The organism is Methanobrevibacter sp., assembly GCF_030539665.1.
In the GTDB taxonomy this organism is placed as follows: domain Archaea; phylum Methanobacteriota; class Methanobacteria; order Methanobacteriales; family Methanobacteriaceae; genus Methanocatella.
This window is the reverse complement of sequence record NZ_JAUNXR010000001.1, coordinates 57,672-164,666: the sequence shown is the minus strand read 5'-3', so window position 1 is coordinate 164,666 and position 106,995 is coordinate 57,672. Positions and strand designations below refer to the sequence as shown.

General features: G+C 32.9%; 94 protein-coding genes, 5 tRNA genes and 1 other RNA gene (1 of these 100 cut by a window edge). 27 read left to right on the top strand and 73 right to left on the bottom strand.

The genetic code is table 11. From position 1 onward, the window contains the following. The 6 genes from Q4P18_RS00695 to Q4P18_RS00670 form a co-directional block, all read right to left on the bottom strand. Positions 1 to 4,044 (bottom strand): right-handed parallel beta-helix repeat-containing protein (locus tag Q4P18_RS00695; protein ID WP_303334462.1); only part of this gene is annotated, 4,044 nt, incomplete at its 3' end. Between the two features lie 259 nt (positions 4,045 to 4,303). After that, a complete protein-coding gene (locus Q4P18_RS00690; protein ID WP_303334460.1) occupies positions 4,304 to 9,076 on the bottom strand; it encodes a cobaltochelatase subunit CobN in 4,773 nt (1,590 codons plus the stop codon). Positions 9,077 to 9,346: 270 nt separating this feature from the next. Continuing rightward, positions 9,347 to 9,631, bottom strand: an RNA gene (rnpB, locus tag Q4P18_RS00685) — RNase P RNA component. A gap of 23 nt (positions 9,632 to 9,654) precedes the next feature. Beyond that, a tRNA-Met gene (locus Q4P18_RS00680) sits at positions 9,655 to 9,729 on the bottom strand. Positions 9,730 to 9,835: 106 nt separating this feature from the next. Next, positions 9,836 to 10,348, bottom strand: coding sequence for a hypothetical protein (locus Q4P18_RS00675; protein ID WP_303334458.1), 513 nt, complete (start codon positions 10,346 to 10,348; stop codon positions 9,836 to 9,838). Between the two features lie 8 nt (positions 10,349 to 10,356). After that, on the bottom strand, positions 10,357 to 10,761 hold the full coding sequence (locus tag Q4P18_RS00670; protein WP_303335146.1) for a hypothetical protein: 405 nt from the start codon (positions 10,759 to 10,761) through the stop codon (positions 10,357 to 10,359). A gap of 88 nt (positions 10,762 to 10,849) precedes the next feature. Here Q4P18_RS00670 and map point away from each other — a divergent pair, with 88 nt between their 5' ends. Then, positions 10,850 to 11,770, top strand: a complete 921-nt coding sequence (gene map, locus Q4P18_RS00665) for a type II methionyl aminopeptidase (protein ID WP_303334456.1) — start codon at positions 10,850 to 10,852, stop codon at positions 11,768 to 11,770. Positions 11,771 to 11,908: 138 nt separating this feature from the next. On the opposite strand, the gene Q4P18_RS00660 is transcribed toward map, so the two are convergent. The 5 genes from Q4P18_RS00660 to Q4P18_RS00640 all read right to left on the bottom strand — a co-directional run bounded on the left by Q4P18_RS00660 (position 11,909) and on the right by Q4P18_RS00640 (position 15,307). Continuing rightward, a complete protein-coding gene (locus Q4P18_RS00660; RefSeq protein WP_303334454.1) occupies positions 11,909 to 12,757 on the bottom strand; it encodes a Coenzyme F420 hydrogenase/dehydrogenase, beta subunit C-terminal domain in 849 nt (282 codons plus the stop codon). Then, positions 12,748 to 13,335 (bottom strand): 4Fe-4S binding protein, encoded by a 588-nt coding sequence (locus Q4P18_RS00655; RefSeq protein WP_303334452.1) that lies wholly within the window; start codon positions 13,333 to 13,335, stop codon positions 12,748 to 12,750. Before Q4P18_RS00655 ends, Q4P18_RS00660 begins: the two co-directional genes overlap by 10 nt. Before the next feature lie 84 nt (positions 13,336 to 13,419). Next, a complete protein-coding gene (frhD, locus tag Q4P18_RS00650) occupies positions 13,420 to 13,893 on the bottom strand; it encodes a coenzyme F420-reducing hydrogenase, FrhD protein (RefSeq protein ID WP_303334450.1) in 474 nt (157 codons plus the stop codon). Between the two features lie 69 nt (positions 13,894 to 13,962). Next, on the bottom strand, positions 13,963 to 14,784 hold the full coding sequence (locus Q4P18_RS00645; protein WP_303334448.1) for a nicotianamine synthase family protein: 822 nt from the start codon (positions 14,782 to 14,784) through the stop codon (positions 13,963 to 13,965). Positions 14,785 to 14,797: 13 nt separating this feature from the next. Next, entirely contained in the window at positions 14,798 to 15,307 is a 510-nt protein-coding gene (locus Q4P18_RS00640; protein WP_303334446.1) for a GNAT family N-acetyltransferase, read from the bottom strand. An 818-nt stretch (positions 15,308 to 16,125) separates the two neighbouring features. On the opposite strand from Q4P18_RS00640, the gene cbiM reads away from it, so the two are divergent. The 4 genes from cbiM to Q4P18_RS00620 all read left to right on the top strand — a co-directional run bounded on the left by cbiM (position 16,126) and on the right by Q4P18_RS00620 (position 18,825). After that, a complete protein-coding gene (gene cbiM / locus Q4P18_RS00635) occupies positions 16,126 to 16,770 on the top strand; it encodes a cobalt transporter CbiM (protein ID WP_303334444.1) in 645 nt (214 codons plus the stop codon). 1 nt (position 16,771) lies between these two features. After that, the gene (locus tag Q4P18_RS00630) at positions 16,772 to 17,056 is read left to right on the top strand and encodes a PDGLE domain-containing protein (RefSeq protein ID WP_303334442.1); all 285 of its coding nucleotides are present in this window, start codon (positions 16,772 to 16,774) and stop codon (positions 17,054 to 17,056) included. 86 nt (positions 17,057 to 17,142) lie between these two features. Beyond that, complete coding sequence (gene cbiQ, locus Q4P18_RS00625) at positions 17,143 to 17,973, top strand: cobalt ECF transporter T component CbiQ (protein ID WP_303334440.1); 831 nt, start codon at positions 17,143 to 17,145, stop codon at positions 17,971 to 17,973. A gap of 12 nt (positions 17,974 to 17,985) precedes the next feature. Beyond that, complete coding sequence (locus Q4P18_RS00620; RefSeq protein WP_303334438.1) at positions 17,986 to 18,825, top strand: energy-coupling factor ABC transporter ATP-binding protein; 840 nt, start codon at positions 17,986 to 17,988, stop codon at positions 18,823 to 18,825. Here Q4P18_RS00620 and Q4P18_RS00615 read toward each other — a convergent pair. From Q4P18_RS00615 to feoB (Q4P18_RS00600), 4 genes are all read right to left on the bottom strand, one after another. After that, entirely contained in the window at positions 18,822 to 19,010 is a 189-nt protein-coding gene (locus tag Q4P18_RS00615) for a hypothetical protein (protein ID WP_303334437.1), read from the bottom strand. The genes Q4P18_RS00620 and Q4P18_RS00615 overlap by 4 nt on opposite strands. Before the next feature lie 4 nt (positions 19,011 to 19,014). Then, complete coding sequence (locus tag Q4P18_RS00610; RefSeq protein WP_303334434.1) at positions 19,015 to 19,248, bottom strand: FeoA family protein; 234 nt, start codon at positions 19,246 to 19,248, stop codon at positions 19,015 to 19,017. Positions 19,249 to 19,382: 134 nt separating this feature from the next. Continuing rightward, positions 19,383 to 21,398, bottom strand: a complete 2,016-nt coding sequence (feoB, locus tag Q4P18_RS00605; protein WP_303334432.1) for a ferrous iron transport protein B — start codon at positions 21,396 to 21,398, stop codon at positions 19,383 to 19,385. A 275-nt stretch (positions 21,399 to 21,673) separates the two neighbouring features. Next, positions 21,674 to 23,689 carry a ferrous iron transport protein B gene (gene feoB, locus Q4P18_RS00600; RefSeq protein WP_303334430.1) on the bottom strand — a complete coding sequence of 672 codons (2,016 nt, stop codon included), beginning with the start codon at positions 23,687 to 23,689 and terminating at the stop codon, positions 21,674 to 21,676. A 636-nt stretch (positions 23,690 to 24,325) separates the two neighbouring features. On the opposite strand from feoB (Q4P18_RS00600), the gene Q4P18_RS00595 reads away from it, so the two are divergent. The 5 genes from Q4P18_RS00595 to Q4P18_RS00575 all read left to right on the top strand — a co-directional run bounded on the left by Q4P18_RS00595 (position 24,326) and on the right by Q4P18_RS00575 (position 27,502). After that, positions 24,326 to 24,814, top strand: coding sequence for an endoglucanase (locus Q4P18_RS00595; protein WP_303334428.1), 489 nt, complete (start codon positions 24,326 to 24,328; stop codon positions 24,812 to 24,814). Between the two features lie 103 nt (positions 24,815 to 24,917). Further along, a tRNA-Arg gene (locus Q4P18_RS00590) sits at positions 24,918 to 24,991 on the top strand. 58 nt (positions 24,992 to 25,049) lie between these two features. After that, positions 25,050 to 25,123, top strand: a tRNA-Arg gene (locus Q4P18_RS00585). Between the two features lie 80 nt (positions 25,124 to 25,203). Beyond that, positions 25,204 to 25,554 (top strand): ArsR/SmtB family transcription factor, encoded by a 351-nt coding sequence (locus Q4P18_RS00580; RefSeq protein ID WP_368660177.1) that lies wholly within the window; start codon positions 25,204 to 25,206, stop codon positions 25,552 to 25,554. Then, complete coding sequence (locus tag Q4P18_RS00575) at positions 25,544 to 27,502, top strand: cation-translocating P-type ATPase (RefSeq protein ID WP_303334424.1); 1,959 nt, start codon at positions 25,544 to 25,546, stop codon at positions 27,500 to 27,502. Before Q4P18_RS00580 ends, Q4P18_RS00575 begins: the two co-directional genes overlap by 11 nt. On the opposite strand, the gene Q4P18_RS00570 is transcribed toward Q4P18_RS00575, so the two are convergent. The 17 genes from Q4P18_RS00570 to Q4P18_RS00490 all read right to left on the bottom strand — a co-directional run bounded on the left by Q4P18_RS00570 (position 27,488) and on the right by Q4P18_RS00490 (position 43,923). Continuing rightward, on the bottom strand, positions 27,488 to 28,681 hold the full coding sequence (locus Q4P18_RS00570) for a TIGR00375 family protein (protein WP_303334422.1): 1,194 nt from the start codon (positions 28,679 to 28,681) through the stop codon (positions 27,488 to 27,490). The two genes, Q4P18_RS00575 and Q4P18_RS00570, sit on opposite strands and share 15 nt — an antisense overlap. A gap of 78 nt (positions 28,682 to 28,759) precedes the next feature. Further along, positions 28,760 to 29,527 (bottom strand): proteasome assembly chaperone family protein, encoded by a 768-nt coding sequence (locus tag Q4P18_RS00565; RefSeq protein ID WP_303334419.1) that lies wholly within the window; start codon positions 29,525 to 29,527, stop codon positions 28,760 to 28,762. A 23-nt stretch (positions 29,528 to 29,550) separates the two neighbouring features. Then, entirely contained in the window at positions 29,551 to 29,718 is a 168-nt protein-coding gene (locus tag Q4P18_RS00560; RefSeq protein WP_303334417.1) for an RNA-protein complex protein Nop10, read from the bottom strand. 30 nt (positions 29,719 to 29,748) lie between these two features. Then, positions 29,749 to 30,543 carry a translation initiation factor IF-2 subunit alpha gene (locus Q4P18_RS00555; protein WP_303334415.1) on the bottom strand — a complete coding sequence of 265 codons (795 nt, stop codon included), beginning with the start codon at positions 30,541 to 30,543 and terminating at the stop codon, positions 29,749 to 29,751. A 51-nt stretch (positions 30,544 to 30,594) separates the two neighbouring features. After that, positions 30,595 to 30,774 (bottom strand): 30S ribosomal protein S27e, encoded by a 180-nt coding sequence (locus Q4P18_RS00550; protein WP_178647609.1) that lies wholly within the window; start codon positions 30,772 to 30,774, stop codon positions 30,595 to 30,597. 9 nt (positions 30,775 to 30,783) lie between these two features. Continuing rightward, positions 30,784 to 31,062: a 50S ribosomal protein L44e gene (locus tag Q4P18_RS00545; RefSeq protein ID WP_303334408.1), complete on the bottom strand. Its 279-nt coding sequence runs from the start codon at positions 31,060 to 31,062 to the stop codon at positions 30,784 to 30,786. Between the two features lie 259 nt (positions 31,063 to 31,321). Further along, positions 31,322 to 32,170 carry a hypothetical protein gene (locus tag Q4P18_RS00540; protein WP_303334407.1) on the bottom strand — a complete coding sequence of 283 codons (849 nt, stop codon included), beginning with the start codon at positions 32,168 to 32,170 and terminating at the stop codon, positions 31,322 to 31,324. Between the two features lie 71 nt (positions 32,171 to 32,241). Beyond that, complete coding sequence (gene pcn, locus Q4P18_RS00535; RefSeq protein WP_303334405.1) at positions 32,242 to 32,976, bottom strand: proliferating cell nuclear antigen (pcna); 735 nt, start codon at positions 32,974 to 32,976, stop codon at positions 32,242 to 32,244. 103 nt (positions 32,977 to 33,079) lie between these two features. Beyond that, positions 33,080 to 33,853, bottom strand: coding sequence for a tryptophan synthase subunit alpha (gene trpA, locus Q4P18_RS00530; RefSeq protein WP_303334403.1), 774 nt, complete (start codon positions 33,851 to 33,853; stop codon positions 33,080 to 33,082). Next, a complete protein-coding gene (gene trpB / locus Q4P18_RS00525; RefSeq protein ID WP_303334401.1) occupies positions 33,846 to 35,036 on the bottom strand; it encodes a tryptophan synthase subunit beta in 1,191 nt (396 codons plus the stop codon). The genes trpA and trpB overlap by 8 nt, the downstream gene beginning before the upstream one ends. Further along, positions 35,029 to 35,628, bottom strand: coding sequence for a phosphoribosylanthranilate isomerase (locus tag Q4P18_RS00520; RefSeq protein ID WP_303334400.1), 600 nt, complete (start codon positions 35,626 to 35,628; stop codon positions 35,029 to 35,031). Before Q4P18_RS00520 ends, trpB begins: the two co-directional genes overlap by 8 nt. Further along, entirely contained in the window at positions 35,621 to 36,385 is a 765-nt protein-coding gene (trpC, locus tag Q4P18_RS00515) for an indole-3-glycerol phosphate synthase TrpC (RefSeq protein ID WP_303334399.1), read from the bottom strand. The genes Q4P18_RS00520 and trpC overlap by 8 nt, the downstream gene beginning before the upstream one ends. Before the next feature lies 1 nt (position 36,386). Then, entirely contained in the window at positions 36,387 to 37,958 is a 1,572-nt protein-coding gene (locus Q4P18_RS00510) for a bifunctional anthranilate synthase component II/anthranilate phosphoribosyltransferase (RefSeq protein ID WP_303334398.1), read from the bottom strand. Then, positions 37,955 to 39,436: an anthranilate synthase component I gene (gene trpE / locus Q4P18_RS00505; protein WP_303334397.1), complete on the bottom strand. Its 1,482-nt coding sequence runs from the start codon at positions 39,434 to 39,436 to the stop codon at positions 37,955 to 37,957. The genes Q4P18_RS00510 and trpE overlap by 4 nt, the downstream gene beginning before the upstream one ends. Positions 39,437 to 39,525: 89 nt before the next feature. Then, entirely contained in the window at positions 39,526 to 39,924 is a 399-nt protein-coding gene (locus Q4P18_RS00500) for a hypothetical protein (RefSeq protein WP_303334396.1), read from the bottom strand. Between the two features lie 63 nt (positions 39,925 to 39,987). Beyond that, the gene (locus Q4P18_RS00495) at positions 39,988 to 42,036 is read right to left on the bottom strand and encodes a Coenzyme F420 hydrogenase/dehydrogenase, beta subunit C-terminal domain (protein WP_303334395.1); all 2,049 of its coding nucleotides are present in this window, start codon (positions 42,034 to 42,036) and stop codon (positions 39,988 to 39,990) included. A gap of 108 nt (positions 42,037 to 42,144) precedes the next feature. Then, positions 42,145 to 43,923 (bottom strand): DUF2207 domain-containing protein, encoded by a 1,779-nt coding sequence (locus Q4P18_RS00490; RefSeq protein WP_303334394.1) that lies wholly within the window; start codon positions 43,921 to 43,923, stop codon positions 42,145 to 42,147. Positions 43,924 to 44,087: 164 nt separating this feature from the next. Between Q4P18_RS00490 and Q4P18_RS00485 the strand changes: the two genes are divergently transcribed. Beyond that, positions 44,088 to 49,067 carry an Ig-like domain repeat protein gene (locus Q4P18_RS00485; protein WP_303334393.1) on the top strand — a complete coding sequence of 1,660 codons (4,980 nt, stop codon included), beginning with the start codon at positions 44,088 to 44,090 and terminating at the stop codon, positions 49,065 to 49,067. A 14-nt stretch (positions 49,068 to 49,081) separates the two neighbouring features. Here the strand turns inward: Q4P18_RS00485 and Q4P18_RS00480 are convergent, their stop codons facing one another. The 4 genes from Q4P18_RS00480 to Q4P18_RS00465 are packed head-to-tail and all read right to left on the bottom strand — an operon-like array spanning position 49,082 to position 51,636. After that, on the bottom strand, positions 49,082 to 49,846 hold the full coding sequence (locus Q4P18_RS00480) for a CPBP family intramembrane glutamic endopeptidase (protein ID WP_303334392.1): 765 nt from the start codon (positions 49,844 to 49,846) through the stop codon (positions 49,082 to 49,084). A gap of 41 nt (positions 49,847 to 49,887) precedes the next feature. Beyond that, positions 49,888 to 50,697 carry a DUF4013 domain-containing protein gene (locus Q4P18_RS00475; protein ID WP_303334391.1) on the bottom strand — a complete coding sequence of 270 codons (810 nt, stop codon included), beginning with the start codon at positions 50,695 to 50,697 and terminating at the stop codon, positions 49,888 to 49,890. Beyond that, positions 50,698 to 51,423, bottom strand: coding sequence for a DUF4013 domain-containing protein (locus Q4P18_RS00470; RefSeq protein ID WP_303334390.1), 726 nt, complete (start codon positions 51,421 to 51,423; stop codon positions 50,698 to 50,700). Between the two features lie 9 nt (positions 51,424 to 51,432). Next, entirely contained in the window at positions 51,433 to 51,636 is a 204-nt protein-coding gene (locus Q4P18_RS00465; protein WP_303334389.1) for a helix-turn-helix transcriptional regulator, read from the bottom strand. 192 nt (positions 51,637 to 51,828) lie between these two features. Between Q4P18_RS00465 and purB the strand changes: the two genes are divergently transcribed. The 4 genes from purB to Q4P18_RS00445 all read left to right on the top strand — a co-directional run bounded on the left by purB (position 51,829) and on the right by Q4P18_RS00445 (position 56,832). Further along, positions 51,829 to 53,178, top strand: a complete 1,350-nt coding sequence (gene purB, locus Q4P18_RS00460) for an adenylosuccinate lyase (RefSeq protein ID WP_303334388.1) — start codon at positions 51,829 to 51,831, stop codon at positions 53,176 to 53,178. A 13-nt stretch (positions 53,179 to 53,191) separates the two neighbouring features. Then, a complete protein-coding gene (locus Q4P18_RS00455) occupies positions 53,192 to 54,031 on the top strand; it encodes a hypothetical protein (RefSeq protein ID WP_303334387.1) in 840 nt (279 codons plus the stop codon). Between the two features lie 133 nt (positions 54,032 to 54,164). Then, positions 54,165 to 54,383: a heavy-metal-associated domain-containing protein gene (locus Q4P18_RS00450; protein ID WP_303334386.1), complete on the top strand. Its 219-nt coding sequence runs from the start codon at positions 54,165 to 54,167 to the stop codon at positions 54,381 to 54,383. A gap of 10 nt (positions 54,384 to 54,393) precedes the next feature. Continuing rightward, positions 54,394 to 56,832: a copper-translocating P-type ATPase gene (locus tag Q4P18_RS00445; protein WP_303334385.1), complete on the top strand. Its 2,439-nt coding sequence runs from the start codon at positions 54,394 to 54,396 to the stop codon at positions 56,830 to 56,832. A 62-nt stretch (positions 56,833 to 56,894) separates the two neighbouring features. Here Q4P18_RS00445 and Q4P18_RS00440 read toward each other — a convergent pair whose 3' ends face one another. The 4 genes from Q4P18_RS00440 to Q4P18_RS00425 form a co-directional block, all read right to left on the bottom strand. Next, a complete protein-coding gene (locus tag Q4P18_RS00440) occupies positions 56,895 to 58,103 on the bottom strand; it encodes an amidohydrolase family protein (RefSeq protein WP_303334384.1) in 1,209 nt (402 codons plus the stop codon). A 9-nt stretch (positions 58,104 to 58,112) separates the two neighbouring features. Continuing rightward, on the bottom strand, positions 58,113 to 58,505 hold the full coding sequence (locus Q4P18_RS00435) for a DUF126 domain-containing protein (RefSeq protein WP_303334383.1): 393 nt from the start codon (positions 58,503 to 58,505) through the stop codon (positions 58,113 to 58,115). Further along, positions 58,506 to 59,762 (bottom strand): tRNA pseudouridine(13) synthase TruD, encoded by a 1,257-nt coding sequence (truD, locus tag Q4P18_RS00430; RefSeq protein WP_303334382.1) that lies wholly within the window; start codon positions 59,760 to 59,762, stop codon positions 58,506 to 58,508. It abuts the gene before it with no gap. Positions 59,763 to 59,790: 28 nt separating this feature from the next. Continuing rightward, positions 59,791 to 59,864: transfer RNA gene (locus Q4P18_RS00425), tRNA-Arg, on the bottom strand. Positions 59,865 to 59,982: 118 nt separating this feature from the next. On the opposite strand from Q4P18_RS00425, the gene Q4P18_RS00420 reads away from it, so the two are divergent. Continuing rightward, positions 59,983 to 60,486, top strand: a complete 504-nt coding sequence (locus Q4P18_RS00420) for a ferritin (protein WP_303334381.1) — start codon at positions 59,983 to 59,985, stop codon at positions 60,484 to 60,486. Positions 60,487 to 60,528: 42 nt separating this feature from the next. On the opposite strand, the gene Q4P18_RS00415 is transcribed toward Q4P18_RS00420, so the two are convergent. Genes Q4P18_RS00415 through Q4P18_RS00390 form a run of 6 tightly spaced genes read right to left on the bottom strand, consistent with a single transcriptional unit; the run spans position 60,529 to position 67,752 of the window. Next, positions 60,529 to 60,966, bottom strand: a complete 438-nt coding sequence (locus Q4P18_RS00415) for a hypothetical protein (RefSeq protein ID WP_303334380.1) — start codon at positions 60,964 to 60,966, stop codon at positions 60,529 to 60,531. 51 nt (positions 60,967 to 61,017) lie between these two features. Next, positions 61,018 to 62,382: an AIR synthase-related protein gene (locus Q4P18_RS00410; protein WP_303334379.1), complete on the bottom strand. Its 1,365-nt coding sequence runs from the start codon at positions 62,380 to 62,382 to the stop codon at positions 61,018 to 61,020. Positions 62,383 to 62,386: 4 nt separating this feature from the next. Further along, positions 62,387 to 62,983: an imidazole glycerol phosphate synthase subunit HisH gene (gene hisH / locus Q4P18_RS00405; RefSeq protein ID WP_303334378.1), complete on the bottom strand. Its 597-nt coding sequence runs from the start codon at positions 62,981 to 62,983 to the stop codon at positions 62,387 to 62,389. A 9-nt stretch (positions 62,984 to 62,992) separates the two neighbouring features. After that, positions 62,993 to 64,063: a Ni-sirohydrochlorin a,c-diamide reductive cyclase catalytic subunit gene (gene cfbD, locus Q4P18_RS00400; RefSeq protein WP_303334377.1), complete on the bottom strand. Its 1,071-nt coding sequence runs from the start codon at positions 64,061 to 64,063 to the stop codon at positions 62,993 to 62,995. A 40-nt stretch (positions 64,064 to 64,103) separates the two neighbouring features. Continuing rightward, entirely contained in the window at positions 64,104 to 66,950 is a 2,847-nt protein-coding gene (leuS, locus tag Q4P18_RS00395) for a leucine--tRNA ligase (protein WP_303334376.1), read from the bottom strand. Between the two features lie 13 nt (positions 66,951 to 66,963). Next, the gene (locus Q4P18_RS00390) at positions 66,964 to 67,752 is read right to left on the bottom strand and encodes an NAD+ synthase (protein WP_303334375.1); all 789 of its coding nucleotides are present in this window, start codon (positions 67,750 to 67,752) and stop codon (positions 66,964 to 66,966) included. Between the two features lie 199 nt (positions 67,753 to 67,951). Between Q4P18_RS00390 and Q4P18_RS00385 the strand changes: the two genes are divergently transcribed. Continuing rightward, positions 67,952 to 68,959, top strand: coding sequence for a TRC40/GET3/ArsA family transport-energizing ATPase (locus tag Q4P18_RS00385; protein ID WP_303334374.1), 1,008 nt, complete (start codon positions 67,952 to 67,954; stop codon positions 68,957 to 68,959). A gap of 46 nt (positions 68,960 to 69,005) precedes the next feature. Here Q4P18_RS00385 and Q4P18_RS00380 read toward each other — a convergent pair whose 3' ends face one another. The 4 genes from Q4P18_RS00380 to Q4P18_RS00365 form a co-directional block, all read right to left on the bottom strand. Next, positions 69,006 to 69,458: a hypothetical protein gene (locus Q4P18_RS00380; protein WP_303334372.1), complete on the bottom strand. Its 453-nt coding sequence runs from the start codon at positions 69,456 to 69,458 to the stop codon at positions 69,006 to 69,008. Positions 69,459 to 69,510: 52 nt separating this feature from the next. After that, on the bottom strand, positions 69,511 to 69,972 hold the full coding sequence (locus tag Q4P18_RS00375; protein WP_303334370.1) for a hypothetical protein: 462 nt from the start codon (positions 69,970 to 69,972) through the stop codon (positions 69,511 to 69,513). Positions 69,973 to 70,344: 372 nt separating this feature from the next. Next, on the bottom strand, positions 70,345 to 73,779 hold the full coding sequence (locus Q4P18_RS00370) for a hypothetical protein (RefSeq protein ID WP_303334368.1): 3,435 nt from the start codon (positions 73,777 to 73,779) through the stop codon (positions 70,345 to 70,347). A 171-nt stretch (positions 73,780 to 73,950) separates the two neighbouring features. Next, complete coding sequence (locus Q4P18_RS00365) at positions 73,951 to 74,589, bottom strand: cobalt-precorrin-7 (C(5))-methyltransferase (RefSeq protein ID WP_303334366.1); 639 nt, start codon at positions 74,587 to 74,589, stop codon at positions 73,951 to 73,953. A 230-nt stretch (positions 74,590 to 74,819) separates the two neighbouring features. Here Q4P18_RS00365 and Q4P18_RS00360 point away from each other — a divergent pair, with 230 nt between their 5' ends. Further along, positions 74,820 to 76,007: a redox-regulated ATPase YchF gene (locus Q4P18_RS00360; protein ID WP_303334364.1), complete on the top strand. Its 1,188-nt coding sequence runs from the start codon at positions 74,820 to 74,822 to the stop codon at positions 76,005 to 76,007. An 8-nt stretch (positions 76,008 to 76,015) separates the two neighbouring features. Further along, positions 76,016 to 76,405, top strand: a complete 390-nt coding sequence (locus tag Q4P18_RS00355; RefSeq protein WP_303334362.1) for a C-GCAxxG-C-C family protein — start codon at positions 76,016 to 76,018, stop codon at positions 76,403 to 76,405. Between the two features lie 65 nt (positions 76,406 to 76,470). On the opposite strand, the gene Q4P18_RS00350 is transcribed toward Q4P18_RS00355, so the two are convergent. From Q4P18_RS00350 to Q4P18_RS00335, 4 genes are all read right to left on the bottom strand, one after another. Continuing rightward, positions 76,471 to 77,496: a hypothetical protein gene (locus Q4P18_RS00350; protein ID WP_303334360.1), complete on the bottom strand. Its 1,026-nt coding sequence runs from the start codon at positions 77,494 to 77,496 to the stop codon at positions 76,471 to 76,473. A gap of 78 nt (positions 77,497 to 77,574) precedes the next feature. Further along, positions 77,575 to 77,934, bottom strand: coding sequence for a putative zinc-binding protein (locus tag Q4P18_RS00345; protein ID WP_303334358.1), 360 nt, complete (start codon positions 77,932 to 77,934; stop codon positions 77,575 to 77,577). A 33-nt stretch (positions 77,935 to 77,967) separates the two neighbouring features. Continuing rightward, on the bottom strand, positions 77,968 to 78,693 hold the full coding sequence (locus Q4P18_RS00340; RefSeq protein ID WP_303334356.1) for a tRNA (adenine-N1)-methyltransferase: 726 nt from the start codon (positions 78,691 to 78,693) through the stop codon (positions 77,968 to 77,970). Positions 78,694 to 78,711: 18 nt separating this feature from the next. Further along, complete coding sequence (locus Q4P18_RS00335; RefSeq protein ID WP_303334354.1) at positions 78,712 to 79,686, bottom strand: M48 family metalloprotease; 975 nt, start codon at positions 79,684 to 79,686, stop codon at positions 78,712 to 78,714. Positions 79,687 to 79,834: 148 nt separating this feature from the next. On the opposite strand from Q4P18_RS00335, the gene Q4P18_RS00330 reads away from it, so the two are divergent. Both Q4P18_RS00330 and Q4P18_RS00325 read left to right on the top strand, forming a co-directional pair. After that, on the top strand, positions 79,835 to 80,782 hold the full coding sequence (locus tag Q4P18_RS00330; protein ID WP_303334352.1) for a replication factor C small subunit: 948 nt from the start codon (positions 79,835 to 79,837) through the stop codon (positions 80,780 to 80,782). A 10-nt stretch (positions 80,783 to 80,792) separates the two neighbouring features. Further along, positions 80,793 to 82,289, top strand: a complete 1,497-nt coding sequence (locus Q4P18_RS00325; protein ID WP_303334350.1) for a replication factor C large subunit — start codon at positions 80,793 to 80,795, stop codon at positions 82,287 to 82,289. Here Q4P18_RS00325 and Q4P18_RS00320 read toward each other — a convergent pair. Together Q4P18_RS00320 and Q4P18_RS00315 are read right to left on the bottom strand one after the other, a co-directional pair. Then, positions 82,272 to 82,967 (bottom strand): ATPase, encoded by a 696-nt coding sequence (locus tag Q4P18_RS00320; protein WP_303334348.1) that lies wholly within the window; start codon positions 82,965 to 82,967, stop codon positions 82,272 to 82,274. The genes Q4P18_RS00325 and Q4P18_RS00320 overlap by 18 nt on opposite strands. Before the next feature lies 1 nt (position 82,968). Further along, a complete protein-coding gene (locus tag Q4P18_RS00315) occupies positions 82,969 to 83,823 on the bottom strand; it encodes a shikimate dehydrogenase (protein ID WP_303334346.1) in 855 nt (284 codons plus the stop codon). 123 nt (positions 83,824 to 83,946) lie between these two features. Here Q4P18_RS00315 and hisS point away from each other — a divergent pair, with 123 nt between their 5' ends. From hisS to Q4P18_RS00295, 4 genes are read left to right on the top strand one after another with little or no spacing between them, the layout of a single operon-like run. Continuing rightward, positions 83,947 to 85,245, top strand: coding sequence for a histidine--tRNA ligase (gene hisS / locus Q4P18_RS00310; RefSeq protein WP_303334344.1), 1,299 nt, complete (start codon positions 83,947 to 83,949; stop codon positions 85,243 to 85,245). Between the two features lies 1 nt (position 85,246). Further along, positions 85,247 to 85,654: a phosphoribosyl-AMP cyclohydrolase gene (hisI, locus tag Q4P18_RS00305; protein WP_303334343.1), complete on the top strand. Its 408-nt coding sequence runs from the start codon at positions 85,247 to 85,249 to the stop codon at positions 85,652 to 85,654. Between the two features lie 6 nt (positions 85,655 to 85,660). Beyond that, on the top strand, positions 85,661 to 87,532 hold the full coding sequence (locus Q4P18_RS00300) for a PINc/VapC family ATPase (protein ID WP_303334340.1): 1,872 nt from the start codon (positions 85,661 to 85,663) through the stop codon (positions 87,530 to 87,532). A 15-nt stretch (positions 87,533 to 87,547) separates the two neighbouring features. Further along, positions 87,548 to 88,294 (top strand): sugar phosphate isomerase/epimerase, encoded by a 747-nt coding sequence (locus Q4P18_RS00295; RefSeq protein ID WP_303334338.1) that lies wholly within the window; start codon positions 87,548 to 87,550, stop codon positions 88,292 to 88,294. Here the strand turns inward: Q4P18_RS00295 and Q4P18_RS00290 are convergent, their stop codons facing one another. The 10 genes from Q4P18_RS00290 to Q4P18_RS00245 form a co-directional block, all read right to left on the bottom strand. Continuing rightward, positions 88,295 to 90,613, bottom strand: coding sequence for a DEAD/DEAH box helicase (locus Q4P18_RS00290; protein WP_303334336.1), 2,319 nt, complete (start codon positions 90,611 to 90,613; stop codon positions 88,295 to 88,297). A 56-nt stretch (positions 90,614 to 90,669) separates the two neighbouring features. Further along, a complete protein-coding gene (locus Q4P18_RS00285) occupies positions 90,670 to 92,193 on the bottom strand; it encodes a Mur ligase family protein (protein ID WP_303334334.1) in 1,524 nt (507 codons plus the stop codon). Beyond that, positions 92,186 to 93,577 carry a Mur ligase family protein gene (locus Q4P18_RS00280; protein WP_303334330.1) on the bottom strand — a complete coding sequence of 464 codons (1,392 nt, stop codon included), beginning with the start codon at positions 93,575 to 93,577 and terminating at the stop codon, positions 92,186 to 92,188. Before Q4P18_RS00280 ends, Q4P18_RS00285 begins: the two co-directional genes overlap by 8 nt. A gap of 135 nt (positions 93,578 to 93,712) precedes the next feature. Continuing rightward, complete coding sequence (locus Q4P18_RS00275) at positions 93,713 to 94,543, bottom strand: hypothetical protein (protein ID WP_303334328.1); 831 nt, start codon at positions 94,541 to 94,543, stop codon at positions 93,713 to 93,715. Positions 94,544 to 94,582: 39 nt separating this feature from the next. Then, positions 94,583 to 95,770: an aconitase X catalytic domain-containing protein gene (locus tag Q4P18_RS00270; protein ID WP_303334326.1), complete on the bottom strand. Its 1,188-nt coding sequence runs from the start codon at positions 95,768 to 95,770 to the stop codon at positions 94,583 to 94,585. Between the two features lie 9 nt (positions 95,771 to 95,779). Further along, a complete protein-coding gene (locus tag Q4P18_RS00265) occupies positions 95,780 to 97,114 on the bottom strand; it encodes a DHH family phosphoesterase (protein WP_303334324.1) in 1,335 nt (444 codons plus the stop codon). Further along, a complete protein-coding gene (locus tag Q4P18_RS00260) occupies positions 97,104 to 97,502 on the bottom strand; it encodes a 30S ribosomal protein S15 (protein ID WP_303334322.1) in 399 nt (132 codons plus the stop codon). The genes Q4P18_RS00265 and Q4P18_RS00260 overlap by 11 nt, the downstream gene beginning before the upstream one ends. Before the next feature lie 49 nt (positions 97,503 to 97,551). Further along, the gene (locus tag Q4P18_RS00255; protein ID WP_303334320.1) at positions 97,552 to 98,100 is read right to left on the bottom strand and encodes an XTP/dITP diphosphatase; all 549 of its coding nucleotides are present in this window, start codon (positions 98,098 to 98,100) and stop codon (positions 97,552 to 97,554) included. A gap of 8 nt (positions 98,101 to 98,108) precedes the next feature. Continuing rightward, positions 98,109 to 99,725 (bottom strand): bifunctional N(6)-L-threonylcarbamoyladenine synthase/serine/threonine protein kinase, encoded by a 1,617-nt coding sequence (locus Q4P18_RS00250; RefSeq protein WP_303334317.1) that lies wholly within the window; start codon positions 99,723 to 99,725, stop codon positions 98,109 to 98,111. 102 nt (positions 99,726 to 99,827) lie between these two features. Further along, positions 99,828 to 100,628 (bottom strand): DUF1002 domain-containing protein, encoded by an 801-nt coding sequence (locus Q4P18_RS00245; RefSeq protein WP_303334315.1) that lies wholly within the window; start codon positions 100,626 to 100,628, stop codon positions 99,828 to 99,830. Between the two features lie 121 nt (positions 100,629 to 100,749). On the opposite strand from Q4P18_RS00245, the gene Q4P18_RS00240 reads away from it, so the two are divergent. Together Q4P18_RS00240 and cobT are read left to right on the top strand one after the other, a co-directional pair. Then, a complete protein-coding gene (locus tag Q4P18_RS00240) occupies positions 100,750 to 101,253 on the top strand; it encodes a hypothetical protein (protein WP_303334313.1) in 504 nt (167 codons plus the stop codon). 4 nt (positions 101,254 to 101,257) lie between these two features. Then, positions 101,258 to 102,325, top strand: coding sequence for a nicotinate mononucleotide-dependent phosphoribosyltransferase CobT (gene cobT / locus Q4P18_RS00235; protein ID WP_303334310.1), 1,068 nt, complete (start codon positions 101,258 to 101,260; stop codon positions 102,323 to 102,325). Positions 102,326 to 102,382: 57 nt separating this feature from the next. Here the strand turns inward: cobT and Q4P18_RS00230 are convergent, their stop codons facing one another. The 7 genes from Q4P18_RS00230 to Q4P18_RS00200 all read right to left on the bottom strand — a co-directional run. Beyond that, on the bottom strand, positions 102,383 to 103,216 hold the full coding sequence (locus Q4P18_RS00230) for an undecaprenyl-diphosphate phosphatase (RefSeq protein WP_303334309.1): 834 nt from the start codon (positions 103,214 to 103,216) through the stop codon (positions 102,383 to 102,385). Positions 103,217 to 103,228: 12 nt separating this feature from the next. Continuing rightward, complete coding sequence (locus Q4P18_RS00225) at positions 103,229 to 104,152, bottom strand: branched-chain amino acid transaminase (RefSeq protein ID WP_303334307.1); 924 nt, start codon at positions 104,150 to 104,152, stop codon at positions 103,229 to 103,231. Between the two features lie 212 nt (positions 104,153 to 104,364). Further along, positions 104,365 to 105,198 (bottom strand): F420-dependent methylenetetrahydromethanopterin dehydrogenase, encoded by an 834-nt coding sequence (locus tag Q4P18_RS00220; protein ID WP_303334305.1) that lies wholly within the window; start codon positions 105,196 to 105,198, stop codon positions 104,365 to 104,367. A gap of 246 nt (positions 105,199 to 105,444) precedes the next feature. After that, a tRNA-Val gene (locus Q4P18_RS00215) sits at positions 105,445 to 105,516 on the bottom strand. A 98-nt stretch (positions 105,517 to 105,614) separates the two neighbouring features. Then, positions 105,615 to 106,193, bottom strand: coding sequence for an imidazoleglycerol-phosphate dehydratase HisB (gene hisB / locus Q4P18_RS00210; protein ID WP_303334304.1), 579 nt, complete (start codon positions 106,191 to 106,193; stop codon positions 105,615 to 105,617). Positions 106,194 to 106,202: 9 nt separating this feature from the next. After that, complete coding sequence (locus Q4P18_RS00205) at positions 106,203 to 106,394, bottom strand: 4Fe-4S binding protein (RefSeq protein WP_303335144.1); 192 nt, start codon at positions 106,392 to 106,394, stop codon at positions 106,203 to 106,205. A 30-nt stretch (positions 106,395 to 106,424) separates the two neighbouring features. Then, positions 106,425 to 106,995, bottom strand: partial view of a TOBE domain-containing protein gene (locus tag Q4P18_RS00200; protein WP_303334302.1) — the 3' portion only. It continues 122 nt past the right edge of the window; the window shows 571 of its 693 coding nt (coding positions 123–693); its start codon lies beyond the right edge, outside the window; its stop codon occupies positions 106,425 to 106,427.

Genomic DNA, 106,995 nt, shown 5'->3' with positions numbered 1-106,995 from the left:
AACAGAAACACCAGACAAAGCCTTACCACTACCATCAGTCACCCTAACAGAATAACTAGAACCATCCTTATAAACCATGACAAGATCGTTTGCAACCAAAATAGGCTTGCCAGCATCAGATGAACCAGCCTGCTTAACAGTAACTGTGTTTGAAACTGTGACATCATTGTAAGTCGCACTTAAAGTGTAGGTACCGACAGCCAAACCAATAGGCAAAGAAGCAACACCATTACCATCAGTCACCTTAGTATAAGACGCAGACTTAACCTTAAACACAACAGAAACACCAGACAAAGGAGAACCCTTAGCATCAGTCACCCTAACAGAATAACTAGAACCATCCTTGTGATTCATGACCAAATCGCTAGCGGTCAAAACGGGAACATTTGAAGAAGTTGCAGGATTAACAGTAACTGTGTTTGAAACTGTGACATCATTGTAAGTCGCACTTAAAGTGTAGGTACCGACAGCCAAACCAATAGGCAAAGAAGCAACACCATTACCATCAGTCACCTTAGTATAAGACGCAGACTTAACCTTAAACACAACAGAAACACCAGACAAAGGAGAACCCTTAGCATCAGTCACCCTAACAGAATAACTAGAACCATCCTTGTGATTCATGACCAAATCACTGCTTTCCAAAATTGCACTGTAATAACAGATGTTAGACAATCCTTCACCAGAATTGTAATTGTCGCTTTCAGATGTTACTGCCCTTAAGGTATCGTATTTTCCAGACAAGCCATTTGGAACAGCATAACTGAATTGGGCTACTCCATTGTTGTCGGTTGTTGCTTTTCCGATGTATTGGGAACCTCTATAGAACAATACTGCAACATTCTTAACTTTATTTCCTAAGGTATCTGCCACATTGGCCTTGATTGTGGTTGAAGAACCTTTTTTCGCTGTCACTTCAGGAACTGTAACAACAACGTTTCCTTTTTCAACAGTCAAGGCAGCAATAGTTTGAACTTTATTATAACCCTCTCTTAAGAATTCAGCAGCAATGGCGTATTTACCTACGTTTTCAGTAATTGATACGGACAAATTCACCTTTCCATTAACTGCATTTGCAGATCCCACGTAATTACCATTTACATAGAATTTTACTATGGTTTCAGAGTCATCATCAATACCAGTATCGGCCATTAAAGTGGCAGAACCTAAATATCCCACAGTAGCATTATTCAATGAAATACCCTTAAATTCATTTCCATAGTTATCATTGACTTCGTTATTTTGAGAACCTAACACTGCTCCATTTCCTGCAGAAGTTTCCCCTTTCAAATAATTATTATAAACCTCGTTTCCTGAAACACCAGTTAAGTTTACGGCATATCCCTTATCGGAAGTTATGTTATTTTTTGAAATTTTATTTCCAACAGAGTCTACTTTAAAGAACACTCCTGCATTGCCATAGCCTAAAGCATCAGGGTGTTTGCCAATCTCGATTTCCTCAGAACCGTTATTCTTAATAGAGATTATGTTGTTTGAAATGTTATTGTTACTTGAGCCGTAACCTGCTATACCAAATCCATATGATCCAACTGAACTTAAATTATTTCCGGAAATTACATTGTTCTGATTGTCAAACATTTCAACAATGTAGGAGACATTGGATTTTAGTGAAACATTGTTATTTGTGACATTTGAATTTTTGGCATACTCCAAAGTTACACCATATGCAGAATAATTGCCTACAACATCAATTCTATTATTTTTAATCAATATTTTGTCACTATTGTAACCACAGATTATACCAGTAGCAACATGATTTCCCCTTACAACAATAGTGTTATTTGTAAATTGACAGTGGTCAGATACCTCTGAGCTGCCTGAATTTGTTTCAGCACCTATTACTCCCATACCATATAAATAATTATCATTACCGTAAACCAAAACGTTGTTGCTGTCGAATACATTGTTGCTTGAGTCGAAATAAGCATCGATACCAACAAGGGAATTGGTAACCAACACACCGTTAATCTCCTTGACTGTCCTGTCCAATTTTGAAGTTACTGTAACGTTATTGGATTTGACTTGGTTGTTGGATGAAGTGATGAGTAGAATGCCATAAGTTCTGTAAATTTCCTTTATGATATTTTTGCCATCGAGACATGAATTGTCCCCATTAAGACACTTTGACGGTTCGAATGCATGAACTTCGCCAGAACCGTTGGTAAGGATTGTATTTCCTTCAATTATTGAATCTTCCAATCCCAAACCTAAAACCGTGTATGTCAAATAATCTCCAGAAGAGTATAATGCATTACCTTTAACTGTTGCATTATTCACATTGTTCAGATAGATTGCATACGCTGCATTTTTATCTGTGACTGAAATGTTATTGTTGACTATCATTAACCTGTTGACATCTTCGGCATAAATGCCCCAAGTGTTTAGATGGTTGGAATTGTTGTTTATAATATTCAAGTTTTCAATCCATACATTGTCTGAAGACACTATGAATTTGGAATTTCTAAATAGTGCATTGTCCCCAACGATTTTAACTGAAGATGAAATGATTGGGAACTTATCTGCAAATTCTCCAGTAAAGCTTAAAATGTCTCCATCCTTCACATCAATGTTTATCAGATTTCCATTGTCATCGAAGAATACATGATAGCTGTCAGGATCTATATTGTAAACCTTGCCGTCAAATTCGAATTCATTGTCAGGGACTACTTCACCGTCAGGAGTAAGAATTGTAGATGACCCTTTGATTGTATTTCCCTTAATAACATAGCTTTCCTTATTCGCATCCTTTGCATTGATTGCATACTGATTGGAAGTGGAAATGACATTATTTGAAATAGCTATGTTGGAAGGATATTTTGATTTTGATGACTTGGACAAGTAGATACCAATACCACTTTCTGAATCGATGTTGTTGTTTTCAGCTATCAAGCCTGAAAGTTTACCCACCTGTGTGATTCCTGCTCCGGAAACTGTTTTGATAGTATTGTCAATTACCTTGACATTGTCACCGTTTGCATTTACCCCAATACCTATTCCGTTGATAACTATATTGTTGTTTTGAACTGTTGAATTTTCAGCAGCATAGATTCCTGCATTTTCAATCAGACAGTTGATTAATTCGTTATTGGATACCAAAGAATTTTTACCGACGGCGATACCATAATCCCCACCTGTCAACTCACCAGTAGCGTAATTTTTACCCGTGATGTTGATAAGCTTGTTATTGATGACTTTGGTATTGTCTTCACCTGAAATACCCCTGTAGGTTCCAATTACCCTGTTTGAATCAGCAGTATTGTTTGAACCCATTAACTGAATACCGTAGCACCATGAAGTTGGAACAACGGCACATTTTACTGTATTGTTTAAAATAAGGTTGTTGTTGGATTTTCCACCTATAAATGATCCGCTACCATACTGTGAAAGGTAAATCGCATTTGCATCATCCACTTCAATATAATTCTCTTTAATTATGTTGTTATGGGCACCTCCCAAAACGACAGCACAAGTGGATTTTGTAGACCCCTCAAGAGAAATTCCTCCTGACTTAATCATGTTTCCAGAAATGACATTGTAGTTTGAACCTGGATTTAGAGCTATAGGAAAAGAACTTAATCCTGCGCAATAAATGTCATTGTTAATAATTAAACAGTTGGAAACTCCGGATAAAAGAATTCCCTGCTTATCCTCAATATTCAAGTTAATTATTTTTAGATTGGAAATGGTCGAACCGGAAGATCCAGATTTGAGAACAACTGAACCCTTATTAATGATTGCGTTATTTCCAGTGATTGTTATGTTTTTATCAATTATAAAATCCTTATTTGTAAAGTTTCCTGACAATGTTAATGTATCTCCGGTAGCCACATTACCTTTAAGAACACCATCATCATGGAAGTAATCACCATAATTACTTTCTGTTATGGTATAATCGTTGGTATTTGAAGCTAGAAGAACATTTGCATTGCCTTTGATTGTTCCATTGTCTTCAGCTGAAACTGCCCCCATGCACACCACCATGAGCAGCAGGAAGATTGGAAGCAACTTAAAATATTTCTTCATTAAATCTCTCCTCAAAATAATTATAAAATTTAATTTAGTAAAATTAAAGAATATATTATAATATATAATTAAAATTCTATATATAAATTACTAATGATATTTTATAAAATATACTTAAAATATAAAAAAGATTTAAATGCTTTAAATATTGAAAAAATTGCTTAAAATAATTTTTAATGTTTTAAAAAAAATAAAAAAAAAGTGAAAAATAAATTAAATCTTAAAAATTTTAATATCGATTTTATTAAAAAGGAGAGAACTAATCGTCCTCCCTATTTTTAATATAACCAACACCAAACAGAATAATCAAAACAATAACTGCAATGACTACAACTGCAGGAGTTGAAGATTCTCCGCTAGCCGCCTTTTTATTAACGTTTTTGTTAATTTCATAAGCTTCCTGTGTTTCTCCAGATTTACCATTGTCAGTTTGACTTTTAGATGTAGCAGAAGTACCACTTCCACCATGCCCACCAGTGGTTCCAGTAGCTGGACTGTCACCAACAGGAGATGCTGCTGCGGCCTCACCATTGTTTTCTGTAGAAGTTCCATTTACAATAACTGAGTCTTCATCATCCATACTGTTGTTAGGATCTTCGTTAGTGTCTACATTAGATTCATATTTAATATCCATTAATGTAGCATTAGCTAAAATATCAGCATATTTTTGTTTAGCTTCACTGCTAAGAGTACTTACTTGCATAACAATTTCGTTAAAGTTAATGTTCTTACAAGTGTGGTGACAACATGCAACACCAAAATCCACAGCATTTTGAATCATGTCATTAGCTAAATCTTCAAGTTTTTTCCTAGTTTCTTCATTTAAAGAATTTAAGAAGTCTGCTACCTCTTGAGGAGTTAAAGAATTTGAATTTAGAAACTCAGTAAATTTATTATTAATCTGATTTCCATTTTCATCAACCATTACCCATTTATTGTCCAATGCCATATAAATTCCCCAAGCACTTGAAGATGATGAAGCAGCCGCACTAGTAGTACTAGAAGCATGCTGATTTATATAAAGCATCGCATCTGCCAATAGATTACCTAATTCATTATTTATAGATCCTCCACTTGTAACCAAATATCCAAATAAATTTTGGACTTTGCTTGCAAAAGCATTCATACCCATATCTGATTTAGCCCATTCATCTAGGAACTTTTTATTAGTTAAAAATGATCTGATTTCAAATTCAATTTGTTCAGTATCACTTCTAGAAACATAATTATTCTTATTCCTGATATCGACAAATGCAGTATCTGGATTTGCACCCAATTGGGTAGCAGCATTCTTTAAACCTCCAAACCAATCATAATAATCGTCACTGTCAAGAACCCTCCAAGTACTGTCAAGGTTTTGAGTTATTAAGTTGGTCTTACTAAGTAAAAATTTATAATCATCTTTTTCTTGACTGATTACAATTTTACCATTGTCGTCGATTGTCCATGCATAAGAAACTTTATTGAGATATATATCTGCTAAAACTTCATTTACTGTATTTATATCCCAATTTGCAGTATTTGGAACAAAATTACTCATTCCAGTACCTTCCAATACATTACCTGGAAGACCGAATAATCTGTTTAATGTAGGATTTTCAGCATAATGTTTTTTTACGAAGTTAACAGAAGTGCTTTCTCCAGGAGCTTCATAAGCCAATCTTGTAGCTGTTACCAACCAAGTAATCCAATTTATATTACTTGTAACCATACTTGCATAAACGTCAATTCTAGGTCTGTTAACTACAGTTCCATTGGATAAAGTTACTTTTAAATCTTCAAGCGGGATTAATTCCACACCATCAACAGTTCCTGTTCTGGTCCATGTTGGTTTACAACCTAAGAAGTATAAGAACTCAGAAATTCCAATACCTTCGGTTCTTGAAATTTCAGTACCCCATAATATTAATGCAGTAAGTTCTGGCCATTCACCATGTTCTTCATAATAGTTTACTAAAAGCAAATCAACAATCTTTTTAGCTGATTCGAATGAAGCTTTTGATGGAACTTTTGTATGGTCAGTTGCATACCCATTGTAACCTGTTGGTATTGAATTGGAATATGCAGGATCAGCAAACAATCCTCCTTCAATGTATCCTCCATTTAATGCAGTTAATAAAGCATTCCACTCATTGTTAGCATAAATGTTCAAAATGACCTCTGCCATATATAGGGAATCATTATATAATTGTGAGTTTTTACCATATCCTAACAAACCAGCCAAATCATCACATGTAGTTTCATTAACTATTGAACTAACCATGGTATATAAAAATGATTTAATAAGAGCATCTTGGATTTGATATTTCTCATTACCTCTTATATCATCATAATACCTTAAACCAGCCAATTCTGGGAATAAATATGATAGAATATGATCATAAACATTTGTTTGTGAAGTTACAATAGTTTTAACTTCTTCTACTAAGTTTTCACCACTTAAAACATGTCCCAATGTATGTAATCCGAATGGGTTGAAATCATTTTCCATATCATCAAGGTACTTATGTAACTCATCCAACCATTGATCGAAAGTTTGGTCTTTGCCTTGAGTGCCAAAACCGAGTTTTTTAGCAAGCAAGATAATTTCAGCCTTGTAGTTTTCAGCATTATCAGATACATTAAGTTTTACAGCATTTTTATAACCATTAATGGCATTTGCTAAGTTTGTATAATTACCATACAATTCTGAACTAACAATAGCAGGAGTCATATGAGTAATCATCAATGCACCTAATCTATCACGAGCAACCATCGCTTCTCCAGGGTTTGATACAATATATGGATAAATTGTTGGAGTTAATGTTAACTCAAATGTCCAATCCCCTTCCTGTACACCAATTTGGTGCCCTGGTAAAAATTCCAAGGTTCCGTGTGTACCCATATTAATGATAACATCAGTTTTTGCTGTTTTATCCAACCATTCATAAAATGCAACATATTGCTGATGAGGTGGTAATGTAGTATCATGGTAATTAGCTACTTCTTCCCATCCTCTACTTGGTTGGAAAGTAATGAATACATTACCTAATTGAATACCCGGTATTACAATATATGTATTATTATATACCATTATCTTACCTAATCCATCTCCCCAATAATCAACTAATTGCATCATTGCATTTGGATTAATGGTGGATGTTAATTCATAATACTGATCAAGTGATATTAATTGATTGTTAGCCATTAAGCTATTCCAGTTCTCTTCAACATAGTTGTTTAATAAACCTTGTGCCCAAGTACCTTTGTTACCAAAGTTAGCTATAATATCACCTAACTTTTTAATATCAGGAATTTCCTCTTTGGTCATTCCTATATCATAACCATTGTCAACCAACAGTTCTAAAAGATCATGAACACTTTGATAAACATCCAAATATGAAGCACCGATTTCAGCCTTACCTGGCGGATAATTATAAAGCACAATAGCAATATTCTTATCAGCATTTGCTTTGTCCTTAAGATTTGCCCAACCAAGAGTCATTTTAACTAGTTTATCAACTCCAGATTCTATAAGATGAACTTTACCTAAATCATCAACATAAGAGGTTACGATAGCGCCGAATACTCCTTCAAAACTAGGAATGGTTACTGCATAAGTCCATTCCATTTGAGGACCCAATTCATTGTCATAGCCCTGTTGGGAAATATCGTTTACAACCTTAAGGATAGTCAAATCAAGCTCGCTCAAATCGTCAACTGCAGTGCCGTTCGCCATTCCACCATAATCAAGAGACCATGAGTAAAGGGAATTCACTGAAGATATTCCAATAGTTGAAGATTTTGCAATATCAACCAATATTGAAGACATTGCAGGACTGATTCCAGATTGGTAAATGTTGAAAGCAGGCCTTCCTGCAGCCTCATATTTTCTAATCAAAGAATCAATTAATTCACCACCAGCATAATAACTAGCTATTGCAATAAATGAGTTGTCATGAGGCTTGTTCTGTTTGTACCATTTTTCAAAAGTTTCCATATACTTTGCAGGGTCTAAATTGACCTTTTGCCATTCAGTAAAGTTTTCAGACATCCAATTTAAGCTTCCAACACCATCATGATTATATCCTGGATTATATAAAATCCATGAATTAATCTCTGTTTGAGAAGGTGTTACAGTTAAAGTTCCTAAATCAGGATGATAAAAACCAAATGTGGATGCAAGCAATGGAGTTCTAGTTGAATCCAATGTAGGGTTTGAATATTTGGCTGGGTTGATTAAATACTTAATATAATCTAAAAGGTTCGCCATGTTTTTATCCAAAACACTTTGTTCAGGAGTATCCTCTGCCTGGAAATATGAACCAATATAAGTATTTTCTATTGAATTCACATTATTATTAGATGGACTTCCCCCAACAAAATGCAGATCAATGGATTTTAATAAATCATCAGAATAAACACCAAATGTGTATGCAATTTTATAATTTTTATATGCCGGCGAATCCTTCAATATATCAGTGTTGAATGAATATGTTGGACCGTCGGTATACATGTCCAATTGAATAAAATTAGCATGTTCAAATAACCACTCTTTAGATTTATCATAATTAGTTGTTGAGACATAACAAACTCTTTTTGATAATTCCAACAATTTGTTAACCTTATCGTGATGAGAAGTGTAGTCTACAAAGAACAGGATATCCGGATAAAAAATATGATTGATATTAACTTTATTTGAAAGAACAATGTCTTTAGAATAAGTTTCATAAGTTTCTAGATTTATATTAACCTTATAATTTCCTTTAGCTAAATTAACTGATAGCAAACCTTTTGAATTTGTAGTTCCTTCAAAAACCTTCTTATTTGAAGAATCAAAAATTGTAACGATTGCCTTATCAGTAGCTACTCCATCTTCCACCCAGGTACCATTTCCTACGGAATAAGAATCCTTAACTTCAATATTAATAGTGGCATCATTAGCTGCTTTAACCAATGTAATTTCAGAATTATCAATATTTAATGAATTAACATCAGTATCATTTAAATTATAAGCAGAAACACTACTAATAGCCAAGCTTGAAAATATCATAAAAATTAGAACAAAAAAGACTTTATTTTTTAATTTTATATTTTCACCCCCGTTTAATTTATTATAAAGCCATAGAAATAATATAAAACGGAAAAAAAATATTTTATTATTATATACTACAATAAAAGATTATATGAAACATAATATATAAACTTATTTAAAAATTAAAAAAAATAAAGAAAACTTGAATTAGATATAAATCAATAACAAATTATTATTAAAATATAAAGAAAACTTGATAAAAAAATAAAAAATAAAAAAATAATTATAGCCTGTTAAGAGTAACCCACCTTCTGTTTAACAGCATTCATCTTAGCGAACTACCTTGCCTAGAACAGTTCATCATCAGCACCTTTGTTCTTGCATCCTATGGAATGGCCGTTTCACCGATTCTTCAGATGTCCTCAATTAAATATCATAGTCAACCATCTAAAGCCGTGTCGTTTCTGCTCCAGTGTCATACCTCTCGGCATACGTCTTTAAACGCCATAGTCTGTAATGATGGGCGGAGTTTCCTTAGTTTATAAAATAAACCAGCAGCTGTCTTTAACTTGCTATAATTATGAAAATAAATTAAGTAGCAGGGCCTAGATTTGAACTAGGGATCTCGGGGTTATGAGCCCCGCGGGATCACCAGACTACCCCACCCTGCTATAAGAAAAAACAGTAATTAAAACTACAATATAATATATAGATATTTTAATATATAAATTTAACTAATCAAAAAATAAAAAAAATAGAAGTGAATTCACCTCTAAATTATTTGTTTTCCAAATCAGTGAGTCTTTTATCAATTTCAGCTAATTTAGATTCAGTAGTTTTCTGAAACTCTGCAGAGTTTTCTTTGAACTTCTTGAATTCATCATCCAAAGCATCTACACGGCTGACAGTAGAATCGAATTTGGATTCCAAATCATCCAAGTCATCAGTAGTTGCTAAAGACCATTCCTTAATAAGCTCATCACTTTTATGATCAAGAAAAGCATCGATTTTTTTAGAAAACGCATCAGTGTTGAAGCTAGACATGTCAATGTCGCTTAATTTTACCTTGATTTTTTGACCCATGCCTTTGTCATCCTCATCATCGATGATGTCATCTTCCTCTGACTCTTTATTGCCTCTAAAGAAATTATTTATGTCTGCATCGGCGTTTATTGGAACACGTCCGCGGATTGATTCAAAAGCCTTTGGATTACTTTGAATGTAGTAATATATGAGAACTAAAATAGCCGCTATTAAAATAATGATTGCAATTGCTTCTGCTATCTCCATAATATCACCTATTTAGTGTTTTTGAGTTTTTGCTCTTTTGCTTCAATCTCCTTGAGCATTTTTTCTAATTTCTTCTGTTCTGTTTGCGCTTCGAGGCGTGCTAATCTCTCGTTAATTTCACTATGTAAGAAACCTACTTCATTTCTAACTTCAATTGTGGATTGTCTGATGTTAGAAAGAGCGTCTTGTTGATCTTGAGGAAGTGGAATTTGGTTATCCATTAACCTTTTGGATTCAATATCCTTTTCAACCATAGCCATCTTCTTAAGTTCGATTTGTTTTGCAAGCAAATCGATTTCATTTCTAGATTTGGATACGGCCCTCCATTCAACTGCAACAATAACGATAACAACACAAACAATAATCAATACTATTAGAATGAAAATTTGTTCCGGTATTATTGGAAAGTCCATCATTTTTACCTCCATACTTTTATAAGAATAGTATTATAAACAAAGTATATAAAATAAACTATTCTCAATATAATAATAGGTAATCAATATGATAGATGCATACATTAAAGCTGGAAAAATCGTTTCAGAAGTACGTGAAGAGGCTTCTAAAATGATTAAAGAAGGAACATTAGTATTAGATTTAGTTGAATATGTTGAAAGTGAAATTTTAAAGAAAGGTGCAGGAATCGCATTTCCATGTAATGTCTCAATAAATGAAATAGCTGCACATTATACATCACCATATCAAGATGAAACAAAAATAGAAGCTGGAGATATGGTTAAATTGGATTTGGGTGCACATATTGATGGATTTATTGCAGATTCCGCCATCACAGTAATGGCGGATGGAAAACATCTTGAGGAAAAACTGGGCAGCGATAGATTAAACAAGAATGAAGAGATTATTGAAGCGTCATCTGCAGGTCTTGACGCGGCATTAGGTACTGTTAAAGCAGGAGTTGAAGTTTGGGAAATTGGACAAGCAGTAAAAGAGGCGATAAACGAATATGGATTTAATCCTGTTTCAAACCTAACAGGACACAGCCTTGAACAGTACAATCTCCATGCAGGAATTTCAATTCCAAACATAAACAACCATGATCATACAAAACTCGAGGAAGGCCAGGCAATAGCTATAGAGCCATTTGCAACCGATGGAATAGGTTTTGTTAACGATGCGCCAGGAGCATACATATTCTCATTTTTAGCAGACAAACCATTTAGAATGAAACAGACACAACAGACCCTTACCTATATTGAGCACAATTATCCTCACCTTCCATTTTCAGGAAGATGGCTTACAGAAGAGTTTAAACCATCAAGAGTTCAACGCTCCCTTAAACAATTAGGTGAAGCTATGGCTATCTACCCATATAGCCCATTGAAGGAAAAAACTGGATGTTGGGTTTCACAAAAAGAACATACCGTAATTGTTGAAACAGATGGATGTACAATTACAACAATCTAAATTAAAAACAAAGTAAAAATTGTACGAAACTATAAAATTTACCCAGTTTAACTTAAAAAAATTTAAATAAATAAAAAATTAACTAAAAAATCACATCATTATTCAATAAATAAAAGAGAGTAAAATAGTTGCTCTCTTTTAAAATCTAATAGGTACGAACATACCTTCCTCTTTTCTTTTATTGATTTCCCTATTTGCTTGATGCTCTTTGGTTTCTCCTCTAATTTCAAGTAATGAAAGACCAGGAGTTACATCTTCAATAGAATCATATTCCAGCAAACCCACTTCAACAGCAGAATCAAACAACTCCAAACCTTTCTGAGTTCTTATGACCACTGTAGAGTAGCTTGGAGGAGAACCTGCAGTTCCAATGGCCAAATCTGCAAATAATGAACTGTAATCCTTACAGACATCACAGCCCGGCTGTTCCAATCCATGAATATCCTTAAGAGGCACTTTCAAACCTTCATCCCATGAGTTAAAATAGAAATGACCATGAGCAATATTCATTCTTTCAACATCCTGAAGATCAGTTCCCAAATCTTCAGCAAGTTCAGAAATAGCCTTATGAGAAAATGTCCTCATGCAAAAAACACCAAACAAAAGACTTATGGATTCTACAAATGAACCTATAGACATTGGATACTTATGAGCTTTTCTAACAACCTGACATTGGCAGGGAGTAAGAACAGCAGCTATATTTTTCAAGTTGCATTCATTGACAACTTCCTTGATAGCATTGATACTAGGACACATTGTATATTTGGTTCCAGCAGCCGCCAAAATCTCATCAGGAGTTGTAGCAATTTCAGGAACCGGAACCCAATCATTATCAGGATTTCCAGCCACCAAAGCCCCATCTATCATTCTTTCCTCTAATGCATAGATTAAAAGTGAAGATATTATTCCTCCATCTTGAGCATATTTGAAGATTTCATTATTTGTTGTTTTTGCAGACACTATTTTCTTATAGCTTCCTAACACCATGCTTCCACCTCCTCATGCAAAATCCATGCTTTTGGACAGATTACAAAGCAGCAGCCACAATGGACACACATGCTAAAATCAAGCTCTGGCCTTGTGTTATGCATTTCTATAGCTTCTTGAGGACATATAAAAGCACAACCGCTACAACCAGTACATAATTCATTGTTAACTGTAATTAAGATTGTTTTAGTTCTGAAATCATTTTCTTTTGACATTACAATTAATGGCTTAAGGTACTCCAAATTGTCATCTATTAAAGAAACGGCAACGCTATTTAAAAATTCATCAGATACTGATACTCCAGGAATGGTTATGTCCGGCTTGAAGGCAATACATGAGCCAAGAGATATTAGAATATCAGCATTTTCACTTATATCCAAAATAAGATCCTTGGAAATAGTATTATCTACAAAACAAATATCCATTTTCGGAATATCCATATTAATATCATTGTAAACAATGTCAAATTCACTGAAATTGGACAATACTTTTCTGTATGGTACGCAACCAACCTTTAAAACATTTTCAGAAGACCCGTTCAGGTCTTTATTTAAGAATTCGCTAATTTTTGAAAGCATAAAATCATCCCCATAATTCAAATAATAAATTATAGGAACTCATATATAATATTTAGCATTTAATAAAAAAAGTTAGAAAAAGAGCTAGATAGCCCCAATTTCTTTTAAAATAATGTCCATAGCTTCTGGAATTGCATTTTCCACTTCTTCTGTTAATCCCATCTCAACATCTGGAGAAGTAATTTCACCAGGTTTGCAACCTACAATAACAACTTCACAGCTTTCTGCAAGTTCATGAAGTGGTTCTTCCACAGGCCATGTGTGCACATTTTCATATTTTCCTTTTGGCATGTCAAAAGGACTGAATACTTTAACAGTACCAGGTTCTGCATCGAATTCTACAACATCAATCACAATAACCTTTTTCCATTTTTCATCAGGAAGTGAGAAAATAAAGTGTGTTGCACCTGTTCCAGCATCTACAAGCATGGTTTCGTCAGGCATTTCTTTATCTTCAAAGTATTCTTCTAATTTGTGGATTACCATCGGTCCAAAACCATCATCTTTAAATAAAACGTTTCCACAGCCAACTACTAATGTATCTACATGATAAGGCATTTGATGTCCTCCTTGTTTTTAATTATAAATTTAAATTCCCAAGTAATTAAAAATTTCGATATAAACACATTAAATAATTTTTCTTATTAACACTGAAGTGTTATTAGTATTGCCTGTTGGCAAAACCATTACTTCTTTATGGAATCCTCTTGTGTCTTTTTCTGTGACCGGAGAATATAAAATAGCCCTCATCCCAGTATATGTCCTATAAATAATTGGAGTATCCACATCAACATATTCCCAAATATTTGAAAATACCCTTTCTTTAGGTTCTGCAAGGGCAGCAACCATTAGAATGTCATAATCCAAATCTTTAATAACAGTTTCATCACCAACAACTATTTCAATTTCATTCTCAAGATTTAATTTTTTAAGAACTTCACGAGAAAGTTCTGCAACGGTTTCCTGGATTTCAATACCTATGCATTTACAACCAAATACCTTGTTAAACATTATGAGAGTTAATGGTAATGGCCCACTTCCAAGAAATACGAATGTTTTCTGACTGTTAAATCTGACTAATTGGCTTTCGTTATTAATTAAACCTATATATCTGTCGTAAAAATGGAAAGAATCTAAAGTAGCTTTTGGATTATCAGATTCCAATATCTTCAATGCATTTTCTGTTTCGAGACGAGCCCCGACATATACATAAAACTCCCGTATTAGTTTTAAGGCCCTGTTCATTTTTTCATCATCAAGAATATGTTTTGCTGAATCAAAATCTATAGTATTGTCATGAGCAATGATTTCAACTTCATCCAATAATTCAATAATATCATTAATATCTACATTATCTAAAGCAGATTCACCATATTTATCCAAATCACCATATAATAAAAGATTATCTGCAATTTCACTGATTTTGCCCCAATATTTATAACAACTCATAATAGCACCTCATTTAAATAATGTTCTTAATCATGTGAACTGTTGTATACTCGTTATTAGAATCATAGATGATGGAATAATTTTGAGCTTGCCAAAATTGTAATGCTCCAGGCAAGTTTCTTTGAGTATGTAAATAGATATTTTGATAATTTTTAGATTCGGAAAACTTTTCAACATATTTCACTAATCTTGATCCGATACCCTTTCTTCGGTATTTTGAATCTATCATTAATCTCCAAATACTTGCAGTCGTATCTTTAAAGTAGACTCCTTCAAACTCCTCAAAATGTTTATCATAACCTCTAACGCCAATACAACCAATAATTTTCCCATTATCATTAGTGGCTACATAAAAATTATTTCTATCATCAGTTAAATAAGTATCCTTTAAATTAACAATATCATTATGAAAACTAGGAACATAACCATAACCAAACTCTTCTTTTATATGATTAAATAAAAACTTTTGGATATCTTTAATTTTTATATTAGACAATGATAATGGCTTTATATCAATATTCATTTTCCCACCGAAGATCATGTGTTTTTATAATTCTGTAAATAGCCATATAATTCCATTAAAAAATAGAAAATTAGTCTAATAAACCTCATTACTAAATAGAAAATATTAGAGATTATTCCTACTCTAATGATTTTCTAATTTAGTGATTTATATAGAGGTTAGTTTGGCTGACTAAATACTAAACTAACTATTTGGGACATTATTGTTTACTTTAATTTTAGAAATGATCCAAATTAGTGATAAGAAGTAATATCTTACCCATATAATAAGTAATAGTAATACGCATATAAGTATTACTAAAAAACTTCAATGAAAAAAATCATTTAAATCACTTTATTAGATATTATTCCAATTATAAAAGAGAAATATGAATTATTAGAAGATATTTTTAAAAAATACTCAATAAACAGACAGTAAAATTAAAAAGTAATACCAATTTTCATATATATAATGCAAAATAAATAAAAAAAATGCCTAAAATCCATAAAAATCTTAAAAAATAGAGACCTGAAATCCATCATTAAAATAAATGATAGAAATGAAAGAAATAAAAAAAATACCTTATTTAAGAAATGATAAACAAGTAATACTTTTTATAGAATTATTACTACAAAAATCCTTGAAAAATCACCAAAAACGCCATCTAAAAAAAAAGTAATACAAAAAATTGAAAATATATGTTAAAAGTAATACTTTAATAAACTTTATTAATAATAAAATAAAAAATACCATACAGAAGCTTAAATCGCTTAAAAGTAATACTTTATGGCCCAAAAAAGCCAAAAAAGTATTAACATCAATACAGGAGGAAAAAAACATTGCACATACCAGACGGATTTATACCTTTATGGCAATGCGCCATTTATTATATTATATTAATAATAGCCCTTTACTTCTCGACAAAATGGGCATCAAAAAATTTAGATGAGAAAAGAATACCTCTTCTTGCAGTATTATCTGCTGGAATATTTGCCATAATGTCAATGAATATGCCAATACCTTTTGGTACAAGTGGACATATGGTAGGTGGAGCTTTAGTTGCAATAATATTTTTAGCACCTGAAGCAGCAGTAATCGTATTTACAATCGTTCTCCTAATCCAATCATTAATTTTTGGAGATGGAGGAATTACTGTTCTTGGAGCAAATGTCTTAAATATGGCAATAATCGGAGGAGGAGTCGGATTATATACATTTAAAGGACTTAGAAAAATTATTGGAGAATTTCCAGCAATTGCAATTGGAGCATGGTTAGCTACACTCTTATCTGCCCTCGCATGTGCTATTGAAATGGCAATAGCAGGGACATTCCCACTAGTGGCTGGAATTGGTTCAATGGTATTATACCACGCATTTATTGGAATAATAGAAGCAGCATTAACTGTAATTGTTATTGGAGCTATTCAAAAATACAGACCAGATCTTCTTGAATGGAAAAAATTACAAACAAAAGGTGGAGAATAAAATGGAAAAAAATAATATATATCTAATTGTAATAGCCATAATCATTTGCGTTGTTTTAGGATGTTTATCTCCATTTATAGCCTCTGGAAACCCAGATGGTCTTGAAAAATCTGCAGAAGATTCTGGAGTTGGAGAAACCGAAGCATTTTTCCAATCACCATTCCCAGACTACACCTTTGAAGCATTAGGAATTGGTGGAGAAGTACTAGTCCTCATAGTGGGAGCATTAGTAACATTAGCTGTAGGTTTTGGAGTTGGAGAAATTCTAAAAAAAAGAAAAAGTTAACTTAACTTTTTCTTAAATTACTTTAAAATAATAATTTATACTACTTTTTACATAATAATTAATAATAAACAGATAAGAGGAATATTTTGGCAAATATAACAAAGGCCTTAGACTTAGATGCATTAGCATCTGGAGATAGTCCAATCCATAGATTAGAAGGAAGGGTAAAATTAGTTTCATGTATACTCATCATAGTATATTGTGTATTTTCATCAGAATTAATCGTACCGATCATATTAGAAATCTATTTACTTATATTATTATATTTATCAAAATTATCCTTTGCAAATTCTTTTAAAAGAATATTAATTCTACTTCCATTTGGCGGAATGATTATAATTTTCCAACCATTTTTACAACCAGGAAATGTATTATGGAGTTATTCATGGTTACAAATTAGTGATGTTGGTTTAAATTTTGCTATTTTACTATTTGCACGTTTAATAGTATCATTAACTGCCATCGTAATATTGTCCTCCACAAGCCCAATGGAACAAATTGTTGCATCATTTAGAAAACTTAAAATGCCTAAGGATTTTGCAATGATTTTAACAATAATGGTTAGATTCCTTTTTGTGTTCATAGATGAATTAGAAACTATTAAAAAAGCACAAAAATCAAGAAATTTTAATATACATTCAAAACTAACCCCATATAAATGGAGATTGAGACAAGTAGGTTATAGCATAGCTATGATGTTTTTAAAATCATATGAACAAGGAGAAAGAACTTATCAAAGTATGGTAAGTAGAGGATTTAGTGAACATTCCCAATTGTTTAATGAAAAAACATCCCTGGAGAAAAACGATTATATTTTTATAGTATCATTGATTGTTGTACTAGCCATATTGACTGTGATAATTTTCGTATTTCCTGAGAAATTAGGCTATTTTGGAGAAAACCTAGCATTAAACTAAAAGGTAATTAAAATGGAAGAAATTGTACTTAAAACCAATAATTTAAATTATATTTATCAGGATGGAGCACATGCCCTTAAAAACGTGAATATTGAAATCAGAAGAGGGGAAAAGGTTGCAATAATGGGGCCAAATGGTGCTGGGAAATCAACACTTTTCTTACATTTCAATGGTTTAAATGAGCCTTCAAGTGGAAATATTGAAATTAATGGAAAACCTATAAAATATGATAAAAAGGAGCTACTTGAAGTTAGGCAAAAAGTAGGAATAGTTTTCCAAAATCCTAACGATCAGCTATTTGCACCTAGCGTAAAGGAAGATGTTGCATTCGGGCCCATGAATCTGGGATTGAGTCATGAGGAAGTTGAAAAACGAACCCATGAAGCTTTGGAACTTGTTGAAATGACAGAATCTGAAAACAAGCCCCCTCACCATTTAAGTGGAGGACAGCAAAAAAGAATAGCCATTGCAGGAATAATAGCGATGATGCCTGAAATAATGGTTCTGGATGAACCAACAGCAGGCCTTGATCCTCATGGAGTTGACCAAATATTGAAAATCTTAAATAAGCTAAATGAGGACGGAATGACAATAGTGATATCCTCCCATGACGTTGAAATGATCAATGATTTTGCAGACCGCATTTTTGTTTTGAAAGATGGAGAAATCATTGGAGATGGAACTCCTGATGAAATCTTTTCAAATCATGAGCTACTTGAAACTGCAAGTTTAAAACCACCAAAAACTGCAGAAATTTTAAAAATTCTTAAAAATAATGGTTTGGATGTCAATATTAATAAAATAAAAGTAGATGAATGCTGTAATGAAATATTACAAGCTAAAAAAAGTTAACTTTTTCTTTTTAATTTGTTTTTCAGTTTCTTGATAAATTCAAATTCCTGTTCATAGTCTAAAGTATTACCATAACCACAATTAGGACAATGAACAGTTGATGAACAATGTTTTCCGCATCCGGAACATCCCCTATTTGGAACATTATTTTCATCAAATTCAAATCCACACATTCTACATTGCATATTATCATTCTATTTCTATGTTTTTAGCTTCTTCTTTACGAAGACAAACAGAATATCCTTTAATTTTAAATTTAACTGGATCTCCCAATGGTGCCACTTTTTCCATTTTAATTTTTGAGCCTTTTACAAAACCCATACCCAATAAATGTCTTCTTAAGTCAGAGTCACCATCATGATTTAGGGATTTAATGATTACTTCCTCACCTGGTTTTGCATCTAATAAAGTTTTTGTTGCCATTTTATTATAACTCCTTAATTTTTAGGTATGCCTAAATTAAAGTTTAGGAGAACCTAAATTTTAACTAAATTATATTATATAATTACCCATATATAAATATTTCGAAATATCAAAAAAAAAAAGAAAAAAAGGATTTACGTAAATCCTATAAACAAACCTATGTGGTATATAATGAATGAAACAATATAAGCAGTTCCGGTTGTAATCATAACCATCACAATAGGCCATTTCCAACTATTTGTTTCCTGTTTTATTGTTGCCAATGTAGCAAAACATGGCACATAAAGCAATACGAAAATCATGAAGACGAATGCTGTTAACGGAGTAAATATTGTATGAATAGCTGTTTCTATACCAATACCTCCGCTGGCTGAACCGAAAAGTGCACTGAAAGTTCCTATAACTACCTCTTTAGAAACAATACCGAACAATAAAGCCACTGTTGGTTCCCATTGACCAAATCCTAAAGGAGCAAAAATTGGAGCTATAAAACTACCTAACTGCCCTATCAAACTTTGATGATCAGCATATTGAACACCGAGAGGGAAATAACCCAAAATCCAAATTATGATTGATGCAACGAGAATAATACTACCTGCTTTTTTAAGGAAATCCTTAGTTTTCTCCCAAGTATGCAACAAAACTCCCTTAAGAGACGGAATCTTATATGATGGAAGTTCCATAACAAATGGAGAAGACATCCCCTTAAATATTGTTCTTTTAAGAATGAATGCAACAATAATCGCTATTAAAATACCGATCAGATATATTGCAAATAGCATTTGTCCCTGATAAGCAGTGAAAAAGGCCGCAATAAACAAAGCATAAACGGGCAATCTTGAAGTACAGGACATGAATGGAATAATCATCATTGTTAAAAGACGATCAGATTCGTTTTCCATAGTCCTGGTTGCCATAATTCCAGGCACACCACACCCAAATCCCAAAATCATAGGGATGAAAGCCTTACCATGGAGCCCAACAAGCTTATGCATCACACGATCCATAACAAATGCGGCCCTTGCAAGATAACCACTATCCTCTAGAATACTGATTACCAAAAACATCAAAGCAATTTGTGGAAGGAAAATAACAACACCACCTACACCACCAATAAGTCCATCAACCAAAAATGATGTGGTAATGGTGTTTCCAAAGTTTGAAATAATGAACCGTCCTGCAGCATCAAAGCCTTGATTAATAAGATACTCGAAAGGAGCTCCTACACTAAACACTATTTGAAACATGCAATACAAAATAATTAAAAATATTGGAATACCTAAAATTCTATTAGTAACAATATTATCAATTCTATCAGTCCTTGATGGTTTTTCAATATCTGGCTTTGAAACAACCTCTTTTACAAGCCCATCAATAAATGCATAACGGGCATTCGCAATAATTTCTTCACCATCTTCCTTAAAAATATCATATAAATGCTTGTCAACTTTTTTTACTTCATCCATGATGATTTTTCCATGAGGTGCATTCTTAACCTTATCAACAATGATTTCATCATTTTCAAGCAATTTAATAGCTACCCATAATGAAGGAACATCAGACAACACATGATCTTGTTCAATCAAGTCCTGAATATCCCCCAAATGTTCTTTCAATTCATCTCCATAAACCAATTTTTTAGAACTATGAACCGGATGATTAGCTTGATGAATTGTTGTTTTTAATAGCTCATCAAAGCCTTCTTTATGTTTTGCATCAATTTCGATGACTGGAAAACCCAACAATTCACTCATTAAATCAATGTTAATATAATGCTCTTTTCTTTTTGCGAAATCATTCATATTTAAAGCTAAAATAAGATTAGCATCCAATTCCATCATTTGGACTGTCAAATACAAATTCCTTTCAAGATTGGCGGCATCTACAACGTTTATAATAACATCCGAACTCTCATCAACTATGAAGTCCCTAGATACTATTTCTTCAATTGAATGAGCGCTTAATGAATAATTACCTGGCAAATCAACAATATCAAATTTAACGCCATCATATTCAAAATGACCTTCTGCCTTCTCTACAGTTTTTCCGGGCCAATTTCCAACATGTTGATGCATACCAGTTAATTGGTTGAAAACAGTTGTTTTACCTACATTTGGATTACCAGCCAATCCAACAATTAACTCTCTCATTAATTAAACCCCCATTATCTAATAATTAGGAAAACCTAAACTACATTATATATTATAATTATTAGTATATAAACACTAAGAAAAAAAAGCAAATTAAACATTGAAAATAATGGGTTTTTATAAATAAAATAAGAACTACAATCATTGAATGATTGTAAACAAAAATAATGATTATTTAGGAACTTTAGCTCCACGAATACCGCTGTTACTACGCACCAAAATCACCTCCTTTAAATTAATGAAAAGTAAAATACTCAAAAGAGTATTTTAAATTTCTACGTGAATCCTATAAACAGACCAATGTGATAAATTATAAATGAAACCACATATGCTGTTACGGTTGTTATTAAAACCATTGTTAATGGCCATTTCCAACCATTTGTTTCTTGTTTTATTGTACCTAAAGCCGCAAAACATGGAACATAAAGCAATACAAAGATCATGAATACGAATGCTGTTAACGGTGTGAACACTCCATGCATAGCAGTTAGCATTCCTGCTCCCTCGGCATCTACGCCAAACAGCGTACCCATAGTACTTACAACCACCTCCTTAGCAACTACACCGAATAGTAATGCTACAGATGGTTGCCATTCTCCAAAACCTAACGGTGCAAATATTGGAGATATTATGGTACCTATTTGACCCATTACACTTTCCTGAGTACCATATTCAACACCCATAGGAATACTACTCAAAATCCAGATTATGATTGCAGCAGCAAGGATAATTGTTCCTGCCTTTTTAATGAAACCTCTTACCTTTTCCCATGTATGCAATAGCACACCTTTAACTGAAGGTACCTTATAAGATGGAAGTTCCATTACAAAAGGAGAAGACATTCCTTTAAACATTGTTCTTTTAAGAATAAATGCGACCATAATTGCCACAGCTATTCCAATCAAATATATTGAAAATAATATTTCTCCCTGATTTGCTGTAAAGAATGCAGCTATAAATAATGCATACACAGGCAATCTTGCAGAACAAGACATGAAAGGCAAAATCATCATTGTTAAAAGACGATCAGATTCGTTTTCCATTGTTCTAGTTGCCATAATACCTGGAACCCCACATCCAAATCCTAAAATCATAGGAATGAAAGCTTTACCATGAAGCCCTACAAGCTTATGCATCACACGATCCATAACAAATGCAGCCCTTGCAAGATAACCACTATCTTCAAGAATACTAATAAATAAAAACATCAACACAATCTGCGGTAAAAATGAAAATACACTTCCAACACCATCAATAATACCATTCGCGATTAATGATGAAACAAATGTTTCACCAAAAGTTGATATTATCCATTCCTTTAAAAAGTCAAAACCTTCCCCTAGAAGATCTTGGAAAGGTGCACCTACAGTAAATACTAACTGGAACAGAACATACAATATACCTAAGAATATTGGAATTCCTAAAATCCTATTTGTTACAATTTTATCAATTTTATCAGTTAAAGTTGGTTTTTCAACTGAAGGCTTGGATACTGTTTCTTTAATGAGCCCATCAATAAATGCATAACGGGCGTTGGCAATAATTTCTTCAGGAGGTTCATTGAAAATTCCCTTTAGATGTTTTTTAACTTTTTTAACTTCCCTCATTATTGCCTTACCGCAAGGGGCATTTTCTACTTTTTCAACGATGATTTCGTCATTTTCAAGTAATTTAATAGCTGTCCAGAAGGAAGGAATTCCATTTAAAGACTTATCTTTTTCGATTAAAGATTGAATGTCCACTAAATGTTCACCTAATTCCTCACCATAAACCAATTTTTTACTTGTATGAATTGGATTTTTTGCCTGTTTTTTAACTGTTTTTAATAGCTCATCAAATCCATCTTTGTTTCTTGCATTAATCTCAATTACAGGAAATCCCAATAGTTCACTCATTTCCTTAATTTGAATATAATGCTCTTTTTTCTTTGCAAAATCATTCATATTTAGAGCCAATACAATATTAGCATCTAATTCCATCATCTGTACGGTTAAATATAAATTTCTTTCAAGATTGGCTGCATCAACCACATTTATAATAACATCAGAGTTCTCATCTACAATGAAGTCCCTTGAAACAATTTCTTCAATTGAATGAGCACTTAATGAATAATTTCCCGGTAAATCAATAACATCAAAACGTATGTCGTCGAAATTGAAATGACCTTCAGCTTTTTCTACAGTTTTGCCTGGCCAATTTCCTACATGTTGATGCATACCGGTCAACTGGTTAAATACAGTTGTTTTACCAACGTTTGGATTACCAGCCAATCCAATAATAAATTCGTTCATCACGTATTCTCCCATATCATATAATAAAAAATGCTTATTCTTACAAATTTAGGTAAGCCTAAACATATAATTATATTATAAATTTCTAATATATAAATATTTAGGCATACCTAAATTTAATATCAGATATAATCATGAAAAATAAAAAAAATAAAAAATAAAAGAATTGATAATTATTTACAACATCCAAAGAAAAAGTTGAAAATTTTTTTAACAACTTTCTTTGCTGGATGGATATCCCTGTTTTCGTTTTTACAACTTGTACAATTTTTAGCCATGATATCACTTAATAAAAAATATTGAGGAAAAATCCAATATGGAAGAAATTAAATAATGGCAGAATTATTTAATTTCAGGTAGTTATATTTTTTATATTAAATTAGAAGAGAGAGATAGACTAATTTAATATATGGAGTTTATTTCTTTGTTTCTATCACAGCGATGATTAAATTACAATCATAATTTTCATCATCACATATACTGTTATACTTAATAGTATATAAAGTTTAGGTATACCTAAAAATTATTTTGTTTGAAAACAATGAATTATGTAAAATGAATAATTTTAAGTATAAAGTTAAACATAGACACTAATGTATTTTAATTTACAATCCCAAATTGTGAGGTGAGATTAAAATGGAAAAATCTAATGTAATTATTTCTATTATTATAGTAGTTTGTATTGCTGCAGGAGTAGCTGCATATGGATTGACAAATAGTGATAATGCTGTTTTCTCAGATTTAGCAGGCATGGGTTCTGATGGCGGAGAAAGCAACGGATTAAATCATAGTAATAATAGTGGAATACATATTGAAACCGGTACAGGATCCGGAAGCGGTTCTGGTACAGGATCCGGAAGTGGATCCGGAAGCGGCTCAGGCAGTGGATCTGGAAGTGGATCACACGTAACACCAAAACCTAAACCAACACCAAGCAGTGGAATAAGTGATGTTCAAGCACAAAAAATTGTTGAAGACCACATTTTACAACAAGGATGCCATGCTGGAACTCCTGTAAAAACATCAAATGGATGGAATGTTCCAATTATAAATGATGCTGGAAAACAAGTTGGATACATGTTGGTTTCCTTTAGTGGACAAATTATCGAAGGTGCTGGTGGATAATAAAATTAATTGAGAGGATTAAATCCTCCAAATATTATTTTTAAAAAGAAAACCATTAAATTTATATACTACTAACATCATAAATTAATAATACTGTAATGTAGGGCCCGTAGCCTAGCTGGATAGGGCGTCGGACTTCTAATCCGAAGACCCCGGGTTCAAATCCCGGCGGGTCCGCTTACCTTAATCTTTTTTTAAAATTTTTTTCTTAAACAGCAATTTAATAGAATTTAATGGGCTTGTAGCCTAGTCTGGAAGGGCGTAAGACTCCTAATCTTAAGATCGAGGGTTCAAATCCCTCCAAGTCCGTTTTTTTATAAAAATTAAAAATTGTATCAAATACTCTTTTTACAAAAAGTTTAAATATGTTCATATGAATATATGTTCATATGAGTTCCCATGATATATGTGAAATTAAAAGTATACGATCAGAACTACTAGATGAAATTTCACAAAAAATGAAAAATGATGATTTAATCCAAAAAACATGTGACTTATTCAAAATATTGGGAGATCCAAATAGGATAAAAATAATTTTGGCATTGAAATATGGCGAATTATGTGTTTGTGAACTATCCCTATTATTAGATATGAGCCAATCAAGCGTTTCGCATCAATTAAGACATTTGAGAAATGCAAATATTGTAAAATTTAGAAAAGAAAATAAACAAATTTTCTATAAATTAATTGATGACAAGATACTTGAAATCATAAAAGAGGGGGAAGAATATGAGCCATGAACATAATCATGAACACGAACACCACCATAAACATGAACACCATCATCATGAAGAGGATAGCTGTTCCTCAGAGGGAGGGTGTGCATGCTGTGATGGATCAATTCTTGAAAATATCGACGAAGAAGAAAAGCAATCTAAAAAACCATTATTAATATTTGTAGCTGGTTTGATAATAATCGGAATCGGATATTTAACTGAATTAATCTATCCCACAAATGACCTAATAAGTCAAATAATATTTTTAATAGCCGCAATATCCGTTGGAAAAGACATAATCATTTATGGTTTGAAGCAGGCAAGTCATGGACATGTAAAAATCCAATTTCTAGTTACAATAGCTACAGTGGGAGCATTTCTTTTAGGATCTGGAGAAGAAGGAGCTCTATTGATGGTTTTATTCTACCTTGGAGAATATTTGGAAGAATATTCCCTAAACAAATCCAAAAGTTCAATATTTAACTTAGTGAAACTAACCCCTGACACTGCAATGATCAAGCATGGTGACCACGAACATGAAAAAGCAGTTAAGGATTTGAAAATAGGAGACATTGTTGTTGTAAAACCGGGAGATAAAATTCCAATAGACGGAATAATAGTGAAAGGTCAAAGTTCTGTAAATCAGGCATCAATTACAGGAGAGAGCGTTCCAGTATCAAAAACAATTAACGATGAGGTTTATGCTTCAACAATAAATGAAGACGGATATCTGGAAATAGAGGTAACAAAGGAATCTGGAGATACCATATTTGCAAAAATTATTGACCTGATAAAGAATTCAGAGGAAAATAAGGCGAAGATTGATTTATTTATTGATAGATTTGCAGAAGTTTATACTCCAATTGTAGTGGTTTTAGCCATTTTGGTTGCTATCATACCAGCAATATTAGGCTATTCAATCTATGAATGGACCTATAGGGCACTTACATTGCTTGTAATCGCTTGTCCTTGTGCACTTGTAATCTCCACCCCTGTTTCAATAGTATCTGCAATTACCAAAGGTACAAAAAATGGAATTATCATAAAAGGTGGGGAATTCATAGAGGAACTTTCAAGAATTAGAGAAATCCTATTTGATAAAACAGGAACTTTAACAGAAGGCAATCTGAAAATCAATGAAATAAACAGCAATTCCGATTACACTGAAGAAGAACTTGTTGAGATAGCATGTTCAATTGAAGCCCAATCCAGCCATCCTATTGCAAATACATTTAATGAATATAGGCGCGAAAACAATATAAAACTTTTAAATGTTGAAAATTTCGAATCAATAGCTGGAAAAGGTCTGAAGGGAACTATAAATAATATAACCTATTACATCGGGAAAAAAACTTTATTCAACAGCAATATTTCTGTGAATAATGGTACTGAAGTGTTAATCGGGACTGAAAAGGAAGTTTTAGGTTTGATTACACTTACTGACAAAATAAGGCCTGAAAGTAAATCCACAATTGATTCCCTTAAAAAACTTGATATAAAAACCGCAATGATTACGGGAGACAATGAAAATACTGCAGAAAAAGTAGCCGACAAACTCGATTTGGATAACTATTATGCTGACTTACTTCCAGAGGATAAGGTAAAAATAGTTGAAGAGTCCGTTGAAAAATACGGGGATGTGGCGATGGTTGGTGATGGGGTTAACGATACTCCTTCACTAGCTATGGCCAATGTAGGTATTGCAATGGGTCTTGAAGGAGCAGATGTAGCTATTGAAACAGCAGATATTGTTTTGCTTGAGGACAAACTGTCCAAAATAGTACTTTTAATTAAATTAGCTCGTAGAACAATGAGCAAAATTAAGTTCAATGTTGCTTTCTGTTTAATTGTAAAAATAGCATTGATGATTCTTGGAGTCGCAGGATGCATCAATCTTTGGGAAGCTGTTTTAATAGGAGATATGGGAATTACCCTAATCGTTGTTGGAAATTCCCTTTTACTTGCTAAATGAGTCGAGAGTGGTTAAGCTCTCCTCTTCTCTTTTTTCTAGTTTTTTGTCAAAGGATATTTTCCCATACTGGCCTCCACCACCAGGAATGATATCCAATGTTTTATTTCTAAACCCTTCAATTCCTGGAGCAATGGAAGAATCTACTTTTTCAATATCTTCAATCGGAGTATTGATAAGTACATCGATTTCTGTTCCAAAACTATCTATTAATGCCTGCCACTTGCCCTGAACTGTTTTTGTGGTTACTCCCTTATCATAAACAGAGGAAATGAGCTCTGCCAAAGGCATTAGATGGATATATGGAGGCCTGAAATCAGGATGCTTCGGTTCATTATAATCTGCAATTTCAGATATTCTGAAGTCAACTCCTTTCTTTATTGTTCCCCCGCAGCTGCATTTCATTTTATTTTCCTTTGCAATTGATGGATCGACCAATTTGTAGCATTTAGTACAGGCAGTCATGTGATATTTGCCTAAGTTAGGAATCATACCATAATTTGCTTTAACATCATGGTGTTTTATTGCCTTTTTAATGGATGAATATGACATATCTTCAAACTCTATTTGATTAAATTCACGACCTAACCTATGAGGCCATGGAGAATGAGCATCGGAGTTTGTAAGAAATGTAAAGTTCTTAAGTTCAGCTACAGTATCCGCCATGAAAGTATCTGCAGACAACCCCAGTTCAACAAAATCAGGCTCGGCCTCATAACAATCATAAACACTGTTGAAACGTTTATACATGCCAGTCCAAGGAGTAAAAGCATGAGCAGGACCAATTAGACAATCATACTCCTTAACCAAATCCCTAAGTTCTGCACCAGTATAAGGCGCTCTTGGACGACCGTCAGTATTCTTATTTTTGGATTTGAGTTTATCAGAAATTTCACGAGCAATATCTAAAGATGGAATAATAATTAAATGATGAATACGATTCTTTCCCTCAACTTCAGTAGTTAGAACAAAATCCATATCATCAAATGAATAGATGCCCTCATTAGTCTCGGTTGTTGTCTCCTCAATAATGTCGAGCCATCCAGGATGAAATGCATCTCCAGTTCCTAAAAGCTGCAAACCTTTTAATTTGGATTTTGGAGCCATATTCTTAATAAGCATATCTTTAGAACTAGCCATTGAAAAACAGCTATGAACATGAAAATCAGCATTCACTAACATAAATAAAGATAGTAAAAATAAGTATATTAATATTTAGTTTAAAATAAGAAAAAAATGATAGAAGGTTGAATAAACCTTTTATCCTATATATCTCAAATCATCATCCGGACTTGATGACCTGTTCATTAATTCGTGTTCCATTTTTTGTGCTTTTTCTAACATTTCACGAATTTCTTTAGCTTTTTCATCAAGTTTATCAGTGTTGATTTCGAATTTTAAAAGTTCAGTGAGTTTGGCAAGCATTGCTTCAGCAGATTCCGCATCAATAAAGTAACCGCTTGTTTCACCCATTAAACAAGAACCATCTAACCCTAATCTTTTACCTATTCCTAAGAATAACCCAGATGCACCAACAATTCCACCATCATTGGATCTAATGATAATATCTACTTCTTTTAATTTTTCAATGTTTTCTTCACAAGTAGCAGCACCATAAATCTTAGGATTTTCAACAGGATGGCCAGTAGCTAAACCACCAAGAGTGTAAATTGAAGATATTTCAAACTGTTCTAAAAACATCAAAATATCCTTACAGATAGTGTACTGAGCTTCTGGAGACAATCCTTGAGTATTTCCTACAAGAAGGATTACATCAAGATTATCTTCACCAAGATCCTTAATATAATACAATTCATTAATCATATCTTCGATTATTCCGTCATCACCGACAAAAACTTGTGGTGGGAATGCTGGAGAGTAGATCTCAGCAAATTTAACTGCATCAAGCTCATCAATCATATGATCTGCAGCAAGTTTTCCAACATGGCCTAAACCTGGAAGAGCTTCAATAAAAATAGGATTGATTAATTCTATTTCTTTTAAAACGTTAATTTCAGTATATTTCATTTTTTCATCTCCCTTAAAAAGAATTATTTATTCATGGTTTCTTTTTTTAATTTACGACGATACTTGCCATACTTATCCTCAATAGAAAATTTGGGAGGATAAATTACATGTAATGGACCGCCACATTTCGGACAGCTATCTTCAAGTGTATATATTCCACACTCATTACATTTATGCATTTTCATTTTCATTGAAAAAGACCCCATAAAAAATTAATAGAATTATTCCAATTCTCTTAAAAAGGAACCAGTACCACCAGATTCTTCGATTCTAGCAATACATCTATCGGATGCAGCTTTTAAAGCTTTTTCAGCTAAAATATAATCAGATGATTTTACTGTAATCCTATATCTTGGAGCACCAACACATTGTACAGTAATTTCCTCTTCTTCATCACCATTATCTTCAGCTTGTTTAAGAGCATCAATAATAACTTCAACACCATTAGGTACAAAAGTTTTGATATCAACATAACCGCTAATATGAACTTCTGGAGGTGTGATATTCTTTTTAGCTACTTCAGTAATAGCTTCAGCCCATTCTTGGTCAATTCCTTCTTCTGTAAGAGATTCAACACCTTCGTCAGCAGCAGTTTCAAAAGCACCATAGATATCACCAAAGATATCCATCAACTGATAACCGACTTCATCATAAGCAGTGTCCAAATTCTTATCTAAAGATTTGGCGACTAATTCTAAGAATTTTTCAGCTTTTTGCTCTATTTTCCATTGCTGAATCTTTTTAGTTCTTTGGTCTTCCCTAATTCTTTTTAAAGAAGCATCAACATGCCCTTTTTTAGGGTTAACTCTTAAAACACGAGATACAATTTTTTGGTTTTCTCTTACATGATCTCTAATGTTTTTAACCCAACCAGAAGATACTTCAGAAATATGAATAAAAGCTTCCTTACCATAATATTCTTCCAGTTTTACGAAAGCCCCATAATTAAGAACTTTATAAACAGTACCAACAATAAGTTCTCCTTCATCAGGCCATTCTTGATTTTTTCTTACCATCTAATCACCAAAATAAAAATAAAAAAAGGATAAAATAAACTAAAAGTGAATTTAGTTTAATACTTTATCAATATGTGCCATAATTTTAGCTTTTCCGCCTCGGGATTTGACAATGGTTTTACCACAAATAATACATTTTACATCAGAAGCAGCACGATCAAATATTACTTGTTCATTGTCACAATCTAAACATTTTACTTTTAAAAAGTTTCCTCTACCTTTACTAACCATATCAATCACCTATTTTGCTACAAATTCTGGTTTACCAGTTCTGAAAGATTGTTTGATGTGTGATTTACCACATTCTTTACATTTTAATCTTAAATCTAATTTTTTAACAGGTTTGTTTCCAGCAGGTAAAGGCCTTGGGTAACCTCTGTATCCAGCAGTTACACGTCTGAATTGTCTTTGTCCCCATTTTAACTCACTAGCTTTTCTTTTTTTAGCAGTATGTACTTCGTGCATTGTGTGTCTTTTACAATGTGGACAGTAAGTTCTTTTTTCTTTTGGTATTTTCATATTTTTTCACCATAAATAAGTATTAATCTATTTACAAATTTATCTAATTAAAAATCTTACAAATTAGAGATAAAACTTTTAAGTAACTGGTCAAGTTTACTAAAAGCAAAAATCCAAAATTAAAAAAATAATTTTTTTAATATTATAAATAGACATTTATTATATATGTTAATTATTAATATTTAAATATTGGTATTAATAGCAATGGATCCATTCAAACAGTTTTCAAAAAAAAAACATTTGAAAGATTATGGCTAAACTAGATTTTTAAAATACGGCCCTTACGATTTTTAACAAAAATCATTGCATTGATTTTAGGCATGACAACAATATCCTGCGGATTAAAAGGACCATAACAGACTTCATCAACACCAACAATAGGACCTATCTCATCAAAAATAAGCAAATTTACTAATTCACTTTCTTTAGCTAATTTTTTAGATTCCAAATCAACAAATTCGTTTCTATCGTCATATAAAGCTTTGAATTCCTCATCTTCCTGTTTGTTAATTTGCTTTTCTATAGGTTCTCGTTTTTCATCTTTAATAACACGAGCATTTGAAATTTCATCTAAGCGATCTAAAGTTTCATCTCCTTTAGATTCATCCACAGGAGTTTCAATATCCTTTTTTGGCTCTTCTACCTCCACATCCAAGGGGATTTCCTTTTGAGCTTCATCAGCCTGAGTATTAAAAGTCCTTTTTTTAACATTCTTCCCATCTTCGTCCTCAGTAAAATCAGATAAAGAAATGTTGTTCCTATGATCTTTCAAAGCGTCAAGCAAGGAAAAATAGAACTGCTCTTCCTCAGGAGTCAGATTCAATGGAGTGGTGTCTATCAAATCAAACTTAGGTTTTCCTGTAAACAAATGATAAGACCTGTGAATATTAACAACTGCAGCATCGGTAATCTTATGCTCCCTTCTTTCACAGATTTCAGTAGCTACCATTTGAGTATCCTTAATTAATTTATATTCATCAGCAAAGAAATCTGTTCCAACAGACTCTCTAAGCTTTGCTAAATACTTATGAATATCCTGATAAAAAGTTTCTTCAACACGAGCTAAAGTAGAACTCTTACGTTCCTTTTTCTGTATTTGTCGTAACATTTGATAAAATTGGTCCACTTCTTATCATCTCTTAAAAAATAATAAAAAAAAGTTAGAAGATAAAAATTAATTTAATCTTCTGTTTCGAGTCTTGGAGCTAGTAAAAAGCTGAGTTTACCATCACCAGTCACCATTTTAAGTGAAAGACCTAAAGGCATATCAGTTCCAAGACTAATTTCAGCTACATCTGAGAATTTGTCTGCTTTGAGCATTTCTCTAATTTTATCTAAGGAAAATGATGACTTCGCAACTTCGTCTATTTCCTCACCATGGATATATTCCACACTTGCGTCTCCAAATTCACCATCAGCAGATGCAGTAAATTTTTCCTCATCAACTTGTAAGCGTATCTTGTCAGAAAAGATTTCAATATCGTTGATTGAATCTTTAAGTAAGCTAAATGGCACTTCAAAGTTGGTTGGATGTTGAAGTTGTGGAGGTGCTGGATTATCATATTCTATATCAATCAATCTAATTTTAAATGTTCTAGTAGCTTCACCATCAAAAGTAATAACAAAATTACCTTCCTCTACAGCCATTAAAACTCTATCATTTGATTTAGAACGTTTAAGTACCCTCATAAATTCATCAGTATCAATATTGATTTTTTCAGGCTCATCACAGATATATTCATCAAATAAATCCACATTAAGTTCTAAATGTACAAATGTTATGTGACTACGGTCTAGAGCATCTAATCTCATGCCCTCACTATCAGTTTGGATTTGTACTTCATCAACAATGGATGAAATAGCATCAAAACTTGTTTTTAAAATACTAGAATCGCTTAACTCTGCTTTGAACATAATAATCCTCTAAGTTAATGATTAATAAATACATATATTTTTAATTTTATTATTATATATATTTTTTTTATTTAACCGTTTAGGCTAAAAATTAAAAATATTTCTACCTGTTAGCCGCTTCTTTCATTGATTTGACATATTCTTTTAATGGCTCTGTTGCATCTGCACCATATTCTTCAATTATTTTAACAATGGCACTGCCTACAATGACACCATCAGAATATTTGGAAATTTCTGCAGATTGTTCTGGAGTGTTAATACCAAAACCAACAGCAACAGGAATGTCTGTTACTTCCCTAATGTCTTCAATAATGGACTCCAAATCTGTTTTGATTTCAGATCTCATTCCAGTAACTCCAAGAGAGGATACGACATATATAAAGCCAGATGCGTTTTCCGCAATCATTTGAATTCTTTGTTTGGAAGTTGGAGCTATTAGGGAGATTACGTCAACCCCATATTTTTTAGCGATTGGGTCTATTTCATCCTTCTCTTCAAATGGAATGTCCGGAGAGATTATTCCATCAACACCCAACTCCTCACATTTTTTAAAGAATTCTTCATAACCGTAAAAGAATACTGGATTAATGTATGTTAAAAATACAAGAGGAACATCCGATTTTTCACGTACTCTTCTTATAACTTCAAAAACGTCATCTGTAGTTACATTATTCTTTAAAGCACGAACATTAGCTTCTTGAATTACAACACCCTCGGCCATCGGATCTGAAAACGGAATTCCAATTTCTATCAAATCACAGCCTGCCTCTTCCATTGCCAAAATAAATTCAACTGTTTTATCAAGGTCGGGATCGCCTGCAGTTAAAAATCCTATGAATGCAGTTCCATTTTCAAAAGCGTTTTTAATTTTACTCATATAATTCAACTCCCCTATATCTTGCAATTGATGCAACGTCCTTATCTCCTCTTCCAGATAAATTAACTACAATAATATCATCCTTATCCATTTCTGGAGCTATTTTCATAGCATGAGCCACTGCATGTGAACTTTCAATAGCTGGAATTATCCCTTCCATTTTAGACAGGTATTCGAAAGCCTGAACTGCTTCCTCATCAGTTACTGGAACATATTCAGCTCTTTTGATATCTCTCAAATGTGCATGTTCTGGCCCTACCCCCGGATAGTCCAGTCCTGCAGACACTGAATAGACCTCTGAGATTTGACCAGAATTGGTTTGATTGAAAATGGATTTCATACCATGGAATATTCCAATCTGGCCTTTTGTAAGGGCAGCAGCATTATAGGGAGTATCAATTCCTTTTCCTCCAGCTTCACAGCCAATTAATCTTACATCCTCATCCTCTATGAAGTTGTAGAATGCACCCATCGCATTGCTTCCACCACCAACACATGCCAATACTGCAGTTGGGAGTTTTCCTTCTTTTTCAAGCAATTGTTCTTTAATTTCCTCACTGATAATAGCTTGGAAATCACGAACCATCATTGGAAATGGATGAGGCCCCATTGTTGAACCAATAACATAATTTGTATCATCAATTCTTGCAATCCATTCCCTGAATGCATCATTTACAGCATCTTTAAGGGTTCTTGTACCTGTTTTAACTGGATGAACCTTGGCTCCCAACAATTCCATCCTATAAACATTTAATGCCTGACGTTCTGTGTCTACCTCGCCCATGAACACTTCACATTCCATATCCAAGAGGGCTGCAGCAGTAGCTGTTGCAACACCATGCTGTCCAGCACCAGTTTCTGCAATAACACGAGTTTTACCCATCTTCTTTGCAAGCAAAACCTGTCCCAATACGTTGTTAATTTTATGAGCACCTGTATGATTTAAATCTTCACGTTTAAGGTATATTTTAGCTCCACTAAGATCCTTTGTCATTCTTTCCGCATAATATAGCAAAGACGGCCTTCCCGCATATTCCTTTAAAAGTGTATTTAGCTCTTCTACAAACTCAGGATCTTCCATGAACTTATAATACTGTTCTTCCAAATATAGCAATTCATTCATTAAAGTTTCGGAAATGTACTGACCACCATATTCCCCGAATCTACCATCACATTTATTCATTTTTAACCTCCATTACTTCTCTGATTTTTTCTTCATTTTTATAACCGTTAACTTCAACACCACTGCTTAAATCAATAGCATAAGGATGGAATTCATCAATGGCGCTTTTAATATTATTGCTGTTTAGCCCACCAGCTAAAAAAAAGTCCTTACCAATATTTTTATTTATTAAATCCCAATTAAAAGTTTTTCCGCTCCCTTTACCACTATCCAAAAGCAAATAATCAACATCTAATTCTTCATATTCTTCCAGATTTCCATCTTCTTTAATTTCAATGGCCTTAATCAATTTCAAACTTGGTTCCAATTCCTTCAATTTAGATATGTACTGCTCATTTTCATTTCCATGTAACTGAGCCATATCAATTACATCATTTCTATAAAGATTTAGAATATCTTCAATTTCGGCATCAACAAATACTCCTACAACAGGTATTTTTACCTTTAAAAAAGATTTGAGTTGTTTTGCAGTTTCAAAATCAATCTGCCTTTTACTTTCAGCAAATACAAAACCAATATAATCTGGAGCATATTTATTGATTATCTCAATGTCCTCCCGACGTCTAAGGCCACAAATCTTTATTTTAACCATTTTTAAGCTCCTCTATTAAAGTAGCCTTATCATTTGATCTCATTAAAGTTTCCCCGATTAAAACTGCATCCACATCATTTTCTTTCAAAACCTTAACATCATCGGGAGTTTTAATTCCGCTTTCTGAGATAAATATGATGTCTTTAGGAACATTTTTTCTTAGATTAACTGAATTATTAATATCCACCGTAAAATCCTTTAGATTACGATTATTAACACCAATTATTCTTGCACCAGCATTTAAAGCCCTTTCGATTTCATCCTTGTCATGTGTTTCAACAATAGCTGAAAGACCTAAACTGTCTGCAAGTTCAAGATATTCTTTAAGTTGACTATCATCCAAAATGCTTACAATCAATAGAATGGCTGATGCTCCAATAAGCTTTGCTTCATAAATCATGTACAGATTTATTGTAAAGTCTTTTCTTAAAAGAGGAGTTGATACGTTTTCAGAAATTTCTTTTAGAATTTCATTTGATCCCTGAAAGAAAAAAGGTTCTGTTAGAACAGAAATTGCTGATACTCCTGCACTTTCATACTCTTTTGCAATAGTCAAATAATCAAAATCCTCTGCAATCAGACCTTTAGAGGGTGATGCTCTTTTAACCTCACTAATAATCGCTATAGGTTTATCCTTCAATGCCTTTTCAAAAGGAAAATCTTTATTAATCTCCAGGTCAGCGACCTTTTCTTTTATTTCTTCCAAAGACTTTCCACTCATTCTTTCTTTTGTTTTTTCAGTTATCTTTGCCAACATATTAATCATTAGTAAGTTTAATAAATTTGTTTAACTGTTCTAAAGCCTTGCCTGAATCAATTATTTCCTCTGCGAGTCTGATTCCTTCATCTAATGAATCCACTTTGCCTGCAGTGTATAACCCCGCTGCAGAATTCATCAATACGGCATCCCTTTGAGGTCCTTTTTTACCTTTAAGAATATTTAAAGTGATTTCTGCATTGGTTTTTGCATCCCCACCTACAATATCCTGTTTTTTAGCTAAAGGAATTCCAAAATCCTCTGGAGATATTTCATATTTACTTATTTCAGAATCTTTTATTTCACAGACAGTTGTTTTATCAGATATTGAAATTTCATCTAAGCAATCCTGACCATATACAACCATAGCTGATTTGATTCCCAAATTCAAAAGTACATTGGCTAATGGTTCTACAAGTTCTTCTGAATAAACGCCTAAAACTTGATTTTTTGCATTTGCAGGATTTGTAAGAGGTCCTAGAATATTAAAAATAGTTTTGATTCCAAGCTGGGATCTTACATTTGCCACATGTTTCATTGCCTTATGATATGTTTGTGCAAATAGGAAACAAATATTGGCTTCATTGAAAACTTCCAAGCTTTCCTCAGGACCCAAATAAATGTTTACACCAAGTTCTTCCAGAACATCTGCAGCTCCACATTTGCTTGATGCAGAACGATTTCCATGTTTGGTTATTGGAACACCTGCAGCAGATATTATGATTGATGATGTTGTGGAAATGTTAAAACTATTTGATTTATCTCCACCTGTTCCTACAATCTCCAAAACATCCAAATCTGTTTCAAATTTTAATGCATGATTTCTCATTGCTTCAGCAGATGCAGAAATTTCTTCAATTGTTTCTCCTTTAATAGATAATGCTGTCAAATAGCTACTGATTTCAATTTCGCTAGCCTTTCCACTCATTATTTCATCCATTGACTTGTAGGCTTCGCGATAAGTTAAATCTTCACCTTCTGCAAGTTTTGAAATACACTTATTGATTGTATAGTCTCCAAGGAAATTCTTAACAATTGTAAGGCCATCAGGAGTTAAAATGGATTCCGGATGAAATTGAAGGCCATATACTGGGAATTGCTTATGTCTAACAGCCATTATCTCCCCATCATCACTTGTAGAAATTACTTCCAACTCTTCAGGAATTTCATCTTTTAAACTTAAGGAGTGATATCTTCCAACTGTTATTGGTGATTCAAGATTTTTGAAAAGTTCATCTCCCTCATCAAAAGATATGATTGAGGATTTTCCATGCATCAATTTATCGGCATAGGTTATGTTTCCTCCAAAAGCAGCACAAATTGCTTGATGTCCCAAACAAACTCCAAGAATTGGTATATCTCCTGCAAATTCCTTTACAACATCTATGCAGATTCCCGCATCCTCAGGCCTTCCAGGGCCCGGTGATAAAATAATCGCCTCGGGATTTAAATCCCTGATTTCATTTAATGTTACCTTATCATTTCTAAAAACCTTTATGTCCTGATTAATTTCCCCTATCAATTGATATAAATTATAAGAGAAGCTATCATAATTATCTATTAGTACAATCATTTTATCCCTCCATCAGCTTCTTCCAAAGCATTAATAACTGCAGCCGCCTTGTTTAAACATTCATCGAATTCGTTGTTTGGGATGCTGTCTGCAACAATTCCCGCACCGGAACGTATGAATACCTTGCCATTTCTTGCAAAAGCAATTCTAATGGAAATGCAAGTATCTATATTGCCGCTTAAATCAATATATCCGATTGCACCACCATATATTCCCCTTTTATTATTTTCAAGTTCGTTTATAATTTCACATGCCCTTATTTTTGGTGCTCCAGACAAGGTTCCGGCAGGCAAGATTGAATCTATTGCTGATAATGAATCCAAATCATCTCTCAATTTTCCTGTAACAGTGGATCCTATGTGCATTACATGTGAAAATTTCTCAATGGAGAGATATTTGTCCACATGAACACTGCCTATTTCTGAAATTCTTCCGATGTCATTTCTTCCCAAATCAACCAGCATATTATGTTCTGCCAATTCTTTTTCATCTGAAAGAAGTTCTTTTTCTAATTTTAAATCTTCTGAAACTGTTTTACCTCTTGGACGAGTTCCTGCAAGTGGGAATGTATATAATTTTCCATCATCTAATTTTACAAGAGTTTCTGGTGAGGCTCCTGCAATTTCAATATCGTCACTAGAGAAATAAAACATGTAAGGAGAAGGGTTTCTGGTTCTTAAAACCCTATATGTATCAAAAAGACTTCCTGAGATGTCTGCTTCAATTCTGTTTGAAAGCACAACTTGGAAAATATCTCCTTCCCTAATGTAGTTCTTGGCTTTTTCAACCATGCCACAATATTCTTCCCTTGAAAATACCGGTTTAAAATCTGATTTGAGTTCTAATGTAGGTACATCTAACTTTTTACCATTTTTAATCAAATCTTCCAATTCTTCCAAATCATCAATGGCTTTTTGATAATTTTCTTCCAAATTGTCGGTTTTCATGTTTGCTATCAATATTATCTTTTGCTTGAAGTTATCGAATACAATTACCTTATCAAATAACATTAAATCAATGTCTTTAAATTGATCTTGGTTTTCTGCATCTAGTTTAAGGGATGGTTCGGCATATTTAATATAATCATAAGCAAAATATCCGACAAAACCTCCAGTGAATGTAGGCAGGTCCTTAATTTTTGGAGATTTATTCTCTTTTATCAATTGCTTAATTATCTCACGAGGGTCGTCTGTCTCAATCGTGGTTACTTCGTCATTGCATAACTCTTTAATATTTACAACATTATTTTGACATGTAAATTCCAAAAGAGGATCATATCCAAGAAAGCTGTATCTTCCCCACTGTTCACTATCTTCTACACTTTCAAGCATGTAACAATGTTTGCTTATATTTTTAAGAATTTTCATTACTTCAATAGGAGTTGCAATATCTGACAGAAGTTCACAACTTATTGGTATTCTTTTATATTCTTCATTTTTTGCTAATTCTTTTACTTCTTCTAAAGTTGGGGAAAACATTTTTATCACTACTATTAATATAATATAATGTACTATTTAAAGCCTTGTTGTCATAAAATGTACATTGAAATTGATTTTAAAAAAAATAATTAAAGACTGTCTTGATTACGATTGAATTCAATAACAATCTTTTTAATTTCATTTTTAGACAAATAAGGTAAACCTTCAGCAAGTTCCATTTCCAAATCCTTATTCATTTGCATTCTCTTTTGAACATATTCATCTTGAGAACATGATTTCATGTATTCTTTATTTAAATTAGAATATTTTGTGATAACTGGTTGGATAAAAGTTTCAATATCCTTATCTAATCTATCATTAATAATTTTTTGTTTCTTGACACCGCTTAAAAGACCAAACAAAGCAATGAGGAAACCAAACATTACAAAAGTTAAACCTAAAACAATATAATCCCAATTATCCATAAAATAAACTGTAAAAATAAGTCCTAAAATTGCAATTATTGCACCGATTGTTTTTAAGTTCATAAAAAATAATTGTACTACATTTTATAAAAAAATTTTGATTAAAAATAAAAAAAATAAAAGAAGTTAATCTAACTTTTTAACTTCTTCCATGAATTGTGCTTGACCTATCCTTTTCATAGTTGCGGCCAATCTTTCTTTTTGTGGTTTAATAGCTAATCTATTATATGTTTTGATAACTTTAGATATTAGATCAACAATTTCGTCAGTTGTTTCAAGTTCAAGCCTTACTCCTTCAACAACTTCCCTACCAGTTTTTCCACCCACATAAATCTCATATCCGTGGAATTTTGTTTCCCTAGCGTCATGAGGACATGCTTTGATACATTTTCCACAACCATAACAGATTGTATAGTTAGTATAGGACATCTCTCCCCTGATGGAAGGTGCATTTACTTTACAGACATCCTCACATCTTCCACAACCATTACATTTTTCAGCATCGACTTTAGGATAAGTAATACCTGCAATTCCGAAATCATGCACTTGAGGCCTTGAACATTTGTTTGGACAGCCATTAATAGCTATTTTAAATTTGTAGTTAGCAGGCATTTCAGAGAATTTCTCTTCAAGTTCATAACATAGTGCAGTAGTAGGTATCAATCCCAAATGACAGTTAAATTGTCCAGGACATGCCAAAGTTGCTCTTACAAGAGGCCCTTCAGAACCTGTAAGCAAGTCATGTTCATCAAGTTTATCTGTAACTGCCTCTACATCAATTGGTTTAATATCATGAAGCTCATAAGTTCCACGATTTGTAAGCTTGATTCTTGCATCATACTCTTTTGCTATTTTGTTAATGTATTCTGTTTCATCAAGTTGATAGAAACCACTAGGTTTAGCTCTTACACGAATAAAGTAATTTCCATCAGACCTTATACCAGAACCTCCTTTATAATCGTTCCAGTAATATGATACGAATTCCTTATTTTCAATACGTTCGTTGATGTTTTTACGGAACCTATTTAATTTGAATTCAGCTAGTTTATCAATAGCATCCTTATCTGCGCCATCCTGTAAATCAACTGCATCAGCAATATCTTTTCCTTTTTCAGTTCTTACAATAACTGTAGAATATCCATCTGGAGAACCTACATTACCAATGGAAACATCAGCCAAATCAGATGCGAAATCACGACAAACTTCACAACCAGAGAATGTTTCAATGTCTTTTACAGGAATGTCAATTGTCTTATCTTCAGTTTCAATGATAAATTTACCATTAGTAACATCGAACTTTTTAACATCACCAATATCCACTTCATTATCAGCACATACCTTTTTAATTGCATCCAAAGTGAATTTTTCAGTACAGAACAAACCAATCAAATATTCAATTTTTGGAAGCTTGACTGGATATCCCTCATCACCAATCTCAGAGCTGTGTTTTGCAAGATATGGATAATATTGGTATTTTCTAAGACCTTCAACTTGACAAGGAAGTCCAACAACAGCTACTTTCTCAAGACCCATTTCTCCTGCTTTTTTAAGAGCTGACAATGGAGAAATTGCATATTTTGATTTTGCGCTATGATCCAATGCGTCGGCATCCTTAATAATAAGAGAAATTGGTTTCCATTTTACATCGCCGACCACAATAGCTCCATCAATTTTTCCTTTATTAATCAAATCTTTTAAGAAAGTAGTTATTACTCCTCCATCCTGACCGTCATCAGAACCTTTAGCATAGTAATATTCTTCAAAAAAGTCTTCACGAATACTTATTTGATATCTTCCTGAAAATACACGAGGACAGACTTCGTGACACATTCCATGACCAAGACGTCTGCAGTATTCGCCTAATGAAGGACCTTCATCAAAATCAACAAAATTGTTTGGACAAACTATTTCACATGCACCACAAGCCGCACAGAATTTTTCATCGACTATCTTATTTAATAACCATTCAGGATTACTATCATCAGTCAATTTTTTTAAGTAATCTCCAGTATTAATCATTCTGTCTGCAACTTTATTTACAATATCTTCAGTTAATTGACCATTATTATCCTTTTTAGCAACTTCTTTAGCTTCTTTAAGAACCTGGTCAATTAATTGCTGTGACATAGCATCATTTGCCTTGTCTTTAAGGTTATTTATGAAATCTTCAAGCATAATATCTCCTCCAATTAAGTAAAGATAATTAAGCTTTTCTATTATAAAAATATTTCGTGAAAAAAATAGAATATTATTTGAAAGTTTGTTTTTGGTAAAGGAAGGTGATTAGAAAGCACCTCCACCTCCACCACCGGAACCTCCTCCAGCTCCACCAAATCCTCCATTATCGTTACTATTGGCAGAAGCATTACTTGTGGAAATAACACTTGCGAATAAAAGAGGACCTCCAACATTGCTGTAATAATAGACATCGCTGCGGTAATAGTCATCATTTTCAAATGCTGGTTTTATGGTTTTCATAGCTTTGTTGACTGCTTTTGCATCGCCTAAGGCAGTTGCATAAATCAAATATTTATCCCAAATTGCAATAGACTCTGGAGGATGTTGTTTTATTAATGAAAAGTCCTTAAGGAATTTTCTAAAGGCTTCCCATTTTTTATATTGGGTAAAACCTGCCTCTGTCCAATGCCCCGCATAACGGTTTGGCAATAGAAATATGAAAATACCTAAAATAAGGAAAACAAGTCCTTCAATAAATAAAGTTAAAATTGCAGGATTGCTGATAATCGCATAAACCATGACAATAATTGATACTATAGCTAAAATAATGCCATAAACTTTAAACAAATTAGAACCTTTAGAATCGAAGTATTGTCTTAAAAGAGGCCTGACTTCCATGTTTGCATAGTCCCTTCTAATTTTCTTCAGGTTTTCATTGAAAGCCTTTGCCGAATATTCTGATTTTAAATCTGATTTCATTTGATTGAAATCCAAAATACCATTCCTAGCATATGGACTTAAAAGTAATCTTATTATATCATATTTGTATTGAGGCAAATCATCATAATTTTCAGGCAAAATAAGTTTAAGATCATTATTTCCATCATCCTTATTAGCTATTTTGATAATTCCATCCCCAATCATTTCCATTATGGTTGCCTGAATACCATTCTGACTAACTTCCCCCACATTGGATCTTTTTCCAAACATCGCATCAACAAATATCGGAGAATCATCGGTTGGAATCTCATGCTCATAAGGAGCATCATATATCACTTTAGGTTCCCTACCATACCTCAAATAGATACCAACAGGAACTATTAAAGTAATAGCTAAAATTAGCGGCAAATATGAAACTAATGCATCTTTAAAAACAGCACCATTCACATAATCCTCTTCTATCTTAACTAGCTTATCATGTCCGTCCTGACTGATTTTATTTGCATAAACCGGATCTTTGAACTCAGATAAAGGAATCAATGCTCTCACTTCAAGATATTCGTCATAATGACGAGGACCTGATTGAACTGTTAGAGTATTACCACTCCATGAACTTTCAGCATCTGCATCGTACGGATTAATCCAATATTCAATTTTTTGGTCATTTGGGAAGTTAATGTGAGCAACTAACTTTTGAACACCGTTTTCCCATCCATCACCCCATAATTTATACTGGATCTCTCCAACATCATTGTAAATATTAATAACATCCTTAAAATCATAGCTATAATGAATTACCACAGATGTGTCCTTTATAGGTTTGGTTAAATCCTTATCAGAATACAAATAAACTTTTATTTTATAATAACCATCTTCATTATGTGGTTCTGCTTTTGTATAAGCACCATCAGCACTAACCTTTAGATTATCAATAGATTGTCCTTTCTTTAATGGAATTTCCCTATAAACCCCATTATATTTTCCATGAAATGTATAAGTATAAGATTCATCCACTTTTAAAAGACCATTATCCTGAATATTAAGAATAATATCTGCTAAATCAATCGTATAACTCCTATTGTCATCATCATTGGCAAATGCTGTTGGCAATACGGATATTAGAAAAATAGAAATTAGAATAATTGAAACTAATTTTCGATTCATAAAACACCAACTAATAGTTTATTAGATATTATTATAATTTTTAGCTTAATGTATTTTTAGATGGGCATAATCTTGACAAAACAATAGTTATATAATATATTAAAATTATATTATTATAATTAAATAATTTGATTTTGGTTTTATATAGAGTGGGAGAATTTTTTATGAAAAGTAAACTGTTTTTAATAATAATTGTTTTATTAATTGGAATATCTGCAGTTAGTGCAGAAAATAACACGACAACATTTGCTGATGTGCAAAATGCAATAGACAGCGATTGTCAAATAATATATTTGAATAATACAAGCTACATCAGTGAAGGACATGGAATAGTCATTAACAAGGACATAATCCTTGATGGAGCCTATGAAAACGGGACAGGGAAATCAACACTAAATGGAAATGGTCTTTCAAATATAATAACCATAACTAACAATTACAGTGTTGTTTTAAAAAATATTAACTTCATAAATGGAAATAGCAAATTTAACGGAGGAGCAATTTCACTTAACAACGGAACATTAGTTATCTGCGATTGTGAATTTAACAACAATACTGCTTTGAACGGTGGTGCAATATATTCTGCAGGGAATTTGAACATTTATGACGGATATTTTTCAAACAATACATGTAAAAACACTGGAGAAACAATCTATTGTGAAAATGAGTACATTTTATTATCCAATAGCTATTTAAATAGCAATTTAGAATTTTCTTCAGAGGTATATATTGACAGCGTAAATTCAACAAATCTAAAAGCACAATTCCAAGTTGGAAGCGACATTTTTTTAAAATTTATTGGAAATGAAAATTACCAACTTTTAATGTACAACTCATCCTATAATGGGAGTTTGCCATCAAGATATGATTTAAGAGACTATAATCTTACATCCCCAGTTTTAAACCAGGGAGAAACTGGAACCTGTTGGGCACAAGCTACAATAGCCACATTGGAATCATGTATTTTAAAAGCAACTAATGGAGAAAGAGTATTAACCCATGAAGAAAAATTATCTGTTGAAAATTTACTTAATTTGATTATCAAATACACAAATGGCCAAGCAACATACAGCAGCGGAGGTATTTTTGAATTTGCATTGCCATATTTAACCTCATGGATGGGTCCTGTTAAAGAGGTGGACGACCCTTGGTTAGGATATTATATAGATTCTCCAATATTAAACAGTTTAATTCACGTTCAAAATGCATACAATATTGAAAAACGTAATAATGATACTGATCTTGACAATCTAAAAAAAGCTATTTTAGACTATGGTGCAGTTTATACTTCATACACTGACTATACATTATTCCGTACCACAAAAGGAGACTATTACAACCCATACTCCGAAGCTCCAAATCATGCAGTCTGTATTGTCGGATGGGATGATAACTACGACAGACACAATTTCAAAGCTGTTGGAGGAGAGTATCCTGAAGGAAACGGAGCATTCATAGTTCAAAACAGTTGGGGATCCGTTTGGGGTCGTGGTGGTTATTTCTATGTATCATACTATGATAAAACATTCTACAGAGGAAATGATGCATGGACATTTATTTTCAATGATACATTAAGATACAATAAAAATTATCAAAACGAATTATATGGAAAAGGATATGCCTACTACACCAACAAACAGATTACAGTTGACAATACATTTAAAGCCATAGCAGACGATTACCTTGTAGCATTCGGAACATATTTCGATAACTTATGTGATTATAAAGCTCAAATTTATGTAAATGACATATCAGTTTTAAATCAAACCGGAACAAAAAATCAAATCGGATACTACACAATAGAACTGGACAAATACATACCAATAAAAACCGGAGACAAATTCACAATACAATTAACCTATTCCAGCTTAAACGATGAAAACATTAGAGTTTACTTAGCATACGGTCAAAGAACCGCACCTATTAAAGCGTTTACTTCCCAATATCTCTTTGAATCTGTACAAAATAAAATAGATTATGCAAAAGACAATTCTGAGATTTTCTTAAGCAACAAGACATATATCGCTTCAACTGATGAAAAAACAATTGTAATAAATAAAAATATAACAATCAATGGTGCAAAAAACAATGGCGCTGGATTTTCAATACTAGATGCCAATAATTTGATTTCAATTTTTGAAATAGCAAAAGGATGTAGCGTTACCCTTAAAAATCTTTATTTGATTAATTCAAATGGATCTGCAATAATTGTAAATAAAGGATCAAGTGCAACAATATTGAATTCAAATTTCAGCAACAATAAAGGAGAATACGGAAATTCTATTCTTATAAATGGGGAAGGGATAATTAAAAACTGTATTTTCAATAACAAAAATGCTGGAATAAGTGAAATATATGTAAATGGAACTGTTGAATTTGAAAACAATAAAATCAACTCAAAAACAGCCAATATTTACAACAACGGAACAATTACAAGTGAAACCAATTTAGTAATAAATAATGCAGATACTTCATTGAACAAGCCTGTAAGAATAATTGCTAGTTTAACTGATGATAGTGGAAATGCAATTGAAACCGATAACTTGAACATTGACAACATTGGCCAGATGTCCTATTTGGACAACGGATATTATTTAGATTACACTCCAAGAACCGTTGGTCAATATTCATTAACTAGTACAAATGCAAGATTAACAAAATTAAACGTTAAAAAAGGCGTTTTAACTGTCAGACTTACTGATGACATCATAATAACAGGTGGAGATTTCGTTTATGGAACCAAACCGTTTGTAACACTTTATTTGCCTGACAATAAGTTAGGAAAATATAATATTTACATAGACAATAACAAGATCACCACATTTACAGTAAGCACTACAGAAACAAATATCAATATTGCAAACTTGAACGTTGGAAATCACATTATAAAAATTGAAAGTGTTGACAATGCAAAATACTTCAATACAACAAATGTTAATGTTTTAAAAGCAACACCAATATTAGAATTTACTGTAAATGACATAACCTATGGAGAAAAGACTCAAATCGAAATATCATTAACAGATATGGGCCAATCACCATTAAATGAATCTGTTACTGTAACCGTTAATGGAAAAACACAGGCAATAACTTTAGCAAATGGAAAAGCTACATTAACAATTTCAGAAATATTGCCTGCTAAAACATATGCAGTAACTGTAAATTTTGCAGGAAACAACAATTATCTTTCAGCTGCGAAAGAGAAAACATTTGTTGTTAATAAAAAATCATCAAATATACAATTAACTGCAAATAACATTGTTTATGGAGATGCAACCACAGCAACTGCCAAATTGGATTCAGCAACCACAGGAGTTGTTAAATTCTACTTAAATGGAAATTATATTGGAAGTTCCAGAATTGTGAATGGTGATTCAAAATACAATTTAAATAATCTTAATGCAGGAAATTACTTAATAAAAGCTGTTTATGATGGAGATGGGAATTATAATTCAATAGAAAGTCAGAATATGCAATTTAACGTTGCTAAAAAAGAAACAGCAATGAACATTATTTCAAATAACATGAAATATGGTGAAAATGGCCAATTTACAATATCTGTTTTGCCAACAGCAACAGGAACAATAACACTTTATATAAATGACAAATATTATGGAGAAAGCAACATAAACAACGGAATCTCTGTTTTCACCATCAATCCACTCCCAATAGGAAGATATAATGGACTTGTTGTTTATACCGGAGATGGCAACCATTTGAAAAATAATGCCCCATTTGTCTTCGAAGTTGAAAAACTCAAAGGATCAATCCAATATGAATTGTTAAATAATGTTGCTGGAGATGCCAAACTTAAAGTTACAACTCCAATTGAAGACAACAATAATGTGAAAATTTCAGTAAATGGCCAAAACCAAAACATCCAATTGAATAATGGAATAGGAATTATAGATTTAAATAAACTCAATAAAGGAAACCATTCTATTTCAATCCAATATGAAGGAAATATTTATGAGGTAAACGATGTAAATGGACAGATAACAATTTTGCCACCGATAAAATTAGAATCAGAAGACATTTACATGTACCATAAAGATGGAACCAAATATGAAGTTACTCTACTAGATGCATATGGAAATCCAATAGCTAATAAGGCAGTTACCTTAACACTAAACGGAACAAACTTCAAAAACCTAAAATACGACAGAACAACCGACACCAACGGAATAGCTAATTTACCAATAGGCCTTAATGTGGGAGAATATACTATTGCTGCAAGCTATGGTACTGAATCAATTACCAATAAGATTAGTGTAAATACCCCATCTTACAAATTAAGTGAGTACAAAGACATCACAATGAAACAAAAAGACGGAACAAAATACACCATAAAACTAACAGACGAAAAAGGAAACCCACAAACAGGAAAAACAATAACACTCTATCTCAACGGAGCAAACTTCAAAAACCTAAAATACGACAGAACAACCGACACCAACGGAATAGCTAGCTTGCCAATCGGCCTTAATATAGGAGAATACACAATAACAGCAAAATATGAAACACAAACAGCAACAACAAAAATCAAGGTATTGAAACCTACGGCAACAACTTACAAACTAACAGAATACAAAGACATCACAATGAAACAAAAAGACGGAACAAAATACACCATAAAACTAACAGACGAAAAAGGAAACCCACAAACAGGAAAAACAATAACACTCTATCTTAACGGAGCAAACTTCAAAAACCTAAAATACGACAGAACAACCGATGCAAATGGTATAGCTAATTTACCAATAGGCCTTAATGTGGGAGAGTATACAATAACAGCAATTTATGAAACACAATCCATAACAACCAAAATCACAGTATTGAACCAAAACGCACAAACCCCAACAACCTACAAACTAACAGAATACAAAGACATCACAATGAAACAAAAAGACGGAACAAAATACACCATAAAACTAACAGACGAAAAAGGAAACCCACAAACAGGAAAAACAATAACACTCTATCTCAACGGAGCAAACTTCAAAAACCTAAAATACGACAGAACAACCGACACCAACGGAATAGCAAACCTACCAATAGAACTAGCACCAGGACAATACACAATAACAGCAACATACCAAACACAAACAATAACAACCAAAATCACAGTATTAGCTGTAAATTAGAGAAAATCATTTCTCTAATTATTATTTTTATTAATGGCTTTCAATTCTTTTACAATATAATACATCAATACAATAAACACTATAAAAGCCAAAACTAAAATTATGCATATTATTGTTGGATCATAAAAGAAATCTCCAGCAGGGTCAATGAAATCAAGAATTTCTGAGATTAAATTGTTTAAAAAGTGAGCCCCCATTGGAACAAAAATATTATCTGTTTTTATGTATAGGATACACATACATATTCCAAATATGAATGCTGAAAACATCCCGCCATAATCATGACATAATCCAAAAAGGATTGAAGAAATCAATATTGCTAAAATAACATTAATACGTTTATTTAATCTATTAAAAATAACTCCCCTAAATACTAGTTCTTCGGAAACTGGAGCTATTATGATTGTACTGATAGCTGTACCTACTGCAAATAAACCAGATGCATGGGCAATGCTATTGGATAAGTCAAAACTTGTTCCAATGAATAAAATAGATAAATAAATCATACCATATGAAAAGATTAAATTTAATATAACAATCCATGTGATTAACTTTATATTTGAAGTTTTGAATGCGTCAGATAGTTTATTATGAAAATCTAAAGAACATCCCTTCAGTTTATAAGCAATGTAAACAGTCAAAACAATCCATAGCAAGTCATATGGAACTTCAATTAAAAATAGATCTTCAATAATAACCATTGCAAAAATAGTTACAATTCCAACTATCAATAGACGTATAATTGAAATTTGATTTAATTCTTCATTAATTGTTGTCATTAAAAAAATAATATAGAAAAGAAAGTTTAAATAACTTTCCTTTAGCTGTATAATAATTGATATACCTTATTAGTAAATAGGTTTACGTACCCACAAACAATAGAACCAACAAATAACATTATGAATAACACAATTATTCCAATTATTGGATTCATCACTACAAACAGGGACAATATTAACATCACTACTCCGAAAGCAATCACTATAATCATTTCAATAACCCCCATCAATATTACAGTAACCAAATATGGGATAATACCTATCCTATATATTCTGCTTCCAATTGCATTAAAATTAAAAGCTTGTTTAAAACTATTTTCCTTAACCATATTTGCTATTGCGAATGGAGATATGAAGAATATTAATATTGCTCCGAGAATTACACTTACAGCAATTAATAAATTTGCAATATCTGAATTAAAAGCTGCAATATAAAGTCCTAAAACCAATAGGATAATTGGAATAATACAGTATGCCAAGTTTACTATGAATACTTTAATTCCCTGAATGAGCATTAATTTATAGTCCTCAAAGTGAGGCAATTCATCCTCACCTTCATAAACCCTATAAATGTAACCACTTGCAAATAATGAGACTATAAACGATGCAATGGAAAATATTATTAGAATGGCTACTTGTGTTGGAGTAAGAACAGTTGATAATCCATTAATCACTTCATTTAAATTTTGTGCTCCTGCAATTGAATTAATATTTGCTTTTGAAAGTGAGAAGTGATTTCCAATATTTGATAAAATTGTTCCTAAAAGCAAAAGAAGGGAAAATAACACAGCATTTTTAAAATCATGCTGTGGATATTTTAAACCTTTTTTAAGTATATCAGTTAAAGCCATTTATTCACCAAGCCCATATATAAGTCCAGTTACACGTGATGAAAAGATTCCTAAGTATGGAGTTACAATAAAAGAGAATATTGCCTCATAGATAATTAATCCTCCAATCATTACTCCTCCAAAAGCAGCAGGGTTGAAACTTCCAATTGCAATACCAAATACTCCAAATATTCCAATAAGAATTGCAGCAACAACTGCTGATATTACAACACATAATAACATTAAACCTATGAATGTAATAATAAACCTTCCAACACCTATCATTTTTATAATTTCATTTATCCTTTTAAAGTCAAATGCTGCTTTTAATGATCCTTCATTAGCAATCATGTTTGGTACTGCTAAGAATGAATAGAATACAGAAATAATGAATAAAATTATTCCAATAATTGCTCCGAGACTTGAAATAGCATCATTATTGATTGTTTGACCTATAGTACCTATAATAATAAATACCACAATTGGAATGAATAAATATATAAATTGAACAATAATCATTTTAAGTCCGTCAACAAACATGCCTGTAAAATTATCGAATTCAGGAAGTTTGTCTTCACCACCCACCATTCCTTTGGTTCCACTTTCAATAACTCTGTATTGATAACCCGCAATTAAGAAAATTGGGATTATGAGAAAGCTAAAAATGGACAATAATCCTAATTTAAGAAGGACCTTAATATTTTGTCCCGCATATTCAAATGAATCTTTATAAATATCCAAAATCATTTTATCACCTTACTCATCATCATCTAAGATAAAAACTTCTTCTATAAGATCTTTTTCCAATATTTTTGTAATTTTATAAGCCAATAATAAAGAAGGATTATATCTGGCATTTTCAAGAGCATTTATGGTCTGTCTTGTAACACCAACCAAATCCCCTAATTTTTGTTGGCTTAATCCAACCTCTTTTCTTAGTTCTTTAATATTGGTTTTCAAACGATCACCTAATTTTCAAATGTAATAAATATTTGACATTGATATGTATAATATATGTTACATATATACTTTGCTATCAACATATGTAATAAATATTTAACATAAATATGTATAATATATATTACATATAAACTTTACTAATAAATATTACAAAAAATAAATATAAACCTAATAAAAATTGAGATGATAAAAATGGCTATACATCCAATCGAATTCAGATATGGTACCCCGGAAATGAAAGCTGTCTGGGAAACTAAAAATAAGTTACAAAGAATGTTAGACGTAGAATCCGCACTTGCACAAGCAGAAGGGAAATTAGGAATAATCCCACAAGAAGTAGCAGATGAAATTGCAAAAAAAGCAAATACAGATTATGTAAAAGAAGAAAGAGTAAACGAAATCGAAAAAGCAACAAAACATGATATCGGAGCTCTAATCAAAGGTCTTGGAGAAGTATGTGACAATGATGCGGGAGAATATGTCCACTTCGGAGCAACCTCAAATGATGTTGTTGATACCTCAAACTCATTATTAATCAAAGATTCAGCAGAAATAATTAAAGACAAAATCAAAACTTTAACAGAAATAATGCTTAAGTTAGCTGAAGAAAATATTGACAAAGTAGCTGTTGGAAGAACCCACGGACAACACGCACTTCCAATTACCTACGGAATGAAATTCGGTCTTTGGGCTGACGAATTACACAGGCAATATGAAAGAGTAAACCATGCAGAGCAAAATGTTTGTGTTGCAATGGTAGATGGAGCAGTTGGAACTACAGCTGCACTTGGAGAACAAGGTTGGGAAATTCATAAAACCGTTGCAGAAATCTTAGAATTACCTGCAGCATCAATTACAAACCAAGTTGTTCAAAGGGACAATCATGTTGAATTTATTATGGCATTAGCTAATCTTGCATCAACATTAGATAAAATTGCATTAGAAATTAGAAATCTCCAAAGAACAGAGCTTATGGAAGTTGGAGAATACTTCGACCCAGAAAAACAAATGGGAAGTAGTACAATGCCGCATAAAATGAATCCAATTACAGCAGAACGTATATGTGGTGTTGCAAGAATTGTTAAATCATTTGTAAATGCAGCTCTCGACAATAATCCTCTCTGGCACGAAAGAGACCTTACAAACTCCTCTTGTGAAAGAATAATGTTCCCTGAAAGCTGCATATTAACTGATTACATATTAAACCTTACAATCAAATTAATGAGTAATTTAGTATTCTATGATGAAAATATTGAAAGAAACCTTAACTTAACAAATGGATTAATTATGGCTGAAAGATTGATGGCAGAACTTACCAGAAGCGGGATGGGTAAACAAACTGCATATGGAATCGTAAGGAAAAATGCAATCAAAGCTAAGAAAGAAGACAAATTACTTGGCGATTTAATATTAGAAGATGAAGAAGTACAAAAATACTTAACTGAAGAAGACGTTGAAGCAATTATGAATCCTCATACATACATAGGCTCATCAAAAATTATTGTAGAAGAATTAATTGAAAAATCAAAAGATTGGTTTTAGATAAGTGAAAACTATGGCTTCAATAAAAACATTAAAATCATTAGATATAAGTTCTGTTACTATAATGGTAACAGCAATATCTATTGTTTTTGCAATAATATTTTCAATAATCCTTTTAATTGCATTTGGAATCATATCTTCAGCCTACGTTGGAATAATGGCAGTCATAGTTCCAACAGTAATCTGCGGAACAATTATAGTAAGTATTTATCATACGTTTATTGAAAGCTTCCTATACAACCTAATAGCTAAAAAAACTGCTATCGTGTTTGCTTTTGAAGAAGATGGAAGCATATCAAAAATTAGCACTACTTCAACAGCAATCATTTGTGCTATTATTGTAACAGTGTTGCTAATCATCGAATATTTGGTTGGAATAGTTTTAATTCCATTGCTTTTGAGTTCTGCAGTTCAAACACTAATGTTAAGTGGACAAAGCCAAATGGCATTTACCTTATATCAAATGATTATGATGATTTCAAATCCTACATTCAGTATTGGAATCATTGTAGGGGCATTTATAGGAACATTCATCTACATATTGATTGGAACATATGTCTACAATTATATTGCTGGAAAGGGTTATCCAATAGAAGTTAGAATAAAAGATAACAACACACTTGAAAGTATTGATATCAAAAGCTTTGCAACTGCAATAGCTATAATATCTGCAGTTTTAGGATTGATAAGTGGACTATTATCCCTAGCATCTGGTGGAAATATCCTTAGCATAATTATTTCAGTTATTGTTGAATTTATTTTAGGCTTTATAATTGCCACAATTATCGGATTGCTTTATAATAAACTTGGACCAAATGTAGGCAAAATTAAATTCGAATTGATCGACGAGTAAACTCTCTCGATTAAACTTTTTTTTATTTATTAAACATTTCAACCATTTTATTTAAAACATTTATAAATTTAGATTAACCTAAAAATTAATATATTTATAAATGAAAAAATACCATTATAAGTAGGTGAGAAAAATGGTAATGGAAAAACTAACATTAAATATCAATGGAGAACATGATGACTTTATAGTTTATGACATAATCAGCAAAATTATGACCCTGGATGGTGTTGAAGATGCTGAATATGATGCTGGAATAGAACTAGCGAAAATCACAATAGACCCTGAAAAAGTATCAAAAGAAGACATTGAACTAGCTGCAAAAGAAGAAGGATATAGTGTAACATTCCAATAAGGTGGTAACAATGGCCCGTCTTAAAGAAATGGATTTGCCAATAGAAGGTATGCACTGCGCATCATGTGTTTTAAGTTTGGATAAAACATTTGGGCGAGAGGAAGGTGTTGAATCTGTAGAGGCAGACCTTGCAACAAATAAATTGAAATTAGTAGTAAACCCTAAGAAAATCTCATTTGAAAAAATACAGACATTAGTGAAAAATTTAGGATTTAAAATTCATACCGATGAAATCAAATTAAAAATACATGGAATGCACTGCGCATCATGCGTTATGAATGTTGAAAATTTTCTAATGAGATTGGATGGAATATTTGATGTGAAAGCGGATTTGTCATCTAACAGTGCTAAAATTTATTATGACAAAAATAAAGTATCCTTAGATGAAATGAAAGTTGTAATTGAATCTCTCGGATTCGAAGTCATTGGAATTGACGGACAATTAGATGTGAATGAAGACGAAATTTATCAAAAAGACCTTAGAGACAAATTATATAGAATAATAGTCGGGTTTTTCTTCTCAACCGTACTGATGGTTCTAATGTATGTTCACTGGCATCCGTTTGGGTTATCAATGGGCATGGTATCCCTTATCATTAGTATCGCTCCATTTCTTTATGTTTCACTTCCAATTCTTAAAGCGGGCTGGAACGGCCTTACCCATAAAAATTTAAATATGGATGTAATGTATTCAATGGGTATTGTAGTTGCTTATGTTTCAAGTATTCTCGGTACATTCAACATAGTTCTTGATCATTCTTTCATGTTTTATGAAACAGCTATTATGCTTCCTTCATTCTTATTAATTGGAAGATATTTAGAAGCCAGAGCTAAAAAAAGTACTTCCGATTCCATTAGAGAACTAATTGGACTCCAACCAACAAATGCAACCAAAATTACTTTAGAAAATGGGGAAATTGTAAAAGAAGAAGAAATCCCAATTGCCCAAATTCAAATTGGAGACATAGTTCTTGTGAGACCTGGAGATAAAATACCCGTTGATGGAATTGTAATTGGTGGAGAATCATATGTTGATGAATCAATGATTAATGGAGAACCCATACCAAAAACAAAAACAGTAGACTCTGAAGTTTTTGCAGGTACTTTGAACCAAGATGGAGTTCTACAAATCGAAGCCTTAAAAATAGGAAAAGAAACAGTCTTATCAAACATTATAAGACTTGTGGAAAAAGCACAAAGTTCTAGACCTCCAGTTCAAAAAATTGCAAACACAGCTGTAAGCTACTTTATTCCAACAATCCTTACAATAGCAATAGTTGTATTTATAATATGGTACTTCCTAGTTGGATCCACACTTCTATTTGCACTTACCACATTAATTTCAATTTTAGTTGTTGCGTGTCCATGTGCATTAGGTTTAGCTACACCAACAGCAGTAACCGTAGGAATTGGAAGAGCTGCAGAGTTTGGAATCCTTATTAAAAATGGAGACACATTAGAAAATGCGGGCAAAATTAATGTGGCTGCATTTGATAAAACAGGAACAATAACAGAAGGTAAACCACAAGTAGACGACATTATAACCTATGGAATCTCAGAAGAAGAACTTCTGCAAATTGCTTCAACTATTGAGAAAAATTCAAATCATCCAATAGCTAAAGCAATAGTGAAAAAAGCCAAAGAAATGGATGTTGAACCATTGAAAATCGAAAACTTTGAAAATATTACTGGAAAAGGTCTTAAAGCAGAAGTTAATGGTGAAACAGTTCTTGCAGGAAATATAAGTTTAATGAATGATTTCCTGATTCCTGAAGAGGTATTGATCCAATACAGAAATCTTGAAAATGAAAGCAAAACAACAATTTTGATAGGTATAAATGGAGAAATAAAAGGAATTATAAGTCTTTCAGACAAAATTAAAGAAAACTCCAAAAGAACCATTGAAGAATTGCACAAAATGGGAATTACAACTTATATGCTTACAGGAGATAATGAAAAAACAGCCCTCAATGTAGCAGAAAAAGTTGGAATCGATAATGTAGAAGCAAATGTACTTCCTGAAAATAAGCTAGACATCATTAAAGATATTCAAAGCAATAATAAAGATGGAAAAGTATTATTTGTAGGGGATGGTATTAACGATGCTCCAGCACTTACACAAGCAGACATTGGAGTAGCTATGGGAAATGGGACAGACATAGCTATGGAAAGCGGTGATGTCGTAATAATGGAAGGAGATTTAGAAAACGTTGTTGCAGCAGTACAATTCTCTAAAAAAGTAATGAGAAGAATTAAAGAAAATATATTCTGGGCATTTGCTTACAATATGATTTTAATTCCATTAGCTGCAGGAGCCTTATATGCCAGCTTTGAACTTATGTTTATGCCTGAATGGGCAGGTCTTGCAATGGCATTGAGTTCTGTGACTGTAATATCTCTTTCATTGGCACTTAAACGTTATGTGCCACCAGTTAAAAGAGGAATTTAAAACCTTTTTTAACTTTTTACCATTTTTCCCATAAATTCATATAAGAAATTTAAAACAATATTTTAACTTTTTACTATTTTTCCATCCTGAATAACACATAAGATATTGTCATTATTTGCTAAAAGATCAATATTAGCTAAAGGATTTCCATTAACCATGATTAAATCAGCAATGTTTCCACGTTCAATTGCACCCAAATTATCTTTTCCTAAGAATTCGGCAGCCTTGACTGTACCGCTAGCTATTGCTTCTGCAGGACTCATACCAATATCAACCAAGTGCCCCAGTTCCTCCAAATTATGACCATGAGGAATAACCCCACTATCTGTTCCCATCAATATGTTTACTCCTTTTTCATAAGCCATTGATACATTTTCCTTTTGCACTTTGATAATTTCCTTTAATTTGGCTTTCTTTTCAGCCCCATAATTATCCCATGCCGGAAAACCATTTTCATATAAAAAATGATGTACAAGCAATGTAGGAATTAAAGAAACATTAAAATCTCTCATTTCCCTAGCTATTTTTGTATCTATAAATGTACCGTGCTCTATTGAATCGAAGCCTGCAAGAATCGCATTTTCTATTCCTTTAAGACTGTGACAATGTGCTGATACTTTAAGATTGTTCGTTTTAGCCTCTGCTACGATCGTTTCCAATTCCTGAGTATTGAACTGCGGATCATCAGGAGAAGTGTTAGTGGTTAAAACACCACCACTGCACATTACCTTAATAAAATCAGCACCCGCCCTTTTAACTTCACGGGTTTTTTTAAGAACCTCATCAGGACCATCACATCTTCCCTTTGGAAAACCAGGATACATTATTTCCATATCAAAACCTGAAGGCAGCATCAAATCAAAATGTCCTCCAGTAGACACCAAAGGAGTTATTGAAAGCTCCATTTTAGGACCTGGAAACAATCCCCTTTGTTGAGCCAGCTTAACACTTAAATCAGCTGACCCGCAATCCCTTATTGTTGTAACACCTGCATTTAATGTTTGCAGACAATGTGGAACACCATTATAAAAATGAATACCTAAAGGATTAGCCATGTTTTCTTCTTTATGGAATCCTTTTGCAAGAATATGAGTATGAAGATCTATAAATCCAGGTAAAAGAAAATCATCCTCCCCATCGATTAAAATCCCATCGGATTTTATGTTAAAGGGAGATATCTCTTTAATAATATTGTCTTCTATTAAAATATTTCCATGAAGAATATCATTTCCAGGATTTAAAATATTAACATTATTAATTACGATTTGCATAGAAAACTCCTACAAGATTGTTATTGTGCCTTCATTTCCATCAACTTCTACAGATGTTCCGTTAATTAACCCATCAATATTCTCTGGAGAATCAACCATTGGAATGTCAGACATTATTGCTCCGGTTGCTATAATAGGTTCTGCTTCAATACATATAATTGCATTGGGAGCAGTACCATTCTTTTTCATTTGGAAAATTACATAAGAACCAACAGTTGAACCTTTCCCACCAGGAATAAATAAAACCTTGCCTTTGATGTTTTCCCCTTTAAGTTCATGATTAGGGTCAATTATAATTCCAGTTTCAGGATCTACACCTCCCAAAAAGCTAATAGGTTCGCTACTAACAATCAATTCTCCCTTTCCAATTCCTTTTCCAATATTTCTTGCTTTAATTACCATCTAGACCACATCTTTTTTCATGATTTCCCTTAAAACAGCTGTTGCATAAGAACCTTTATTAATTGAAAATTCTGCCAAAACTCCATCATCAGTCGCTGTGGCTGATGTGTCCCAAACTTTAAACCTCATTGCACGCCTAAGACCATGGCTTCCAAGACGAGGCATTTTAGGAACCTCAAAATCTGATTTTTTTAAATTATAACTATTAAGAACATCTTTTTCCATTTCTCCAACCTCACCCTCAGCAAATGGAACTTTAGTACCATATAATGGAGAAGTAGGATTCGCTTCGAAGTTTAAAATCATTTCTTCAAATTCCTCAGGAGTTTTATCACGAACAATATGTTCCTCATTATCTATTACTATATCTCCTTCAATATAATTATTAATTCCCATTTCCACCCTTCTGCTAACGGCATCATTAAATAAGAAAGATTGGTAAGCATGTACAAACATTCTTTGAAGAGGTTTTGGAAGAGCATATAACGCATTTTTATAAGCCTTATCATTGAGTTCCCCTTTTCTGGAATCTTTAATCAATTCCCTAAGCATCATTTTTTCATAACGCATTCCTTTGCCCATTAAATCTAAAGATTCCTGTAGCCTACCCTCATCATAAGCCTGACGCGCTTCTTGATTTTGAGGATGTTCCTCATCGGTGGGATTTCCAATGTATCTTCTAACGGCCTCCTGCAAGTCATTTTGAACTAGGGCCTCTCCAACCAAGTGAGTATTGGTCCTTGGTTTTCCAAAACGTTGCCAACCGAAATAATTAGGAACCCCGGTAACTTCCAATTGGGCCAATACGTCCCTAGCTATCTCAGCACTTTTTTCAATATCATCCAAATCCCTTATAAGAATTTTAAATTTGTTGCCCTGGAGCTGACCCATTCTAAGCTTTTTACGACCACGAGTAACTTTTAAAAAATCAGTTTTATATATATCCAAAGCCTTAACTTCTTCCATTTGAGCTTCAGAATCCATATTAGCTATACAAATCCATTGTTTGGTTCTAGCTTTTTTATCCTTCATTCCAGCAAAACCCATTCTCTTACGAGAAATATGCAAGTCGCGAGAAATATCTAAAACAACATCCAATGTGGTTCTGCCTATTTTTTCAATCCAAATCCAAATATTTGGACCTTCACCTGTTGGAACTAAATCTGGAATTTCTTCAACATAAAAGTCCTCATATTGATTCCTAATAGTTCCTCCAATTCCTTCCTCTTTGGTTACATAACTATTAGCGTTTAACATTATATCACGTGAAATATAATAAAATAAATGCCCCGACCGGGATTTGAACCCGGGGAATAGGATCCGCAGTCCTACGTGTTATCCAAACTACACCATCGGGGCTAATTTAAAAAAATAGTACAGTTTAATATATTGTTTTTTTAGTATTTAAAATTAAGTAATGAGATTGAATAAAGTATAAATATTAAAAAGAGTATACAATAAAAAAAGGTGATTATATATGTTATCTGAAAAAATGGAAAAAGCTTTAAATGATCAAATGACTGCAGAATTTCACTCCGGATACTTGTATTTATCAATGGCAGCATATCTTGAAGAATTAGATTACCCAGGATTTGCTAACTGGATGAAAGTACAAGCTAAAGAAGAACAAGATCATGGAATGAAAATTTACAATTACATCATTGCTAGAGGAGCTAAAGTTACATTAGAAGCAATTGAAGCACCTCAAACCGAATGGGATGATATCGAAGCAATCTTTGCACACGTATTAGAACATGAACAATTAGTAACTTCATTAATTAACAATCTTGTAGACTTAGCAATTGAAGAAAGCGATCATGCCACTAACCAATTCTTACAATGGTACGTTGCAGAACAAGTTGAAGAAGAAGAGAATGCAATGGAAAACCTCGGTAAAATTAAAAGAGGTAAAAACTCTGCAGATATCTTATTTATGCTTGATGCAGAATTCGCTAACCGTATCTACACTTCAGAAATATAAAAATGAATGCCCTTTTTGGGCACAACTTTACTTTTTTTTAAATTACCATGTATATAACACATAATAATAATCGTCACAAAATCTTGATGCAACATTTAAATTATTTGCTGCATTGATATTTCCATTAGAACTGATTTTATCTTTGTTTAAATGATTCGTTTCTGTAAAATAATAGTTCTTTTTTAGACCAAGGATTTTAAACTTTTCATCGCATAGCGACGATACAATTTTGACACTTCTTTTGGAATTCTTATTCTCCTTTAAGATATTGGTGATTTCCTCAAGAAAACTTACATCAGCAACATCCACCTTACTAGACAACTGCTCCATAATATCCTGAGAAGACTTGAATTCATAAACAGAAGAAGAGACAGACTCATTTGGAACGGACAAAACCAAATTAAATATTGAAAATACTGTAAAAATAAGTATAATGGCCAAAATGCCATCAATAATTTCAAAATAACCTTTATCATTCATAAAGATATTTTAAACAAAAAAATTTAAAAAATTAAAAGAAGTGTGAAAAAATTAATTTTCACGGATGTGTTTTATCACACGTTCCTTTTTAGAAATTGCCCTATCAGCAGCTTCCTGAACCTGTGCCTTCATGATTTCAAAGTCTTCAGGAGTGGTATCCCCAACAAGCTTCTTGATTTTTGTATAGGCAGCTTCCCTAAATTGTGGAACAAGCTTTTCAACGCTACCGTCTTCACGAATTAAATTTGGAGAGCCTGTATCATCCACAAGTCCAATTTCAGAAATTAGAACCCCTGCATCAGAAACAGCTTTCTTAACATCACTAACATATTCAGGAGGCACTATAAGCATCAATGAATCTGTAGAAACACCCAAAGGATCAATATCTAATTCTTGAAGCATGTTTAATACATTTGGAGCAATTGTTTTGTTGATTTCATCTTCATAAAACTCCAAACCAACACCAGTGGTGTTTGAAATTTCATGAGCATCTCCACGAAGTCCACCATTGGTTACATCAGTCATTGCATGAATATCCTTAACTAGATCCGCTTCAAAAAGAGCATGAGATGCTTGAACAAAATTTACATTCATAGTATCCCAAACCACATCAAAATAACCATTATAGATAGCTGTGGTTGTGATAGTTCCACCACCAGAACCTTCAGTCAAAAGAATAACATCCCCAGCAGTAGCTCCTTTTCTTGCAGTTGGAGGATAATTTGAAACACCAACACTTCCAACAGCGGAAACCAGCCTATCACCTAAAACCATATCTCCACCAACACGTAAGGTACTTCCAGCCACAATTGGAACATCCACAAGTTCGGACACCGCAGCTACACCTGCTGTAAAGTCAAATAATTTTCCAACATCACCATCATCAGCCAAATGAATGTCACTTAAGATAGCTACCGGATCTGCACCCATTACACAAACATCACGCAATGTTGCCCTAGTTACATGAAATCCACCTAAAAACGGATATTCACTTAAACGTGAATGAATTCCGTCAACTGCAGTAGTGACATACAATTCGTCGTTGTCTGCTTGAGCACGAACTACTCCCCCATCATCCTGTTCTGATGGATTTACCAGAGAGGCAGTATTTGTACTTGCAACAATTTCCGCTATTTTTCTGTGAACAAAAAAGTCACCTGCTCCACGAGAACCAACTCCCATTTTTCCCATAGCTACTCCCGCTTTAGGAATTGCGACAATATCTTTTAAAAACTCATCACCACATTCTTCAAGCTTAAGAGTTGTTTTAACTTCATCAATTACACTGTCTGCAATTAAAAGAGCATTATCCTCATCAACATCCTTATATTCACGAATTCTAGATGCTAAGATAGTTTTTAAATCGTCCTCTTCCACATCTTCAATCCTATCTCTAACAAAACCTTCCATATCCATGTTTTCATCTTCTTAAATTAATAAAATTCTTCAAAATCTTTAATCCGTCACGCCCACTTTTTTCTGGGTGAAATTGAGTAGAAAATAAATTATTCTCAGATAATGCTGCAACTACATCCATACCATAATCGGTAGTGGCTGCAATAACATTTTCATCCTCAGGAACAGCATGATAAGAATGAACAAAATAAAAGTATTTGCCATCAACGCCCTCAAAAATAGGGCTGTCATTTACAATTTTAATTTTGTTCCATCCCATATGAGGTATTTTCAAATCCACTGGCAAATATTTAACAGAGCCTTTAAAAAAGTTTAAACCATCAACACCCAATGATTCTTCGCTATCGCTCATGAAAAGCTGTTGACCAAGACAAATTCCCAGAAATGGTTTATCATCCTCCACATGTTCATAAATAACCTCTTTAAATGGCTGTATATTTTTCATAGCTTCACCGAATGCACCAACACCTGGCAAAACAAGATGTTCTGCATTGGCAATTTTTTCAACATCATTTGTCACTTCAACATCACAATTTAATTTTCTAAAACCATTAGAAATACTTCTAAGATTTCCACTTTTATAATCAATAATAGTTATCATAAAATCAACTTATTTTTCCCATTCAATAGCGGATCTAATCATTGAACCAAAATCAGAATAGACAATTTCATCTGTTCCTAATGTCTTAGAATGTGCATCTAACTCTGCAACTACATTATCATAACCCAAATCTTTTAAAGGTTCTACAAGACGAGGCCCATCTGTAATAGCAATTGTATGACCCTCAAAATCTTCAACAGGAAATGCATGAGGAACTCCAAATACAACCAACATGTCAGGATTTAAATCTTTTAAATATTCTCCCGCAACGTTACCAGTTACAGGATATTCATCAAGACCACCAGTAATATAATCAATAGGAATATCCAATTGACCCTTTATATTAGTAGCATGATTTCTTATTCTTGGAAGGCCAATATTCTCATCCAAATTTGCTACAACAATAGGCTTATTATCAGGATTTATATCTTCATATTTAAAGTTTAAGATATCTGCAAACAAGTAAGTAGTTTCTTTTTTAGCATTTAACACAAAAGCAACCTTTTTACCTTCCTTGATTGCCTTTACAATCATTCTCGCTACTTCTTCCTTATTGTCTCCAAAATTAGGCCTAATATATTTTCCTTGAGCCATACCTCGAGTTTTTTCTATTTCTGTAGCCTTTTTGAGCATTTCAATTTGCCTATCTGCTTCCTCACGAGGGATAACCCCACAATCAACTGCAGAATCAAGAACAATAATGGCCCCTTCTGTGTTATCCCCTTCACCAAAACCACCATGGGATTCGGCAGGAATTACAGTACAGTCTAAATCAGCATTAGCAATTGCTTCTTTTAAGTCTTCACCAATAATCATACTGGCACATGTTCCGACAACACCTATTAAAGAAGGATTGAACATTTCATAAGCATTTCTTAAAGTTTCTTCAAGCTTTTCACCAGCACCTAAAATAAAATCATTTTCAGCCATAGCAGTTGTTAAAACCCTAACACCATCACTTTCAAGAAGTCTTCCTGTTCTAAAACAACAGCCATGAGGACCATGCATGATAATTACATCAGCATTCATATCCCTTAATGTATAAAGAGATGCTGCTATCGGACTTGGTCTTGGATGCACGTTATCACCTTATAAAAATTAAAAAGGAATAAAAATTAATTTATTCCATGAAAATAGCCGGTTTGTAAGGCATTGCATTTCTAGCCTTGTTTTCAGGATCATAACTGTCATCACTATGAACAATTATGTCCTTACCAATTTCTTCAGTAATGTAATCAATAGCATCGTTCAATATTTGCTCTTCGTCGATTTTACCGATGAAACGGGTTTTGGTCATTTCACGAGAGATTTTTTTAGCAACATTAGCTATTTCTTTTTTGTCATCGTAAACATTAGCTCCGATTGCCCTACCCATAATTTGGCCAATATCAGGTTTTCCTACCTCATCAGCTATTTTATAAAGTTCCCATTTCCATTCAGGGGCAAGATATATATGCACTTTTGATACATCGCCACCTACCATCTTTTTGATTTGATTTATGTCTTTAATAGTATTTTGAACTAATTGTTCAGAACGTTCTATTTTATCACTTATCAATTCTTCATCATATTCAGGCCATTCTGCTTCAGACACAAAACCTTTACCACCATAATTAGCCCAAAGTTCCTCAGAAGTATGTGGAGTAAATGGTGCTAAAAGTCTAATCCAATTTTCAAGAACAGTTGAAAGAACATAAATAACCGCAGGATCTTGTTTATCAAGTAAATGTTTAACCCTATACATGTAATGATCTATATCCTTCTTAAGCAAGAATAAAGCTTCCTGAAGAGCTTTTCTGGTTTGGAAAACCTCTAAAGCTTCAGTTGCTTCTTTTATATGACTATTAAGCTGACTTAACATCCAAAGATCTATTGTTCTTGAAAGTTCCACTTCTTCAATATTACTTAAATCAAGAGGGCTTCCCTTGATTTCTTCAACTTTGGCTGCAAATTCACTAAACCATTCCAATCTTCTTTTAGTTCCAAGAACTTCTTTTTCTCTCCAATCAAAGTCTTGCCATGGTTCAGCTGAAGCCATTAAGAAAAGCCTTACAACATCCGCACTGTAATCTTCAATAGCATCTTTTAAAAGAATGACATTTCCTTTTGATGAGGACATTTTATTTCCTTCAAGTAAGCCCATACCAAAAACAACAGTACCTTTAGGCCATTTGTCTTCAGGGAAGATTGCACTGTGGTGGAACATTAAAAAGCTCAAGTGGTTTCCAACCAAGTCTTTTGCTGATAATCTCCAATCAAGAGGATACCAATAATTAAACTCTTTTTGAATCTTTTCAACAGTTTCAGAATCCACCTTAATATCATCGCTATCAATATCTAAGAACACTTTATCAAAGAATGCATCATTTAAAAGTTCAGGATCCATATCCCTTAAATATTTGGCAATAGTGTAATAGGACATGTAAATTGTAGAATCGGTTAAAGGCTCGATTAACCATTTATCATCCCAAGGGAGCTTGGTTCCAAGACCGATATTTCTGGAACAAGCCCAATCATCCAACCAGTCAAGATAATATTCGAAATTGTTTCTAATTTCTGGAGGAATAATTTCTTCCCCTTCAAGAACCTTACAGGTTTTTTCAGTCCATTCAGGGTCAGAATATTTCATGAACCATTGATTGTCCATAATTTTAACAACACAACGTTCACCACATCTGCAGATAATAGGCCTTTCTGCAAAGTCATACATGATAGTGGCGGTGTTGTCTGCTATCATATCGTTTTTGAAGTCTTCACGAGCTGCGCGAACCTTAGCCCCTCCATATTTTTCGAGCATTCTTCCTTTACTGAACTCTACCTTATATAGTTCATTTGTTGCATCATGAAGCTTTTCATCTTCCTGACTTGTAATTCCCATTCCTTCAATAATATCTTTTGCAGGAATCTCGCCATAGCCTTTAACTTCAACAACTGGAATTGGATTAACATCAACGATTATGTCTTCCAAATCATATTCTTTCAATAAATCAGAATTCTCCTTTAAGTCCCTTAAAGCAATGAAATCAGCTGGTGCATCAGCAGGTTCTGAGAAAACCACTCCACTACCATATTCCCCACTTACAAAACTAGCCGGAAGAATTGGAAGTTTTTCACCTGTAACCGGATTTTCCACAAAAGTACCGATGTACTCTTTAGGATTGATTTCACCAATTATTTCCATATCTTTAAATTGGTGCTGCAGGTTGTGATGCGCTTCTTCACTTATAATCCAATTTTCGTCACCATTTCTTACTTCAACATACTTAATGTCGGGATTTAACCAAAGATTTGTAGCTCCAACAATAGTTTCTGGCCTTAAGGTAGCAGTTACAAAGAACTTGTCATCACCTTTAAATTTAAGCAATGTAAGTTCGTTAACTCCTACTCCTTCCCCTTCAAGCAAATCATGATCACCAACAGGATTTTCACATCTTGGACAGTATTTTACCGGATGTTCTCCTTTTTTAATTAAATCGGCATCTTTAAGCTTTCTGATTTGCCATTCGATGAATTTTTTATATGTAGGATCAATAGTTCTGAATTCTCTTCTCCAATCAATTGAATATCCCATGTCATGCATCACGTCATGATATTCATTACTGAAGTATTTTACAATAAATTCCGGATCCTCCATTTTCGGTAAAGTTTCTTTAGGAACCTTGTGAACCTTTTCATATAAATCTAAAGTCCATGGAACTTTTCTTTGAATTCTACTTGCAATTCCAATAACTGGTGCACCTGTTACATGCCATGCCATTGGGAATAATACATTATACCCTTCCATTCTTTTGAATCTTGCATAAACATCAGGAACTGTATATGTACGACCATGTCCAATATGCATTGCACCACTAGGATACGGAAACGCAACAGTCAGGAATAACTTTTCTTTTTCGTTGGGATTTGATTCAAATAACTTTTCATCATCCCATTTCTTTTGCCATTTTTTTTCTATGTTTTCTGTCACCAAATCACCAAAACTATCTATTGTTAGGAGTTGCTGGAATTTTTGATTTATGAGTATTGTTTTTAACTTTGAGAATAATCCTTTCAACTTCTTCTAAAGGAATACCAATATCGTCAGCTATTTCTTTTGCATCCATATGTAAGTCAATGTAACCATACAATATCCTGTCTAAAATCTCATAAGGCATTCCAATTTCTTCTTCGTCGGTTTGATTATTCCATAATCCTGCACGAGGAGGTTTTTCTATAATTTCCTCAGGAATACCAATATATTTAGCTAATTGCCTTACTTCAGTCTTATAAAGCTCACCAATCGGCTCCATATCGGATGCTCCATCACCGTATTTTGTAAAGTAACCAATTAAAATTTCACTTTTGTTACCTGTTCCTCCCACAATATAATTCTTAATATTAGCGAAATAATAAACCAGAGCCATTCTAATCCTTGCTTTAAGATTACCAATTGCCAATTCGTTTTCTTCTTCAGGAGTATTTGACACGAGTAAAAATTCGTTCAAGACTTTATCGATTGCCATCTCTTTATATTCAATTCCAAGCCTTTTTGCAATATCAGTACCATGAATCTTATCTTCAGTTGGTGTTGTTGTTGATGGCATTACAAGACCAAACACATTTTCTTTTCCTAGAGCTTCTGTAGCGAGAAATGCTGTAACTGTTGAATCTATTCCTCCACTTAATCCAACTACGATTCCTTCTGCATTAGCTTCAGCTACCTTTTCTTTAATGAAGTTCATTAACTCCTCTTTTGTTGTTTTAACATTTAAATCTGGAATCTGAGTCATCTCAATCACGACTTTAATTTTAATTTTAAATAATATTATTATTTATGATTTTTTTTATTTATAAAAATAAAGTTTTTAATACGCATATTTTGGTTTTTAAAATTTCTTGATGAAATATGACAACTATTAGCTAACTTTATATAGTTAATCAATATAAAAATAACATTAAGTTACTAAAAGTATTTAGGAGGAAATTTTTTTGGCATTAAAAGATTATTTTAAATTTAACGATGATAAGACAACATTCATATTTGTAGGTGGAAAAGGAGGAGTAGGAAAAACTTCAGTATCCGCAGCTACCGCATTATGGTTAGCAAACCAAGGTAAAAAAACATTAATCGTGTCAACAGACCCTGCACATTCATTATCCGACTCTTTGGAAGTGCCAATTGGCCATTATCCACGTGAAATAAAAACAAACCTATACGCTGTTGAAATCGATCCAGATGAAGCAATGGCACAAAAGCAAGCAGCCCTCGAGGCTCAAAAAGCAATGTCAACACAAGACAAATTGATGGGACTTGACATGTTGACAGACCAGTTAGACATTGCATCTGCAGCTCCAGGAGCAGATGAAGCAGCAGCATTTGAAATATTCCTTACAGTAATGACCTCAAATGAATATGATGTAGTAGTATTCGATACCGCCCCAACAGGACACACATTAAGATTATTATCCTTCCCAGAAGTTATGGATTCATGGGTTGGAAAAATGATGACCATAAAAGCAAAATTAGGAGAAACCGCCAACAAACTTAAAAACCTCATACCATTCCTTGATGCTGGAGACGATGTTCAATCCACTGAAGAGCTAGAAAGAACCAAAAGACAAATTAATGAAGCAAAAGAAGTCTTGGCTGATTCTGATAGAACAACATTCAAGATGGTAGTAATTCCTGAAGAGATGTCAATTTACGAATCAGAAAGAGCATTGGAAGCATTAGACAAATATAACATAACTGTAGACAGCGTTATTGTAAATCAAGTGATGCCAGACATCAGCGACTGTGATTTCTGCCATTCCAGACATGAACTTCAACAAAAACGTTTGGTTTTAATTGATCAGAAATTCCGTGACCAGAATGTGCTTCAAGTGCCTTTGTTCAAGGATGAAGTTAAAGGTCAAGAAAAGCTTTTAAACTTGGCTGAAATCCTTTATGAAGACAAGGACAACGATGAAGTACAGCAAGAAGCCATACAATTATAAAAAAATAAGTTATTATGATAATAACTTATTTAAAATTCTTTTTTTCCTACCAATACCATAAAATTACAGTACATATGAACCATAACATTATTATAGCAATTATTAATGACTTTGTATCCCTTTCTTTAGATAATTTGAAAACTGAATACTTTGTTGGATAAGTTGCCCCATTAATAAGCAATAATATTATGTATATTAAAACCGCACCATATCCAGAAATACCAATAGAGACCACCGCCACAAAAAAGAGTAGGATTCTTAAAGTCAATCTAATATTCTCATCATTTGCTGCAAAATGAATCAAAGACTGAGGATTACTCTTATCCATTATGGTCCAATTAAAAAGAAACATAATATAACAAATAACTATCGAAAAGAGAATGAAAGAGCCCCTCAATATTGATAATCCAGTATGAGCAATAAAACAATAAATATTTAAAACTGCCCAAACCAATAGTATTATATTCAATATATCGCTCACTTTTTCCCATTTAACCATTTAATCACCCAATAATCAATCCATCATAATAAAGGGTAAAAATTCTTTTTTATTACAATGCCATGAGCATTTCATAAACTATACTATATAAATAAAGCAAATACATGATTACCACAATTAATGAATCTTTCCTCCTTTTCCCTTCCAATTCAAAAACTGCCCTTTCAGAAGGAGAAATTAATCCATAATCTACCCATATAAGCGCCCAATAAATTAATGCTCCCAGACTTCCACCAAAAAATCCAATGCAAACTAATCCACATATGTATACTCCCCACCTTATCACATATTGACCCACATCATTATGAAGTAAACAAGTCAAAGACTGTGGATTCTTTTCATCTTTAAAACTCCAATCAAAAAGCAATATTACTGTACCTAAAACTATTAAAAAGAAAAAACCAGATTCCCTAAACAGCCCCATATTATGAGAAACAAAGAAATAAACAGTCAATACTCCCCAAATTAGAAGTATTATATTTAATACTTTATTCAAATTCTTCCATTTTTCCATATGATCACCTTTTAAAAAAGAATAAATTATTAAACCTTATTTATTCTATTTTTAAAAACTTTTATTAACACTTTACCAATCATCTACATAAGTAGAAAATTTTTATTCCTATTCAATTTATACATCCAATATACTTCCTAAACAAACTACATTTAAAATTAATAGCTAAAAACATGCTTTTAATTTATTTTAAGTTTAATATTCAATTATTAAGAATTCCAACAAAGACATCTTCAAATTTCTAATTTAAGATAAATAAAAGACCGGCTTAAACTTAAGAAACACTTTTTGAAGATAAAATACTGATAATTACACTAATAAGAATCAAACTATAAAAAAATAAAAAATAAATAAGTTTTACGAACTTATTTATTAACGTTCAAAAAGATTATAAACAGTTAGCGGCTCAACATCATAATTTGAATAAAATATTTTTTCTCCTTTTGTTAGATCACGCTTCCCTTCCATAAAGTCTATATAAACTGCTTTTTCAACATCATAATCGCCAATAGCATTATTATAAGGTATTTCAACTTTATCATAAACCATTGTTTTTTCATTATAAACTGAAAGAATTTTTACATCCCATGAATACTGAAGAGGACTATAATATTGCCAAGTATTAGCCGGAGCATATTTATTCCTATATTCTAAAACCGCCCCATTAGCAGCGCAGGATATTTGTACCAGTCCTGCCACTGGAAAATTTTTACCAATCAATGAAAATACAAGTATCGGAGTATTAATGCCCATATGTTTTAAAAAGAGGCCTCCAAGTTTTTTATAATTTATATTTGCAATCATATTAAAATAGCCTTCTAATGTCATTTTATGAACATTCAATATATAATTTGCATTATATCCTGTTCTAAAATTCTGAGAACCTGGACGAATACATGAAGAACCTTTTAAAATAATATTAGATAATAAATTCTCCATGTTCAAGCTTGTGTAAGTGGAAGTTACACCAGAAGTGAGATTAATAACTATACTATTAGTAGAATTCACTAATCTCAAAGTGAAAACATTATTTTTCTGAGTAATTACGAAATTCTCCCCATTTGCTATTGCAGTCATTATGTTGGTTACTGAATCTACAGCTTGATTTCCAGTTGAAGATAATCCAAATTGTTCGCATAATGAGAATAATAATCCGTGAACCATTCTGAATTGGATTGTATTATTTTTATCCCCATTAACAGTCAAAGGAACTTTAGAATCTAAAGTGAGACCTAACCAATCAAGATTAACCAATACAATGTGACAAGGCTTCTTATCCCAAGTGACATTTAGCTGGTTTGCATATTCATCAGCCATGCAATCCGCAGACCACAATGTCAAAAGCGCAGACAAATACATATTATAAGCATATTTATCATATCCACCATTGAAATTTACGGCCTTTTCTATCTCATTTTGCAAAATTTCGTTGGAAATCTTTTTATAATCAATCAAATAGCTTTGGATTGTATTGAAATTATCAAAAACAGGCATTCCCTTTATGGTCATTTGCTTTTCCTCAAATGTCCATTGGACTTCCCTGTTAAACTCCATATTTTCAGCTTTAAATGATGAATTTATAAATTCATGACCCAAATAATAATATCCCAAATCAAACAGTTTTCTAAATTCATCTTCATAGAACAATAACTTTACGGTAACTTTAGCTACAACCTGGTTATCAATAACAAAAGCTATGTTTTCATAATTTGTTTCTGAAGAATATATTACGCTGAATTGACCAACATCACATGTTCTTCCATGGAAAATCAATTGAAGATTATTGCCTGAAGTTTTAAATCCAATACCTTGCTTGAATGGTATTTTTGACTCCAAACCATCATACCCCACAAAATATGAATTTTTATCAGTAATCTGGTAGAATCCATTTTCATTTTCCCCAAAACAGAATTTATAAACTAAGTTATTGTAATTTACAGTGAATTCCCTAACATAAGTGCATTTAAATCCCTTATGCTCAATGAACTTTGAAATGTCCAACGTATAATTGAAGTTAGGAGTTTTATCCACTACTAGGCTACTGGAATTGGATGATCCTGTAAAAAGTGAATTTGCTTTGAATTCTACTTTCATGGAGTATGTACCATCACTTAAACCAATTTTAAGTCTAGCTATACCATCGTCATCTGTGGAAACTTTATATGTGACAGTCTTTTTAGAGTTGAAACCACTGATAGTGATGTAAACCAATTGATTCTTCAATGAGATGTTGTTTGAATCAAGCAACTTGACTTCATAGCAGTTATTTTTAATGTAAATATTTGAAGTTAAAATATCCAAATGAGTATTTAATTTGAAATTTCCTCTGGATATTGTATTGCATCCTTTAACTTCTCCATATCCACCATCACCATCGAAATAATATGAAATCTTATAATTTCCATCATTCAAATTAATAGGCAAACTAGCTACACCATTTTTATCTGTGAGTTTCTTGTAGCTAAGGGGCTGCTTGAAGTTTGGACCTTCGATTGTAAATACGACAGCTTTATTTTCAATACCCAACCCAGTGTAATTGTTTTTTAAAGTGACTGTGTAGGATTCTCCTTTTCTGTTTAATTTCAAATCAGATGATGATGCAATGGCATTGGCAGGATTAACAATTATCTTGTTTTCGCTACCCTGAGATTCCAATAATAAGAAATTCCTTGCCACATATTCACCAGGTTCCAAATCAAGATTAACATATGCAATTCCATTTTCATAAACCTTTGATTCGATTGTTTTGACAGGTGTTCCATTTTTATAAATATTTGTCTTTAAATTTACATTAACCAGGCATGTATCATTTTCTCCTGTAACGTAAACGTTTAACGGATTGTTGCTATCGACAAATGTTTCAAAATCGTCGGAAGAAATGTTAAGATTGGAATAATCTATTGTCATCTTACCTGAAAGGTAAGCTTTTAAAAAGCCAGTACTATCATAAGTATATGCGTTAATACTATGAATTCCGGGATTTATTGATAATTTAAAAGTTGCTAAACCTTCGCTATCAGTTACTGAAACATTTGATTCACCTGAAGCTGAAAATACCACGACATGACTTTCAACTGGACGATTATATTCATCTATCAATCTAACTGAAAAGTAACTTCCCGGCTGAACCACCCATGATGTTGCTACAAGCCTGGTTTTCAATACATCAACATTTATCGTAGATGATATGGAAGATTTGATGTAATTTGCCTCTTCAAATCTTGCGGAAACCTTATATGTTCCCTTGTTTAGGCCTATCGGCAAGCTGGCTACACCATTGCTGTCTGTTGTTTTTTTATATTCCTTTCCCAAAACTGAAAATATTACTGTTTTTCCAGCCAATTTATGATTATCGCCTCCAATTAATGATACTGAATATTTTCCTTCCTTATATGGTAACTTCAAAGTTTTTTCGCCAATTAAGGAAGTGTTCATTTGTTTAATTTTCACAATGTTAATTACAGATAAACTCTGATTATTTAAAATACTCTCTGTCTTAAAGCTATATGTGCCAGGATTAAGATTAATCGGTAATTTAACCTCTCCAGCATCGTCAGTAATGAGTGTGTAGGTTTTGCTCTTGATTGTTATATTGACCACTTCACCTACACACCCCATTTCACCGTTCATAAGTTTCACATCAAATGATGTTCCATCCTTGAAATACATTTCAATGTCATTTGTTTCCAAATGAACTTCATTGTCTGAAATGGCATCCGTAAGATTTGTATCATCATTTGCAGACACGTTTCCTATTAATAGGATTAATAGAAAAAGCAAACAAAAAATATGTATTTTTCTAATCATATTATCCACCAAACCAGTTGATTTTTTTCAAAAAAAATCAACAAATAACTGTTAGATAATGACTTATATAGTATTAAAACAATTGTGCAGTTTGCAAATCTTTAAAAATAATAAATAAAAAGAGTAAATTAGAAGATAACAAATAAAATTTTCTTTTTAGACTAAATAATTCTAGTGAATAACCATTATGCACATATAGGTAAATTCACTGTCAGCTATTTCTTTTAATGTTGCATTGACAATTCTCTCATCATCATAGCTTAGCCTTTCGCAAACAGTAACTTCCCTACTTTCACTGACTCCATTGTCAAGCAGGAATTGGGCCATATCCCTTACCTTTCTTGATGGAAGCGCAATTGTTGCTTTTCCATTGTTTATAACTTCCAAAATGTCCTCAACGTTTTCCCTGCCATGGAACGTCATTACATTTGCATTGTCCCATTGAATATGGGTCTTTGCAGCGGCCAATTGCAGAGAGCTTATTCCAGGGATAACTTCAATGTTTCCTTCATCGAAACCCTTTTCATCAGCTATTCTTAAAACTGTATTTAAAACTCCTGAAAATCCAGGATCCCCCGTTGACAATATAGCTACAGTCTTGCCTCCAATGGCCAATTCCACAGCTTCCTCTAACTTTTCAACCAAATTTTTCACATTGAATGGAATTTTTTCCCGTATGTCCTCAAACAGGTCTACTGCCCTGATGCTTCCTACAGTCACGTCTGCATTCTTAACTACATCCAAAGCCCTTTTAGTCAAATAGTCACTTGAACCTGGACCTATGCCCACTATGAAAATTTTACCTGCCATGATATCTCTCCTTTTATATGATATTGGAACTGTAAATAAATAATTTTTTGTGTGTTTTTTAAAATAAAGAATTCCTTTAACCTATATTGATTTAAATAGACGACCGATTAAAATTGTGATACCCAATCCTATTATCCCATAAAGCAAAAAACAATACGAAAAATCATAGGATATAAATATAAATGTTAAAAACCAATATTAAATAAGTTAATTATTATTTTGTGATTATTATGCTACAAATTGCAGTAACTGGAAAACCAAATGTTGGAAAATCATCTTTTTTTAATTCAGCTACTTCTTCATCAGTAGAAATGGCTAATTATCCATTTACAACTATTGATGCGAATAAAGCAGTAGCACATGTTATTAGCGAATGTCCATGTAAAGAACTGGATGTTACATGTAATCCAAGAAATTCTATTTGTGTAGATGGAAAAAGATTAATTCCAATAGAACTTATCGATGTGGCAGGACTTGTACCTGGAGCACATGAAGGAAAAGGATTAGGAAATAAATTTTTAGATGACTTAATGCAAGCAAAAGTATTAATTCATGTTATTGATGCATCAGGATCAACAAATGCAGAAGGCCAGCCTGTTGAAGCTGGAAGCTACGATCCACTTCAGGATTTGGAATTCATGGAACATGAAATTGTAATGTGGATGTATGGAATTTTAAATAGAAACTGGTCTAGGCTTGTTCGTAAGATTGAAGCTGAAAAACTAGACATTGCAAAAGTCATTTACGACCAATTATCAGGAACAGGAATAACTATTGAAGACATTATAGAAGCAAAGCGTTCAATAGAACCTGACTATACCAAATGGGAAGAAGAAGATTTCATCCAATTAACAAAAAACATATTGCATATTGCAAAACCAATGTTAATCGTTGCAAATAAAGCAGATTTACCAACAGCTGCTGAAAATATTGAAAGAATACGTGAAAGATTCCCAAATGTAATTCCAACTTCAGCACAATCTGAAATGGCACTTGTAAAAGCAGCAGAATCAGGACTTATCAAATATACCTCTGGAGATTCTGATTTTGAAATTCTTAAAGAAGATGAATTAAATACAGCTCAAAAAAATGCATTAGCATATATAAAAGAAAATATTCTTGAAAAATATGGAAGTACAGGAGTTCAGGAAGCTTTAAATTATGCCATTTTCGATTTACTTGAAAGAATTGTAGTATATCCTGTGGAAGATGAGCATAAATATACTGACCAAAAAGGGAATGTTTTACCAGATGCTATCCTTATCCGCAAAGGTTCAGTTCCAAGAGAATTAGCTTATATGGTCCATACAGACATCGGTGATAATTTTATGCATGCAGTAGATGCACGTAAAAATATGAGAATATCAAGTGAATATGAATTGGAAAATAATGATATAATCAGTATAATAACTAGATAGGTGAAAAAATGGATAAAGAATTAGTAAAAAAAGATATTGAAACTTTAAGAGAAAACAAAAACTGTGCACAATCAACTTTGATTGGACTCTGTAGAAATGGAGAATGCGACATTAGTGAAGAAGAATTGGCTATTTTGGCAAGTGGTTTTGGTGGTGGAATCGGAGGAACCTTCTCTGAAGGAACTTGCGGTGCACTTACCGGTGCAGTAATGGCTTTGGGTTTACTTGAAAAAGATGGACCTACCATAAGTAGCCATGCTAAAGAGCTTTTTGAAAAATTTGAAAAAGAGTATACTTCTGTTACCTGCGGAGTAATTTCAAAAAATGGTGAAGACAAATCTCCTTGTGTTGAATGTTGCGTATACGCAGGAGAAATAGTTGCAGATTTATTAAAATAATGCTTATGCATTATTTCTTATTTTTTAACATTTAAAATAAAAAAAAAAAGAAATGGATGTTTTTATTAAATATTGTCGGTAATCTCGCCGGTGATTGCATCAACAGTTACTGTTCCAACAAAATTTCCTTCTTCATCTTCAATATCGAAAATATAACATTCCCCTTCATGATTAACATCAGATATTGAGTAATCAATAGGAAGTTCATTTTCGACAAGTTCCCTACATTCTGATTCGGTCAATTCATCATTTTTTAAATCAGGATTAGATGAATCGTCAGATATGGCGCTATTTGGATTTACAATGTCGTTTCCCATATCACCAGAATCGTAGGAATTAGAATTTCCTCCAAGATCACCTATCAATTCCATACCTGGAGAGTTGAAAAAACCAATACCATCAGTTGCATTATTATTTACAGTATTGTAATTGTCATTTTCTATTGGATTGCCATCAACAGCCAAGTCATTGTTTGGATTATTATCATTGTTAGCATCATCTGTTAAATTAGATAATTCATTAGAACGATTGACAGCGATTGATAAATTATTCATGTTGAATTGATCATTGTTAACCTGTTTGATGATTTTGCCTATAAAAATGAAATCAACATCGATTTTCGGTTGATGTTTTGAACCAATTCCTAATGGCCCTTTACTAACCTTATTAGATTGTCCATCATTAAATACAACACTATTTGCCATTTGAACATCCAAATCTTCATCCAAAGCACCAACACAAATTCCTTCTTTTCCATTAGTTACTAAAATATATGTTGAATCCCCCTGTTCAAAAGCAACTGCATTTGTAGGCAAGTTAGCTAAACTAACCATTTTTGCTCCATGTAACGATTTTAAATAATTAGACATTGAATCAGTGCTTTTGAAAGTTTGCACAGAAATTCCATATTTAGTATCTTCAAATCCAGAAACTGTTTTTGTAAACTTAGCATTTACAGGCACTTTCATTTTAATACCATCAAAACTAGCAGTTTTCATTTCTGGATCATAATTCATAGAAATAGCTGCCACTGCCCCTGCAGAAACTATTGCTATTGCCACCATAGAAATAATTAAAATTTTCTTATCCATTATTTAAAAACTCCTAAAAAAAGATTTTATGTATAAATAGTTATTATATGTGTATTGAAGATTAATAAATCTAACTCATTATATTAGATTATTAATTTCATTTTTAATTCTATCAACATGTTTTTCATTTTCTCCCAATCGAGAAATATTTTTTGCATTATAATCGTCAATATGTTGACTCACATCAACAGTTTCCTTAACAGAAACTCCTTTAGATTCAAGAATTTTATTGACACAATTGTTATTACAACCATTAACCGCAATTATGGGAAAACGCTTTATTAAACTTAAAGCAGCTTTTTTATCACAAGCCGTTGATGTGATGCAAATAGAAATTAGGTCCTCATTTTCTCCAACCAAATCACTTACAGCCGCTCTTGAAATCAATCCTAAAGCAGACATGCCAGTACATGACGCCAGAGCCATTTTTTCATCCATTGAATTACCCCCAAAAAATAAAAAACAGAAAATCTAAAGCTTTCTTGCAAAAAGAAGATATCCACTATGTCCTACCATTCGAGTTTTAGGCCTTACTCCCTGAGGTCTAACCTCAAGACCTCTTTCAAGTGTTTCAATGATTTCAATATCAAAGAATCCCAATTTTTTGGCCACTCTATAAGCCACTTCGGCTTGATCAATATAAGGTGCATAAACCGCCAACCATCCTCCAAGCTTCAAAGTGTCATAAACGTCCTCAAATATTTCAAATGGTTTCGGAAGGTCTAAAAATACTAAATCAATATCTGTTTCATCAATTCCTTCTTTAATATCTTTATTTTTAACTTCAATGTTATTGATACCGAAATTTTCTATATTTTTTCGTGCAACTTCTGCAAAGTCTTCCCTAATTTCATAGGTATAAACCTGCCCTGTTTCACCTACCACATTTCCAAAGTTCAATGCAATAGCAGCAGCACCAGTTCCAGAATCTACAACTCTGTCCCCAGCACCAAGACCTGTTCTAGCTAAAACAGTCCCAATATCTTTCTGAATTAAAATAGAACAACGTCTATCCATTATTTCAATGAAATCATTTACAGTAGGTTTTATGATTTTAAAAGTATGGTCCAAATGACTTTTGAGTTCATCACCCACTTCAGCACAAGATATCTGTTCGGCAGAGACTATACCCAAATCGCTTTGGAATTCCTTTCCTTCTTTAAGGACGTATTTTTTTCCACGTTCATCCAATATCATTTTCAAGCTATCGTCCACCTATTTTTCAAATTCAAGTTCCGCCAATCTACGTGCTCTTTTTAAACTATCAGGATGTGTTGAGAATAATTCTGTGAAATTGTCGGAAAATGAGTTAACAACTTCCGCCCTGTAGAATTTAGCTAAATCCTCATCAGATATCCTACCATCATGATCAAAATCTATTTGTTGGAAGCATGCAACATCCCTATCACCATGATTAATATCATTTGCAAAGAAAGCCCTGTTAGTACTTACATCCTTAATAGTTTTATCACTAGCTCTTGCCGCACCATAGGACAATTTATAAAGTCCAGACACCAATGCTGACGGTTTGTTTCCAAGTTCCACACTAGCCTGATCAGCATAGTATTCCCTTATTCTTGAAACAAACAATACCAATAGCTGACCCAATAGGTAGGCACCATAACCAACGATTCCAATAATTATCATGATACCTGCGTTTTCATTATTGTCTCTTGAAAATAAGAAAGACAACGCAAGATAATAACAAATCATAGGCAATACACTAATAACAGTAGTGACAATCATGTCATTATGTTTAATATGGCCTATTTCATGACCTATAACCGCCTTTAGTTCATCATCATCAAGAAGATTTATAATTGGTGCTGTTACAGCAATATGTCCACTACCTTTTGATCTTCCATATGCAAATGCATTAGGAATTCCTATTTCGGACACCCCTATTTCCGGTGTTGGAATGCCTGCTTTTGAAGACATCTCTTCAACCATAGCATAAATCTTAGGTGATTCTGCTTTAGAAAGAGGCCTTACTCTCATAGTGCGTTTTACAAGTGAAGGTCCAAACCAGTATTGCAAGAAAATAATTCCAATACTGATTAAAAAGTATCCTCCAAATCCAAATCTATAACCTGTAAGAGTGCAAGCAAGCACAATAATTGCAAAAACAATTGCGAACATTAAAAGAGAGACTATCCAAAGCCTCAATCTAAGTTTCCATGTACCATTCATTTTAAATACACCTTAATATTCGATATTATATATAATTATGAAACTCGGATAATATAAAAAATTCGATTTATTCAATTAAAAAACCAACATATCAAAATAATTATTACTATAAAAAAACATAAATTATTTTGAATTTAATGGTGATTTTATGAGCGGTCCTTGGGTAGAAAAATATAGGCCTCAAACTTTAGATGATATCGTAGGTCAAGAAGCAATTATAAGTAGACTTGAAAAATATGTTGGAGACACCAGTATGCCAAACCTCATGTTTACAGGTCCGGCAGGTGTTGGAAAAACCACAACAGCCATTGCTCTTGTAAAATCCATTTTAGGAGAATATTGGAAACAAAACTTCTTAGAATTGAATGCATCCGATGCAAGAGGAATTGAAACTGTAAGAAACAATATAAAAAATTTCTGTAGATTGAAACCTGTAGGTGCTCCTTTTAGAATAATATTTTTAGATGAAGTGGATAACATGACAAAAGACGCTCAACATGCTCTTCGTCGTGAAATGGAAATGTATACAAAAACAGCCTCATTTATCCTTTCATGTAACTATTCATCTAAAATCATTGACCCCATCCAATCAAGATGTGCTATTTTTAGATTTGGACCAATAAATGAAAGAGATGTTGTAAAAAGGCTTGAATATATATGCGGTCAGGAAAATGTAAAGTATACTCCCGAAGGTCTTGAATCTATCGTATACTTCTCAGAAGGAGACATGCGTAAATCCATCAATATTTTGCAAGCCAGTGCGTCTGAAGGAGAGGGAGTAACTGAAGACGCCGTATATGCAGTTGTGTCAAAAGCAAAACCTCAAAATATTAGTGAAATGATAACATCAGCACTGTCTGGAGACTTTTTGAAGGCAAGAGACATTCTAAGAGACACAATGGTTCTAGAAGGTGTCAGTGGTGAAGATATGGTAACTCAAATATATTCTGATGTATCAAAAAGAGTTTACGAAGGCAGAATGAGTGCAGATATCTATATTGATTTAATTGAAGCCATCGCGAACTGTGATTTCAGAATACGTGAAGGAGCAAATCCTAGAATACAACTTGAAGCTTTATTAACCCAATTCCTATAAGTGTATGCCTATGTTATGGACAAAGAAATACAGCCCAAAAACCATAGAAGATGTTGTTGGTCACAACAAAGAAAAAGAAACAATACAAAACTGGATTAATCTATGGAAAGAAGGCAAACCTCAAAAACCATTATTGCTTGTTGGTCCGGCAGGTATTGGGAAAACAACCTTAGCTCATTTGATAGGGGACCAATTTGGAGAATGCGTAGAACTTAATGCATCAGACAAACGTTCCCAAGACATAATATTAAGTACAGTAGGAGAATCCTCCGCAACAAGATCATTCTTTTCAAATGATCATAAGGTCATCATTCTTGATGAAGTGGACGGCATTCATGGAACTAATGACCGAGGAGGAGTTGCAGCTATTGGAAAGATTATCAAAAACTCAAAGCACCCTTTGATTTTAATAGCTAATGATTTTTACAGCAAACGTCTAACAAACATTAAAACAAAATGCCAAGTTATTAAAATGAAAAAAATAAGAAGTCCTTCCATTAACAAACTTCTAAAAGAGATAGCTGCAAAAGAAGGCATTAAAGCCAATCCTGCAGCTTTAAATGAAATAGCAAAAAGATCCCAAGGAGATATGCGTTCTGCATTAAACACATTCCAAGCATTGGCTAATGAGGAAGAAGTTTTAGAGCTGGAAGATGTTGAAAAAATGAGCAAAAAGGATGAACGCTCCACTATTTTTGATGCAGTTGGAATTACATTAAATAGCCAAACACCATCAAAAGTCAAAAACGCATTAAGAGTGGAAGAGGATCCAACACTTGTAATGGAATATATTGCTGAGAATGTTCCAAGAAGATATAAGAAAAAAGAGGATTTGAAAAGAGCTTATGAAAACTTAGCTAAAGCAGATCTATACTTTGGAAGAGCGCAGAGAAGCAGAAATTACGGATACTGGAAATATGCATCTGATTTTATGGGAGTGGGAGTATCCAATTCTAAAGAGAAAAAATATGGTGGATTCTCTAAAATAATGACACCTACCATATTCACTAAAATGGGCCGTGCTCGTGGAAAAAGAAATTTAAGAGATGTAATAGCTGATAAAATGAGTAAAAAAATGCACATTTCAAATGCCGTTGCAATTTCAATGTTTCCTTATTTAGAAATAATGTTTTCAAATGATGAGCTCGCATGGGAGATATCTGACTTTTTAGGTCTTGATGAAGATGAAATAAAAAGATTCAGGAAAAAGAAAATCCCTAAAAAAGTAATTACAAAAATGGAAAAACTAAAAGGTCAATTGCATGACGAAGAAAGAAAAAGAAGAAATGAAGAATTGGCCAACAAGATAATTGAAGAAGCCGGCGAAATAGCTGAAAAAGAAGTGGAAATTAGCGAAAGTGTTGAAGAAACTGCTGATGAACTCTTCGATGAGGAATTCGTTGAAGAAATTCCAGAAGAAGAGGAGATAGATGAAGTTGAAGAAGAGAAAGTTGAAGAAAAGCCTAAAAAGAAAAAGGATGTTCAAACATCACTTTTCAGCTTCTAATTTTTCTTCTATGAAACTCGCTGCTTTTAAAACATTATCCTTATATTGAGGAGCCACATCCTCTAGAAACTCCATGAACTCGCCACTTAAACTGATTGGAGTTTCAACAACTTTTTCTTTATTGTCGTTTTCAAGAAAATCGTTTATCCATTCCAATGGAACGTTAATTAGAGGATAAATGGCATTTTCCTTTTTTCTTGCAAAATCAATTCCAATTCCATCAAAGATATCTGAAAATATTCTTCCGACTTCATCATCCAATGTTACTGCTTCGGCCATTAAGTCATATTCCCCTTCAGAAACCAGTTCAACACCATATTTTCTAGTGTAAGGTTCTAGAATTATATACATTAATTCGTTTAATGGAGAACCATCTTTTGAAACCAATATCCTGTCCTTTGGTTCCATGTTGGCCAATACCTTAGATGATTTTGAGCATATCTTTTGAAATAGGCTTGATCTGACAATCTCAATATCATCATACTGGTTGTAAAAAGTGTTCTCCCGTTTCCTAGAAAACTTTGAAAATCTTAAGTTATTAATATAAATCTTATTTTGAGTGTAACTAACAAAACGAGTGTCTACACCAATTATTTTTAGAAATTTTAGAACATCTTCCTTGGAATCGCCAAATTTTTCTTCTTCTTCCATGTTTACGAAATCAAATATTAAATCCATTTTAATCAGCAATATTAAGTGTTTCTTTTAAAGCCTTTTCCATCACATCGATTGGTGGCTCTTGACCTGTCCAAATTTTAAAACTTTCAGCCCCTTGGTAAAGCAACATTTTAATGCCATAAACTGGAGTGGCTCCTGCCTTTATAGCTTCCTTTAGAAGAACTGTTTCATTTGGGTTGTAGACTATGTCATTAACAACCAAATCCTCATGCATCATATCAGCGGTGGCTATTGGAGCATCATCCACATGAGGATACATCCCTAAAGGAGTACTGTCTACAAGAATGTCAGCATCACGCAGATATTTTTCGATGGCGTTAATTGAGTCGCTTGTGACATTGTCGGTTAATTTTGATTTTGCCACATCATGAGCCAAATTGTCTGACTTTTCAGTGTTTCTATTTAAAATGACTATTTCCTCAGGATTTTCCTTTGCAAGGTAAAATGCAATTGCCCTTGCAGCACCTCCTGCACCTGCCAAAACAACTTTTTTATCCTTAATGTCAGTTGCTTCATTTATGGCTTTTATGGCCCCAATTCCATCAGTATTGTATCCTTTAAGATTTTTAAAATCAATGGTGTTAACAGCACCAATCAACCTAGCAACATCATCAATTTCATTTAAATGTTTCATTACTTCGATTTTATGAGGAATTGTAACATTGAAACCCTTAATATTAAGTGATTCTGCTCCCTTTATTGCATTTCCTACATTTTCAGGCAATACATCAAATGCAACATAAACATAATCCATTCCAAGCGCTTTAAAAGCCGCATTATGCATAGGAGGGGAAAAACTATGTTCAACAGGATTTCCTATCAAACCAACAACACTTGTACTTCCTTTAATTGTCATGATAAAAAATATTAATTTAATACATAAAATAGTTTAGGATTAACAATATGTTGTGGTTTTAGATATTAATTTTATTAATAAAGATAAACATATTATAAATATTATAAAAATTGGAGCTAAAGAATGGAATTTAACAAACCTAGAGGAACAAGAGATTTTCTTTTTGATGAAATGAGGCTTAGAAAAGAAGCTGAAAGTTCCTTAAGAAACGTTTTTGAAAATTATGGTTATCAGGAGATTAAAACTCCCCTTTTCGAAGAATTAAAACTTTTTACAACTAAGTCTGGAGAAGAAATAGTAGATCAACTATACAACTTCAAAGATAAATCTGATCGAGAATTGGCATTGAGGCCAGAGATAACAGCACCTGTAGCTAGATTATATCTTAACGAACTTCAAAAAACTTCCTCCAAGCCTATTAAACTTTATTATTATGGAAGTTGTTTTAGATATGAAAGACCTCAAAAAGGTCGTTTTAGACAATTCTGGCAGTTCGGATGTGAATTGATAGGTGCCAAATCTCCAGAAGGTGAGGCTGAAGTAATTGCAATGTGTAATGATTCATTAAATGAACTTGGAATTACAACAGCAGACATTAATGTAAATCATTTGGGAATTATTAGAGGATTGTTTGAACATTTCGATATTGATACCTCAACACAAAGGGAAGTAATGGTCGTTATTGATAAAGGAGATAAAGAACTTCTAAAAGAATCATTAGTTGGTGAAAATCCTTTAATTGAAAATGATGAATTGAATCAAGTCTTAATTAAACTAATTGATCTTGTTGGAGACAAATCCATTTTAAAAGATATTGAAGAATTGATTGAACCATATGAAGAGCCAAAAGCTGCATTTAATGAACTTAAAGAACTTGTAGAAAATTTAAATGCTTTTGGTGTTGACAACTATACAATTAATCTTGGAGTGGCTCGTGGGCTTGACTATTACACTGGAATTGTATTTGAAGTGTATATCCCTGAACTTGGAGCTCAAAAACAGGTTTGTGGTGGTGGAACATACAGTTTAATTAAAGTGTTTGGAGGTCAGGAAATTGAATCCACAGGATTTGCATTTGGATTTGACAGATTAATGAATGCTATTGAAGAACTTCAAGACGAAAAAGAATTAAAATCCCATATCGATGTATATGTAGCTCCAATTAATGACAGCGTACGTTCCAAAGCCTTTGAAATTGCCCAAACACTTAGAAGAAGTGGAATTTCATGTGATGTTGATTTAAATCGTAAAAAGTTCAAAAAACTCATGAATTATGCTAATAACTTAAAAGTAGAAAAGGTCGCTATTATCGGACCAAATGATCTTGAAGAAAATAAAGTCACATTAAAGGATATGAAGACCGGAGATCAAGATTTAATAGATATAGATAATCTAACAACTGCAATAAAAGGAGATGAATAAAATGAAAATTAATTTTAGACATGAAATAAACGGAGAAAAACTTATTACTGCCATAGCACAAGATTACGAAACAAATGAAATCTTAATGGTAGCTAATATGAATGAAGAAGCTCTTAGAAAAACTATTGAAACTGGAAAAGCTCATTATTGGAGTACTTCTAGAAACAAACAATGGTTAAAAGGAGAAAGTTCAGGACATGTACAGGAAGTTAAAGAAATTCTTGTGGATTGCGATATGGATGCAGTAATCTTAAAAATCAAACAAACCGGAGCAGCATGTCATGAAGGATATTATTCCTGTTTCTTTAGAAAAATAAATATAAATAATAAACCTAATATACTTGGACTTAATAATGAAGATATAGATGTAATATCTGAAAGATTATTTAATCCAGATGAGATATATTAGGGGGAGATGAAATTGGAGACATATGAACTAAAAACTATAGTTCCAGATACAAGTGCTGTTGTAGACGGTGCAATTACAAAACTTATTGAAGAAGAAGACATTGATTATCCTGAAATCATTGTTCCAGAAGCGGTTGTTTGTGAATTAGAACATCAAGCAAATTCAAACATGACACAAGGTTTTGATGGATTAAAAGAACTTCAAAAACTTCAAGAAGCAAACGATGAAAATGAGCTTATAATATCATTTAAGGGAAAACGCCCAACCAATTATGACATTGCAAATGCAAAAGCAGGCGAAATTGATGCTATCATTCGTGATGTAGCGCGCAGTGAGTTTGGAACTTTAATAACAAACGATAAAGTCCAAGCAGAAACTGCAAAGGCTCAAGGAATTCCTGTATACTATGTAGAACAAAGCCATGAAGATGAAATTCTCGAATTTAGTTTTGAAAAGTATTTTGATGAAGATACAATGTCCATACACCTAAAAGAGGGTGTAATTCCATTGGCTAAAAAAGGAAAGCCTGGAGAAATTAAGTTAGTAGAAGTTGACAATAAACCATCAACTTTAAAACAAATTAATGATTATAACGAGGAAATATTGAGAGCTGCTAGAAATAATTCAAAAGTATTTTTAGAATCAAGAAGAAATGGTTCTGCAGTTATACAAGCTGGACAATATAGAATAGCTCTTGCAAAACCACCATTTGCAGACAGCATGGAGATTACTGTTGTTAGACCTGTTACAACAAGAACATTAGATGATTATGATATTTCTGATAAGTTAATGAAAAGAATAAGAGAAAGTGCTGAAGGTATTCTTGTATCTGGTTCTCCAGGAGCAGGTAAAAGTACTTTCGTACAGGCATTAGCTAATTATTATAATGACCAATCCAAAGTTGTTAAAACAATGGAATCACCAAGAGATTTGCAATTACCTGATTCTGTATCACAATATGCTCCACTAGAGGGAGATATGGAAAATACAGCAGATGTTCTTCTTCTTGTAAGGCCAGATTATACCGTATATGACGAACTTAGAAAAACAAAAGATTTCACAATATTTGCAGATATGAGAATGGCTGGAGTCGGAATGATTGGTGTTGTTCATGCAACCCGTCCAATTGATGCTATCCAAAGGATCTCATCAAGAGTAGAGCTTGGTGTTATTCCATCTGTAGTAGATACAAGCATTTACATAGAAGATGGTGAAATCAAAGCTGTTTATGAAACAAAAATGACCGTTAAAGTTCCTTCAGGTATGCAGGAAGCGGATTTAGCTCGTCCAGTAATTGAAATCCGTGATTTTGAAACTGGAGAACTCAAACATGAAATTTACACCTACGGAGAACAAACCATCGTAATGGATGTAGGATTAGTAAATGAAAATAAAAATGAAGAAAATATAAAATCTTCTGTAGATTTAATAGCTGAAAAAGAAATTCTAAGGAAAATCAAAAAGATAATTCCAAAATCCAAAGTAGACGTTGAAATTGTCTCACCAAATAGGGCGAATATCTATATAAATGAAAAATATGTTCCTAAAATCATTGGAAAAAACGGAGCTAGAATAGCCGAAATTGAAAATGAAATTGGAATTAGTTTAGGTGTTGAAGTTTTAGAGGACAGCAAAGCCCACATCCCACTCAATAAGAGGGTGGAAGTTGAAGTTATTGAAACTTCAAAACAGATTATTTTAAATATGGGTAAATCCAATGATGGAGAAAACTTCGATGTTTATATAGGTGAAGAATATCTTTTAACTGCAACAACCAGTAAAAAAGGAGAAATCAAAATCAAAAAAGGAATTGAACTTTCAGATTTAATAGTTGATTCTATAGATGCTGGTGAAATTGTTACTGCTATTAGAAAATAAATGAGGTTATTGAAAATGAAGATTGGAGCATCAACATTATCTGGATTTAAAGATAAATTAGTAAATAATTTAGATTATTTTGAAGAATTAGGTCTTGATTATGCAGAAATATTACATCAGTACCCTAATGATGAAATTGATGTCGATTCATTAGAATCATATAATTTAAAATATAGTATTCATTCTCCAATTGTGAATATTAATATAGCTTCACTCAATAAAGCGATTAGGCAAGCTTCAATTGATGAAATAAAAAAATCCATTGACCTTGCAAATAAATTAGATTCAGATATTGTTGTAGTCCATCCTGGATCCATTCCATTTCTTGGAAGGGATTTTGAAGACCACATTTATGACCTTGCAGATGAAGCAATAAAAGAGCTTGGAGCATATGGGGATGATTTAGGAGTAAAGGCGACCATTGAGAATATGCCTGCATTTGAAGGCCATATGTATCAGAATATGGAGAAATTAAATCAGACACTTGAAGATTTTGATATGTTCATGACTTTAGATATTGGTCATGCCTACCACAGTGGTCATGCCCCAGATGAAATGTATTTTGATAGAGTTAAACACATACATATACACGATAATAATGGTGATGATGATGCCCATTATGCATTAGGTGAAGGCTCTATTGATTTAAAACGCATCATAAGAAAATTTGAAGATAAAAATTATAATGGCATATATACTATTGAAGTAAATGATAGTGATTCTGTCAAAAATAGTTTAGAATATCTAAAAAAATTAGTGTAATCAAACTAATTTTTTATCTTTTATTTCTTCTTTGAAATGCAAATATTTAGAATCAACAACTTTTCTGATGTTTTTAGCTATTTTTTTACCAATGCCCTCTACTTTTTGCAACTCCTCTTCAGATGCATTGATTACATTAGACACCGAACCGAAGTGTTCCAAAAGTCTTTTTGCATTAACAGGACCCACATTCGGAAGAGATTCAATAATAAATAATTGCTGTTCCCACATATTAACTGGTTTTTTCTCGGTTCTGATACTAATTTGAGATTTTTCACCCTTTTGTTCGCGAATAGCAATCCTTTTAAGCATGGCTGCAGTATCCTGAGAATTCCTAGTTGGAATTATGCTTATTCCAAAATCTAGCGCTATTGAAGCCATCGTACCCCTAATAGCATTGGGATTGATAAAACCTGAATAAAAATTATCACCTTCAAGAATTATAATAGGTTTCTTAAATTCTTCCCTTAAATCATTAGCCTGCTTAAAAAGTCGTTTATCAAGAATAGAATCGACAAAATCCTTTGCTGTTTTTCTTTCGATAGCTACCTCATCACTAACCTGATAATCACCAACGCTCATGGTTTTAACTTGAACGTCCATACCCATCTCATGTAAATGACGAATAACCTTAGAGTTTCCTTCCCTAGTATCGGCATATATTACTGGCTTTTGAGTTTTATTTATTTCTCTTTCAAGAATTTTAACATTCTTCTCTGAATCCATTCTCTGAATAGCAGTTTCATTAAGTTCTTTTAAAACATCAGGATCAATTAATTGACTTTTCATTCTTTTTTCTTTATTAATGGAAGCCCAATAATATCCTTCATCCCTAGTCTGTTCTGTAACAAGAACCTTGACCTTTCCTGTCCGTTTACGACCGGTTCTACCTCTTCTTTGAATCATACGAACTTCAGAAGGAACTGGCTCATATAAAATAACAAGATCAACAGCAGGAATATCAATACCCTCCTCAGCCACACTTGTGGATATAAGAACGTCAAATTCCCCTTTTCTAAAAGATTTAATAACTTCTTTTTGTTTTTTTTGAGTTAATCCTTTTTGACCTTCTTTTGTTGACTGGCCAAAGAATTTAGCTGATTTGATTCCTTCTTTTTCAAGCCTTTCGTGAATTATTTCTAAAGTATCCCTATATTGGGTGAAAACAATGATTTTAGAATTTTTATTATTCTGATTGTCCGTAAATCTTTCTGATTGAAGAGTTGTTTGCCCATCAATAGACAATTCATTTTTAAGGATTTTAACTAATCTATTTAATTTTGGATGTTCAAGACCATCCTTTTCCGCCTGTCTTGAAAGCACAACTGCCTTTCCAAAATTATCGTCCATCAATAAAGATTTAGCTGCCTTTGTTTTCTTTTTTCTTAAACGTCCTACATACTTATTAAAAGTAGAAACTCCCTGTGTTTCAATAAGTTCTAGAGAGTGTTGAAGATTAATGACTGCAGTTAAAAGAGATATTGCCCTATAACATTCCTTTTTCGGACTTGCGGATCGAGCAATGGTATTTTGAACTCTGGCCCTTGCCTTCAATATATCTCTTTTTGTTACAGAAATAGTGTTAATCACTTTCATGTTTTTAAGAGCCTTAAGCCTTGTTTTTAAAGATTTATTAACAAGCTCTTTGATTTTATTAAGCTCATCGGACATCTTAATTTTGATCCAGTCAATTTTTACCGGATTCAAATAAGGCTTAACGTCCTTGTCCTGTTCGCTTTTAACAACAATATTTTGAATGTATAAGTTCTCACAAACTTCCTTTATTTTATTCGTATCTGAACCTGGGGAAGCTGTAAGGCCTAAAATAAGATTATAGTTTGATTCTTTTACATATCTTGAAGCCAGATAGACATAAGAATAAGAACCAACACCATGATGGCATTCATCAAAAACAATCAATGATACATCGTCCAAAGTATATCTTCCATTCAATAAATCAGATTCAATGGTTTGTGGAGTTGCAGAAATTACCTGGGACTCTTCCCATCTTCTAACACGATCTTCTGATTTTGTAGCTCCTGTAATAGAAGTACATGGTACATTTAAAAATTCCCTAAAACTATTTTCATGCTGAATAGCTAATGGCTTACTAGGAGAAAGAATTAATACCTTAGAATGTTTAACCTTCTCTAATCTATCAGATGCAACAAGGATTGCCACGATTGTCTTACCTAAAGCTGTAGGTGCAACGACCATAGTATTTCCATTTTTTAATACATCCCCTGCTAAAATTTGCTGATACAATCTAGCTTCAATAGAATCAGGTTTAATCAATGGATGTTCAATATAGTTTGCCATATCTTAAATATTATTTTTTTATATTTATAAAAGTATAACGGAGCATTTGAAAAGTATTAAATCTCTAGAATATTCTCTTTAAATTTGGTTGCTGCCTCACCAATGACAATAATCTTATCACAATCAAGTTTTAATGCATCAATGACACCTTTTTTAACCTCTTCAGGAGTAGCTCCAATTGTTCCTTCTTTAACAAACTCTTCATCGATTTTTTCTAAAAATATTTTATCCTTGAAATCAGCATCATCATCAATAAACTTTTTAGCAGTCTTTTGAGAAGCAAATGAAGCAGGAACAACATATTTTGATAATTCTAAAACATTTTCAAAAATTTCCGAATCTCCCTGATCACCAGACTCCGAAGAAATAGTGATTACTGTTGTTATATCCCCATATAACTCTTTAAATGCATTCAATACTGTTTTTACACCTGCAGGATTATGAGCAAAATCAACAATTACATCTTTTCCATCAATAGTTGCTACTTTCTCCATCCTTCCACTGACCCCAGTGAAAGAAGCTATTGACTCAACAATCTTATCAAAGGGCAATTTCAAGAATTCATGAGCAGCAATTATAACTCCTGAAACATTATATACATTGTGTATTCCATCCAGCTGCATTTTGACTTCTATTTTTCCAGAAGGAGTAAATAAATCAAATTTCCCATTTATCAAATCAACATTTGTAGCTATGTAATCAGTTTGAGGAGTTGTAAGTCCGCATTTACAAAAATAGTAGCCCGAACCTGAAATAATTTCACTAAGATTAATTATTTCACCGCAAACACATTCTTTTTTAGAGATGCCTATAGTTGGCCCCTCTACCCTAAATGTAATTACCTCATCATCAAGACCAAATTCTCTTAAAAGACCCATAATTGTAGGATCATTTGCATTTACAATAATCTGATTATCCTTAAGGGACTGAATAAACTCTCCCTTAACGTTAGCATATTCCATAAAACCTGAAAGATCGTTCAAGTGATCTTCAGTAATATTTGTGATTAATCCAGATTTCAAACCAACATTACCAGTTATTCTCTTGATTGTGCCGGGAACTCCAAAAGTTCCAATTTCTAAAATAGCAACATCCCCATCTAAACGAGATTGAAGAATTGGAATAAATTCAGCATTACCTTGCATTCCTTCCAAATCATGTTCTGATGGAGAAATACCATTATCATAAGCTATTTTTTTAAGAAGTTCTGTAGATGTGGTTTTGCCATTGGTACCAGTAATGCCAAAAACAGGCTTTTCTGGATTAAAATTTGAAATAACATCGTCAACTGTGAAAATTTCAACATTATTTTCATTTGCTTTTTTAAAAATTTCATTATCTTTGGATAAACTAATTGGAGGAACCAAATAATCTATATTACTAAAGAAATCATCAGGAATGTCTCCAAAAAATAATTCAATATCATAATTTTCAAGAGATTTAATAAATCTACAATCCTCTTTTGATGAAACATCGGTTCCAATAACATCAAAACCTCTCTGTGAAAGGATTCTAGCCACCAAATTTCCATTGGCACCGCAAATTCCAACAACACCAAACTTAGAATTTTCATCAATCATATTTATTACAACCTCTTTCAAGTCCAACCATAATCTTATCCATAGTTGTTAGCCTATCATAAGCGATTAAAGGCCCCATATGCAAAATAATGTCTCCAGGTTTGGAATATTTAAAAGTGAGTTCTGCAGCATCAGTAATGTTTTCACATGCAACCTTAGTGGCATTAGGATTTTCAATAGCATTCAAAACCTCATAGGCAGCATTCATTTCAACTTCCTGAGTCACCTCATTAAATCCACTGGCAATAACAGTATCAACGTATTGACCTACAAGTTCACCAACTTCTGCCTTATCCCTTTTGGAGAGAGTATCAAAATGATCCAAAAATAAAACAACATTTTCATCTTTAAAATACTCCAATGTAATTTTCATACCATCATATAAGAAAGCAGAATCAAGAATCACGCGACGGCCATTATAATCACCTAAATCCTGCATATGTGCAGGCAAACCTCTAAATTCAGATAATGCATCAATAATATCTCCTTTTAGAACACCATATTCTAAAGCTACGGCAGAAGCTGCAAGGGAATTTTCAAAGAAATAACTCATCATATGAAATGGAGTTGTGAACTGTTCATTGCCATACTGAATTGTTAATGTATCTTCACCTTCAAAACCTATAAAATCAGCAACACTATCAGGATTATTAAGTTCATAGAAAAGAGTATCTGGCCTTATTGGTTCGATTATATCACGACAGGAGTTATTTGAAATGAATGTTTTGCTCATTTTCTCTAAAATTAATTTACGCTCTTGATATTTCTCAAGAGAACCACCAAATTCGGACAAATGATCTTCAGCAATATTAGTTAACAGCCCCATTTTAATATCCAAATTATCTAACAGCCCAATAGTACCATGAGGAAGCTCAAAAATAGCTATATCACAATCTTCAGCCTTACCTTTAACAATACCATCGATAATAGCCTCACTAACAAGATTATTGACAAGAGAGGAACAGGACCAAACATTATAACCTGCCTGTTTAAAAATAGCTGTTGTAATATAAGTGGTCGTAGTTTTACCCATAGTTCCGGTAATACCGATGATGTCTACCGGAATTAAATCATTAACAATGCGAGAAAATTCTTCATTTGTTAAGACCTTTAAATTGGCATTTTTAATTTTCTCAGCTATAGGTGCTGAATCTGGCAAACTAGGCGCCTTATAGACCATATCAATTCCATCAATGCTTGGATCAGGATTTCCTAAATCAAGAATAACGCCTTCTTTTTCTATTTGTTTTAAAATCTTTTGAACATCTTCTTTAAATTCATCGATTGACTTAGGATCAGTTATAATAACCTTTTCTCCCTGATTATTAAGTAATCTTGCAACAGGCCTTCCAGCATTTCCTGCACCAACAACTAAACAATTCATAATAAACTCCTTCACTTAATTAACTATTTTATTATATTATTTTAATTTAATTTAAAGTTATATAGTAATTAATAACTGAAAAATAAGTAGATTAAATCATTGAAATAAAAATAATAGAAAAATAAAAATAAAAAACTAATCATCAACATAATCAATGTCAATGACTGGTTTAAACTCATCAATCATATCTTCACGCATTATTACACGAATGACTGGAGTTTTTTCTGTTTTAACCTCAATAACAACTTTTTTGGAAGATTTGCCATTGGACTTTTTAGGTTTGCTAAATTGTTCATCTCTCTTTTTGATGATTTTTTCAGACAATTCTTTATTTTCAGAGTTTTGTTTTTCTAACTCCAATAAAGCAGAATTTATAAAATCGAGTTGTTCTTGAGATTCTTTAGGTAATTTTGATTTGGTTTTGGATGTGAAATCATCTAGAACCTTTTGAAGATTTTGAACATCATCTTTCCCTTGTTCTTCCTCATTCAAATTGGATTCGTATTCTTCAAGTGCCCTTATCTCAGCAATTTCTTTCTTGATCCAATCATCATAATAATGAGGAGGTTCATATGGATTCAATGGATTGACACCCTCATATAAAAAATAAGAAGTTACTTCATAAACCATTTCAGCATTTTTAATGGCCTTACTTTTAGAAAATCTCCTAGAATTGTTAATGGCTCTTTGACTATTCATTCTTATTTCCCTAATGTATAATCCAATTTCTGAAGCTGTAGAATTTAATTTGCATACTTTATCAATAAGCTTATCCAAATCGTCATCATTATCTGATTTTACAATTGTCCTTAAGAGAATTTCAAGAATGTTATTTGATATGATAACTGAATCGTTATATTTTTCATTTACAATAGCCAAATCCATTTTTTTACATTCCTCATATAAAGGAAGGTAATTGTCCTTTAAAAAGAAAAAATTTGGGTTTAATAACTTCATACTCTCCATATTCATTCACCATGAAAAAAAGAAAAATGTGGGAATCACCTATTCAAATTGAATTAAATCTTGAGCATCACCATAAACAACATCAAGCCCACACATTGATGGGACATAATTTGCAGCTTTTGCAGAGTTTACGCCAATTACTTCAAAACCCATGTCTTCAATTGGAGCTACAACCATACATGTATCACAAACAATGTTTCCCCCAGCATCTTCAATTGTTTTAGTATAGCCCATCCTGTCAGCAGATGCTTTCACACTAATAGAAGTACAGATCCATAGCTTGTTTTTGATAGTTTTTCCATTAACTATATTAGCTACTTGCTTTATTTCTTCTAAAGAAGCATGAGGACATCCTAAACAAATTAAATCCGGTTCCTTATCAGTTGTTGTTAGACTTTCACGAGTCTGTAGAATATCTTCTTTTGTGACTGTCAAACTTTGAGATGCATTAACTTTATCAGCATGCGCATATTCAGGAGTTACATTCTCAATATGATATAGTGCAACTGAACCTGAAGAAGCAAGAGCAGCACCAAGAGTCTTTAAATCATTGTTATCAGGGATATTATTTAACGTGAAATATGGAACGTCTCCTCCAACATTCTGGCCAACAATATATCCCAATGCTCCAAAATCAGCCCCGGATAATTCAGTTTCAACATCAATTATCCAATTAGCCACCCTATTTTCCTTAAGATGAAAGCCATATAATGGAGTTTTACCTACAATAGCCGCAGCCAATGCTCCTGGACCCCCTTCACGATTAGTCCTAGCACCGATAACTGAATTGACAAAAGCTACTGCTGAAGATTCTGACCATGAGATATGATCTCCAAATCTTGGAACATTACCTACAAGATATGGAGTGCAAGTGCATGTTTTTGTAATTCCAAGTTTTCCATATGCATCAACAATTTGATTTTGCTTAATTGAAAATTCTTCAGGAAAACCGAATTTATCCCAATTATCCAAATCTGTTCCTGGAGGATTTAAAGTAGAAGTTATGGTAGCAACACCCCTATCATCCTTTGCAAGGTCTTCCAAATATTCCAAACCCGCCTGTCCGATTGTTTTGTATGAAACCCCAGATACTTGTGCTGATGTAATGTCTACAAGTTCCGGTGCACCATAAATATCGCCCAAAGCTACTAAAATGTCCATACTTTTACGGATAGTTTCACCATACTCCCCATTACACATTTCCTCTTCCTTTTTAGTCAAATGCATAAACTCACCCTAACTATTTTCTAACTGATAATCAACAATTTCATCTACAAGACGAAGGAAATTGTCCTTTGCTTCATAAGGAATCATAGCTCCAGCAGCAATATCATGACCGCCACCTTGACCTGCAAAGTTTTTAGATGCATCTTGAAGAGCCTGACCCAAATTCACACCTTTTTCAACCATGTCACGAGTAGTCCTTCCAGAGATTTTAATATCCTTATATAATCTAGATAATCCTAAAACAGGTTTAGAATTATCAAATATTTCGGCAGATAACCCAATACTAGCAATTGTTCCCATAACTGCCTTCAATACTTTGTCTTCGCTATATAAATATTGTATTTTATTAAGTTGTTGAGCGCCTTCTCTTTTAGCCCATTCCAAACCTTTAACAATTTGTTCACGATATTTGCGCTGTAAATCAACAGCAACATCTAAAACTCTTTCACGTTCACCAAGAGCGATGCCCAATGCGGTTCCAAATTTTTTATTTTTTCCACAAGCGTCCAATATGTAAGCATACTCTTCCAAATCTCTTAGTAAGGGAGTTTCTTTTGGAACTGTATAACACAAACCAAAAATATCTTCATTGACATTCATAAGAGCATCTTTAAGTAGATCTTGTTCTTCTCCTTCCAAATCAGTGAATTTAATACCATATGACAAATTCATTTTTTCTAAAAATTCTCTAGCACCAGTTAAATCACCTGTTATTCCCGGCAATGGTGGTGAGAATGTATAAGCTAATGACTTATATAATGGTTCGCTTGACTTAGAAACTATTTTAAGACCCTCATGAATCTCCAAAGTTCCACTTTCCTTAGCATCTTCAACTATTAGTTTATTCATGCCCATGAAACCATCTTGACCTTGCATATCTCCAAATGCACCGATCAAAGCAAAATAAGCTAAATGTTTTTTATTAAGGCCTCTAGCTACCAAATAGCTAGCTCCTGCCCCACTTAATTCTTTACTACCATCAACTCCAAATAAATGAGGATTTACATGAACCAAATTACTATCAGGTTCTGCATCATTTACCTGATGATGATCAGCAATTATTACGTCACTTTTGAAAGTGTTAAGTTCTTTAACATAAGCACTTCCCATATCAGTAAAAATAAATAAAGAAGATTTATCACTTCTTAACTTATTAATCTCATCTTCTTTAAGACGAGGAATAATAGTAACGTGATATCTCATCTTCTCTTCTTTTAAAGCGTTGGCTAATACCGCAGCTGCTGAAATTCCATCAGCATCGTTATGAGAAACTAATCTTATAACATTATCTTTATCGATATGCTCTTGAAGCATATCACTAGCTTCTTTAGCTCTATTTAACAAGGAGTGCTGCTTGTTGTGGATTATATCTCCAACCTTCTGGTAATTCTCCTTCTTTTACGTAGTATGAACCTAATCTTCTGATTCTTGATTCAATAATTGTTAAACCTCTTTTGGAGTGTAAATCTTTAGGGTTTTCACTTAAGTGGTCTCTGATGTTTACAGCTCTTCTGATTAAGTTCATTAAGTCTTCAGGATATTCTTGAGCTTGACCATTTCTTTTTAAAATTTCGTTGATTCTTTCACCAGTTACATCTTTAACACTAGGGATTCCATAAGTATCTCTTAAGATGATACCAATTTCACTGGTGGATTTACCTTCTTTGGTGAATTTTAAAATCATTTCTTCGATTTCTTCGTTGCTGTAAGTTACCCAATCTGGTTTTGCCATAATAATTCCTCTCTAAGTTTATAAATTATACAATAAGCCCAATAATTAATTACTCTTTAGAATACCATTTGATAAATTTCTCTAAAGAATTTTTTCTATGTGAAAACTGATTTTTTTCCTCTGTAGTGAGCTCTCCAAAAGTTTTGCCTTCTTCTGGCACATAAAAAATTGGATCAAAAGCGAATCCTAAATTGCCTTTTTCACTAAGAGCTATTTCTCCACTGACTTTGCCTAAAAAGATCTTGGGCTCAGAATTGGGGGCGCAGTACCCAATAACTGACCTGAATTCGGCATATCTATCGTCAGCATCTTCTAAAAGCTTCAAAATCCCCTCATTTCCCAATGTATCTTGCACATATGAGGAATAAGTTCCAGGGAAATCTTTAAGAGCTCTTATAAATAAACCAGCATCTTCCACAATCACAGGTTTATTTAGCTTACGACAAGCATATTTTGCACCCGATATGGCCACTTCTTCAAGAGTTCCTTGAGGTTCGCAGTAACCTAAATCAATATGCTCTAGTTTAATGTCGTAATCTTTAAAAATATTCTCTGCTTCTTCTACTTTATGTTTATTCCCAGTAATAAATGTTATCATTAAATCACCTAATGAGTATATCTTCCTCTTGATTCGATTTCCTTAATTTTTTTAATAATATTATCATTATCGTCACTATAACCTTTCAAAACAATATCAAAAATGTGATTGGCTATTTTTTGATCAATGCTTTGAAGAGACTTTTTCAAAACCAGCAAATCAACTGCCTTGTCTTCAAACAGATCAGAATATCTTCCAAGACCAAAGTCTAGAAATACCAGTTTGCCATCAGAATCAACTAAAATGTTTGAAGTTGTAATATCTCCATGAATAATATTTTGATTGTGTATTTTGGCTATATTTTGACCAATTTCAAAAGCCAAATCATCACTACCAATATTTATAATGTCTTTAACCATTTTTCCATCAATTTTTTCCATCAATATAACTTTTTCATCCAAATTAACATCATACAAAATAGGAGATTTGACTCCAGCCCTTTTAACATCAGATAATAATTTGGCTTCAAGCTTGGTTCTTGATTTTCTTATCTTATTATCGATTTCAGGAATACGGTAATTTTTAGGAACCCTATTCTTTGAAACTACATTTTCATCCAAATATTTGCCTTCCAAAATATTAGATTCCGCACCTTTTGCAATTAGGCCATTGGCTAATTTTAAATAAGATTTTTCATTTAAAACCCATGGAATATCAACCTCATCGGTCCTAAATCTCTGAATTATTTCAGTTTTGTCCATATCCATTGGACCAAAATGATTATTCATTAAAATGCCTAACCAAGCTATCATAACACCATTGTCACCGCATAACTTCATTTCAGGCATGTAAAACTTAGCTCCCTGTTCTGTCGCCATTGTATTAAGCATTTCACGAAGCCTGCTATTGGCAGAAACACCTCCGCATAACATTACTTCATCTTTTTGAGTATGGGAAAGTGCCCTTTCTGTAACTTCAACTAGCATTGCAAAAGCAGTTTCCTGCAAAGAATAACAAATATCTTCAATAGGAGTGCCTTTTTGATGTTCTCTCAAAGCTGCAGACAAAAGTCCTGAAAATGAAAAATCCATTCCTTTTACACTATAAGGCAAATCAACATAGCTCCCTTTTTTAGCTAGCTTTTCAATAACAGGACCTCCAGGATGACCCAATCCGGTTTCACGACCAAAATGATCAAGACAATTCCCAATAGCAATATCCAATGTTTCGCCAAATATCCTATATCTTCCACTTTCAAATGCTATAACCTGACTATTTCCACCACTAACATAAAGAGTAACAGGATTAATTGCTCCAGTATCAAGTTTTCCAATTTCAACATGACCAATACAATGATTAACACCAATAATTGGCTTATTAAGAGACAATGCCAAACTTCTTGCAGAAGTAGCAACTATCCTTAAAGCAGGCCCCAATCCAGGCCCCTGTGAAAATGAAATTAAATCAATGTCATCATATTCTATCCCAGCCTGTTCAATAGCCTCAGGAATTAATTTTGGAATCCATTCAGCATGATGTTCTGCAGCTATTCTTGGATGAATTCCTCCCTTTTCCGGAAATAGCTGACGACCAGCCATCCCTAAAATATTTCCATCACTATCAACAATCCCAACGCCGGTTTTTTCAGCTGTTCCTTCAATTCCTAAACTAATCAAAATAATCACTAAAAATAAATATTTAATATAAATATTGTAATTTAATTTAAATATACTTTAACAAAATGTTAATCTAAAAATTAAAATAAAAAAAAGAAAGGATATTTAAATTTAACTTAAAACAGCCTCTAATTTATCTTTATAAGCATTAGCTTGATCTTGAACATTGAATGTGTTATAAATCGCTTCTGCTATTTTTTCAATATCTGCATTGGATATTTGAATATTATATTTTTGTGCTGTTTCATTTACTACATCAACTATTGACTGCATATCAGTGATATTTTGTTTTTCCACCTCTCCTTTAACATCATCTACAATTTGAGATATTTGGTCCGGATTGGCATTTGTATTATTCACTACTTCAGCCTGCACATAGATTTCTTCATTAGCCGCTTGTTTAACCTCTTGAGGGATTTCCACATTGGTTGCTTTTTCATAACAACTCATTACACCTGCAAGAGCAGATTCCCCAGTAGCGGAAATAGGGCTTGTTACATAAACTATACCTTTTTGAATACCAGCTGATTCTAATGCTGAAGCATACATTTTAGCAGTTACTAAAGTTATTTTTGAAGAGTCCACTGTAACTTTAAGATTATCTCCCTGATTCAAATCTACTAAAGCAGAAGAAAATATCTGGTTTGAATTATAAGTTTTTCCACTTATGCCCTGTGAGATTGCATTTACCTGACTAGCACTAATTACTTCAGTATTTGCATTTCCAAGATTTGTATATCCTTTGCTTGCGAAGTAATTGTTTACAGAATTTACATATTGTTGATTTGCATAAGTTGTCTCACCATATGTAACTACCAGGTCAGGATTTGAATTTCCGGCAATTGCAGATGATGCACATACAGCAGTTATAATACATATTGTAAATATTAAACCAATTGTTAATTTACGCATTATTATCACCTATCAATCTATTAAGTTTCATTTTATATAAATATATGTTTAAATTGTTGTTAGAAATTTATTACATATTGTTTTCAAAAGTAATATTAAGTTTAAAAACCAATTTATAAATATGGGATTTTATAGTAATAGTACTCCAGCATATCGGAGAATAAATGAATTAACCGGAGACATTCATCTCTGTGAAGATTTTAAACAGGAAATTGAAGCTAGAGGAATTCCTTTATACAAAGCATACAGTATACAGAAAAGACTTCTTTTTGAAGCAGAAGAAGAAAAGCTAAAAACCAAAGAAGATGTCGATAAAAGAATAATGGAACTTTTAGACGAAAATACTAAAAATGACATAACCTCAGATTATGCTAATAAATGTAGCACATGTGAAGGAGCTACAAAAATTCCTCCAATGCCAAAAGAAGTTACAAAACCAAAAGGATTTGTTTCAGGACTTCCACCTAAAGAAGAAATATTTATTCCACCAAAAGGTCGCGATTTAGCCAAACAAAATGAAATGACCGACAGAGAACTATTAAATAAAATTGCCCTACAAAATGAAAAAATTATCAATCAAAATAAATTAATACTTCAAGAATTAAGAAAATTAGGTAATAGGTGATTAAGTGATCGATGGAGTAACAACATACGGATCTACTGATTTAATAGAGGAAATACAACATACAGAACCTGTTTTTATTTGTACTATAGGAACTACTGAAACATCCAGAATAGAAGGAATTTCTGGTGCGGGAGCGACCCCTGAATTAACCGAATATACTCCCGCAGCTGATGTGGAATTGATGGTTCTTGGGCAAGTAAGATGTATGGAAGAAATAGCACAAACAGTTATTGGTGAAGCTGCAGCGCCAACACCTGCAGTTCTTACAAAAGCAGCACTGGAATTGGCTGACATCCCATTTGTAATTGTAGACGCTGGATCTAAAATAAAACCTGAAATCGAATGTATGCGTCTTGGAAATGATTATGGAAGAGACATTAGAACTGGAAAAGGTGTTTTAAACCCTCTTGAAATCTATGAAAACGGGAAAGACCTTGGAGAAAAACTTGGAATGTTACATGACAGTTTAATAATTGGTGAAAGCATAGCTGCCGGAACCACCACCGCATTAGGCGTTCTAAAAGCATTAGGTTATGATGCGGACGGAAAGGTAAGCGGTTGTATGCCAACAAATCCCCATGATTTGAAAACCTCTGTTGTGGATGAAGGAATAAAAAATTCAGGAATCGAACCTGGAAAATGCGATGCATTTCAAGCAATAGGTGCAGTTGGAGATCCAACCTTAGCAGGAATTGCAGCACTGGTTTTATCTAGTGGAAATACTCCCATCATATTAGCTGGAGGAACCCAAATGGCAGCTGTTTGCGCAGTCGTGAAAGCAATTAAACCTGACTTCGACTTTTCAAGAGTGAATATAGCTACTACCATATACGTAGCAGAAGATGAAACTGCAAATCTTTTAGATTTACTTAATCAAATCGATCCAGAAATTTCATTACATGTAGTTGACCCTAAATTTGAAGAATCAGAAGATCCTGGAATAAGATTATACACAGAAGGTTTCATAAAAGAAGGAGCCGGAGCTGGAGGTGCAATGTTTACTGCCCTTATGAGAGGAGCTAGTGTAAAAAGCTTAAGAAGCAAAATAGAAAAAGTTTGTCAATTAAAATAAGTATTTAATTACTTATTTTACTATTTTTTAATTTGAAATAAAAAAAAGATAGCTCAATTAGAATATATGAGCTACAGAACCTAAGAAGATTATAATACCAATTACCCAACAGTAGTAACTGAATATATCCAAACTTCTTTTTTCGATTAATTCTAAAACGCATTTAATAGCTATATAACCTGCAATAAATGCTGCAAAGAAACCTAATAAAATAGCTGCAACATTAGCATCCATTGCAGCACCAATATCCTTTATCTGAAATATTACAGCACCAACAATAGCTGGAATGGACAATATGAAACTGAACTTAGCGGCGAATTCCTTATTTAGACCAAGAACAAGACCTGCAGCAATGGTTGTACCAGAACGTGAAAGTCCAGGCAATACCGCACAAGCTTGACCTAATCCCATAAATAAAGATTCTTTAGCTGAAATATTTGCAAAATCAATATCTCCCTTATCCATTCTTTGAGATAAGTACAAGATTGTACCTGTTACAAATAAAAAGAATGCTGGAACATATAAAGCGCCACCAAACAATGCATCCACTTGGTCTTCAAATAAGATACCGACAATTCCTACAGGAACAGAAGCTAAAATAACATACCATGCCAATCTTTTATAAGGATCCTCATAGATTCCTTCTCTAAACCTACCTTGAAGAAGATCGCCGATGCTTAACCACCAAGCTTTAATCATTTTATAGATGTCAGCATAGAAAAATAACAGAACAGCTATTAAAGATCCTAAATGAAGAAAAGTATCAAAAGCAAGATTGCTTTCAACACCCAATGCTTTTTGAACAAAAATTAAATGAGCAGAACTACTTATTGGTAAAAATTCAGTTAATCCCTGGACAATACCAATAATAATTGCTGATAAAATATCCATCATTACACCATTCTAGAAATATTTTAACCAACCAAATTCATCGTCTTTTTTAGCTTCAACTATTTCAAAGAAAGTTTTTTGTAATTCTTCGGTTACTGGGCCTCTTTTTCCAATGCCTATTGATCTTCCATCTACACTCTTAATAGGAGTAACTTCTGCAGCAGTACCGCTGAAAAAGATTTCATCAGCAAGATAAAGTCTTTCACGACCGATGGTTTCTTCAACAACCTTATAACCAAGAGATTTTGCCAACTCCATGATTGAGTCTCTTGTAATACCTCTAAGAATAGAAGAACCTAAAGAAGGAGTGTAAATTACATCGTCTTCAACTACGAATATGTTTTCACCACTACCTTCAGCTACAAATCCTTGATAGTCAAGCATGATAGCTTCAGCATATCCATGTTCGATTGCTTCGAGTTTTGCTAATTGGGAATTCATATAATTAGCAGCTGCCTTTGCCATTACGGGCAATGTATCAGGAGCAGGTTTTCTCCAAGAAGATACGCCAACATCAACACCAATGTTCATACCTTCTTCACCTAAATAGGATCCCCATTCCCAAGCACCGATTAAAACATCAACAGGACAATTCAAAGGATTTACTCCTAATTCCCCATATCCTCTAAATGCAATTGGACGAATATAACATGATTTAAGGCCGTTTTCTTTAAGAATTTCAATTGTTGCATCACAGACTTCCTCTTCTGTGTAAGGCATGTCAATTTTATAGATTTTTGCAGAATCAAATAAACGTTCAATATGTTCTTCTAAACGGAAAACACAAGGACCCTTTTCATTGTCATAAGCTCTTATACCTTCAAATACACTTGTTCCATAATGTACAACATGAGAAAGAGCGTGAATTTTAGCATCTTCCCAGTCCACAATATTTCCGTTCATCCAAATTTTACTTGCTGTATCATCCCAAGCCATTATATCACATCAATAATTTATTATATTATAATATTAGCGATTATATTATTTAAAATTTCAATAAAACAATATAAAACCATTAAACAATAGTCGTAAAAAATATCTCATGCATAGCTATTTTATAAAATATTGCATGAATTAAGACAAATATCTAAAAAAAGTTAAGTTCGACAGCAAAAAATAAAAAAAATGAAAAAGTAGCGGTTAGCTACTTATTTTTCTGGTTTTTCCATTAATACGCATTTGTTACCGATGCAACCGTCACCCATGTGAGGGGTTCTGCATAAGGTATCGTTTGCTTTTTCGATTTCTCTTGCTTCAACAGCTAATTTTGCTGCAGTAGATGCCATTTCGTGTGCTGCTGCAACGATTGGGATGTATTTTTCAGAGTCTTGTACCATGAAACAACCTTTTACATCTAAGTCTGCAACTTTTGATGCAATTTCGTATGCTGCGTAAGCTTTAGCTTTTGCGTATGGGTTGGTGAATTCACCAGCTTCAACAGCTTTTTCAGCAGTAATTTTGAGTTTTGGTAATTCTACTTCTTCACCAGCTTCAACAGCAGCAATAATTTCACCAATAGTTTTTTGGATTAATCTGTAAGCTCCAGTTGCTGCTAATACTTTAATGATGTCAGAGTTGAAAGAAGCCATTTCAGTTGGGTCTAATAATTCTCTTCTAGCACCAATCATTGGGTCAGCGTTTACAATGATGTAACCTAAACCTTGTTCATCCATTTCATCAGCTACTCTTGCACCTGGTGCGTCACCAATGATGATTGCTGGTTTGTCAGCAGCGGATAAGATTTCTCTTGCTTTTGCAGGACCTGGTGCTCCTGGGTTAGGTGAGATGAAGATACAGAAATCTGGGTCGAAGTCAGCTATTTTAGGTGCTACTTCTTCTACTTGTTCTGGGTTCATTTTTGCTCCAGAACCTACTAATCTTACATCGATGTTAGGTCTGTCTGCTCTTTCATCTAAAATTAAGTCAATTACCGGAGAAGTTCCGATGTTACCACTTTTAATAATTCCTATTTTTACAACCATTTAAATCACTTTTGAGTTTAATACGATTTATCGTATGAATATAATTTTATAAGAAAATACATATTAAGTTTTTGATTTAATTCTCATATAATCAATTTTGATAAAAATAGGGTCAAAAATGAATAATATACAGTAAAAACGTGTTTTTATTAAACTAAATAAGAAAATATTGAAAATAAAGTAAAAAATAGATAAGAAAATGCAAAATAATGAATAAATAATTTTTAATTAAAAGAAAAAAATTAGTGGTTCCGACGAGATTTGAACTCGTGATCCCCTCGTTGTAAGCGAGGTATCATACCCCTAGACCACGGAACCAACAGACAACATTATTTAAGTATGATATAGTATATAAATCTTTTGGTTAAATAACCATATTTACTGAAAAAATAAAAATAATGGAAATTTATAACTTCCTATAAAACTCCCTTGGTACTTGGAATTTCATCATGCTCTATTTTAGTAGCTTCTTTAAGAGATTTAGCAAATGCCTTAAAAATAGCTTCAGCCTTATGATGATCGTTGAAACCTTTTGCAGAAGCATAAATATTAATTTTAGCTGCACTCACAAATGATTCGAAGAAATGAATAATAATATCAGAAGTCAAATCACCAATTTTCTCATTTTTAAAACTGATATCCATATTACAATAACTTCTTCCACTTATATCAACTGCTACAGTAGCTACTGATTCATCCATCGGAACAATTGCATCAGCCATTCTTTTGATTCCACGTTTATCCCCAATAGCTTTGTTGAATGCTTCACCTAAAAGAATGCCAACATCCTCAACCGTATGATGGTCATCGATTTCAACATCACCTATTGCAGATATATCCAAATCAAATCTGCTATGCTTTGAAAATGATTCCAACATGTGATTAAAGAAATTTACCCCGGTGTCAATATCGTATTTACCAGTTCCATCAATATTCAATTTTATCTTTATTTGAGTTTCAGAAGTATCTCTAGAAACTTCAGCCATTCTACACATAGTAATCACTTATTCTTCAGGAGCATTCCTTATTATTTTAATACAGTCTACAGGACATTCCATTGCACATAATGTACATACATGACAGTACCTTAAATCCAATACATGGGCAACATCCTTAATCTCCCAAATTTTAGCTGCTTTAGGACATATGTCATAACAGTTCCCGCAACCAATACATTTAGTTTCATCTACTTCGATTTTTAAAATAAAAATCCCCTCCCACTTTATTTATAATTTTAAAGTCGCAACAGACATTGCTTTAAATCCAATATAAACTTCTTTGCCGATAGTAAGGTTTAACTCTTTTTCTGCAGATAATGTAATGTCTGAGAAGAACTTTAAATCTCCTACAGCAATTTTAACACGAATAATTTCATTTTCAAGCTTCATTTCAACAATTTTACCTTTTAAAATGTTTCTAATACTAGAAGTACATGGCTCAGTCATGAGGAAAATATTGTCATAGCTAATAAGAGTTAATATTTTTTCTCCGGCTTCATAATTTTTGTTAGGGGGTGCATTAATTAAGTAATCTCCAATTTTAACTTTCATAACACCTTTTGATTCATCAATTGATGATACGATTGTTTCAAATTCATTAACATCGGTGTGTAATTCCATAATGGCGTTGATCTTTTTACATTCCTTTATAATAGAAAATCCATCAGGAGTAAGATCAGTTCCTCCCCCACCGCCTTTACCACCTTTAGTGGTACTAACGATTTTAATACCTAAAGAAGATTCTATTTTATCGATGTAATTTAAAGCTGTCCTATAGGACACATCTACAGATTTGGCA

Excerpts from the sequence above, each read along its gene's own strand:
- Q4P18_RS00690 (WP_303334460.1), bottom strand. The coding sequence starts at position 9,076 with ATGATATTTTCAAGCTTGGCTATTAGTAGTGTTTCTGCTTATAATTTA.
- Q4P18_RS00675 (WP_303334458.1), bottom strand. The coding sequence starts at position 10,348 with ATGGAGATAGCAGAAGCAATTGCAATCATTATTTTAATAGCGGCTATT.
- Q4P18_RS00670 (WP_303335146.1), bottom strand. The coding sequence starts at position 10,761 with ATGGACTTTCCAATAATACCGGAACAAATTTTCATTCTAATAGTATTG.
- map (WP_303334456.1), top strand. The coding sequence starts at position 10,850 with ATGATAGATGCATACATTAAAGCTGGAAAAATCGTTTCAGAAGTACGT.
- Q4P18_RS00660 (WP_303334454.1), bottom strand. The coding sequence starts at position 12,757 with ATGGTGTTAGGAAGCTATAAGAAAATAGTGTCTGCAAAAACAACAAAT.
- Q4P18_RS00655 (WP_303334452.1), bottom strand. The coding sequence starts at position 13,335 with ATGCTTTCAAAAATTAGCGAATTCTTAAATAAAGACCTGAACGGGTCT.
- frhD (WP_303334450.1), bottom strand. The coding sequence starts at position 13,893 with ATGCCTTATCATGTAGATACATTAGTAGTTGGCTGTGGAAACGTTTTA.
- Q4P18_RS00645 (WP_303334448.1), bottom strand. The coding sequence starts at position 14,784 with ATGAGTTGTTATAAATATTGGGGCAAAATCAGTGAAATTGCAGATAAT.
- Q4P18_RS00640 (WP_303334446.1), bottom strand. The coding sequence starts at position 15,307 with ATGAATATTGATATAAAGCCATTATCATTGTCTAATATAAAAATTAAA.
- Q4P18_RS00630 (WP_303334442.1), top strand. The coding sequence starts at position 16,772 with ATGGAAAAAAATAATATATATCTAATTGTAATAGCCATAATCATTTGC.
- Q4P18_RS00620 (WP_303334438.1), top strand. The coding sequence starts at position 17,986 with ATGGAAGAAATTGTACTTAAAACCAATAATTTAAATTATATTTATCAG.
- Q4P18_RS00615 (WP_303334437.1), bottom strand. The coding sequence starts at position 19,010 with ATGCAATGTAGAATGTGTGGATTTGAATTTGATGAAAATAATGTTCCA.
- Q4P18_RS00610 (WP_303334434.1), bottom strand. The coding sequence starts at position 19,248 with ATGGCAACAAAAACTTTATTAGATGCAAAACCAGGTGAGGAAGTAATC.
- feoB (WP_303334432.1), bottom strand. The coding sequence starts at position 21,398 with ATGAGAGAGTTAATTGTTGGATTGGCTGGTAATCCAAATGTAGGTAAA.
- feoB (WP_303334430.1), bottom strand. The coding sequence starts at position 23,689 with ATGAACGAATTTATTATTGGATTGGCTGGTAATCCAAACGTTGGTAAA.
- Q4P18_RS00595 (WP_303334428.1), top strand. The coding sequence starts at position 24,326 with ATGGAAAAATCTAATGTAATTATTTCTATTATTATAGTAGTTTGTATT.
- Q4P18_RS00580 (WP_368660177.1), top strand. The coding sequence starts at position 25,204 with ATGAGTTCCCATGATATATGTGAAATTAAAAGTATACGATCAGAACTA.
- Q4P18_RS00575 (WP_303334424.1), top strand. The coding sequence starts at position 25,544 with ATGAGCCATGAACATAATCATGAACACGAACACCACCATAAACATGAA.
- Q4P18_RS00570 (WP_303334422.1), bottom strand. The coding sequence starts at position 28,681 with ATGTTAGTGAATGCTGATTTTCATGTTCATAGCTGTTTTTCAATGGCT.
- Q4P18_RS00565 (WP_303334419.1), bottom strand. The coding sequence starts at position 29,527 with ATGAAATATACTGAAATTAACGTTTTAAAAGAAATAGAATTAATCAAT.
- Q4P18_RS00560 (WP_303334417.1), bottom strand. The coding sequence starts at position 29,718 with ATGAAAATGAAAATGCATAAATGTAATGAGTGTGGAATATATACACTT.
- Q4P18_RS00555 (WP_303334415.1), bottom strand. The coding sequence starts at position 30,543 with ATGGTAAGAAAAAATCAAGAATGGCCTGATGAAGGAGAACTTATTGTT.
- Q4P18_RS00550 (WP_178647609.1), bottom strand. The coding sequence starts at position 30,774 with ATGGTTAGTAAAGGTAGAGGAAACTTTTTAAAAGTAAAATGTTTAGAT.
- Q4P18_RS00545 (WP_303334408.1), bottom strand. The coding sequence starts at position 31,062 with ATGAAAATACCAAAAGAAAAAAGAACTTACTGTCCACATTGTAAAAGA.
- Q4P18_RS00540 (WP_303334407.1), bottom strand. The coding sequence starts at position 32,170 with ATGTTACGACAAATACAGAAAAAGGAACGTAAGAGTTCTACTTTAGCT.
- pcn (WP_303334405.1), bottom strand. The coding sequence starts at position 32,976 with ATGTTCAAAGCAGAGTTAAGCGATTCTAGTATTTTAAAAACAAGTTTT.
- trpA (WP_303334403.1), bottom strand. The coding sequence starts at position 33,853 with ATGAGTAAAATTAAAAACGCTTTTGAAAATGGAACTGCATTCATAGGA.
- trpB (WP_303334401.1), bottom strand. The coding sequence starts at position 35,036 with ATGAATAAATGTGATGGTAGATTCGGGGAATATGGTGGTCAGTACATT.
- Q4P18_RS00520 (WP_303334400.1), bottom strand. The coding sequence starts at position 35,628 with ATGGTTAAAATAAAGATTTGTGGCCTTAGACGTCGGGAGGACATTGAG.
- trpC (WP_303334399.1), bottom strand. The coding sequence starts at position 36,385 with ATGTTGGCAAAGATAACTGAAAAAACAAAAGAAAGAATGAGTGGAAAG.
- Q4P18_RS00510 (WP_303334398.1), bottom strand. The coding sequence starts at position 37,958 with ATGATTGTACTAATAGATAATTATGATAGCTTCTCTTATAATTTATAT.
- trpE (WP_303334397.1), bottom strand. The coding sequence starts at position 39,436 with ATGTTTTCCCCAACTTTAGAAGAAGTAAAAGAATTAGCAAAAAATGAA.
- Q4P18_RS00500 (WP_303334396.1), bottom strand. The coding sequence starts at position 39,924 with ATGAACTTAAAAACAATCGGTGCAATAATTGCAATTTTAGGACTTATT.
- Q4P18_RS00495 (WP_303334395.1), bottom strand. The coding sequence starts at position 42,036 with ATGCTTGAAGATTTCATAAATAACCTTAAAGACAAGGCAAATGATGCT.
- Q4P18_RS00490 (WP_303334394.1), bottom strand. The coding sequence starts at position 43,923 with ATGAATCGAAAATTAGTTTCAATTATTCTAATTTCTATTTTTCTAATA.
- Q4P18_RS00485 (WP_303334393.1), top strand. The coding sequence starts at position 44,088 with ATGAAAAGTAAACTGTTTTTAATAATAATTGTTTTATTAATTGGAATA.
- Q4P18_RS00480 (WP_303334392.1), bottom strand. The coding sequence starts at position 49,846 with ATGACAACAATTAATGAAGAATTAAATCAAATTTCAATTATACGTCTA.
- Q4P18_RS00475 (WP_303334391.1), bottom strand. The coding sequence starts at position 50,697 with ATGGCTTTAACTGATATACTTAAAAAAGGTTTAAAATATCCACAGCAT.
- Q4P18_RS00470 (WP_303334390.1), bottom strand. The coding sequence starts at position 51,423 with ATGATTTTGGATATTTATAAAGATTCATTTGAATATGCGGGACAAAAT.
- purB (WP_303334388.1), top strand. The coding sequence starts at position 51,829 with ATGGCTATACATCCAATCGAATTCAGATATGGTACCCCGGAAATGAAA.
- Q4P18_RS00455 (WP_303334387.1), top strand. The coding sequence starts at position 53,192 with ATGGCTTCAATAAAAACATTAAAATCATTAGATATAAGTTCTGTTACT.
- Q4P18_RS00450 (WP_303334386.1), top strand. The coding sequence starts at position 54,165 with ATGGTAATGGAAAAACTAACATTAAATATCAATGGAGAACATGATGAC.
- Q4P18_RS00445 (WP_303334385.1), top strand. The coding sequence starts at position 54,394 with ATGGCCCGTCTTAAAGAAATGGATTTGCCAATAGAAGGTATGCACTGC.
- Q4P18_RS00440 (WP_303334384.1), bottom strand. The coding sequence starts at position 58,103 with ATGCAAATCGTAATTAATAATGTTAATATTTTAAATCCTGGAAATGAT.
- Q4P18_RS00435 (WP_303334383.1), bottom strand. The coding sequence starts at position 58,505 with ATGGTAATTAAAGCAAGAAATATTGGAAAAGGAATTGGAAAGGGAGAA.
- truD (WP_303334382.1), bottom strand. The coding sequence starts at position 59,762 with ATGTTAAACGCTAATAGTTATGTAACCAAAGAGGAAGGAATTGGAGGA.
- Q4P18_RS00420 (WP_303334381.1), top strand. The coding sequence starts at position 59,983 with ATGTTATCTGAAAAAATGGAAAAAGCTTTAAATGATCAAATGACTGCA.
- Q4P18_RS00415 (WP_303334380.1), bottom strand. The coding sequence starts at position 60,966 with ATGAATGATAAAGGTTATTTTGAAATTATTGATGGCATTTTGGCCATT.
- Q4P18_RS00410 (WP_303334379.1), bottom strand. The coding sequence starts at position 62,382 with ATGGATATGGAAGGTTTTGTTAGAGATAGGATTGAAGATGTGGAAGAG.
- hisH (WP_303334378.1), bottom strand. The coding sequence starts at position 62,983 with ATGATAACTATTATTGATTATAAAAGTGGAAATCTTAGAAGTATTTCT.
- Q4P18_RS00390 (WP_303334375.1), bottom strand. The coding sequence starts at position 67,752 with ATGACTCAGATTCCAGATTTAAATGTTAAAACAACAAAAGAGGAGTTA.
- Q4P18_RS00380 (WP_303334372.1), bottom strand. The coding sequence starts at position 69,458 with ATGGTTAAATGGGAAAAAGTGAGCGATATATTGAATATAATACTATTG.
- Q4P18_RS00375 (WP_303334370.1), bottom strand. The coding sequence starts at position 69,972 with ATGGAAAAATGGAAGAATTTGAATAAAGTATTAAATATAATACTTCTA.
- Q4P18_RS00370 (WP_303334368.1), bottom strand. The coding sequence starts at position 73,779 with ATGATTAGAAAAATACATATTTTTTGTTTGCTTTTTCTATTAATCCTA.
- Q4P18_RS00365 (WP_303334366.1), bottom strand. The coding sequence starts at position 74,589 with ATGGCAGGTAAAATTTTCATAGTGGGCATAGGTCCAGGTTCAAGTGAC.
- Q4P18_RS00360 (WP_303334364.1), top strand. The coding sequence starts at position 74,820 with ATGCTACAAATTGCAGTAACTGGAAAACCAAATGTTGGAAAATCATCT.
- Q4P18_RS00355 (WP_303334362.1), top strand. The coding sequence starts at position 76,016 with ATGGATAAAGAATTAGTAAAAAAAGATATTGAAACTTTAAGAGAAAAC.
- Q4P18_RS00350 (WP_303334360.1), bottom strand. The coding sequence starts at position 77,496 with ATGGATAAGAAAATTTTAATTATTTCTATGGTGGCAATAGCAATAGTT.
- Q4P18_RS00345 (WP_303334358.1), bottom strand. The coding sequence starts at position 77,934 with ATGGATGAAAAAATGGCTCTGGCGTCATGTACTGGCATGTCTGCTTTA.
- Q4P18_RS00340 (WP_303334356.1), bottom strand. The coding sequence starts at position 78,693 with ATGATATTGGATGAACGTGGAAAAAAATACGTCCTTAAAGAAGGAAAG.
- Q4P18_RS00335 (WP_303334354.1), bottom strand. The coding sequence starts at position 79,686 with ATGAATGGTACATGGAAACTTAGATTGAGGCTTTGGATAGTCTCTCTT.
- Q4P18_RS00330 (WP_303334352.1), top strand. The coding sequence starts at position 79,835 with ATGAGCGGTCCTTGGGTAGAAAAATATAGGCCTCAAACTTTAGATGAT.
- Q4P18_RS00325 (WP_303334350.1), top strand. The coding sequence starts at position 80,793 with ATGTTATGGACAAAGAAATACAGCCCAAAAACCATAGAAGATGTTGTT.
- Q4P18_RS00320 (WP_303334348.1), bottom strand. The coding sequence starts at position 82,967 with ATGGATTTAATATTTGATTTCGTAAACATGGAAGAAGAAGAAAAATTT.
- Q4P18_RS00315 (WP_303334346.1), bottom strand. The coding sequence starts at position 83,823 with ATGACAATTAAAGGAAGTACAAGTGTTGTTGGTTTGATAGGAAATCCT.
- hisS (WP_303334344.1), top strand. The coding sequence starts at position 83,947 with ATGGAATTTAACAAACCTAGAGGAACAAGAGATTTTCTTTTTGATGAA.
- hisI (WP_303334343.1), top strand. The coding sequence starts at position 85,247 with ATGAAAATTAATTTTAGACATGAAATAAACGGAGAAAAACTTATTACT.
- Q4P18_RS00300 (WP_303334340.1), top strand. The coding sequence starts at position 85,661 with ATGAAATTGGAGACATATGAACTAAAAACTATAGTTCCAGATACAAGT.
- Q4P18_RS00295 (WP_303334338.1), top strand. The coding sequence starts at position 87,548 with ATGAAGATTGGAGCATCAACATTATCTGGATTTAAAGATAAATTAGTA.
- Q4P18_RS00290 (WP_303334336.1), bottom strand. The coding sequence starts at position 90,613 with ATGGCAAACTATATTGAACATCCATTGATTAAACCTGATTCTATTGAA.
- Q4P18_RS00285 (WP_303334334.1), bottom strand. The coding sequence starts at position 92,193 with ATGATTGATGAAAATTCTAAGTTTGGTGTTGTTGGAATTTGCGGTGCC.
- Q4P18_RS00280 (WP_303334330.1), bottom strand. The coding sequence starts at position 93,577 with ATGAATTGTTTAGTTGTTGGTGCAGGAAATGCTGGAAGGCCTGTTGCA.
- Q4P18_RS00275 (WP_303334328.1), bottom strand. The coding sequence starts at position 94,543 with ATGGAGAGTATGAAGTTATTAAACCCAAATTTTTTCTTTTTAAAGGAC.
- Q4P18_RS00270 (WP_303334326.1), bottom strand. The coding sequence starts at position 95,770 with ATGCATTTGACTAAAAAGGAAGAGGAAATGTGTAATGGGGAGTATGGT.
- Q4P18_RS00260 (WP_303334322.1), bottom strand. The coding sequence starts at position 97,502 with ATGGCAAAACCAGATTGGGTAACTTACAGCAACGAAGAAATCGAAGAA.
- Q4P18_RS00255 (WP_303334320.1), bottom strand. The coding sequence starts at position 98,100 with ATGATAACATTTATTACTGGGAATAAACATAAAGTAGAAGAAGCAGAG.
- Q4P18_RS00245 (WP_303334315.1), bottom strand. The coding sequence starts at position 100,628 with ATGCGTAAATTAACAATTGGTTTAATATTTACAATATGTATTATAACT.
- Q4P18_RS00240 (WP_303334313.1), top strand. The coding sequence starts at position 100,750 with ATGGGATTTTATAGTAATAGTACTCCAGCATATCGGAGAATAAATGAA.
- Q4P18_RS00230 (WP_303334309.1), bottom strand. The coding sequence starts at position 103,216 with ATGGATATTTTATCAGCAATTATTATTGGTATTGTCCAGGGATTAACT.
- Q4P18_RS00225 (WP_303334307.1), bottom strand. The coding sequence starts at position 104,152 with ATGGCTTGGGATGATACAGCAAGTAAAATTTGGATGAACGGAAATATT.
- Q4P18_RS00220 (WP_303334305.1), bottom strand. The coding sequence starts at position 105,198 with ATGGTTGTAAAAATAGGAATTATTAAAAGTGGTAACATCGGAACTTCT.
- hisB (WP_303334304.1), bottom strand. The coding sequence starts at position 106,193 with ATGTGTAGAATGGCTGAAGTTTCTAGAGATACTTCTGAAACTCAAATA.